The following is a 115,343-nucleotide window of genomic DNA, read 5'->3' as shown; positions in this document are numbered from 1 at the left end:
GATATAGAGTAGAACCCCATTACCCAATCATTAAACTACTCGCTTTTTACCATAAAACCAGAGGTGTTTTCACTCAGCCCTTATTTTTGTGAGTCATGTATCAAAATGAATTAATGGCTTGGGTGTTTATCCATATTGGCACGATTTAAGCCATAACGATAAAATAGTGATAAAATAACGAGAACAATAACACCCCGGAACTGAGTTCCGGGTTTAGTCAGTTATCTCAACAAGCATCACCTTGGCAGACAAATTCCTGCGCGCGGGCTTTACCGTTTCCCGACACAAAGATACGCATCAATGCTCCTTCCCTCAGGGTTTCTTGTGCTAAAAGCGCTTTCTCCTTGGGCATGAAAAATGCCTCTATACCGTACTCGATAGATAAACTGTTACCGTAATTAGCCCTGACCCTTCCACGTATAAACAGCCCAGTTACCGGTTTTAACTTAGAAATACTTTGAAAGCGCCAATGGTTCAGTTCTTCTTTGACACTGACGTAGACGACACTGCCTAGCTTATATTCACTGGCATTATCACTCTCTACTTGACTGATTTCATAACTAAGACGCACAAAATTGCCTCGAAACAGGCTTCTGGGATCATAAGGCTGGGTTTTGAGTATGATTGGGGTGCCGGTCCAAATTGGCCAGACTGAGCCCAAATACTCTACCACTAGCACCGAAAGCTGAAGAGTGATCGCGACTATGAGTCCTATCTTAAAGGTATGACTCTGATACCAGTTCGTATCTTGCACTAGCCCTGAATTAAGCTTCATCGGTTCGCCCTCCAAGCTCTGTTTGCCCGCGTAATCGCCAATATCTGGCAGCAAGCATCATGATAGACGCGGCAATCAGAAACAGCAGCGCGCCGCCGAGATAATCACCGATAAGATCAAAGTATCGCACAAATGCCGTCGCTAACAACGCCACGACTCCGGTATAAAAGTATTGGGTTTCATCTTGCTCTATGCCCCGCCTAATCAAACTTATGCCCAGCACCAGCAATAAAAAATTGATAGTGACTGCAGCAATCATATCGCCACTGCTAAAGTAGGCTTGAGCAATAAAGCAAATACTAAAACAAAGGCTAAAAAGTACAGCGGGCATCGAGGCGTATCGGCTATTTCTAGCAGACAGGCTCCATGAAATCACGCCGCCCGTAATCAATGCAGCGATACTCAATACCAGAGACATGTCACTTTCTGATGAGTACTCGTGCCAGATACCTTCAAAACTGAGTATGAGCAGAGTCACCACAGAAACTCTTAAGAGCCAAAGATGCAACACGAGTCCATACTCTCGCCATGTAGGATTCGATGTACGCATCAATGCCCAGGCCAAGCCATTGAATACTAACCCAAGCGCGAGAGAGAACGGCAGCAAGTCACCAAAGGGCTCATAATGAATGCCGCTACCCATCAGCCAAGCCAAGGCTAAGTTAAGCCAAACCAGCAGTGCAAACAGACTAAAGACAAATATGGTGGGTGTTGAGCGGCAATACAGCGCCAGGAACAGGGCAGATAAGAGAAAGACAGGATAGCTAGAGGGGAAAAATGCTTCACCGACCTCTACGCACAGCCAAATTGTAGCAAGTGCGAGCATCAATAATGACAGTAAACGACTTCGGGTTAATAGCACTAAAGGTAACACCCCTAACGCCCACCAATATATACCATCTGGATAATGCTCACCTAAGTGGTAAATTTGCGCAATGAGCATAATACTGGCGCCATAGGATATGGCCCCAAAAAACACCCAAATATTTGCGGCTTGATACCGGTTAGTCAGATATAAACGCAAGCCAATTAGGTTCGTGGTGGCAGTCAATAAGATTAAGACGCCGGTTTTAACCAAGCTTGGGATCTCATCCCAGTTATGAGAAATGATTAATATGAGGGCCAGTCCGATAAATAGACTGCCTAATGCCATTAATAGATAATAACCAAAGCTTGTTTTATTGGCGTCATTATCCAGAGACTCACCATATTTAGCCAAAATCGCTTGGCCTTGCTCATGGGTGATAATTGATTCATCTACCCACTCCCTAGCTTCGTGTGCTAACTCTTTCTTTAATAGCTGTATAAGCCGCATGCTTCACTCCTTTGAGACCTGAAAACGATATACACTTTATTCAAAAATCATCGACAAAAAAGGCCAGATAAATATCTGACCTTTTCATCTAACCATACTAAGCGGTAAATTACAGGTTACTTTTTAGTCCAGCGGTCCATCCAACCCAAGACATTGGCGTACCACTGTTCCAGGTTATCAGGGTTGAGGATCCAATGATTCTCTTCCGGATAAACCAGCAACTCAGATGGAATGCCTTTTCTCTGCATAAAGGTAAACGCAGCCAGACTTTGTCCATAAGGCACTCGGAAATCTTGCTCACCATGAATGATTAACATAGGTGTCTTCCAGTTCTCTACGTAATTGACTGGATTGAATTTCTCATACAAGTCCTTGTTCTCATCATATGTACCACCGAACTCATATTCGGGGAACCAGAGCTCTTCGGTCACATAATACATGGAGCGCATATCGAACAAACCAGCATGGTTAACCAGACAATTGAAGCCATCGCTCCAGTTACCCTGGATCCAGTTCATCATATAGCCACCATATGACCCACCGAGTGCACAGGTACGGCTAGAATCTAACCATTTCTGTTGCTTGGTCACGGCGGCTAGGCCTTTTTGCAGATCTTCCAGTGGCTTACCGCCCCAATCTTTAGAGATAGAGTCGGTGAATGCCTGCCCATAGCCGGTAGAGCCGTGGAAATCGATCATCACCACGCCGTAACCCGCACCGGCCCAGAGTTGAGCATTCCAGCGACTGCTGAATGAATTACCGAATGAGCCCTGAGGCCCGCCGTGAACCAGAAACGCAATAGGATACTGAGTGCCAGCCTTGAAGTTCGATGGCTTAATCCAGTAACCATGGACCTCTTCATTATTCCAACCCTTGAAACTGAACTGCTCGAACTCACCAAATTTAATCTTGGCGAGTTTCTCGCTATTGATATCGGTCAGTTTTTGTAAGCCCTGACCATCTAAATTGATAGAATGAAGATCACCTGGCTGTACCAGACTCTTGTGATTGAAGATAATCTTGTCCGCCGTCACGCCGACTATGCTGTTGCTGCCCTCGTTGTATAAGGTTTTTACATCACCAAATTGAGTGTTCACTTCAAAAATGGTGACTTGACCCACATCTTGAGCCGTGACGTATAAGGTTCGATTATCTTTACCAAAGGTCAATGAACTCGCACTTCTGTCCCATAGGGGCGCAACTTCTTTTTCCTGGCCCGTCACGGTATCACGCAACATGATGCGATATCTGTCGGCTTCGAAGCCCGGCTTTTTCATTGCCAGATAAGCTAAGTAGCGGCCATCGGCAGAATATGTCGGATGTGCATCCCACGCCTTGTTAGACTCGGTTAAATTAACCGCATCACCACCCGTTACCGGCACCTGCCACAAGTCATAGTTAGTGATCCAGGCCTGATCTTTACTCGGCGCCTTAGCGCTATAAACCACATATTTACCATCAGGGGTAAAGGTCACCTCTTCCATGCCGGAGAAAGGTTTAGGTGGCGTTTCCGTGTCCAGCCCAGCGGTGACATCCACGGCAGTGGTGATCTTGTCACCGTTCAATTGTGCCACAAACAGATGACTGCGGGAGTTATCGCTCCAGGTATCCCAATGACGGATCATCAATTGTTTATATTCACGGCCGTTGGATTTACGTTCAGCTTCTGCGGTGAATTTATCCTCAGAGCATTTCAGATCTTGGCAGTCCGGGAAGACACGCATGTTCAAGACCACTTGCTTGCCGTCTTGAGACAGTTTAAAGCCTTCCACATCCAGTGGTAGGTCTGACACTTGCCTAGCTTCACCGCCTGTCAGAGGTAACTTATACAGTTGGCTCGAACCATCACGTGAAGCCAGAAAGTAGACTGACTGGTCGTCGGCCGAAAAAGCGGCACTATGTTCGGTACCGGCAGCAAACGTGAGTTGCTTCGGCTCCGATCCCATTTGGGTCAAGTCTTGAATATAAAGGTCTGAACTGGCCTTACCTTCAGCATCAAATTTTTTGATGCCAAATACGATGCTGTTACCATCGCTAGATAAAGTTGATGAATGAAGTTTGTTGATTTTAACGAGATCTTGAACCTTGAAAGGCTGTGGTGATGAGGCTTGAGCCGACATAGCGACTCCAGCACCAGCCATAGCGAGTATGATTGCAGTTTTTTTCATTGTTATTATCATCTTTTGTGATTTCAATCTAACCGATTGGCGTATAGTCCAGATGGTCAGCGAGTTAAACTGTCCAACATTCATCCGACACCTAAGTTAGCTGGTGTTATTAGCAAGCATCCCTGCAGACATAAAAAATTTTAATCTATCGAGCTGAATATGCGCACACTATCCAAAATATTTGGCTTAGGCAAGACACCTAAGCCAAACTTTACTTTAGAAACAAGTGTGTTATTTCGCGGGTTCCAGGCTCACTTTCCATTGTGCAGGACCGGTTTCATGAACATTCACGCCCTTGGAGTCAACCGCCACTGTGACTGGCATATCTTTAACATCGAACTCATAGATAGCTTCCATGCCTAAGTCGGCAAAGGCTACCACACGTGACTTCTTAATGGCTTTAGACACCAGATAAGCCGCGCCGCCAACAGCCATAAGATACACAGCCTTGTGCTTCTTGATTGATGCAACGGTGGCAGGGCCACGTTCGGCCTTACCTATCATGCCCATCAAGCCAGTTTTCTCTAGCATTAGATCGGTAAACTTATCCATGCGGGTCGCCGTTGTAGGACCCGCAGGGCCGACAACTTCACTGCCCACAGGATCGACCGGACCGACGTAATAGATAAACTTACCGGTAAAGTCGACGCCTTCGGGAAGCCCTTCACCGGATTCGATAAGGGTCTGAATGCGTTTATGAGCCGCATCGCGACCCGTCAGCATCTTACCGTTGAGGAGCAAGGTATCACCACTCTTCCACTTTTCTATCTCGGCTTGTGTCACGGTATCTAGGTTGACCCTGTGTGTGTTCTCCCCCACTTCACGGGTGATCACAGGCCAGTCTTCCAGAGAAGGCGGCGTTAATTCCGCAGGTCCAGTGCCATCAAGATGGAAATGTACATGCCGCGTCGCGGCGCAATTGGGGATCATGACAACAGGCTTAGACGCCGCGTGAGTAGGCAGTGATTTAATCTTCACGTCTAGGACGGTTGTCAAGCCACCGAGCCCTTGTGCACCTATGCCCAAGTTGTTGGCACGCTCGAAGATATCGAGACGTAACTTTTCTTCGGCCGTCTCGGCGCCTCTTTGCTGTAGTTCGTGAATATCGACCGGATCCATCAAGGATTCTTTCGCTAAAACGGCCGCTTTCTCAGCTGTACCGCCGATACCTATACCTAACATGCCCGGAGGACACCAGCCCGCTCCCATGGTTGGCAAGGTTCTTTCAACCCAAGCGGCAATATCATCAGATGGATTTAGCATGGCCATCTTAGATTTATTTTCAGAACCGCCACCTTTAGCTGCGATAGCAACCTCGATGTGATTGCCTGGTATCATATCGATATGGACCACAGATGGCGTATTATCTCTGGTATTTTTACGTGCCCCGGCTGGATCTGCGACTATGGATGCACGCAGTGGGTTGTCTGGATTGAGATAGGCTTGTCTTACGCCCTCATCGACCATCTGCTGAATGGTCATGTCTGTTTTATCCCACTTAACAGCCATACCGACCTTGACGAAACAAGTCACAATACCCGTGTCTTGGCACAGAGGTCTCTTGCCTTCGGCAGACATACGTGAATTTATCAAGATTTGAGCGATAGCATCTTTTGCAGCAGCGCTCTCTTCACGTTCATAGGCTTGCGTCATTGCATCGACGAAATCCTTAGGATGATAGTAAGAGATATATTGTAGGGAATCGGCTACGCTCTCGATGAGATCCACTTGTTTGATGACAACTTCTTTACTCACAATCACTTCCTTATACACGACATTAGGGACACTTTTCAGCCATTTTCGGCATCTATATCTGTTTTTATTAATGCTAGCTGAGAGATATGATACTCTTTCGCGACTTTTAGGGGAATATCACATTTTAGATAAGGTGAATCGATGAGTTTTTCGGCGCTGCAGGGTGTATCAATACTGCGTCTTGATTGGAAATATACCACGACAGAATTATTTTCATCTTTGTCAGATATCCCCTGGGCTATGTTACTCGACTCGGCCAGTGGCGATCACTGTGATAGCCACTTTGACATTATCTGCCTTGACCCTATTGCGACACTTGTCACCGAGGGAGACAGTACAAAAATAAGCCGGTATCGAACTCATTGTCTGACAGACTCAAGCCTTAGCCAGTTAAACCCATTCGACTTGGTTAAACAGGAGTTAACACACTACTTCCCGATACCGAAGTCGAGTGAATTCCCCTTTTCCGGGGGCGCGATGGGTAGCTTCAATTATGATCTAGGACGTAAGATTGAGAAAATCCCCGAAATAGCCGCCGACGATATCGCCCTTCCGCTGATGAACATAGGCTTATATTTATGGGCGCTGGTATTCGATCATCAAGAACACGTCTGGAGCTTGGTGCATTACGGCAGCGAAGAAGCCGCGCAAACCAGTCTGGCTTGGCTGCAAGCTAAGCTGAAAATTAAACCAAAGAAGCCTGAATTCTCCCTTATCGGTGACTGGCAGCCACAACTAACTAAGACTGACTACGAAGCAAAATTTGATGCCATTCAAGAATATATTCAAAGCGGCGATTGCTATCAAATAAACCTGACCCAAAGGTTCTCGGCTAAATATCAGGGCAATGAATGGCGAGCCTACCTCAAACTCAGGGAATCCAATAAGGCTCCCTTCTCCGCCTTCATTCGCCTACCACAAGGTGCGTTATTGTCTATTTCTCCCGAGCGGTTTATTCAGTTAAGAGGGAAAGATATTCAGACTAAGCCCATTAAAGGCACGAGTCCCAGATATTCCACGGCGGCACAAGATCAGCAATCGGCCACACAGCTACGCCATTCAGCGAAAGACAGGGCGGAGAACTTGATGATAGTCGATCTACTTCGTAACGATCTGGGCAAGGTCGCCAAACCGGGCTCGGTATCTGTGCCTCATCTGTTTGAGATTGAAAGCTTTCCAGCCGTGCATCATCTGGTCAGCACAGTCACAGCACAACTCGACGCTAAATATGATGCCATCGACCTGTTAAAAGCCAGTTTTCCGGGCGGCTCGATCACCGGAGCGCCAAAAATCCGGGCGATGGAGATCATAGAAGAGCTTGAACCCTCGAGGAGAAGCCTTTACTGTGGTTCTATCGGTTACATCAGTCAAGACGGTCAGATGGACACCAGCATCACCATACGAACCTTAGTGGCTATAGATGGGATCATTTATTGCTGGGCTGGCGGCGGAATAGTTGTCGACTCGACGGCTGAGAGTGAATACAAAGAAACCTATGACAAAGTCAGTAAAATCCTGCCAGTATTACAGGGTTAATATTTGATATCGAAGTGGAAATCAGTAGAGGTTATATGCAAAAAAATATTAAGCCTATACAATTAACTGAATTTAAACTCAGATATAGCCTCTTGCAAGCCCCTCACGAGTCGAATCCGGATATTAAAGATCCCCTGCGCCAAGCTGCTGTCCTTATTGCCTTAATACAAGAAGAGGGTGCATTGCATGTCTTGCTTACCCGGCGCCCTACTCATCTTAGATCTCATCCGGGACAAATCAGTTTTCCAGGGGGGAAAGTTGAGCGGGGAGATGCTTCTCTTATCGAAACAGCATTGCGAGAAGCCGCGGAGGAGATTGCGCTTTACCCCGGTAATGTAGAAGTGATTGGCCAGTACCCTGCGATGAAAACCTTTACCGGTTTCGAAATAACCCCAGTTATAGGCCTGGTAAAGGAAGCCTTTACCCCTAAACTGGATCCGGGAGAAGTCGATGAACTGTTCACCGTGCCTTTGTCCTATTTATTACAAGCCGAGAATCGTCAAAAGCAGATTTATCAACGCCATGGGATCCATCACCCGGTTTATTTTATCCGTTATCGAGAACACCTTATCTGGGGAGCAACCGCTGCCATGATAAACAGACTCTGCAAGCATCTGATTCTCTAGAAACTCTCAGTAATATTTATTACAAAACGACAGTCATCAAAAGCAGATAGACCAAGGCCATGGGATCCACGGCTCGCAATTTATTTTATCCGTTACAGACAACACCTTATCTGGGGCGTAACCGCGGCCATGATAAACAGACTCTGCAAACATCTGATACTCTAGAAACTAGTCACTCGTTAAATTACAAAGGTGATATACAGGCCCGCAGCGACAGAACTTAATAGCAGCAGAGGAATATTGAACCAATACCCCATCTTACTGTGATGAGCAAAATAGTAATTAAAAGCCAAACTGACAAAACTGATTGCCGCACACGCCCATATAATATGTTCCAATTGAACTGTCTGTACAGGATCCCAACCAAGACGAATCGCTGCGCCCTTGCTCAAATAATACCCTATCGCGCGATCTGGCCTAGCCTTATCGAAAACCAGCAAGGCATATATTGCAAGAGACCAACCTGTAATAGATAGAGTGGCCAATAATCGCTGAAAAATTTTTATTTTCTTCATGACAACCCCTCTAACAAATGTAATTAATCTAGCCCTCTAATTAATCATAACAAGTAAGCCTTATGGCTGCCAATTTCAAGCAGTTAGTAGAGAAAAACTGCGATCTGGGTTTGGGTTAAAATTCAAAAGCAGGATTAATCATCAATATTACCGGCTATTAGGCCCTTTATCTGATTTTGCTACTTGAGAAAACCAGCCAGCAAGGTAATATAAACGTCCAAATTTTATATATAAACGTTTCGTTGGAGAACTAAGCAACAATGAGCATTACATCTGTCGCTTCTGTATTTAAAGGTGAATTTGCGATTGGTTCGCAAATTACCGTTCGCGGTTGGGTAAGATCGCGCCGAGATTCCAAAGCTGGCATCTCTTTTCTTGCCGTTTATGATGGCTCCTGTTTTGATCCTATCCAAGGTGTAGTGCCTAATAGCTTAGAAAATTATAATGACGAAATCTTGAAGTTGACTGCCGGTTGTTCTGTCATCATGACAGGTAAAGTGGTTGAGTCTCCGGGTAAAGGCCAGTCATTTGAGCTGCAAGTCACTGGTGTTGAAGTTGCCGGTTGGGTAGAAGATCCTGACACGTACCCTATGGCTGCTAAGCGTCACTCTATCGAGTATTTGAGAGAGCTGGCACACCTTCGCCCACGTACAAACATTATCGGTGCAGTTGCACGTGTACGTAACTGTTTGTCACAGGCAATACACAGATTCTACCATGAAGAAGGTTTCATCTGGGTATCGACTCCCCTCATAACTGCATCGGATTGTGAAGGTGCTGGTGAGATGTTCCAAGTCTCAACTTTAGACATGGAAAACTTACCCCGTACCGACGAAGGCAAGGTCGACTACAGCGAAGACTTCTTCGGTAAAGAGGCCTTCCTCACCGTCTCCGGTCAGCTTAATGCCGAGACTTATGCCTGCGCATTATCTAAAGTCTATACTTTCGGTCCTACGTTCCGTGCAGAAAACTCAAACACCAGTCGCCATCTGGCCGAATTCTGGATGGTCGAGCCTGAAGTGGCCTTCGCCGATCTCGATGATGTTGCCGCTCTCGCCGAACAGATGCTTAAATACTGCTTCAAAGCCGTACTCGAAGAACGTCGTGATGATCTTGAGTTTTTCGCCCAACGTGTCGATAAAACGGTAATTGAGCGTCTTGAGTCTTTCGTGACGAGTGACTTTGCTCAAGTGGATTACACCGATGCAGTTGAGATCTTGAAAAACTGTGGCAAGAAATTTGAATATGCCGTTGAGTGGGGAATCGATCTGCAATCTGAGCATGAGAGATATCTGGCGGAAGAGCATTTCAAAGCTCCAGTGGTCGTGAAAAACTACCCGAAAGACATCAAGGCCTTCTACATGCGCCTCAACGATGACGGTAAAACCGTTGCCGCAATGGACGTACTTGCACCAGGGATCGGTGAGATCATCGGTGGCGCTCAACGTGAGGAACGTTTGGACGTACTCGATGCACGCCTCGAAGAGATGAACCTGAGCAAGGAAGATTACTGGTGGTATCGTGACATGCGCCGCTACGGTACCGTACCTCATGCAGGTTTCGGTCTTGGCTTCGAGCGTTTAGTCTCATATGTCACAGGCGTGTCCAACATACGCGATGTGATCCCATTCCCTCGCGCACCTAAGTCGGCAAGCTTCTAGACGCCGATCACAGCTAAAAACAAAAACGCCCTCTTGGGCGTTTTTGTTTTTAGCACTAAATTCAAGATCAATGTCGACCCTGAGACTTTAATTCCATTGATGCACGTTTTAAATTCTTTTGTGCTTGATCAAAGTAAGTTGGGGAGTTGTCGATGGCGCGCTGAAAAAGTTTAATAGCTTGTTTATATTGACCTTCAAGCATAAGAAAATAGCCAAGGTCATTAAGAGCATCCGCAGGTTCCATCGTGTGTTCAAACGTTGTTAATGCACGGGCATAAAGACCTTTTCTCACATAAACCAGCCCTAGGTTTGTCCAGCCACGTTCAAAACTCGGATCTTGCTTCACAGCCTGTTTAAGGTATTTCTCTGCCAGAGTATAATTGCCACTTAAGTAGTATGAATAGCCTAAATTAGTCGTGATAAGTGCTGAATGAGGCTCTCTTTGCAAAGACAATTGATAATATTCTCTGGCATTTTGATACTCATTACCCATGTCCTCTAAAATAGCTAATGCATTATAAATCCTAACTGGAGACTCTTGGTCTAATGAAAAATAATGATTGGACATCGCCTTATAACCGGCATTTTTCAGCCTTATCTGATCGAGTTCGATGGCTTTTTCTAAATGGATTTTCGCTTGGCTGTGTTGCCTCTTATCCATATTGATTAATCCAAGACCTGCATGTGACATCAACATGTTTGGATCGAGTACCAAGGCTTCATTATAAGTTAAATAAGCAAGCTGGATATTTCCTTTAATACTATGAATCCTTGCGATATTGTACAATGTATCTGCATTTTCACCGTTGAAATCTAGCGCTTGAACATACAGGTAAAGTGCTTGATCTAAATTGCCTTTATTCTCTTCATTTTTTGCTCTGTCTAACGCATCGGCTTCGTCTATTGGCGGGTTTGCAGCCGCCACAGACACCATAGCATTTCCATCATAGAGATCATGGCGTGAAGGCGCTGTATTTTCAACTAAAAGTTCATCTTCCTTAACCGTAGAAGTACAGCCTGACAATAATTGGCTGCAAAGAAGAGCTCCTATCAACACAAAGAAAAATCGAGTATTATTCATAGTCGGACCATCGTTGATTCCCATCCTAACGCCCCCAATAATCAGAAAAATATAGCCTAAAATGCCTGCCCCCACACCTTCATCACTTTCAATACTGCAGGACCTACTGCGACAATAAAAAACGAGGGCCAAATACAGAGCATCATGGGGAAAATCATTTTTACTGCCAGTTTTGCCGCTTGCTCCTCTGCTTCTTGTAGCCGCTTATTCCTATATTCATCAGAAAACACTCTTAACGTTTCCGCGATACCAGTTCCGAGACGAATACTCTGTGAAATAGCAGAATTAAGTCCTTTGATATCCTCAAGTCCAGTCCTCTCTGTAAATTCCGATAAAGCCACTTTGACCGTTAAGCCCGCCCTAACCTTACTACAAACAAGATCTAGTTCGCTGGCAAGACAGGGGTGACTTATTGCAAGTTCATTGGCAACTCTCTGTATTGCCGCTAATAGGCCAAGACCCGCTTCACAACAAACAACTAACAGGTCTAAAGCATCGGGAAAGCCTCTCCTCAACATCTTCATACGTCTATTCGCTAACGTTTGTAAAACCATGGATGGCAACAGAAATGCACTGCCCATCAAAAAAGCGATCACATAGGCCGTCATCATGCTGGAAAGTTCTGGAAAATAGCTCAACACAACAACAGATAGACCTGCTCCTATCAAGATCAAGATAAGTCTGGCCGAACTAAATACAGCCAGGGCATTTTCTGAATGCAAACCTGCATGGATCAATAAGCGTCGTGTCTGATCATTAGAAAAATCAATTGGAAATTTTTTGACAACATGGCTGATCCCGTGCTCCAGAGTAGAGTTCACATCATCTTCGAAACCAGTTAAGGAAGACTTTTCTTGATTGATGTGCTTGAGTCGCTTTCTAAGAGGGGAATAAATTCCACTAATAAGAAATGAAATGGCAATGGCTAACGTGACACCTGCAATAGCAGCCACACCATAAATGCCCCATTTAATGTTTTCCGGGTTATCGAAAAGAGTGCCGAACAATCCAATTAAATAGTCCATAATTACACATCTATTTTAATTAACTTGCTGATCCACCAGCCACCTATCGTCATTCCGATGGCTCCCCACATCAATAATTTTTGCCCCTGTTCAGTGCCAGTTAATTCGCCTACATAGGAAGGTGTTTGTAAATATATAACGGCAAAAAGTACAAAAGGTAACAAGATTAAGATCCATGCAGATAACCGTCCCTCTGCAGAGAGCGTTCTCACTCTACGCCTGAATGTAAACCTTTCTCGAATTACCCTAGATAAATTACCGATATTTTCAGCCAAATTCCCCCCAGTCTCTTTTTGCACCATGACCGCACTGGCAAAAGCCATGGAAGAGATACTGGGAACACGTTCAATAAATCCAAGTAATGCCCGCTTGGTATCTTTAGTGTAATTAATATTGGCGAACATGAGTTTAAACTCTTTGGCTATCGGTCCATCTAACTCTTCAGTGGCCAGTTTTATGGCATCCGAAAATGAATATCCCGCTTGCAGTGCTCTTCGTATTACATCTAAAGCATCAGGGAAACTGGCTTCTATGGCATCCATGCGCTTATTGGTATCCCTATTGAGTTTGAAGTTGAACATCATCACAGTGAGGCCAAAAAGAAAGAAGCTAAGAATGGGTTCATGGATAAAAATCCAGGAAACTAAAGCTACAACGGTGGCACAGATTAGCGTTATTAGTAGAAAATGATGCCCCATTATTTTGTAATCAGCGAGTTCGAGTCTATAACTTAGGTTCTCAATAAACTCTATTTTTTCAAGAGTTCTACCAATACTAGTGACATTCTTCAACCTACTTGTTCTGAGTAGTGAGGTTTCGTACGCGGAGTCATTCGCTCTCTCAGCCAATTTTTTAAGCCTCTTACGTACAAGGGCTGTATTGGCTCTTTGAGGACTATAAACTGGCAAGAATAAAGCCTGTGAGAGTAAGATCACGGCCAAAAAAATCAAACCGAGAAAAATCATCTCATTAGAAAACATAATCAAGTCCTTTAGAAATCAGCAAATGGATCGCCGCTATTGAACAGTTCATAGGGAAGATCAATACCATGTTGTTTAAGCTTACTGTGAAAACCTGGGATCACACCTGTAGAGCTAAACTTACCGATAATGTCGCCATTTTGATCCCGCCCTTCTCTCACAAAGTGGAAGATCTCAGACATGGTTATAATGTCCCCCTCCATACCGTTAATCTCTTGAATGCTGGTTATCCGCCTTCCTCCATCTTCTAAACGCTCTAGTTGAACCACAAGATCGATAGCCGATGCAATTTGTGTTCTGATATTGCTAACAGGCATGTCAAATCCAGCCATACACACCATATACTCTAATCTGCCTAGGGCATCCCGTGGACTGTTAGCGTGTAACGTGGTTAATGATCCTTCATGACCGGTATTCATCGCTGTTAACATATCCAGTGCTTCACCACCACGAACCTCACCGATGACTATTCTATCTGGCCGCATACGTAGACAGTTTTTAACCAGATCTCGTTGAGTAATTTCGCCTCTCCCCTCTATATTGGCAGGCCGGGTTTCCAAGCGTACGGTATGGGGTTGCTGCAACTGAAGCTCTGCTGAATCTTCTATAGTCACAATCCGTTCATCGCTTGGAATATAGCCAGATAGCATATTGAGTAAGGTCGTTTTTCCACTACCGGTACCACCTGACACTAAGATATTGAGTTTACCGGCAACCGCCCCTCTCAAAAGCTCCACCATTTCAGGGGTAACCGAGCCATAACTAATAAGCTGTTCGGCATTGAGTTTATCTACGGAAAAACGCCTTATAGATAATGCGGGACCATCAAGAGCTAAGGGTGGAATGATGGCATTGACACGTGAACCATCTTCTAGCCTGGCATCAACCATAGGCGATGACTCATCAATTCTTCTACCAACGCTGGAGACAATTCGGTCAATAATGTTCAATAGGTGTACGTTATTATGAAACTTGATAGGTACGGACTCGAGCTTACCTCTTCGTTCTACATATACACGGTCAAATGAATTAACCAGAATATCTGAAATGGTTGGATCCGCCAGCAAGGTCTCTAAGGGACCTAAGCCTAAAACTTCATCGATGATCAACTGAATTAACCTTTGCCTAGAACTTAGGTTGATGGGTATATGCAGATCGTTAATTAACTTCTCGCCTATTTCAATGATCTGTTGTTTTGCTTGGTCTTTAGAAATAGTTTCTATCAGGGATAAATCCATAACATCGAGCAACTTATTATAAAGCTCCTCCTTTATTTGTTGCTCCTCAGGTGACAGAGGTTTAAACTCTAATGGCTCAGTTTGTTGAGTTATGCTCATGTTATTTTCCTAATAGCCTATTCCAAAATCCTTTTGGATCATCATCATCATCGGTACTGTTTTTGGGGAAAAAATAATCAGTCACAGCCACAAAATCGACAAGCATCTGCTCACGTTTTGCAACGTCCGTGATGGGAGTACCAAGGTCTATACATTGGCTCGACAACTTAAAATCATTGGCGACAACAAAAAGAGAGCTTATTCCTGTTGTCTCTTTAATGTCTTTCAGTGTGATCCCCGAACTCGTTTTCTGATAACGGTTAACCAATATGTGAATTTTGGTTTTGTTTATGCCCATAAAATTAATTAGCTGGTTAACTACTGCTCTTGTTTCCCGAATACTCATCACATTTTGTTGCATCACCAACAAAATATCAGCATTAGTCAACATATCAGCGTTCCATACTTCTGGCCCACGAGACAAATCGATAATCACCTGTTCATAATACTGTCTACACTTAAGAAGTAACTCATTAGTATTCCTCAGATCTATATGATCGGGAGCATTAAGCACCGCAAAGGGCTTCGCTGCCAAGAGGTGAAGGTTCCCTCGATTAGTCATCGCACCTCTCAACGCCACTTCATCTAATGAATCTAGTTCCTGTATCGCTTCGGTGATAAAGTAGCTAGGTTCCAAGCCAAGCATATGGGCTAACGTTCCTTGTAATAAGTCGGTATCAAGAAGAGCTACTTCCCCCTTATCTCTTGCTGCTATCACGGCTAAACTCGTTGCAACAAAGCTGGCACCAGAGCCTCCTTTTCCGTTTACAATGGCTAAAACAGGCGCTAAATTGGCCTTGCTGGCCAATTTTTTCGCAATTTTGTCCAAAGATTGCAACAATACATTATCGTCACCATCAACCGGAATGAAATCACTGACCCCCTGCTGAAATGCCAGCCTTAATACACTTTGCGGGGTATCTTGACCTAAAATGATGATATCCACATGATGAGTAGCAGCCAACTTTAACGCTTGTACTGCTTGGGACTCCTCATTAGGCAACACAAGCAGTATCAAGTTAAACGGGCGCGCATTAGTCTTATTACTGACGAATGGATTTAGGGTATTGATACTCTGCCACGATAAGTTAAGGCAATTATCAAGTCTGGTTTCAATGTTAGCAATCGGCTGATGCTGACTGTTAATCACCAGTGCATGAACAGGGTAAGGTAAAATATTATTAGTTATTTGCATGGCATCATGGATAGTATTTGTGCACGAGTGTGAATCTGTCTCTGTGTTATCTATGCTAGACACAAGTAACTCCAGTGGCTTATCCATTCAGTAATCCTTCCCAGATAAATATCCTTATATTGACTATAGTAAGGATTTGAGAGGATCAGATGAATTAATTACAATCTATGTAGCCACTTCCTGGGTCTTCGTCATCGACGCGATATACACCTAGACTCTCTCTTGGAAGATAAGTAGAAAAAGTGGGAGAGCTGATAACCCGCGACATTCCTGGGACTAAAAACTGATGCTGATAGTTCGATATGTCGGCTCTCACCATGACAATATTTATCCCTGTTGCTACATTACCCAACTCGTCGAGATAACTGATGGTTAAATTCGCAGGAGTTAAGTTAGGAATTAGGTTTGCCCCATAAAATAGAGCCATATGGCCGATATCAGTATCTGAGACTTGGCACACAACCGCTATTCTCGCGGCACGCCTTGAAGCTTCATGGAGCACATTATAGGTATACATTAAACGGCCAACTTCAATGATCGCAAATAACAGAAATAGGAAAAATCCCCCCACAATGGCAAACTCTACGGCATATACTCCCTTTTGGGATTTCATAATGCCCTAATCGTATAGCTAACTTGCATATTGAAACTCAAATCAGTGCTAGCTTGTTCACCTAGACCAAAGTGTGACGCCCCCTCACCAAACAAGGGTTGCCAGTCATAGTCTACGGTGATAGTGACACTGTCCGTTGAGGGAATGGCTGCTATATTCACATTCGATGTCGATAAGCCCCTGAGTAGAGGCACTGTCCCTCCAATAAAACCATAAACTAGAATATCTTTCGTGTTTGAGATACAGTTTTGGCAGCTGCCATCATCTAGAGGGTCTGGTACACTCTCTGTCGTATTGGGTATGGCGGTCGTTGAAAGGTATCGTCCCGCGTCTCTAACCATGCGAGTCAAATGACTGTATTGAAACAGTGCACGCCCTATCTCACCGGTGGTGAAGGCTAATAACAGTAGCAAAGGCAGCATTATGCTAAACTCAACTGCCGCTACACCTCTATTGCTACTCTTCATCTTCCTCACCTATGAATCAGGACTATCGGGGTCACGATAGAGGACAATCGTCGACGTATTGCTCACAAACCCAGGATCGAGTGAAGCAGCTCCAGAGCTGGAACAAACACTCACAAATTCCCCAATAACATGTGCTTCATTGCCTTTTTGCGAGATATCTTGAGACAAAAAGAAACATCCAATGCTTAGGGCTTCAATCGTATTGGCGCCATTTGTCATACCATCACAGATACCGATCACAACAGGCAGCTTTCTCCTACCTCCAGCCGAAATGGAGGCATCGCTAGAGATACCTCCGGTGTCACAATTAAGTGTATCGCCAGTGATATATTCAAGGTGACTATACTCGACAGCAGATCCAGTAAAGGGAATGATGACCCCATCATTGTCGACCTCGACTCTGTCACCTTGGCAATTATTGAAATCTCTTGGGTGATCAGTTGAATTCACTCCACCTCCCTGCCACTGTCCGAAGCGAGTATTAAGACCTTGAACCACAGGTCCAACAGTATTACCTGGCTCAGTCGGAACATCATCGCCCCTGCTTACACAAGAGCCCGGAGTATACTCACCGGCTAATGCACGCCTAATATCGGCCCCTCCAGAGGCGCCATCTAAACGTAATAATTGAAAGTTACCAGGACCTATGGCGGTCCCTTGATTTGACCCGGCTTTCATCACATATAATTCGTCACGCGGGAGGCCGAAGGGCATCGAATCATCGATAAAATCAGGGAAGTTTGGTTCATCGTATCCAGCACAAACCATCATGGGGACGACTTTATTGAGGCACTCAATATCGGTACTTTTTCCCGCAACTGCCGATGCTCTAACGACCTTATTAAAATTCATGATCTGAGCAATAAAGTTATCCAAGCCTACATTCTCAATTCGTACACGCACATATTGTGCATCTTCATCAAGCACAGGTATAAAAGGGTCAGGCCATAGGGAAAACTCAATAAAGATATTTGAAGTGACTTGGGTGGCATTATAATCAGCTGAAGATTGTGAAACACTCGTGTTGAGATCGGCATTTTCACTGAACTGAAAGTTCTGAATAAGCATTGATGTTGCAGCTTCTCTTGCTTCAAAGAGGCTACCTCCATCCTGAATGATTTTTGCCCCATAGAGGGCTGAAGAGTCAGCGGCATTTTGTAATCTGCCTTTATCCAGCAACATATGCCCACTATCTAAGGCCAATGCTGCTACCGTCAACAAAGCAAAAATACCAATAGTAAACATCACGAGTATAGAGCCAGTCTGGTGCGCATCTAGATGCGTACAATACAGACATTCATTTTTTGCAGACTTCATCTGCTTGCCTTTTATCCTCTGACTGACGAGGAATGTTTAACTACACCTTGTTGACGCCATCCTTAACCAGAGCGGTGTAACTTACTAAAGAATTATGTTTATACTTAACATATATATGTGAACGAATTTATCTTCTACATTTTTATCATTTATTACTTCATATAAGTTTAGTCAACTTTCACGGCTATATGTCCTCTAGCATGCTTAGGAGGATAATTACTTTCACGATAAGCTTTCATCACTCTTTCACCATATTGCCCATCTAGCGTACCCACGATCCCTTCATTACGTTCTGGAGCCCCCATATCTAATATCTGTAACTGCTTCACCTGCTGATAACTCTGATCCATAGGAAAATCATTTAGTTCAGCACATCCCATCAAGCTGATACTGAACCCAATCAATACACAACTCAATTTAATCATCGACTTGCTATTTTTATCACAAAAATCCATTGTCACAGTCTCCAACTTTAAAGTGAATGGCCATACTTTTGTTTTGTACCACTATCATCAAGCTTAGCCTCACTCTCTACAGCCTCATAAGGAGTTTGATGCTTATCCGACTTGGTCTGCTTCTGTGACATTTTACCTAGCAGATAAAACTCAATGTCTGAAGGCGATACAAAATCATCGGTAGGTAAAGAGATATGTTTACGATTAAATGGCCTGACTAAGCGAGGAGTCACTAAAATCACCAGCTCACTCTGACCACTTTTAAAGCTCTTACTAGTAAATAATTGACCGAGAATAGGAATATCACCAAGGCCTGGCAGTTTATCGATATTTTCTCGGAGCGTATCACTAATTAAGCCACTTATAGCTATAGTTTGCCCATCTGCTAATTCTACCGTTGTTGATGTTGTACGCTTTACAATAGATGGCACAACAAGAGCAGCATTTGATCCGCCACCGGAAAGCGTCACTGAGTTAGCATTACTCACTTCACTGACCATAACATTAAGACTAAGGTTTATCTGACCAGAGTCCAACACCGAAGGCACGAATCGAACACCGACACCAAAGTCACGATATTGGATGGTGGTTGAGCCGTTCGTTCCAGGGACTGGTATAGGAAATTCCCCTCCCGATAAAAACTCTGCAGATTGACCGCTCATCGCAGTGACGTTGGGCTCAGCCAGTACTTTAGCCAACCCGTTTTGTTTTGCAACATCAAGGGCAAAATTCATCAATAGACTATCATTTAAATATCGAGCAAAAAAACCTCGATTACCGATAGCTGCCGCAGGATTAAGATCAAACGAACCGCCACCACCTGCCGTACCACCAGAAAAGTTATCACCTTGACTAAATATAAAAAACTTAGAATCAAACTGTTTAGCGACTTCTCTCTGCACTTCTGCAATGACCACTTCTAGCATAACCTGATGATCCCCCCGACAGTCATCATGTTCAATACCGTACTTTTTACTTTTGAAACTGACGCGGCTGCAGCATAGGCTTTTGCAAGTTCAACAGCAGTATTCATCTTATGTAAATTTGATGCTTGACCACTGATAAGAAGCTGACCTTGAGAAGTTTGTACACCTAGCTTCTCGGAAGGTAGAAATTCATGCAACCTAGCCTTTAATCCATTGAGATCATGCGTTATTTCTATATCGATGACATCTGCGAGTTGTTCATTCTTATCCCAAATCATGATGTTAGTGCTGCCTAGTTTTTTACCCAGTACATAAAGTTCATTGTTTGGCAGTAACTTAATATCCCCAATTTTCGGGTTACCTACAGACACTCGATGCACTGCATGACCAATTTGAAATACGCGAGATTTAAATATTGGGATCTTTTTAATCTCTCTATCGGCACCTGTTGGGCCACCGGCATAACTTGAAATAGAAATAAAATACAAAAATAATATGCAAGTTGCTAGCCTAGCCGTTTGAGGTATTGAACGTGCCATGGTGCACTCCTATACGTTATTTGTGAGGAACTCACTAACACCTGATGCTAATTACTGACCTTAATAACCTGCTCTTTCATCCCTTTGAGCAGATACACCTTAACCTTAGATTCTGATGAAACATAAACTGTTTCCTTAGAAGGTTTCACTATATTGCTTATAGGTTGCACCTCCTTATTTTCATTGATTAAAGCAAGTTCAACTACGGCCGAGTCATTGGGGTTTCTTAGTGCCAGTTGCAATTTTCCACGCCCCTTGGCTATCATCAGTATTTCAGCTTCTTCTAGACTCAATTCTAGAGTGACCGCTCTTACCAGCTTAGGTTTATTTTCATCATTAGAGGAACGTTGATCTATCGCTAATATCTTCACATTAGCTAACACTACATCTGTTTGTAACCGCCCATGCCTTTTAAACAGGTTTAGCACATCAACACGATTACCAGGCAGTAGGAAACCAGCCACTCCTACCACATCATTAACCCTAATTGTCACCGCGCGCATTTGAGGTGAGATAAGACTTGCTAGAGTGCTGCCTTCACCTTTTTTGGTTAACCTTTCACTACGAAGGATCTCACCAACATAAAGGTTTTGTTTAACGACCATACCTTCGGCTGCTTCAAATGTAGTAACAGCGGTTTCCGGTATAATCGAATTTGGCATAGCTGTTTGCTTAAGATGTTTTCGTTCCAGAATGGCACCTAAGGGAACCACCGTGGCCATGGTGATCACATTAGTAGAAGCTTGCGGCAAATTGGCTTCTGTATTTGATTTAAGCCAACTTTGTGCCAAGAAAACAGCAGTAACGCCAAACACTAATGAAAGAATGACAAATAGTATTGTTTTATTGTTCATCAAAAACTCCTTAGATGCTTATTGAGAGCAACGAGATTTATGATTACGACACAAAATAAATTGACCATGCTTCAACAATCAATGACTTCGTCACTTCTGACTTTAGCTGCATAAAGCTAATCTGATCCGACATTATCCCAACAGATCTCTTGGGTAACAGGGAATTAAAGGCTTCTCAAACAACTCATGAAAATCTGTAAGCAAGTATTGGAACATCTCTTCACTACATTTAAGCCCTTGCTCCTCACACACCTGAAACCAAATTTTCCTATAAAGAGGTTCATCTAATGCATCAAAATGAATCTTGTAACCTAACCTTCTGAGAAATGCATCATCGACAAGTTCGTTAGGATTTAGATTAGTAGAGAAAAGTAAAATAAGCTCAAAAGGTATCTCAAAATGTTCACCGGACTGCAATGCAAGAAAATCTCGTCGCTCCTCCATTGGAATAATCCAACGATTAAACAACTGCTTGGCACTGATTTTTTGCCGGCCTAAATCATCGAGAAGTAAGATGCCATTGTTTGCTTTTAATTGAATGGGGGCCATATAGGTTCTACTATGGCTGTCAAATTGTACTTCTAACATATCGGCGTTCAACTCTCCGCCCGTGATCCTTAATGGTCGCTTACATTTTATCCAACGAGGATCATGTCCTCGAACCAGGTCTAATTGGTTATTTACATCACTTTCACCAACTTTGTGATGAAGTTGGGGATCATAAACTTGAATAATTTCATTACCGATTGAAATAGAGTATGGAATTAACACCGAGTCACCTAAAGTTAAATTCAAATTTCGACACAGATAGCTCTTACCTGTGCCTGGTGGCCCATAGATAAGAACAGGTCGACTTGAATTCAGTGCAGGACCAATTTTGTGTAGAAGCTCATTGGGTAATACTAATGACTTTAGCCCATTCTGTAGCATCTCAAATGTTATCGGATTTCGTCGGCTAGATTGCTTACAGCAAATATCTGAGTATTGAGATAAAGGAATAGGGACTAGTCCTTTATAACCACTCTTAGCCGATGCTTGCTTGGCAAACTCCTCTCCGCCATGACTCAATGCATACCGCATCTGTCCATCTGATGTTGATTGACGATTTTCAACCCAAGCCAGCTGTTTTGCACTATCAAGAAGCCCTTGTATTATCCCTCCGGTGATCCCCATATAAGACACAAGCTCAGCTTTAGTAAGTACCCCAGCTGAAAGCAGATGTTTTAGCATTAGCTCAAGTAAAACCGATTCATGGATACCTGTTTGTTCGATAGTTTTAGGTCGAGGGGCTAATTGAGCGCTATCTAACTGATCTATTTTAGGAAGTGTATGCGTTTCATCTGTGCTAAGTTTCAACATAGTCATACTCCCCAAAGACTTAAATATTGATTCCAGTTGAAGAAAAGCTCTAAAATATTACTATCGAGTGAACAAGCCCATACCCAACCAATAGCAAATGCAGGTGCATAAGGTACCTTTTCACCTGCTGCTTCACCTGCTTCAGGTTTAAAATAACTTTGAAGATAAATACAATCCCAATATCGCTTAAATGTTTTTGCTAAACCAATGAAGCCAGTTTTCCAAATGATTAATATTAAACTGGTTCCTGCACCAGCAACGATGCCGTAAACGATATTTGAGAGTAACAATTCAGGTCCCATTAAAGCACCTATCCCCATCATTAATTTGATGTCTCCAGCCCCTAATATCCTCAATATAAATGTAGGAAAAAGAAGAATAAACGCCAGCCCAAAACCAAAGCTTGCCATTAATACCCCAGCTAATTGTGCGTAATAAGCATTAATTGCAAAACCACAGAAAATGGCGAGTAAACAAAGCTTGTTAGGGATTTTCTCTTGATAAAGGTCCATGATAATCGCTGAGGTAAAAAAGAGACCCGAGAGTAAAATCTGAAGTGTTAATTGAGTATCTGTCATAACCTGCCACCATGGACATCATCACAAAGGAACAGAGTTAGAAAACATGCCCATGTCCATATGGGCAATTCTTAATGTCAAAGAATAAGTTTCTAAGAACCTGTACAGTCACTACTCGCACCAGTTACCGCAGAGGCGAGACAATTCAATTTATCTGTTGCATTTGAACCCAGTTGATTGAAAGCAGCGATCATGCCACCAACGACTAAGCCACCGGCAATTGCATATTCAACTGCAGTTAATCCACTTTCATCTTCAATAAAATCTGTCAATAATTGTTTAATGTTCATGAGTGTTTTCTCCTAATCGTGCAGTCGGCACATGGCTAAAGACTTTCAATAAAACTTTAGATAAATGATAACCCCTTACAGTAACATTTACGTGAGCGTCACTTATTCCATCAGCCTTAAGTGCCCATTTAACCATAAACATTTAAAGCTAACTTAAAAGTAGCAAACACCAGCTCTTCACTCTATGTTGAAGAAAGAAGTGATCCAGTGTTCCATATGAACTATCTAAGTTTATATAGCAGTTACTAGAGAGGAATCTTCCCAATAGACAAAGAGAATCTGAATTCTACATTGACACTATTATCTATTTAAAAAAACATCATAAAAAACTGTAAGTTATACATTTATAATCATTACAGTTATATAAATCATGAGTTTTAGTTTTTTTTGTAATTAAGTAAAAACAGATCAATTAATTAATCCATTTTCAATACCTGCTTATATAAAGATAGGGGAGAGGTGTAGATGAAGCCTGTATTGCAAGCGAGATGAACAAGATGTATTGATAAGTTTTAAAAGGCTATAGATTAAAAAAGTGCACTTACTGTCGCTACACGATAATCCCTGATGACAGCAATACAAAATAGATATGTGATTTGTAGTATTTTTAAGTCAGATAGAAATCACCTCTTTCAGATAATATCAGTCTAGTCGTTAAATCATATTAATACAGTTTTAATAGTCCACCTTACTATTCAACATAGGTTGTAAGGCTCTCGTTTATGCATGTGTCACCCAAGCATATCCCAGTCTCTCAAGGATTTTATAAATATTACTTATCTCATAACTCACACCAAAGTTATCCGATATATAGCTTTGAATTTCACTGCCATGTAGCTTCTCCTTACCATTGGCTGTAGATCTATGTTTTATATACACAGAAAGTTGTTTTAACTGTTCAGCCGTTAAAGCAGCTGGTCTACCACTGTGTTTCTTATCTTTAAGTCCTTCTAACCCATGAGTTAAATAATTACTTACCCACTTATTCACACTGGTACGACTGACTTTGAGGTAATCTGAGATTTGATATCTCGATTTTCCTTCGTGGAAATGTAATAACGCTAAAAGTTTTAACCTCATTCTGGCATTTTTTTCCTGTCTGATCAGTTTCATAAAATCAGGATTATCATAACTGTCATTCATCATATTGAGGGATCCTATCTAAATCATAGATGTCAGGTCTAAGTTGTAACTTACCAAATTCATCAACCCAGCTTGTGTGATAAGTGATATATACAGGCGTCGGACTAACTATAGAATAATAGTGTGTCAGGGTGCCTCTAACGGCCCTTTCAACATCAGCAGCTCTGTTATCTGCTTGCATCAAATAATCCAAAAGCCCTTTAGGGTCTGACAGCCTAATACAACCGTGACTCAAGGCTCTTATACGTTTAGTAAATAGAGATTTAGATGGTGTGTCATGCAGGTAAATAGAGTGATTATTGGGAATAGAGAAACGGTATTTCCCAAGGGCATTTTCAGGTCCAGGGGATTGAACCAGCTGGTATTCTGACAAGAAATTCAGAATCGAAGAACTGCTTATATCGACCAAGTCAAGAGAAGAACTAGCTCCATATTTTCGTAATTCAAATTTTTGTCGGTTTAAGTATCCTGGATACTTAGCATCCAAAGGGATTAACTCCTTACTGACGATACTCCAGGGAGGCGTCCAGCTAGGATTGACAGTAAAGCGAGTCAATGAGGAAGTAATAATAGGCGTTGGTGTCAGGGGCTTACCTACTATCACCTTCATATCCAGTAATTTTTCCCCTTGGTCCAATAATTGTAATTGGTAACCTGGAATATTTATCCAGACAAACCGCTCAGGCAAGGTATTAGGTAAACTGAACCAACGCCATAGGTTTAACTGCATTTGAACTATTCTAGTCTCTGGCTTAACGCTCAAGCTTTCTGCCGTTTGAGTATCGAGCTGACCATTAACTTCGAGGCCATGACGCATCTGAAAAGACTTAATCCCTAGTACTATATCCGGATCATATATAGACGCTCTTTGTCTAAGTTCAGGTTTAACACTTAAATCTCCAAGATCAACCAGTAAATTTCTCAGTGTCGAAATTTTGTTCGAGCTCTGCCCAAGCCTAAACTCCGCTTGACCTATGTTAGGCCAAGGTTTGTGGGTCAATTTTTTATATTTTCTTATCATTCCTCGTAATTGTGAGACTTCATCATAGAGAGGTAGAACTTGTTCAATAAATTCAGATAACCTATGCTTTCTGATCGCTTGTGTGAAGCTGAGTTCTAAGTTGAGATTCATATTCAGGCTCAACTTTGACACTCTATCTAGAAGATAGAGACAAGCGCGGGTATAAGCTCTATCTCGTTCGCCCTTACTCAGTTTTGTCCGATCAACTTGTTCTATAGATAAATAGTTACCAAGCCCTATGCCTAGATCTTCTAATAATTGTGCTAGTGAGAGACCATTTACACTTAAACCATGGGAGTCAAACCAAATTAACTGCTGATCGTTAAGCTCATAAATAAGCTCCACTTCTTGAGTATCTGACAGATTTGATGCTAAAGAGTTACCATCAGATAAAGAGGGAATAGAGATTATTAATGAACAGAAGAATAAGCTGATCAAAAACATTTTACTTTTCATTATCTCCCTCCTCGACACATTATCTGATGGAGTTATCATTCAAAGCGCAGACTAAAATACCAATAATCCTTTATGTAATTGCTTAATAATCATTTTATTGAAATAAAAAATGATTTTAGGCCATGATTATTCTTATTACTCTACCGAGTCTCTCTTAAAATTTAGTACACAAGCTAGCCCATGACAAATTTTAGGCTGACACTTCAGAACAGTATTTTTATCCAAAGATCATTCGAAGCACATCAATTACAACTATACTTTTGGTAGGAAAATGTACTTGCATACCATTTTTCTGAAGAACTCCACCTTTGAATAGAATTAGTCCACAGGTAGATAAATATGACTAAAAATACTGAAATGATTACACAAGCCAGTTTATCCGTAACGGTTTTCATTTTGCTTATGTCGAATCTTGTACCAGCCTGGAGTGCTTATCAATCAAGGATGTCTATCAAGACAGATGCTCCATCGGGTTCAAGCCTTGCCGAACGTTACCTTATTCTTGGAGACTGGCCTGCAGAATCTGATCTTTCAAGCGTGATAAGAGATAATGACAAATTTATCGTCACCTCTGCAAAGACAACAATAAATTCTGGTTCAACATCAGACATAGATGATAATGACGATATGCAGTAATTATCCTTCTCTACTCAATAGGTTAAAGCTAGCTTGGACTAGAAGGTAAAAATATGGAGGTTGAGACACGTTTGAAGTCTAAAAAAATATCCATGGTAAGAACCTTTTGGCGAACGAATGCACTTATGTTGCTGTTTCTTATTGCCTTATATAATTTTAAATTATTTATTCAGTACTTCTCTTCATTCTCTCTTGCTGAAGTCATGACCCATGTACGCAGTGAAGACCTCTACAGTCAAGGTTTATTGTTAGATCTCTCTCAATTTATTTTTATCGTGATTGTTTTGCATATCCTCTGGTCACTTATCATCACTTTTTCATGTAAACCATGGTTTCGATTAGTTGCTCATGAAGGAATACGAACACAAATTTGGTTAGTTATCGTCTTACTTCATCTGACAATAGTACTCGCCGCAAACGCATATTTTTATCCCACGTCATTATTGGGTTTTTTAAGAGGTACTCCTCTAGCATCCTCACTCGGATTAACACTTGCCTCAATGTTGCTGGTATCACAACTTATATGGGCTATCTATAGTGATTTTGGCCCTAAAGTGATGACCTTTACCCTATTGTTCGCTGCCATGTCAATTGCTATTATGAGTTATTCCCCAGAACGGGCTTATGCTCTGAATGATAAAAATAATCCCAATGTGTTTATTATAGGAATAGATGGACTGCGGCCCGATCATCTAGAATATAGGAACAGTGAAAACAAGTTCACTCCTCACATAGATGAATTCATCTCGAAATCCCATGTTTTTACAAATACTTATAGTCCACTTGGTCGTACTTATGTTGCTTGGATGAGCATCCTTTCAGGATTGTACCCCAAGAGTCATGGAGCACGATTTAACCTCGCTCCTCCTGAATTAATAAATAAGGACATCCCCTTAGTTCGCGAACTAAGTGCAAGAGGTTACAAAACAACCTATGCGATCGATGAAAGGCGGTTTAATCAAATAGATAAAGCCTATGGCTTTGATGAAATAGTGGGGCCTAAAGTAGGTGCTGCAGATGCCATTATTTCAAGCATGGCTGATTTCCCTCTAATTAACTTGTTTTCCAATATCCCAACGGCTTCAACACTTTTTCCATACCTTTATATGAATAGAGGCTACGGGAAAGGCTATTCACCAATACATTTTAACCAGGAAGTGCTCGCCAGCCTATCGACCGAGCGGCCCAACTTCTTAGCGGTACATTTTTGCCAGCTTCATTGGCCATACACTTCTAAAGACTTCATCGATGTTAACAAGGCACATTGGGATGGAAACTATAACCATTTTATGTATCAAGCCCTGCTATCAAAAGTAGATGACCAAGTGAACGCATTGCTTACGGATCTGCATGAGAGAGGTTTTCTCAACAATGCTATTGTCTATCTAATTTCAGATCATGGTGAAGGTTTCATGCTAAAAAAAGATGTTATTACCAGTAAATCAGTACGAGAAGAGACTAAACTTCATCCTAATGCTTGGGGCCATGGAACCAATGTAATGAGTCAGGAACAAACAAATGTCTTGATGGCTTACCGCAGGTTTAGCTCATCTCTTGACAATCAAACACCGCAACAGATCGAAGGCACGTTTTCGTTAGTAGATATTGCTCCTAGCCTTTTTAATGAACTAAATTTAGCACTACAGGCCAAAGATAAACCATTCGATGGTACAGCGCTTACAAACTCGACACAAAACACATCGGAACGAACCGTTTTTGTAGAATCCTCAGTTCCCTTTCGATCAATAAATGCCAGCTTCATAGACGAGAAGAAAGTAATGTCAGAAACGGCATCCAATTACGAAGTTAGAGAAAATGGTCGAGCAGTATTGATTCCATCTATTTATAAAGAGATGGTGGCAAAGAAGCAAAGATCTGTATATTACAAACACTGGCAACTTGCCTTCATTCCTGACTATGAGGAGCTTATTTTAATCGATACAGACAATAAAGAGTGGCAGAGTCTATCCGAATATACGGGAGAAGCCCCATGGAAGAAGATGCTAGCAAGCATATGTGATCACTATGAAGGAGATCCTGGATTCGATCCCCTAAAAGCATGTCAACGAGTCACTCCAATCTCAAATTAACATCATATTGTCTTATCATTAAACACCCAATATTTTTGAAATAAATAGCTAATGATTGGTAATAATAGGCAAATAAATAGTATGGCCTTCTCATTAGAGAATCCCACGTAGTCAAAAGTAAGTGTGATAACCAATATTAACGTGAAATTAGCACTCGAGATAATGCTAAAACGCACAAAACGGGACTTATTGATCTTCACTTTAAAACTCCAAATACTTTGCAAAACATATGAAAAAATAAAACTAATAACAAAAGACAATAGATTTGATAACAATGGACTCAGTGCCAGTATTAACATTAGCCTGTTAGCCGTGAAAAAGTAAATCAAAGTCGTTAATAGCCCAACCACGGCAAAACGTCCGAATTCCTGGATCTCTTCCCAAGTTACTTTTTTTGAACTATACATATTAATGATAATCCAAATGGAAGCAGGGTAAATTTTAGAACATGTTTTTCAAATGAAAGAATACGGTATAGGAACTGATTAATGACAGTGGCAGGTTGTTTAGCTCCTATTGCACTGTCGTTAACAGTAAATTTATCTAGCAGCCGAGACAGTCCCGCGATAGGCAATAAAAAGGAATTAAAGTAGCTCATGCTGACAATGCTAAATCCACAATCAGATAGCATTGAAGATAGATGTGCAGAGTTATAGCGTCTGTAGTGATGCATCTCTTTATCATGTTTACCGTAAAGGTATTGGTATGCAGGGACTGTAATAATTAAATATCCTTTATCTTTCAAAAGATTACTTACTCGCTCTAAGGATGATATATCATCTTCTATATGCTCTAACACATCAAATAAGCAAATAAGATCAAACTGTTTATCTTGAAGATCTATTTCAAATGGAAGCGCACCGTAATGTACTTCAATGTTCAGTTTTTCCTTAACATACGCCCTTGAAAACTCATCCATTTCGACAGCAGTTACATCGCCAAACTGACTTAACATAGCCAAGTTTCCACCAGTACCACAACCGACTTCGAGTACCTTAGCATTAGCCTCTCGATTGACTGAATATCGACGGAGAAAAAACTCAATGATCTCTCTTCTGCCTTTAAACCACCAATGGTTATCTTGATTTTCGGCCAGTTCAGCATAGGCTTTTTTTTCCATAAGTTAGTACTCTCGCTCAATGATATATAGAGGTCGATGCTTGGTTTCAAGGTAAACTCGGGATATATATTCTCCTAATACGCCAATTCCAATCAGTTGAGTTCCACCTAAAAATAGAACAACGACCAAAAGTGATGCATACCCAGGTACCTCTATGCCAAAAACTAAGGTACGAATGATAATAAATGAACCATATGCAAAAGAGATCAAAGAAATAGAAGCACCGATATAACTCCAAATTTTCAACGGAATCGTACTGAAACTTGTTATACCTTCAATGGCTAGATTCCAGAGTTGCATTAACTTGAACTTCGACTCACCATTACACCTGCATTCACGGGTATAGGGAATAGTGATCGATTTGAAACCAACCCAAGACAGCAAGCCTTTCATAAATCTTTGTCTTTCAGGCAATAAATTGATTGCATCGACAACTATTCGATCCATTAATCGAAAATCACCAACATTAAATGGAATTTTCTCAGACGCTAATTGGTTATGTATGGTGTAAAAAAAATTAGCAGTACTGCGTTTCAAAAATGAATCACTCGAACGATCCACGCGCTTTGCCAATACCACTTTATAACCAAGGTGCCACTGCTCTAGCATAGTTAAGATAAGCTCAGGTGGATCTTGTAAATCAGCATCTATTGGAATGACTGCATCACCACGCGCAAGCATAAAACCAGCTGTTAAGGCTGCTTCTTTACCAAAATTCCTTGAAAAACTCACAATTCTTATCTGTTTTACTTTTTGTTTAATCTTAATGAGCTCTTCTAAGGTAGCATCAGTACAACCATCATCTATGCATATGATTTCAAATGAGTTACTTTGTTTAGATAATACCGAAAGTAAAGTTTTGAAAAACAGTCTTAGTGCCCCTTCTTCATTATACATAGGGCAGATAATAGAGATCATAAATCCCCCTCATTGAATAATCCTTTTCACTATGACTTACTTCTTATCCGAACTAGCGTGAACAGGATTTGATTTCTTGGTATAAACTTTATACTTCTTGTCTTTATGTATAGAGAACTTTATATCAGTTAATTGATATTGTTTAAAAATATCAGACATTTTTTTGTTTTGACTTATAAACGTCTCAAATTCGAAACCATCATAAAAATAGGAAGGTGGCTCAGTGACATCAATTACAATTATAGCTGGATCATTAATAGTAAGATCGTGATTAATGATATTCACGACGTAGTTTGTTACCGCATCTATTTTTTTTACATTTTCTTCAGATAAACTTCCTCTATCATTCCTAGCCATGGCTATTGCAGGTATGGGCCATAGTGCACCGAAGCTCGAGCTCCATATTGCTCTCGTATATGAAGTAATAAATGCTGATGGCCATACATTCGTCGAAAAAATATAGATGTTCTTGCCTGTAAAATTATTGTTTATCATCTCAGCAGTATGATCCAAACCTTTATATCCAATATCACTTAACTTAGGTAGTTCGATATTAGTCATTGACTTCTGAATTACCCCCCTTTGATCATAAAATATATGCCCTGTCGAGAACACCAGTAGATAACAAGCCAGTGCAGAAATAAGAATCATGGATTTTTTTATTTCTGCCTTATCATGGACATATAAACAAGTAGTCAAAGTAAAATTCAAGAATAAAATTGTTTTGAATGGTAGCAATTGATAACTATAATGAGACTGTATTAAAAATGACAAAAATGAAGCTAAGAGGATGATATTAAAGTACATCACAAGTTCACGATGTTTTTTAGATGTGAGATATCTCGCCACAATAAAAATTAACATCACCATAAGCGCATAATATGGCAGACCGAAACTGCTAATCGGCTTCCCATAGGTCCAGTAGGTGGCAAGTGCCAGTGGCACTATTTGGGAGAAGTACTGAGGATGAAAAATAAATATAGAAGTTATAAAGCCACAAAAAAACAAAACTGCAGTAACAGGTTCTATCGTTACCAGTCGATACTCCTTTCTGAACTGATACAACAAAAAACACTCTGAAAAAAATGGAATAATTATAAAGTATGGTTTCAAACATAATGCAATCCCAGCAAAAACACCATAAAGAAATAACTTAAAAGAGTTAATCCTTATCTGGCTTGACACTTTTAAATATCGAACAAACAGATATGGAATTAATAAAATGATAGCTAAATGGTCTCTTTGACCAAAGTCATAAAATGGAACAACAAAAGTGATAAAAATGACGGCATAGATATAAACATTCCGAGTTTTCTCTGGCAAGACCAATCTGCTTAAATTAATATGAGCTATAGTTGGAATGAGTACAAATAGAGAAAAATAAATTTTAGTAGCACCAGCAGCACTAAAATCGGTCATGTTAGCTAACCAAACAGCGGGTGCCATCAAGTAGATGATCATAGGTGGGTTTACTTCAATAAGCTGTGTATAGAGCTCCTTACCGGCCAACCATTCCCGAGTTATATAAAAAAGCCACCCAAGATCACCATTTATTCTTAATAAAATGGTGATCAAAATAAATAATATTAAACAAGTAATAGGAAGAAAAAAACTCAACAGTCCCAGAAAAGTTTGATAAACTTTTTGCAAGTCCAACTCCATTATATTAAGAATTAATCAAGCCTATTCTGTAAGCATAGTCACTAGAACACGTTATGCAAAACCATGCTTATTTACACTCAAAATCAAAAAATTAGACTGTTATCTTAATAAGCCAACTATAATAATTAGTTAAGTGCCGCTAAAACTGTATAGAGAGCAAATTACAGGGACATAAATGTCATTTTTCTCTTTTACCATCATAAGAAGTGCCCCATTTCGGGTACTGTTTCCGCTGCTACTGTCCTTGCCGCTTTGTATCTCGGTTGATCAATTTCTAATTTTTCTAACTCCTTACCATAGCTTAATCTCTACTTTCCCTTACATCATGCTCTCCATCGTCATTTTTTTGAGTCAACCTTTTAATCAAGGAGCTACAGGTCTAGTGGCTCTCTTAATGGTTGTTAGCTTCTATTTGGTACAAAGATATGTAGGTATTGCTGACCTGACGGATATTCAGAAATTCGCTTTCTGCTTATTGGTATTTGCTCTTCCTGTGAATCTTTTCATGATTCATTTTTTACCAGAAAAACGTTTGCTCTCTCGATTCGGCATTAACTATCTTCTATTAATCTTGTTTCAAGTGATATGGTGCTGGCTCCTGCTTGAACAGATAACGAATGAAAATGTCAGTTGGCTCTGGAGTGCCTATCTAAAGCCTATACCGGCATTATCTTCATCACCGCTGCTGCTCATCATAATCTCAATATTTCTCACCTTAATTAGCGCATTCATTGTCTTATTCAGAAACGCTAACTTTGACCATACCATCTTCATTAATCTACTATTTTCAACTATAGCCCTCATCTTTTTTGATACCCCTCAAATTTCAGCAATATGTTTTTCATTGGCAGCGACACTTCTCCTGCTAGGGATTATTACCTCTAGCCATGAACTGGCATTTGTCGATCAACTGACTGAGCTTCAAGGCCGTAGGGCACTAGAAATTGAGATGGAGCACATAAATGGTCTATACACTATAGCCATGCTGGATGTGGATCACTTCAAGCTGTTTAACGACTCCTATGGACACAGGACCGGAGATGAAGTGTTGAGGCTAGTGGCGCAGATAATGAAGCAAACGGAAGGGAATGCCTCGGTATTCAGGTATGGTGGCGAGGAGTTTATTATCTTGTTCAAGGGAAAGAACTCGAATCAATGTTTGCCCTATCTCAATGAGTTAAGGAGTAAAATAGCCAAGTATGATCTAGTCATTCGTGACCACTATGAAAGACCCATTCTCGATAAAGATGCTAAAAATTGTGGCCAAAATGGTGGAGAACATAAAACCGTAAATATCACTGTCAGTATAGGCGTCGCCGACAGCATCAATAACAGAACCAAGCTACATACACTTGGCGCAGATGAAGTGTTAAAAGCCGCAGATAAAGCCCTGTATCGTGCCAAGAGTGGCGGCAGGAACAGAGTGACAAACTTAAGGTTTGCCTGACGCCTCTATCCCAAGAGCTGTTTCCACAACAAATGCTCCGCTATAATAAGCATGAATCACTTATTATTTTTCGATTCACTTGTTAACACATTATGCCCGTCAATATCCGGGTGACCGATAAGCTTGCCATCGAATTCGATTAACCCATAATTCCCAACGCTACTGTGGGGGCCAGCACTATAGCTAGCCATTTGAAAACAACCACGACTCCTGCAATTGCATATAAAAATATTTTTCCAGCATTCCTTGCTCCTTAACTATAACAATAGGTATTAATCTGTTGTACGCCATAAGTTAACCAGCTAACAATTGACATATCATGTCAAAATTAAACTAACAAAAACATTAAGATATTACAAGTCACCAGCAAGAATATGCTAACGGCAGATATGAAAGTCGATATCCTGAGAGGCCATAAAGGCCTGCGCATTGACGCCTTTTAACATGGCGATGGTGGATAACATGCCTGCCACCAAACAATTGGCGGCCTTAACGGTCACAGACAGAGGGGCGCCTTCCACCGGATAGCCGGTGTTCAGGTTCAGTATGTGCCCATATCTCTTGCCCTTATTGAGTAGATAACGCCGGGTGTGGCCGCTGGTAGCCAGCCCTCCGCCAGTTAAGCTTATTGTCCCTGTGGCATTGTTCAGTTCGCTGGGATCTTCTATTCCCACCTGCCAGGGTTTCTCGGCGACTGAAGCACAGGCTATATCACCGCCTAGATTCACTAGGGCGGGTATGTGAGGGTAATGAAGCGTCAACAGGCTCGCTGCCCTGTCACAGGCATACTCCTTGGCGATGCCACCGAAATCAAGGCTCATGTCTAGCGGAAGATAAAGCCGTGATGCCTCTATGCTCAACTTACCAAAGCCGACATGTTTAAGTGCCCTCTCGATGGATGCAGAAGTAGGCATATTTGCATCTGACCCAAAGTTCCAGAGTTTCAATATGGGTCCCGCCGTAATATCGAACATGCCATCACTTAAGTCGAAGCACTGTTTCGAAAACACCAAGAGCGCCGAGGTTTCTACGTCGATATTCTGCCAGTCGCCAGCATTGGCATTAAGCCCGCTGAGCAAACTGGTGTGATTGAAGCGACTGTACTTTTTCTCTATGCGCCGTGTTTCCTGCAAAACCTGGTAGGCCATGGCATAGGCCAGCTCTCTGTCGGCTGTGCGCATAAGCACCTCACACCGACTGGCCATGGCATGAAAGCTCGCCAGATGTCCCAAGGAAGTGGCTGCCAATGACAGCTCTTCGCTCATAGACTGTTTTCCTCTCGATGGGGCATTACGTCACTCATCATCGAATGCTAATCATCACAGAACTGACCACATGAATGACCACATTATAAGCATGCATGCCATGGCTACACAGCGGAATAGATACCACTAAAATGACAAGCCTAGCTGAAAAATGATCGCCTTAATGCTTGGATATAGCTCATGGTGAGCCAGCTGACCGCTGGCTTGCTCTCCATTAGAATAGGGATCTTGTTGATAATACTCCAGGCGATAGCTGGCCTCAGTGCCATCAACTAAGGTATGGCCAATTTTTATGCCTAAGGTATAAGCATTCATGTTACCGATACGATAATCTGCCGATGCATACTCAGGGAGTCCTTCCCCGAATTCAGGAAAGCCCGATAAAAGCTGGCCGCTTCTTGTCGATAATACCTCAGGTGCAGTTGGCCAAAAAAAGTTGAAGTGAAGTTGTACCTATAACGGGTCTCGAAGGTATGTGAGGACACGCCCCAGTCATCATGACTATAACGATAAGCCAGATCTGTCACCCCGGTGGATAATGCGTGTTTACTGAACAGATAAAAGCTCTGTTTGAGACGCTCATCGGGTCGACTCTCATAAAGATATGCCTCACTGGTTCCCGACGCATCAACCAGGCTAAGCACCTTATAGGGATCTGTCATGTATCCTTTTAATGAAGACAGGTTATAGCTGAGTTGCACCAGCATATACCGATTGATGATCTGGGTTAAGCCGACGCTAAGATCCACAGTCTGTTTATCGGTACTCGCTATCTGGCGAGTCTTATCAAATTCAGTCCTGAACTCTGCTTGGGAGTCAAAATCATCCCGAAACACCATCTTACTCATGGCCACAGGCCGCCCTCCGACAGGATCGACCAGATCATAGTAATAGGCCATCCCTAATGAAAGCTGAGTATTACTCTTGTTAAACGAGCGTTCCAGTGCCGAATTAATGCCCATGGAGGTGTAGTCATATTCTCTGGACAGATAGATCCCATGGTTACTGCTCCAGTCAGGCGACCATATCTCGGCCCAGTTGCCACTGAGCTGAAGTCGAGTGTCTTTGAAGGTGTCATCTAACGGGGTGTTAGCAGAATCTATATTGTATTCGCCATTGCCTGACGGACGGGTAAAAGTCTGGCGTTCATCTTGGGGCACAGCGCCATTGGCCGAGGAGCCGGTTAAGGTATCTAGCACCAACTTGCCTTCGTAAAGCCGCTTATCGCCTACAGGTAGCTTAAGATTGAAGATCCCCTCGGCTACCGTCACCCTGTCCTGTTCCAGATAATAGAGTAAGGCGGCATCGATTTGAGGTGAATCAGTCTCAACAGAGTCTGAGGTGACGGCTTCATCGGTAGTGATTACTGCGGCGAGTTTAGTGTCTCTGCCTATTGGATTATCGGCTCCTGAGTCTCGTTGAGCGGCAATGGCCACCGAACTCGTCATGCTCAACAGCGCAAAGCTGGCAATCGATAACGCTTCGGCAATCGAGGACTCAATAGTACTGGTACCAAAACTTGCACCTATTTCGGGCCCGGTTCCAATGCGTGCTTGTGACTTATTGACCGTTTTAGTTGCAGCCACAACCGCCCCCGGCGAGTGCTCGGCCGCCACTGGTGCCTTCTTTGCTAAAATAAATATGATCGTCCAAGGTCAGATCCAGTTTCTCACTGTCCAACGCCATATCTTCACGGGCAAACTGATCCCGCTGCCAAGGCTCAACGCCTAAACCCGCACAGGCCGTCAAAGATAAACACACCAAGAACGGTAGGCTTCTGACTGATTTAATCAGCACTGTCTCGAATATCATCATCTCTCGCCTCTAATTTGATGGATTCCCCCACACTTACTCATTTTACTCACTGCTTGTCTGTGCTCTGTTCCAGCTTTGCTTGCTTGAGATAGTGTAAGATCTCGGCTTCATAGTCCGCCTTATGCTCGGAATAGAAACCCACGTGTTTAGCGACTAATTTACCTTGTCGGTTGAACAGGTAGCTGCTCGGCATTCCCAAGATATCGAATTGTCCTGCCACCTGAGTATCGGGATCATAGGCGATAATGAAGTCGGCAGAAATCTGCCCGAGAAACTGACGGGCGAGTGATATGTCATTGTCTAAATTGATGGCAATGATCTTAAGCCCCTGATCAGCATACTTATGGTGCATCTCATTCATCCAGGGAAAAGACTTTCGACATGGTCCACACCAAGAGGCCCAAAAATCGATATAAATCAACTCTCCGGAAACTTGAGATAATATATATGACTGCCCGTCTACATCCTGGACACTGAGATCCAGATTTGGGGCCGCAGAGAGTGAATTAACCTGAAATAGTATGCTCATTATCAGGCCAATTTTAACCAGCTGGCTTAACCGCCTTAAAATTAATAGTTGCATATTAAAGCCCAAAAAACTCTGTGTATTAAACTAGTTATACACCGAGTAATGCCTTAGCGCCAGCAGTGACTAAATAGGCGACTCATACTAAACCTGCCCTACTTTTATACCGATAATAAAAAGCCCAAACCAGATCTTAGTTTGGGCTAACATCAGTTGCAGTTATCTGCAGTCAGTTATTCTAAGCCTGCCTCGAAGGTCAGAAATATTTCGTTAACGGATTTATCGGCTAGACGGGTATCGGTATTTTTCTGCTCGAAACTCGCGTGAAGCAAGTACAGACCGGCACTTGGTGGAGTAAAACTTATCGAACCCGCTTTATTTGAGACGAGTTCGATGGCATCAATTTTATTGCGATACAGAGTGCCGGACTTGACCACAGAAACCGTCACGCCCTCAACAGGCTTACCATGAAAAAGAAAATTCATCTCTGTGACTTCATTTTCAATGATGTTCGCCGGGTGTGTCACAGGCAGCAATTCAAGGTATTCATTTTTAGCCTGATAAGCCACATCGTTAGGTTTATTAAGGGTCACATAAGTCTCGACGCGTGAGAAATACATGGCGCCTTGCAGCTCATATGCACCTTTTGGCATCGCTGCGGCAGCCGCCTGTTTGTCCATAGCAAGGCGCACGGGCTTATCTTGGCCCTTCACCTTGTAACGAGAATAGTATTTAGGTTTGGCTTTTTTCTCGAACCGATAGGTGCCATCCTGTGCCAGCTGGTAATCGAACACAGACTTACGGCCGCCTCTGTAGCTTGAAGAGGGAGAATCTAGTTTGCCATCGGGCATCACAACCTGAACATCTTCGCTGCCGAAGGGCTTATCATAGATGAACACTTGATTACTGGCAGAGACATCGGAAGTGATCCACACACCTTTGCCTGCATCGGCTGAGACATTGAAATGACTTGGCAAGATCCAACGGTCATGAGCCTGAGCAGTATGACTAGCAAAGGGACTTAACAAGGTGCTGACTAAGGTAAGACTCGCGGTAACTAACAGTGTTTTCTTCATTGGTTGACCTATAAATTACATGATTAAATGTGTAAATGAATGACGAGCTAAAGATTAAAAGCGTTAAGGTTGGAAATGGATCTTGATCTCGCCAGTTTCCTCAGTCGGAGCTATTTTGGCAGTAAACGCCTCAGAGCCTAACTCAAACTTATGTCTCACCAGATCTCTACCGCCATGCTCCCTGACCACTTCCATCAGCAAGGTATATTTGCCATTGGGGACAGCGTGACCGTCGACATCAGTCATATCCCAGTGCAGCTGATATTTCCCCGCCGGGCGAGTAGCTGAGCTCATCCCATCGACTAACTGGCTATCTTCACGCCCGGCTTTTCTCCACCATCGCCGGATATCTTTAAGCCACTTATAGCCTTCATCCCAACGCCACAAAGCGAGCGTGCTGATATGCTTGCCTTTAGCATTTTCAATCCATACCGCGGTATAGGGCCTTAAATACTGACCTTGAGTTATTTCCGGTAAGTTAACCTCAATATCAAGCCCAGCATCGACCTCGGCACAGGCCCAAGACGGCACTATTATCAAGGAGAAAAAAAGCAGTGATCGAGCTAGATACCGCTTCATTGTGCTGATGTTGTTAACGTGTCTCTGTTTCCGCTTCATGGAACTCCTTACGTTGATTTATCTATCCCAATACAATGCGCTAAAGCACTTGTGTGACATATACCAAGCCACAGCTACTACTCACTATGACCATGTAAAACAGTGACTTTTTAAGCTTTCTGGTTTGAGGAAGTAACAAGTAGGCACCGCTCATTGAAAACAAAATGATTAACATGGAGCTAATGTCGAGTATCCATTGCCAGGCGAGGCCGGCATTTCTGCCCTTATGCAGATCATTCAATACGGCGATAGCACCGTAATGATGGCTCTCGACAAAAACCCGGTTATCCAGCAGGTCTAAGGTAAAAACCTGATAGGTACCCGGCGCCTTATGCACCAGTGAAATCTCATCTTCACTGAATTGTGCTTGAGTCATATCTACAGACCATTGGCTTTTCATCCAATGACCTAAGGCTGCACGCCATTGTTCTTCATTGCTTTGAGATGTGATGAGATAGTCCGGCAGTGGCACCTCTGAGTATTGTGCCCCCTCTTGGTTGCTATCGAACCACTCTGGATGGTTGAGAGTGATCCCCGTCACGGCAAAAAACAGCATGAGTATTAGCAAAGCCATAGACACATAAATATGAATGGTCCGCGCGATGGACAGAGAACCTCTGCTGACGCGGATTTTTTTTGCTTTTATCCTGGTGGTTTTCGTGACCTTGTCATGGATAACAAGCTGAGGAGCATCTTCTGGTAAAGCTTTTAGTGACTTCATTGCTAATCGTTCGGGCGAGTCAAATCGACCATAGTAAATATTAAATGTGCCGCCACACTAAATGTTAACGATTATCATTATTAGTAAATTTACGTTATTTACTTTCTTGCTAGAGAAACGACCATGAACACAAGATACAGATGTGCGCAATAAATAGGCGATCAAACCCATATCTCTCTTAATAATTAAAGGTTATTAGTCAAATACCGATAAAAACTTAATGAATTAAGGTTTTTAAACTGAATGATGTATAACGAGCGAACCGAGGCAAGATGTTGTGGATGTAGATAGTGTGAATAAAATACCGAGAAATGCCTCAATCGTCTTTCATGTTTCTGCGATTATCACTTTGAGTGTTTTTAGCCTATATCGGATCGGGATCGGTGACTACAAACACGCTGGGTTCTTCTCCTTAGCCATTACCCCGCTACTTTTCTCACTGCTGCGAGAATGGCAATACAAGGCCAACGTACTACAGAAGCAGATCACACTCATCATGGTGAGCATTGCCATCTGTTACAGTTGCCTTTACTTAGGTTACAAAGGCCTTATCTATCTATTTCCTACCATTTTTATTTATTTTTTCCTGTTTAACATTAAGCAAGCCCTGCTCCTATCTATTCTCTATGCCTTGTTCGGACTCGGCTTCGCACTCAACATAGAATCTACGCCAGTCATTGCACGTTATTCCATCGCCATCATAGACTGTATCGTCTTCGGCGCCCTCTTCTCACACATCATCAATAAACAAAAGAATGCCCTATTTTATCTTGCTCATACCGACGAACTGACAGGTATCTACAATCGAAAACGCTTAAAACCCAGTTTAAATAACGCAATAGAAAGCAAGATAAAACACCAGACCAAAACGAGCCTACTCTTGCTCGATCTCGATCATTTCAAACAGATCAATGATACTCATGGCCATATCACGGGGATTGTGTGTTACGTGCGGTAGCGGACACCATTACACGCCACAAGCCTGTAGACGCTGAGGTCATACGTTTCGGAGGAGAAGAGTTTTTAATCAAGTTGCCGGATACCGACGGTGAGCATGCCGTCATCTATGCTGAGCAGTTGCGGCAGGTTATTTCACAAATAAAACTGCCAGGTGTTTCCCAGCTCATCACTTGCAGCATAGGGGTGAAAGAGCTCGAAGGTGAAAGCTTAGATGAATGGTTAAATGCCAGTGACAAGGCGCTCTACAAGGCGAAAAATGCCGGTAGAAACCGAGTCATCCAGGCCCCTTAAACTTGCGACTCCATAGAGTAAACTCCCCACTCTTTACCTTTATCATTAATACCAGCATCATTAATACAGCCAATGAGTTAACCTGAATATCAATCTCGCTCACTGTCCAATTTAAAGAGTCGTCATGTGGTATCAAAAAGAAGTTAATTTACGTGCAAAACCCCGCGGATTTCATCTGATCACAGACGAGGTCTATGATGCGCTTCCAGAGCTTAAAAAACTCAAGGTAGGCTTAGCCCATATCCACCTGCAGCACACCTCGGCCGCATTAACGCTCAATGAAAATGCCGATCCCAGTGTACGGGTCGACTTCGAGCGCTACTTCAATCGTCTCGCGCCAGAGAATGAGCTTTACTATACCCATACCTATGAGGGGCCCGATGATATGCCCGCTCACCTAAAATCGAGTTTACTTGGTGTTTCATTGACGCTCCCTATCACCAATGGCCGTTTAAATCTGGGCACATGGCAAGGGATCTATCTATGTGAGCCAAGAGATTCTGGTGGTAAACGCAGGCTCATTATCACCCTGCAGGGAGAGTATCTTTAGAGATCCAGCTAACATCGTAATGTGGTAGTTCATTAACGTTTTGAGGGGCAGAAATACCTCGCTCTGTTGTTGATAGTATTCGAAAGCTACCACCTTGGCCCAATTCATCACACCCCATCTCCCAATTAGCACACCAGATGCCAGTTGCCACTGCTGCATAATATCGTGATGACGTCGCTGCATAGAAGTCTACACGTAGTTGATCGTCAGCAATCTGCGTGCCTACACAACGGGTTGTTTGGCCATTATAAGACGATGGTGACCATTGACAACTTTCGAAGCAGCGTTCGTATTGAATAAAGCTTTCCCCTGTAGTTTTTAATGGTTGAGTCAAGTCGTTATCTGAAAAAAACAGCGACTCCAAGGGTAATCGTTTATGAAATTGAGCATTAAAAATACGAATAAACAAGGGGGTATACCAAGACTTATACCCAATCGCGCAAACACAAATAATGGCATCTTTGTTTTCATCGAATCGTTCATTCAAGACAGATTTAACACTGTTATGATCAGCACCAGGACCGATCCAACAGCTGCCGAGTCCCATTCGCGTTACATCAATGACAACTTTTTGGAGTGTCTTACCAATATCAAGAACCGCTTTACGGTCATATTTTGCAGGAGCAATAGCGATTAGAAAATGACGAGCATTGACAACCGGCCAGATAGTCAACGGCGCATGTACCCATTCTAGGCGAATATTTGACTCACTGAATTTCGGCTCTTTTAAATGTCGAGTCACTGACTCTAGAAGAGCTTGTTCATGCTCATCGGTTAATGGCCGTGTTTGGTAAGAACGACAAGATCTGCGATTACGCATCAGACTAAATACATCACTTTCTTCGTTACTCTTAGGGAGGGGCTCCGGTAAGCGTATGCGTAGTCGAGTTGTAACGATATCGAACAATATGATGGCCAACAGTAGTGTAGGAAGCAGTACAAAAATTGTCGCCACAGATGGTAATAGCAAATAAAGTAATCCACTCATGATATACAGCCCCAACACGATTGGCACTGGCATCAGATATTGCAGCCAACCAGTAAACTGTAAGCGCAGCTTAACACCAACGAAACGAATCAAAAATCGACGCAACCAAGGCAGCTTTATTTTATCTACAATATCGCGTTCATTGGCTCCTAGTGCAGCATAGATAATGTCAGATTTTCGGTTGTGATGTGAATTTGTCATATTCCCGCCCTTATGCAAGTGGATACTTGCATTATATGGAGGTCCATTTCTTTTGCAAGTAAAAGCTTGCACATGGTATGATCAAGAAACAAATTAGGAGTATCGATGCCGCGTAAAATTGACGAGAATAAGCTATTTGGTATTGTAGTTAACGAATGGTTAACTATCGGATATGCCGCCACCACCACAAAAGCTATTGCCAGTATTGCTGGTGTGAATGAAGCAACGCTATTCCGACGATATGGTAATAAGGCCGTGTTATTTGCAAGAGCAATTGATCACCAACTCATTAATACTCCTCTCAGCCTTGTGCAGATATCCGACGATCTGCACGACGATCTTGTTGCGTTAGTTAAATCGTACATTGTCACCTTTGATATCTATGGCGATATTGTTTTTCGTCTCCTTCATGAGATATCTGGCAACCCTGACATACGCGATGCAACCATGAATCTAATAAACAACTTACAAGGTATGGTGAAGATGATTAAACATCACCAAGATCAAAATGCATTAAGGTCTGAATATCCGATGTTAACTCTCACAGCATTACTTGGTCCTATTGCTACCTATATGCTATTTTCACGTACAGGGCTCAACCCAGAACTACCAAAATTCAATGCTCAGGCTCATGTAACAAGTTTTTTGTATGGTCGCAGCATTGTTCCTTCTCTATAGGGATTATCTCGAGTACGGAGAATTATTTTTAAACTCTGAGGTAAAATACCAATCGGTATAACTAGCGTATTGCCCTTCTATGCTCATATCTCTCTCAATTAAATATTCGCTCATCCACAGCCAAGTCCCCAGACCTTTCAAGAAGTAAATCAGTAGATAATGACGAGTTATAACGATTAATAATAACAAGCAGGTTATTACTCTGATTTACTCTAAGTAACTGTGATTATATGTTTGTTTTTTAGACAATACCGTTAGATAATAATATCAGGTTTCAATTTGAGAGAGACAGGTATGAAATTGCCCAGCATTCAGTCATCGAGTCTAAGTAACCTTGAGAAACTGCAAGAGAAACGTAAAGAGCAGATGGAGAAGCTCAGTACCGGGCTCAAGATTAACAAGGCCTCGGACGATCCCGCTGGCCTACAGATCGCCAATAGGCTCACATCCAGTATTAATGAGTCAGGAGTACGTGTAAGAAATGCACTCGATGAGCAGAGCATAATTAACACTCAAGCAGGACAATATGCTTCAATTACTGACAACCTCCTTAGAGCACGAGACTTGACCATACAAGCAGGTAATCCCTTGTACGATAAACAAGCCATACAAGCGGAGCTTGATCAACTGACCGAAGAGATCAATGTCGTCGCGGCAGAAGTACTGGGACAGAATAATTTTATTTCAGGTTTAGATGCGAGTAATCCAAGTGCTTCACTGACCACTATAGACGATGCCTCAGTGATTATAGATGACAATGCCAGCGTTGCAGGAGCTGAGAGTAACGCCATCGACAGCCGAGTCAATAACTACCAAATTAGCAGTATTAATAGCAGCGCGGCACGCTCGCGAATTCAAGATACCGATTATGCCCAAAGCTCGGCAGATTTGCTCAAGACAGAGCTGCAACTAAAAATCGCCGTGATCCTGAAAAAAGATGAGGAGGAGCGAAAAGGCCTACTATTTAATCAGTTTATTTAGCCCTGTTACTAAAAAGGCAGGGCTATTCTTCTAGAGCTATTTATCCAAAACTATCCATACAGAACCCTTGTGCCAGAGCTATTCATCCAAAACTCCCATTCAGAAGCGTTTTTTCAAAGCGAGTTATTCAAGATTTAGTCATCCAGTTCTATAGGCTTTAATAGCTCAAGCCAGTCATCCCCTGTCATCTCAGAAACAGCCAGACTCTCTTGCTGATAGATACTCTGTGCTAAATTATTTTTAGATTCCTGCAGCAGCTGTATCCTCTCCTCAACGGTATCCTTACAGATAAGTTTATAGACAAACACCGACTTGTCCTGGCCTATCCGGTGAGCCCTATCACTGGCCTGCTGCTCGGCTGCTGGATTCCACCAGGGATCGGTATGGATGACCACATCGGCAGCAGTTAGATTTAGACCCGCGCCTCCCGCCTTCAAGCTAATCAAGAATATCGGCACCTCTCGCTGCTGAAAACGCTCAACCAGTGCCCCTCGATCTCGACTCTTTCCCGTCAGCTCAACGAAGCTAATGCCTAGCTTTTCCAGAAGTTCACCAATCAGACTCAGCATGCTGGTAAAAGAGGAGAAAATTAATACTCTCCTGCCCTCTTCGAGCATGCCGGGCAGCTTAGCGGCAAGCCAGTTTAACTTTCCTGAGCGAGTATTGAGCCTGCCAACATCATCGAGAGGCTGCACTCCATTGGCAGAACCTTGATCACCAAGCTCATCAATATCAGATGTTACTGAGACTGTATCGACATCGGCGCCGGCTAAGTCTGATTGCTGGAGGTGATCGAGTTTGAGTAAGTCGGGATGACAACAGACCTGCCTGAGTTTGAGCAAGGCATTACTGATGGCTAAACGGTTACGTTTCACTCCCGAGACTGACACCGCTTTTCTCATCTCTTCAGACATGGTCAAACGGATCGTTTCATACAGATCCCCCTGAGTCTCGGTCAGGTTTATATATTCATTGATCACCGTTTTATCGGGCAATTCTGTGGCGACCTCAGATTTAAGCCTGCGTAACATGAACGGCGCAATCCGTTGCACGAGCGCCCGGCGACGCTCATCATCTTGCTCTTTTTCAATCGGCACTTGATAATGCCGCTGAAACTGAGCATAGGTACCGAGGAAACCTGGCATCAGGAAGTTAAACAGTGACCATAGCTCCCCCAGATGATTTTCTAAAGGCGTACCGGTTAAGCAGAGTCTATGGGTCGCGGATAAGCTGGAAACCACTCGACTAATTCGACTTCGAACATTTTTGATGGTCTGAGCTTCATCTAAGATCACCACATGAAAGTGTTGCTTGGCCCAAAACTCAACATCTTGTTGCAGTGTGCCATAGCTGGTGATCAAGAGATCGCTGCTATCAATCTTATCTTGTAAACTGTGGCGCTTAGGCCCTGACCAGAGAAGCACCCTAAGTTCGGGGGCAAATGTCCCAGCTTCATGCAACCAGTTGGCTAATAGGCTCGTTGGCGCAACCACTAAACAGGGGCCAGACAGTTTACCGGCCTCTTTATCGAGTAAGATACTACTCAGGGTTTGGATTGTTTTACCCAGACCCATATCATCGGCGAGTATTCCACAAAATTCGTGTGCCTTTAAGAACTGCAACCAGTTTAATCCCAGCTGCTGATATTCTCTAAGCTGCGCATTGAGCCCGACAGGCGGCGAAACAGCAAAATCTATTTGTTTAGCTTTAGCGTCCCGATCTGCTGGGCCTTGGCCACCTGAACTCACTTCTAAATAAGAGTAAAGTTGCTGAGCCTTATTCTGTAACCAGTGACTGCCCTGCCAATGCCAGTCTTTCTTGTTTATTTTATCTCGATCAGCCAATTCTGCAATTCGAGTCAACTGATTCATGGACATAGTTAATGTCTCATCGACTGACAGCGGTTTTCTCTCATACAACTCGACCAGCACAGAGAGAATATGCTTCACTCTGTCGGCGGGCAGAGACAGACGCTGACCGGAGTCGAGCTCCATGAGTATCGTATCTGTGTCGCTTAAGTTTTGCAGCAAGCCCTGTCTTATTGCTTTGACCAGATAGGGCAATAAATTGATCTTCTTGCCATCCACTTCAACACCCAGTTCAAGGTCGAACCATTGCTTATCTGCAGCTTGATGACTCACCTCTCCATACCAAGTCTGGACTTGGGCCAAGCTAAAACGATTGATTAATTGAAAATCAATTGACCAGCCAGCCAACATCAGACGCCTTATGGCAAACATCTGTTGACTCAACATTTCAGGTAACTGGCGATCGCCGAGTAGAAACTGATGCCAGACTATGGGTTCAAATCCAGATGAAAGAAGGGGAAAATCGGACAGCTGAATACTCAGTTCAGCGGCGAGCTTGAGCAGATGCGGTGACTCGCTGGCATGAGCAAAAATGTCAACTAAACCACACTCCAAATCATCGCTGATGAGGGAAAAGCGAGCGACCTGTAAATCCAGATGACTCTGTTCATCCCAGGGAAATTCGATACCCCTGCGATACACTGTAAGTTTAGGCACCCATTCCCTGTCATCATCTGCAACTTGTTGTACATATTCAGTGCGCTGTTTATCGCTGAGTTCACCCAGAGATGGGGGTAATTCGGTCAACACCAGACTCATACTGGCAAAATCAAGGTATTGGCCTGGAGCCACTTGAAGTAAGGCGCCTGGCTCGACAAAATCATCAAGATAATGCGGCTCGACCTTGAGGGGGACTTGCTCGCAATGCAGCCAGAAACAGCGCTGAGTAGAAATTAATTGATAAAGGAACTCACTGTCACACGTTTCTCCTAACCCTAAGGAAAGTGTCTCTTGCTGAGCAGCTCTCGTCTCATCATCCAACACTTGGGCTAATTCTCTTAACCTATGCAGTAAATAAACATCGGTTTGAGTCACAAATTTTGGCAAGCTGCCTCGGTCCAACACCTCAAAGCCTAAATCTGTCTTGATTGAGTATTGACCTAATTTACTGACATAGCCTTTATGGGCGCTCAGGTGCAGTGCACCCTTCCTTGTTGATAGCAAGTACACCACTCTATGTCTGGCCATATTAGGATAAGGATCGTAACGTTGACTCAGCTCAGTTCTCAATAACCTGAGTGCGGTATCGGCACGTTTGGTTTCACTCGGATAGGGAATGATAGGGGCTTTTCTGGCCACATAATCGATGGCGATAGCGGCAAGATGAATACAAGGTAACAGTGACTCGCTACACTGGCTGCACACCGTATTAGCGGAGGCAATGACTGGACCCGCAGACCAGTCCAATCTCGCAGTGACGAGTGATTGAATAGTATCACCGACATCAATACCCTCAGTGACTATGCCCAGATCTTTAGCCGAGCTAAACTTCGCAGACAACACAGGTCCGCTGTAGTCAAAGTCAACCACTGTCATTTCCAATAACACCAGCATACCGTCGAATATTACTGACTGGCTAAAAAAATTATCTAGTTGGGTCAATCTTGCCTTCCAATCATAACTATCAATTCATACAAAAAACCAAGGCGACAGCAAACAGCTCACCGCGTCCAAGCTTCTAAACCATTTAAATTAAATCGAAAGGGAGAACTATACCATTGATGGGGCTAAGCCCTATATAGTATTGTTTGATAAACGCCATTTTTCACCTTAATAGTAATTCTATTGGTTACTGAATAAGCCAGTTATATAAAAAACATAGGATAAATGTACAATTCTCTTATCGCTTTTTAGCTTCATTCTTATATAATCCATTCGTATACAATATCCTCCTGTAAAATACTATGACTAGCTTCGATCCTATTGAACATCCACACCGTAGATTTAACCCTCTCACGGCTGACTGGGTACTCGTCTCTCCCCATAGAGCTAAACGTCCCTGGCAAGGCCAGGACGAAGCGACTCCCGATGAACAAGATCAAAGTTATGATAAAGACTGCTTCTTGTGCGCCGGTAATCGACGCATAAGCGGTGAGATAAACCCTGATTATCAATCCACATTTGTATTTGGTAACGACTTTGCGGCTTTAGCCCCCGACACGCCTGCAGCGCCTTTTGATGACGATCCACTAATGCGCAGTGAAAGCGTCCGCGGCTTGAGTCGGGTGATCTGTTTTTCACCGGATCACAGCAAGACGCTACCTCGGCTCACCACAGAGCAGCTACGTCAGGTCGTTGATGCCTGGGAGAGTGAAATAACCGAGTTGGGCAAGGAATATGTCTGGGTACAGGCATTTGAGAACAAGGGGGCTGTCATGGGCTGCTCTCAACCCCATCCCCACGGACAAGTATGGGCCAATAGCTACCTGCCGAATGAAGTCAGGAAAAAAGACCATAATTTAAGAGCATATCAGCAAGAGCATGGCCGTAACCTACTCTTGGACTATGTCAAACGTGAAATGGAAGATGGTAGCCGTACCGTAGTCGAGACCGAGCACTGGTTGGCCGTTGTACCTTATTGGGCAGCCTGGCCTTTCGAGACCATCTTAATGCCAAAAAGCCACATTCGAAGGTTCGATGAATTATGTAATGCGCAAAGAGACGATCTAGCCTTGGCCATCAAGAAGCTCACCAGCCGCTATGACAACCTGTTCAATTGTTCTTTCCCCTATTCCATGGGCTGGCACTTCGCGCCATTCAAGCGAGACAGAGAAGGTGAATTAACTGGCAGTGATCATTGGCAGTTACACGGCGTGTTTTACCCGCCACTGCTACGCTCCGCCACGGTAAAGAAGTTTATGGTGGGTTATGAGATGCTGGCCGAAGCTCAGCGAGATCTGACACCTGAGCAAGCTGCAACCAGACTCAGAGATGCCACCGATATCCATTATTTAGACAAAAGCTAATGAGATAAGGGATAAGATAGGTAAATCAGCCAGCTGCATAAGTTAATCCTGTGAGCTGGCTGATACATGACAAAAACTAGATCCTTACTTAAGATCTAGGGCCTAGGTAAAGTACTAGGAAAAAAATCTACATCTAGACTCATTTATCCAGCGGTGTTCCCACTATTCGTTTCTTTCCCGAAAACATGGCCGAGATTATCCCTGGCTGATGACGTAGTTCGGCGATAATCACACCCGCGACATGCAGCACAATCAATAGCATAAGAAAATAGACGCTATACAGGTGTACTGTGCCCGCCAGGCTTTTGTATGGCTTGATCACGGCAAGCTTAGCCTTGTCTACGCCAGTTTCATCGTAAGGCTTAATACTAGTGGCATCGACGCCGTCAGCGGCAATATATTGAGTCACTGCCGCCCCAAATGGCGGATAATAGATATCCGTACCGGCGCGGATCAATCCCGTCGCCATGATCACCGTCAGTATGAGCATGATGACCAGAACAGCGAGTTTACCCGTGGGGTTATGACCTAGGTATTGCGGGTTTTCTCCTGCACGTAAGGCCGTCTGATACTGCTTTATGGCCCCGATTTTTGGTACGTTGTCAGCAAATTTGGCAAATCGATTACCGATAAAACCCCACACAAGCCTTATGATCAGGTTTATTGCGAACAAATAGCCGATAACTGTGTGTAGCTCTTTCAGGCCTATCTTGGCTGCTAACCCCGAGATGCCAATTTCACTCTTAAACAACATAATCAAGCCGACAAACATCAGGCTAAGCACCAATAGCAGGTTAACCCAATGAAACATGCGTGTGGGTCTGTCCCATACACGGTAGGTTTTGTTCTGACTTGTGTCTTCGGTAGTCGATAATGACATAGTGATCCCCCAGATCTTTACAATACGTCTAATTAAATACTGGCTAATAATATATATAAAGCCATGTCATCATTTTACGCCTATCTGGAATAAATAGGGTTAAGATTTGTTAATTAAACAAGATGTTATGTCGAATAAATGTGTGCTGCAGCACGTTATTGAGAATTAGTTATCTTCGAATCGTCATTGTGACTCGCAATAGGGGGGCGTATTAGGTATCAGAGGGTATAGGTACCAGAGAAATAGGTAAGACTAGAGAATCAGATCAGGGAATAATAAGCTAACAGAGGCGAACAGAGGTGGAAAGTCCACCTCTGTTTCAGTCTCTGTCTCTGTCTCTGTCTCTGTCTCTGTCTCAAGGAGTATCTATTACTCAGAGATGCGTTCAAGCTTAGCCAAGTAGAAGCCATCAAATCCAGAATCAGCCACGCTGATGTTCTCATCTTCGATAAACTTGAAATGCTCATTTTCAGCCAGGAAGGCATCAATCTGATCTCGGTTCTCTTCAGGCATGATAGAGCAAGTGGCGTAGACTAAAATGCCACCCACTTTAACCATGCGGCTGTAGCTCTGCAGGATATGTTTCTGTAGCTCAACCAACACAGGTAAACGTTCAGGCGTATCGCGCCACTTAGCATCTGGATTACGTTTAAGTACCCCTAAACCTGAACATGGCACATCCAGCAGCACACGGTCGGCGCTGAGTTTAAGACGCTTGATAGTCTTAGAGCTGGCAATGATACGAGTCTCTACATTATGAGCGTTGGCGCGGCGAGCACGCTGTTTCAGACTATCGAGTTTCCATTGCTCGACATCCATGGCCAGTAAACGTCCCTTGCCCTGCATCTGAGCCGCGATGGACAAGGTCTTACCACCAGCACCGGCACAGGCATCGATAACCCGCATACCCGGCTTAGCATCTACCGCTGCTGCCACCAGTTGTGAGCCGGCATCTTGCTGCTCGAACCAACCCTTCTTGAAACTCTCGGTGCGAAATAGTGCCGAATCGGAAGTGACTTCCAGTGCAGTATCTACGCCCTCAACCTCTTTGGTTTGAACTTGCTCATTTCTCAGCTTCTTGCCTAGCTCTTCACGAGTACACTTGAGAAGGTTTACTCGTAAATAACGCTTAGGTTGCGTACTTAATGCCGCTCTTTCTTTCGCCCAAGCATCACCGAGCTGGGCCTGACCCATGGTATCTAACCATTCAGGACAACCGTCCCATAACGCTGGCTGAGCCTTGGCTTTCTCCAAACGGTCAAAATATTCTCTCTCATCCACCTGTAATGCATATTGCATCTTAGGCAGTTCGAGTTCATGGAACATGTGCCAGACGTTGAGCAAACGCGTGCCCATGCGTGACATCTCTTCATATTTCACATCGGAAAGATAACAGTAAAGGTTTAATTTACGTAGGATATCTCCGGCGACCACAGTGATACGAGCCTGTTCAGACGGCGCTAATTGTAAGCCCGAGAAATGATGAGAGTAAGCTCTGTCTAAGGGTTTTCCTTCAGATAAAACCATATCTAAAACATTGATGACTAATTCGGTCGAGCTGGGAGAAAGTGGTGAGTTAAGCATGAAATCGCCTGCGGTGGATGCCTGAAAATCAAGACTAAAATAAAAACGTGTGGATCATAGGAGTTAAGCCATCAATACGCAAGTAAAGTCTGGCCCAGCGCTAACTATTTTTGACCATCTGGCACGATTCAATTAACCATCACAAAAATGGCGACCCTGAGGTCGCCATTTTAAGTCTAAATATCGATGTAAAACCCTCTACATTTTTGAGCCCTTGGCCCCATAGAACAAGATAAAGCCATAACAGATAATCGGTAAGAAGAAAGCCTGTTGGATCCCAATGGCATCGGCAGTCACACCTTGAAGAAGTGGCAGGATTGCGCCGCCGACAATTGCCAGACACAAGATGCCAGAGCCTTGTGATGTATGAGGACCCAGATCCCGTAATGCCAGGCTAAAGATGGTCGGGAACATGATGGAGTTGAACAAGCCAACCGCCAGTATTGCCCACATGGCCATACTGCCAGTGCTTGTCATGGCCACTGCCACCAACAGAGCGGCCATGAGCGCATTAAAGGCGAGTACCTTACCCGCCTCGACTTTTTGCATCACAACCGAGCCGATAAATCGTCCTATCATGGCACCGCCCCAGTAATAGGCGATATAGTGCGCCGCATCGGCTTCTTTCAATCCGGCTATATGACTCTCACCGAGAAAGTTCACCAGGAAGCTACCAATGGAAACCTCGGCGCCAACATAAACAAATATGCCCACAGCCCCCAATACCAGATGCCTAGATTGCAGAGCGCTAGTCTTGCCCTTATAGCTTATCTGGCCAGTGTCATCTGCTGTATGAGCTTCTATCTTAGGCAGTTTCAGTTTGGCGAAAATGAGGGCTAAGGTTGCCAACATGCCCGAAAGTAAGAGATAAGGCAGTTTAACCACCTCGGCTTCGGCCTGAGCGTGTGCCAAATCAGAGGCTGCCGATGAGGCCACAGACAATATCAATACTGCGCCAAAGAAAGGGGCGACTGTGGTGCCTAAGGCGTTGAACGCTTGCGTCAAATTCAAACGACTCGATGCTGTCTCGCTGCTACCCATGGCATTAACGTAGGGGTTTGCTGCGACCTGTAATAGGGTGATCCCCGAAGCCAGCACAAATAATGCACCTAAGAAGAGCCCGTAGGTGGCGAATTCGGCGGCGGGGTAAAACAAGGCGCAGCCCAGACTCGCGATCACCAAGCCAGTCACTATCCCTTTTTGATAGCCTAAGCGTTTAACCAGCTTACCCGCAGGAATGGACACCAGAAAGTAGGCACCGAAGAAGCAGAACTGGATCAGCATGGCCTCTGTGTAATTAAGGGAGAATACCGCCTTAAGATGTGGGATCAAGATGTCATTAAGACAGGTGATAAATCCCCACATAAAAAATAGTGAAGTCAATGAAACTAATGCGAAGCGGTAATTCCCTTGGGAGTCGCTGCCCGCAGTGGCCCTTATATTACTCGTTGTATCCGGATTATACGATGAAGCCATATTGTTATTCTCTATGTTATTTTGACAATATTGGTGTTAACCATTAAATGTGAATCTATTTCACTTCAACTTGACGTATAGGCAGCCAAACCCAGGAAGCTGGATCTCATTATCGATAATGCCTCCTTGAAGTAAACCATGTCCTGTGATGATTTGCTCTCGACTGATCTCCCCTAAACAAGATGGTAAACCCTGATAGCTAACTGACTTAGCCGACAGATTTAAGCACACAAGACACCTTTGCCCGGCCGTTTCCCTAATGAAGGCAAGAATAGGCTCAGGTGCATCCATAAATCTGATGCTTCCTGTAATTAATGCCTGCTGTTGCTGCCGCCAACTTAGAAACTGGCGATAAGCATTGAGCACTGAGGCTTCATCTGATTCTTGTAGATCAACCGACAAGGCGAGATGATGCTCAGGCACAGGTAACCAAGGTGTTGTATCACTGAAACCAGCATGGCGCTTGTCATGTAACCAGGGCATGGGCGTACGGCACCCATCCCTGCCCTTAAACATGGGCCAGAATGCAATGCCGAAGGGATCTTGCAACTGATGAAATTCAACAGGGGCTTCACTCAGGCCCAGCTCCTCCCCTTGATAGCTACAAACACTGCCTCGCATTGAACATAGCATAGCCGTGAGCATCTTTATCATAGCCGATTGAGTATTGCCTTTTCCCCAGCGGCTAACGACGCGCTGTACATCGTGATTACCTATCGCCCAGCAAGGCCAACCATCACCAATACTCGCCTCGAGTGCCTCGACAGTCTGTCGAATATAACCCGCACTAAAATCATCGGTCAATAACTCGAAGCTGTAGGCCATATGTAACCTATGCTCACCCCGAGTATATTCGGCCATGGTGGCCAAAGAATCTTCAGATGAGACTTCGCCAAGGGTTACCGCCCCAGGGTAGCGGTCAATGAGACCTCGCAGATCTTCGATAAAACCCACGGTCTCGGGCCGGGTATTATTGTAATAATGATATTGATAGGCATAGGGATTGTCTTCGCTAAAGCCCCTTCCCTGACGCTTATCTTTAGGCTTAGCCGGATTATCTCTCAGGTCTTGATCGTGAAAACAGAAAGTAATGGCATCGAGTCTAAAGCCATCGACTCCCTTCTTAAGCCAAAATTCGACGTTATCAAGCACGGCTTGTCTGACATCGGGGTTGTGGAAATTCAGATCAGGCTGACTGGTGAGGAAATTATGCAAGTAATATTGCTGTCTCCTGGGCTCCCACTCCCAGGCTCCACCACCAAAAATGGCTAACCAGTTGTTGGGCGCCGTGCCATCATCCTTAGGGTCGGCCCATACGTACCAGTCTTGCTTGTGGTTGGTACGGCTCTCCCTACTCTCTATAAACCACTCATGCTGATCAGACGTATGACTCAGTACCTGATCGATAATCACCTTGATCCCGAAGCCATGAGCCTTAGCGATGAGCTCATCGAAATCATCCATGGTGCCAAACAGAGGGTCCACCGCCCGATAATCACTGATGTCATAGCCAAAATCTTTCATCGGCGACTTAAAAAAGGGAGATACCCAGATTGCATCGACATTTAGACTCGCAATATAGTCGAGTTTAGTGATGATCCCTTGAAGATCTCCTACACCATCACCATTAGAGTCCATCAAGCTACGCGGATAGATCTGGTAGATGACGGCGCCCCGCCACCAAGAAACTTGAGTCATTGTCGCCCCTAATAAAAAACTAAAGATATGTAACAGACTAACCTGCCCCAGCAACACCCTTGTTGCCTTAACGTTTGTTTGAGGTTACTGGCTGCATATCCTGTTTGAATAAGACGAGCATACGTGAATAGGGAAATAGGGTTCAATATCTCTGCATACGTATGCATAACTTAGCTTACTCTTACCCATGCACCACAATCAAGTTCAAACCTTTTATTATCAAATGATTAGCTACCATTCACGTCAGAGTTTTATCTAGCTTTCAACCCTTAAGCCGCCTAATTTTATATCACTCGGATCTTTTGAATACGTATGCACAAGATTGTTTTGCTAGGATAGGCGGGAGTAACATCTTCACCGTACCGCAACAAGTTGCGTACAAGTACAATAACAGGCAGATCTAATTCACAACCTCATATGCATTATCTGTGTTTTGCCGTGACTGCTGAGAATAAAAAATAAAAGTGAAAAGAGTAAATAAGGGGAAGATGGATGTTTCAATTTAAACCTAGCTTGTTAACCATAGCGCTAATCGCTGCCGGCGCTAGCATGCACACCTACGCCGCCGATGAAACCACAAAAAAAGAGTCGACCGCAGAAGAAGAGTCGATCGAAGTTATCGAAGTTAGAGGCTTTCGTACCAGTTTAATTAAGTCTCTTAACAGTAAACGTTTTGCAGACACGGTATCTGAGAACATCTCAGCAGATGATTTAGGTGCCCTACCGGACCAATCCATCGCAGATGCCTTGACTCGACTCCCCGGTATTACCGCAGTGCGTACCGGTGGCCAAGCCAGTGGGCTTAACATTCGCGGACTCGATGGTGACTTCGTATTCATGACCTTAAACGGGCGTGAGCAGGTAACAACAGGCGATAAGCGAGCCATTGAGTTCGATCAATACCCATCAGAGCTTATCAATCAGGCCACAGTATATAAGTCGCCTAAAGCGTCACTCATCGAAGGGGGCGTAGCTGGTACGGTTGAGCTAAAAACCGCCGATCCACTTCAAGCCAGTAAAGAACACAACTTTACCGTCAACCTACGTGGCAGCTTCAACGATAAAGCCGGTGATGTGAGTGATGCCGATGACTTAGGTAACCGTTTAAGCTTCTCTTATCAAGGTAAGTTCCTCGAAGAAACCTTAGGCCTTGCACTGGGTTACGCCCATCTATATCAACCTTCCGTCTCCAGCCAATTTATAGGTCTACAGTATCCATCTTGGCAGAGAAGAGACGTTAACGCTGATGGCAGCGATGACAACATCAGTGAAGGCTTCGAGATGCAGCAAAAAGGCGGTGAAGAGACCCGTGACGGCTACATGGGTGCCATTCACTGGCAGCCTAATGATAACTGGAGTATAAAAGGCGATCTGTTTCACTCGAAATTTGATTCCGAAACCTTTGCCAGAGGCTTTCGCGTCAAGTCTTTAGCCAATGGTAATATCAGTAATGCCACAGTCGAAGATGGCACCATGACTGGCGGCACAGTGTCTACCGACGGCACAGATAATTTCGCCGTATTTGTGGTGAACGACAACGACTCAAAGTACTCGGAGCTGACTTCTGGCGCATTCAATATCGAATGGAACAATGGCGATGCCTTAACCCTAGCAGCGGATATCAGCTACTCGAAAGCCGACGGTAAGTTTGTTAACGGCGGAACCCGCGCTGTGATCTACGATGATATGGACAATCAGATCCGCTCGGCGGAATCGGTTACCTACCAGCTTAACGGCTTAAACCCAGCCGATGTAAACTTCGCTAAGGATTACACCGACACATCGACATTAGGTCTGCGCGAAGTGGGCATGTGGCCATACGATCAGCAAAACGATCTTATTGCCTACAAGCTAGATCTAAATTATCAGTTATCAGATTCTTTTATCTCATCTGTCGATGTGGGAGTCCGTTACTCTCAGCGAGAATATAATGCACAACGTTCTCAGGCCGGATACGGTTCAGAATTTGGTAAGAACCCGGATCATATGCCGGTCATCAGACTCACAGATGACATGACTGAAGTCGTTAACTTCGGTGGTGACCTATCGGGTTATCCAAGTTTCTTAAAAATAGATTTCGATAAAGCGGTAGATTTAGTTAATACTCAACTCGCCTCGACGGGTAACGATCCCTTCTCCCCTAGCGCTAACTGGGAAAATAATTGGACCCTGATCCAGAGCGGCTCGGTCAATGAAGATGTATTGGCCGGTTATGTTCAGGCAAATCTGGATTTTGAAATCGGCAGCCTGCCCGTCACCGGTAATATCGGCGTACGCATTGTCAATACCGACCAATCCAGTAAAGGTCTACAGCAAGTTGGTTTCGGCTTAGGCGAAGAGATAGCCGATGATAATGGGGTGATCAGCTCTGACTATATCCGCAATGAGATAGGTAAAACCTACACAGATTACCTACCTTCGTTAAACCTGAACTTTCACCTAACCAAAAATGATCAAATTCGTTTCGCCGCAGCATCTGTTATGGCTCGCCCACCAATTAACAAGCTAAAGTCCGGTATGGGCTCCTGGTACGATGACACATCGACACCTGGTGAGAAAAAGTACAATGCCTGGGGTAACACCAGTCCACTACTGGACCCTTTCTACGCCGATCAATATGATATTTCCTACGAGCACTATTTCTCGGACACTGAAGGCGCGATAGCGATTGCCTTGTTCTATAAAGATATTAAATCATTCATCAATGATTTTACCGTCCAACCATTCGATTTTGAAGCCGCAGGCTTTATCGTACCCGATACGATTGTCGAAAATGGTGTTGAATACCCGGTAGTGAAAGATGAGGGTCAATATCAGACAGCAGTCAACAACGATAATGGCGGTTATATCCGCGGTATCGAGCTGGCTTATACCCAAGTCTTCGATTTCCTTCCCGATGCATGGAGTGGTCTAGGCTTTACCGGCAGTTACTCCTTCTCCGACAGTGAAGTTGAATTTGAAACAGACCTAGGCGGCGAACCACGTGCAATCCCGCTACCAGGACTGTCTGAGCATGTGGTTAATACAACCGTGTTCTATGGTTACGAAGGTTTCGATACCCGCGTCAGCATGCGCTACCGCAGCGAATATGTGTCTGAACAAGTGGCCGTCGAATCTCAGCTTGCCTACTTCGCCCCCGAGACGATTATCGATTATCAAGCATCTTATGCCTTGGATAATGGCCTTAAGTTCCTCTTTCAGGTGAATAACCTCACAGATGAACCAAGCAAGACTCACTTCGGTGAAGAGTACCAAACAGGCACAATCCAGACATTTGGCCGTCAGTACTTCCTGGGCCTAAGTTACACCCTGTAATGTGATGTCAATAAAGCCTGCTTCACCATGAAGCAGGCTTTTTCATTTTTTGTATCAGGTTTTCACAACGTTAATATTTTACTATTGAGTTTATCTCGTCTTTCCCCCATCACCACTCGAGCGATATATGAAACCAGTCACAGATAGTGCCAGTCAGCGCCTTTTTATCGTCTTGTCACTATTTTTGTGGCTAATGGCGCCTGCAACACTTGCCGTTGCAGCAGAGGCTAAGCAGAACTCAGATCTCAGAGTAGAACCAGAATTTTGGTGGGCGGATATGGCTAATTCCGAGTTGCAGTTGATGCTGCATGGTCATCATATTTCTGACTTCACCCCAGTGATTGTGGATAAGCTGACTAATCACAAGCCCCATAGAGAGGGCGGCATCACCATACTCAAGGTTGAGAACACCGATAATCCTAATTACCTTTTTATCACCCTAGACCTGAGCAATGCCAAGCCGCAGACCTTTGACTTAGCGCTCACTAAAGCCGGAAAAAGCGTACAGTCCTTTAGCTATACCTTGCTTGAACGTGTCGCTGACTCGGCTATGCGCCAGGGATTCAGCAATAAGGATGTTATCTACCTCATCACCCCTGACCGATTTGTGAATGGCGATACTAACAATGATAATCAAGCTGATATGTCAGAACAAGTTAACCGTAAAGATGTCAACGGCAGACATGGCGGTGACATAAAAGGCATTGAAAACAGCTTAGATTACCTCGCAGATTTAGGTGTCACTCAACTTTGGATAAACCCTTTACTGGAGAACAATCAAGCCAAATACTCCTATCACGGCTACTCAACCACAGATCACTATCGCATCGACCCAAGATTTGGCAGCAATGCAGACTATCGACAACTGGCTGTTAGCGCCAAAGAGAAAGGCATAGGCATCATTAAAGACATAGTGGTTAACCATATAGGCTCAGAGCATTGGTGGATGAAGGATTTACCCAGCTCAAGCTGGATAAATGGCAAAAAATCAGCAAATGATAACGCCTCGGTGAAATTCACCACACACAGACGCACCACAGTTCAAGACCCCTACGCCACTCAATCAGATCACAGCCAGTTCGTCGATGGCTGGTTTGTCGACTCCATGCCAGATCTAAACCAGCAAGATCCCCTGCTCGCCACTTATCTAATCCAAAACAGCATCTGGTGGGTCGAATACGCTAGGTTAAGTGGCATACGTGAAGATACGTATTCCTATGCCGACAAAAAATTCCTCAGTATCTGGTCTAAAGCCATCATGAGCGAATATCCAAATTTCAATATAGTCGGTGAAGAATGGACCAGTAACCCCATTACCGTTTCCTATTGGCAGGCAGGTAAGCGCAACAAAGACGGTTACATCTCCTACCTTCCAAGTCTGATGGATTTCCCGCTCTATAAAGTCATGTTAAAAGCATTTAATCAGCACGAGGGCTGGGATACCGGGCTCATCTCCCTATACGAGATGTTAGCTAACGATGTGGTTTATGCCGACCCCAGTAAATTAGTCCTGTTTGAAGGCAACCATGACACTAACCGTTTATACAGCCTGATGAATGAAGATCTGGATCTGTTTAAGATGGTCATCACCTACACCTTAATGTCTAATCGTATTCCTCAACTGTTTTACGGCACGGAAATTTTGATGACCAGCCCTAAAGCGGGCCGACACGATGGCACTGTGCGTGGGGATTTTCCCGGTGGCTGGAATACCGACAAGGTAAGCGCAATCACAGGTATCGGCCTATCCCAAGAGCAAGAAGATGCTCAAGACTTTATCAAGACCTTGCTCAACTTCCGCAAGAGCTCGAGCGCCATCCACTCGGGTAAACTCAGACACTATGTGCCTATCGACGGCGTCTACGTCTACTTCAGGTTTAATGATGATGAAACTGTCATGGTGATCATCAATAAGAATGATAAGCCTGTTTCTCTGGCAACCCGTCGCTTTCACACTCAGCTCGAAGGCGTTAACTTAGGGGTAAATGTACTCACTAAAGAGCGTGTGCAATTGAACACGTCAGCAAACGCTCAGTCAAAGATCCACCTGCCGCCTCGTGGCGTGTTGGTTCTATCCTTGGAGTTGGAGCACTAGCCAGAACAAGTATTCAGGCTGCCCTATAAGCAAAAGAAGCAAGACAATTAAATAAAACAATAAACAAGAATAATAAGTTGAACAAGCCTATGAGAATAATCAGTAAAAACCAGACATCGGCATCGATATTCGCTCAATCATGGCCAAAAACCAGCAAAAGTTTCATTCTAGTCACTCTGTTTTGTGCGTACCAATCAGCCACTGCCGGAGTCCCTGTTCAGGCATTAAGCGACGAAATACCAAACAGCAAGCATATCGATCAATCCACTAAGCCTGTTGTCTACCAAGTTTTCACCCGATTATTTGGTAACAAGAACAGCAACAATCAGCCTTGGGGCACGATTGAAGAAAACGGCGTGGGGAAATTCAGTGACTTCGATGATATCGCCCTTAAGAGCATTCAATCTTTAGGTGTCACCCACATCTGGTACACGGGCGTGCCGCATCATGCCTTGATCCGTGACTACAGCTTATACGGCATAAGTAATGACGATCCCGATGTGGTCAAGGGCCGGGCGGGGTCGCCCTACGCGGTGAAAGACTACTATAACGTCAATCCGGATCTCGCCGATAATCCCGCTAATCGATTAAATGAATTCAAAGCCCTTATCGAGCGCACTCATCAACATGGCATCAAGGTGATCATAGATATCGTGCCCAATCATGTGGCACGCCGTTATGAGTCCACCTCGATGCTGGCAGGTATAGAAAATTTCGGCGCACTTGACAACACACAAGTCGAATACGCCAAAAACAATCACTTCTATTATGTCAGTGACGCCTCATTTCAAGTACCAGACCTAGGTAACAGCAAGCCACTTGGCGGTGAGACACATCCACTCAATGATGGTCAATTTGATGAGTTCCCCGCAAAATGGACCGGCAATGGCTCACGTTTAGCCAAACCCGATGCCAATGACTGGTATGAAACCGTGAAGATCAATTACGGCGTCAAGCCTGATGGATCCCACGACTTCCCTACTCTGCCCAAAGAATATGCCAAGCAGGATGTCTCTGCTCACTACCTGTTCTGGCAAAGCATAGATGAAGCGCAGCTGCCTGATTCTTGGGTCAAGTTCAAACAGATAACAGATTTTTGGTTAAGTATAGGGGTAGATGGTTTTCGCTACGACATGGCGGAGATGGTCCCGGTGGAGTTTTGGAGTTACCTCAACAGCAATATTAAACAGATAAATCCTGATGCCTTCTTACTGGCAGAAGTTTATAACCCGGCACTGTTTCGTGACTATATTCATCTGGGAAAGATGGACTATCTCTACGATAAGGTCGATCTGTATGACACCCTCAAAGCCATCATTCAAGGGAAGAAATCGACATCAGCCATTGAGACAGATAGGCTAAAAGTCGCAGATATCGCGTCCCATATGCTGCACTTTTTGGAAAATCATGATGAGCAACGAATATCCAGCCCAGAATTTGCCGGCGATCCTTTCGCCGCCCTGCCCGCCATGGTGGTGTCAGCCAGCATAAGCAAGGCGCCGACGCTCATCTATTTTGGCCAAGAAGTCGGAGAAGATGGCAGCGAGAACCCGGGCTTTGGTGCGCCTTCCCGTACCAGCATCTTCGATTATATCGGCGTGCCGGCACATCAGCGCTTTATGAATGATGGTAAGTTCGATGGCGGACAGTCAACCAGGAGTGAGCTAGCACTCAGGAATTATTACGCCCGCCTGTTAAACCTTAGCCACACGGCCCCCGCCTTGCTGGGTGAATACTATGATTTAGATACAGTAAATCGTGCTCATAGGAGCGAACATCTCAGTCAAGCCCATAGGCAAGCGAATCAAATGGGTCAATCAGACTCTGGCTCTAAATCAGATTATGATGAGATGACGTTCGCCTTCGCCCGTTTCAGTCAAGAGCAGCAGTTAATGATTGTCAGTAACTTCTCTCGTTCACAAGGCAAAGCGTTTACACTCAAGCTACCTGCAGACTTGATCGCTCAGTGGCAAGTCAAACCCGGTCATTACCCTTTGAAAGATTTGCTTGCAGAGCCGTTAAATCAGCCGCTAAAAAGACTCAAAACCCACGCTCTTGTGATTGATGACACAGGCTCTGGGTCGATAGGCATTAAGCTTAAACCGTTAGAATCTAAGATATTGTCGCTACGTCCTGAATCATATCAATGGCATAATGAATAGGCCAAAAATACAAACCTAAAAAGGCAGGTGAATTCACCCACCTTGCTGTTTCATTCGAGCTTTTATTCGAAAAAATCTCGATGAAGTTTAGCGTTCGCTAACTGGATTCTTGATTCTTGGCATGGATATGGGCTATCGACCCCAGGGATTAAGCGGCAACTTGTTATCGGCTGAACTCTCTTTTTTGTCAGTTTGTTTAAGTGTCGATGACCTGCCTGAGCTGTGAGTCGACGCGCTGGATTTCGATGCCGTGCGCTTATCTTTTGGCTTAACCCGGTTATCTTTTGAATCATCTCTAGCCGGCTTATTCTTAGGCACGAAATTTAACACTGAGACAGGTACTTCTTTACGTGGCTCAAACCCTTCAACCACTTTTCTTTCGATCAAGTGATCTAAACGCTTTTCAATCATGCACAGATTCTTGAAATCATCTTTAGACACCAAAGATATCGCCTCACCGGCGGCGCCCGCGCGTCCGGTACGACCGATACGATGCACGTACTCATCGGCAGGATAAGGTAAGTCATAGTTGATCACTAACGGCAGCTCATCGATATCTATGCCTCGAGCGGAGATCCCGGTAGAGATAAGAAACTGTATCTTACCCGACTTGAAATCCGCCAAGATCTGCTCTCGAATGGCCTGAGCACGACCACTGTGGATGCACTCGGCTTGAATGCCCCGTTTCTCAAGCTGAGTCACGAGCTTAGCCGCGCCGTGTTTAGTTTCGATAAAAATAAGCGCCTGCTGCCAGCTTTTTTCTTTGATCAGATGGCTCAATAACGCCGACTTCTTATCTTTATCCACCGTCACTAACCACTGATCAATATTGGGCTTACCCTCACTTTTCTTAGTGACGGAGAGCTGGATGGCATTAGGAATGGTCTCTTTGGCAAGTTCCCTGACCTGACGCGATAAGGTCGCCGAGAACAAGAGGTTTTGCCTGTCTACCGGCAAGGTATCTATGATCTTAGTGATATCTTCGATAAAGCCCATATCCAGCATTCTGTCGGCTTCATCGAGCACTAACATTTCGATTTCATCGAAATGAATAGATCTTTGGGTATACAAATCCCTCAAGCGACCCGGAGTGGCAACGACTATGTCTATGCCTTCGATCAAAGCCTGTTTCTGCGGCTCGTAATCAACGCCGCCATATACCGCTAAAGCCTTAAGGTTAAGGTACTTGCCATAAGCCTCTATGCTGTTGCAGACCTGAACCGCGAGCTCCCTTGTGGGAGTGAGAATAAGTGCACGAACACGTTTCTTACGTTGGGTTTCCCCTTTTGCCAACATCTCAAGCATAGGCAATACAAACGTGGCTGTCTTACCGCTGCCCGTCTGAGCCGCCGCGATCAAGTTCTTGCCTTTTAAGGCCAGCGGGATCGCTTCGGCTTGAATTGGCGTTGGCGATGAATAGCCCAGCTCGGCCAGGGATGTTAAAATCGGATCGCTTAATCCAAGATTGGAGAATGACATTTTGGGTCTCAACATAATAACGAGTAAATAACTGTTTAAGCCTTAGATCACATTAGCTAACACAAGGCGCTTAATATGAAACACTCAACATAAGCACTCAAAAGAAAGTAATTGCTCAATAGGAAAATGCGGCAAAACAGAGAAGTGAGCTCATTATAACAGGGCCGGGCCGATAACTTGAAGCGCCATCGGCGTAAAATGACCAATCCCCCTTAAAAATTCCACATCTGTCTAGACCACTCCAGCATCGGCGACTTTCATGGTGATACTCGGCTTATGTTCAATAATACGATCCCGCCCAGCCAAAAAGCCGCACACACTGCACAGCACACAAGCTATCGCACACAGAATTAAGGGTAAGCTCCAGCTCCCCGTCGTATCATGCACAGAACCGATGAGAATAGGCCCCGTTGCCGCCAGCAGATAACCCACACACTGCGCCATGCCAGATAATGCGGCCGCCTGATGTGTATGGTGAGTGCGGTGGCTGATACAGGATAAGCCGACGATGAAGCCTGCTCCCCCACCAAAACCAAACACCAATACCCACACGGTGGCAAATTGTGGCAGTAACAAGAGGCCCAAGATGCCGGTTAAGGCGATAAGTGCAGTGCCGAAGGCGAGCAGGCTCTGATTTTTTAACTTGCCCATGATAGGAATGAGCGCGATAGCCGGAAGCGCTGTCGCCAGTTGCAGCAAACCCGCGTTAAACCCAGCCTCAACCTCAGAGTAGCCTGCATCCATCAGCATGCTGGGCAACCAACCTATGATGATATAGGTCACGAATGAATTTAACCCCAGAAAAAATGTCAATTGCCAGGCCAAGGGAGAACGCCAGACATAGCTATGGGAATCGAGTCTGGCAGTATTTTTTTCAGGAGCAGTACGCTCCCGCATCTGAGGCAACCAAAACAGGATTGAAAGTATGGGGAACAAGATCACACTAACCAGAGCAAAGGCCCAATCAGGCATAAATGAGATGCTTAAATGCTCGGCAAGATTCGACATGGGTACCGCCACAGCCGAGCTAATCGCCGACCCTATTCCCATGGTAAGTACATAGACAGCCGTGAGTGTCGCCACTCTGGTGGGAAAGTCACGTTTGAGCAGACTGGGCAAGAGCACATTGGCAATGGCAATGCCGGCTCCAATGACAAAAGTGCCGAACAAGAGTGCACTGGTCGAGCCTAGCGCCCGCACTATGATCCCAACGAGAATAAGGACGAGCGCCGTCATAAGCGCACGCTCTAATCCTATTTTGTGACCAATTTTAGAGGATAATGGCGACATAAACGCGAACGCGAGCAAGGGCAAGGTCGTGAGCAAGCCCGCTTGAGTTGCGGTTAAATCCAGAGAGCTGCGGATCGAGTCCAGCAAGGGGGCCACGCTGGTGATGGGGCCACGTAAGTTAGCCGCAATAAGTAAGATACCCAGAATAAGAAAAATCGATTTAGTGGCCAAGGTTTGATGTTCTTTGGTCATGAAGCGCTCCAACAAGAAGAATATCGCTACTCTAGCCTTTAAACCAACAGCCGAATTGAGCTATATTGACATTTTATTGCTAAATACTGACAAACCTATGTCGACAGATGCATTATTCCCCGAATTTGACTCGGACCAATACCCACAAAAGGTGGTCTCTTTGAAGCTAAGAGGCGGAGACAGGGAATGTGAGACCCCCTTCCACCGTCACAGAAAGGGACAGCTAGTGCTGGCGACTCATGGTCATGTGACTTGCAACATCGACGACGGGATCTGGATGGTGCCGACTCATTGCGCGGTGTGGATCCCAAGTCTGGTCCCCCACAGCAACAGGATATCGCCGGATGCACAGGTCTGCATGCTGTTTATCGACCCTCAATTACCCAACTTGCCCCAAAAGAGCTGTACCCTGTCCATCTCTCCGCTGGTAAGAGAGTTGATCTTACACTTAACCAGCTTGCCACAGGACTACGGACCCAAGAGTGCTACGGCTAAGCTTGTCGATGTGCTGATGCATGAGCTAGTCAAAATGCCTACAGAGCAATTTGATTTCCCCATACCTAAGGAGCCAAGACTCAATAAAATTGCCCAAGACTTGATTGCACAGCCCGACAATAGGGAAACAATTGGCCAGTGGGCGGCGAAATTTGCCATGAGTGAGAGAACATTGGCGCGTCTGGTTAAACAAGAAATCGGCGTCACCTTCGGCCGCTGGCGAGGTCAGCTGCATATCGTCATCGCCCTGCAGAAACTGTCATCGGGATATTCGGTACAAAGGGTATCTGAAGATTTGGGCTATGAGTCAGTTAGCGCCTTCATCACTTTTTTCAAGAAAACCTTAGGCCGACCGCCAAAGCAATATATAAGTCAGTATTAGGTGTACAATGACAAATGTGCAAAAATAGAACACATATCATAAGCGCTACATAAAAAGACTAATATCCCATTTTATTTGTCCGAATAAATCGATTAAACTTCCGTCGGCAGATCGATTAAATATAAATTTAATCAGCAAAAACAACGGTTCGGTTGCCACATAAAAACACCCGTTTCTCGATATGATATTTAATCGCTCTGGCTAATGTCTGACTTTCTATATCTTGCCCCTTTGCGACCAGATCTTCCGGATAGTGACTATGACCAACAGCCTGAACACCTTGAGTAATAATAGGTCCTTCATCGAGATCGTCATTAACATAATGAGCGGTTGCCCCAACCAGTTTCACCCCTTTATCCCACGCTTGATGATAAGGTTTAGCGCCTTTAAAACCAGGTAGCAGAGAATGATGGATATTAATGGCTTTACCGCTGAGCTTGGAGCACATATCGGCAGATAAAACCTGCATATAACGAGCAAGCACAACCAGTTCACAAGCGTATTGCTGCACAACTTCCAGTACTTGCTTTTCTTGCTGAGGTTTAGTCTCAGCCGTAATAGGTAGATGGTAATAATCGATACCATGCCATTCGGCTAAGGCTTTCAAATCAGGATGATTAGAAATAATAACCGCAATATCAATAGGTAATGCATTCGTTCTATATCGATATAGTAAATCATTTAAACAATGGTCATATTTTGAAACCATGATCGCCACACGAGTTTTATGATTTGGCTCTGTTAACGACCAGGTCATATCAAACTTATGAGCCCGCGCTTGAAATGTTTGCTCAAAGACATCAGGGGTGAATTCTTCATTGAGTGGACGAAATTGGACACGAATGCAGAAAAGATTAAGTTCACGATCATCAAATGATTGTATGTCCACAATGTAGCAACTATTCTCAGCAAGAAAGCGAGTAACAACATCGACAGTGCCAAGACAACTTGGACACTGGGCGGTTAATATCCAAGTGTTTTCATTATTTCCCACGATTATATCTCTTTAATTAAGCCTGAAACGATGAACTTTGGTTCAATTTTGAACCAAAGTTCCCAACAAAAATGTCAACCAAACACTAGGCGCTGACCTCTACTCCATATTCTTTTGAAGCATCCGTTAACCACTGCCACACATAGGCAGCAAAGCTTCTTCGAACCGTCAACTCCCAACTTTCAGGCCCAGTACGACGAATAATCACCTGTGTTTTGGCAAATACCGTCGTCACCACTTTCCCTACTGGGAAATTACGCTCATGAACATCATAGGGCGTAGATTTATGCAATACTTTCAATGCATTCGCCCCAGATAAGCTCAATACAATCTGCCCGCCAGAAACATTCACCACCGCACAGTGGCCGTCGACCATGAGACGTAATCGACGTTCCATTTCAAAAGCTTGAGTGATAGGGAAAATAACTAACCATTCATCGGGTGAAATCCAACTTATTGATAATTCATCTTTCGTTTCACTTTGTAACGCACTCGGCAATGGTACTCCTAACACGGTTTCTATCGCTGCTGAAAACTGTTTGTTTTGACTATTTCCTCTTAACACTAAGTGGCCTAAAAATGCTAACTCTTTTAGATGAACACTTAGGTTTGGTCGCTGACTAGCCTGCGATATCTCCTTGAATAAAGGGCTAACGGCTTGCACACCTTCAATAGAAAGTTGCTGCATTTCTAATATCTTAGACAATATCGAGGTGGGAGCATCCACTTTCGGTGTATCCGGTGTAACGACTCGAGCTAATTCTGACTTTTCAATCACACTTTCAACATCAGACATTTTGTCGATCTCCTTTAGGATCCAAGAAAACAGGGCTGCATATTTCTGCCTCAATAACTCGACCATCAGCTTGAGGGTAATAAACAGTCTCGCCCATACGGTCAAGACCCCCAATGATCACTCCCATTGCAATACTGCGCTGTAAACATTCACTGTAGTAGCTTGAAGTGACATGACCCAACATAGTCATAGGAATCCCTTGATGGGGATCGGCAACGGCCTGTGAACCTTCAGGTATGACCACATTCGCATCTTTGGTCTTTAATCCAACAAGTTGTTTACGGCCCGATCGTAAACAATCCTCACGATTCATCCCCCGTTTACCAATATAGCTAAATGGTTTCTTATTGCTGACACACCAACCCATCCCCAGATCCATAGGAGTAACTGAACCGTCAGTATCCTGACCGACAATAATAAAGCCTTTTTCAGCCCGTAAGACATGCATGGTTTCGGTGCCGTAGGGGGTCAAATTATATTTTTTACCCTGGGCCTGCAGTGCTTGCCATACCTCCAAGCCATAATTTGCCTGAACATTAATTTCATAAGAAAGTTCACCCGTAAATGAGATACGAAATATACGGGCTGGCACGCCAGCGACTGTCCCTTGTCGCCAATCCATGAATTTGAAGTTATCACGGTCTAAATCAATATCATGACAAACTTCCGCTAATAGCTTACGAGCATTAGGGCCTGAAATCGTCATCGTGGACCACTGATCCGTTACGGTATTAAAATAGACTTCAAGTTCAGGCCATTCAGTTTGATGATACAACTCTAACCAGCTTAAAACACGGGCTGCACCACCAGTTGTCGTTGTCATAATAAAATGATTTTCAGCTAGGCATGACGTCACACCATCATCAAATATCATCCCATCTTCACCACACATCAAACCATATCGACATTTACCTACCGCAAGTTTGGCCCATGCATTGGTATACACTCGAGATATAAACTCACGGGCATCTTGACCTTGAATGTCGATTTTACCTAGCGTCGATGCATCTAAAATACCGACACTTTCACGTGTTGCCTTACATTCACGTTTAACGGCATCTAACATTGATTCCCCTTGTTTGGGGTAATACCAAGCACGTTTCCACAAGCCTACATCTTCAAACAAGGCACCATGCTCAACATGCCATTGCTGCATCGGGGTATAACGCTTTGGATCAAACAGGTCATTACAGTTACGTCCAGCAATCGCGCCGAAAGTAACCGGGGTATAGTTAGGCCTAAAAATAGTCGTACCAGTTTCAGGTATCGACTTGTTCATGCATTTTGCAGCAATCGCCATACCATTAATATTACCCAGCTTACCTTGATCAGTGCCAAACCCCATTGCGGTATAACGTTTAATATGTTCTATGGACTCAAACCCTTCACGTGTCGCTAACTCTATACCAGCCGCAGTGACATCAGTCTGGTAGTCGACAAATTGCTTAGGCGCTCGACTAGTTGCAAGCGTATGAGGGATATGAAACAGAGGCATTGTTGCTTCTTCTGTGAGTCGTTCAACAGTGGGGATTTCGTGATTGCCTACATCAGTGAAGCCCGATTTTATTGCCGCTTCTTGCCCGGCACTAAAGCCTTCTTGTAAACATTTACTCAGGCTATAAGTCCCCTTAATGGCACCAGCAGTCAGTTGCTGCTGAATCGTGTCACCGGGTACAAACCCAAGCACATCCTCTTTCCACTGCGGGCGACTGCCAGTATGACAAGAAAGGTGCACCGCCGGGCTCCATCCGCCAGAGCTCGCGATAGTGTCACACTTGATTGTCTTTGCTTCACCTACCACTCGAGTACCGTCTAGATTGATGCAGGCAACTAACACCGCCGACACTCTTTTACTGCCTTTAACCTCAATAACCGCACTGCCCGTTATGACATTCAAGCCTCGAAGATGCGCTTGCTGTACTTTTTCACCTTGAGGCTGACTGCGAGTATCGACAATGGCAACCACATCTCGACCACTGTCTTGCCAATCGAAAGCGGCTTGATACGCATTATCGTTCGTCGTCATTAACACTAACTGCTTACCCGGTACCACGCCATATTGATTAATATACGTCGATACTGCTGAGGCTTGCATGCACCCGGGAACGTCATTGTTACCGAAAACTAAAGTTCGCTCATGAGCACCAGTTGCCAGTACGACCCATTTAGCACGAATTCGATACAGGCGTTGACGGATCTGGCCACCAGGTGCTTTATCAGCAATATGATCGGTACAACGTTGATGAATAGTGAGGAAGTTATGATCGTGATAGCCATTCACTGTGGCACGTGGAAGCATCAATACATCACGATATTGTCTGAGCTCAGTTAACGTTTCCTCCACCCACTCCATTGCAGGTCGACCATTGATGAGTTCACGGCTGAATAATAATGCCCCCCCATTTTCGCTTGTTCATCAGCGAAAATAACGCGAGCGCCGCTGCGTGCTGCACTTAACGCTGCCGCTAAACCTGCCGGACCAGCACCCACAATCAGCACATCTGTGTGTTGATTGAAATTATCATAAATATCAGGATCGGCTTGAGTTGGAGAGCGTCCGATCCCCGCGGCTTTACGAATATATTTCTCGTAGGTTCGCCACATCGTTTGGGGGTACATGAAGGTTTTGTAATAAAAACCTGGAGGCATCATTTTTCCGCCCACTTTACCCAATAAGCCCATCATATCGAAATCAGAGCTTGGCCAACCTTTGGCAGAATGACAGACTAACCCATCAAAGAGTTCTTGCTGCGTCGCTCGAACATTAGGCACCTGAGTCGCTTCGCTAGCCCCCATTTGTAAAATGGCATTGGGTTCTTCACTGCCTGCAGCAACAATGCCTCGAGGCCGGCTATATTTAAAACTACGGCCAACGATGTCAACCCCATTCGCGAGTAATGCAGAGGCCAGCGTATCACCATCAAACCCTTGATAAGTTTTACCATTGTAACTGAAGTTCAATGGTTTGCTGCGATCTATGCATCCCCCAGAATAAACCCGATTTGTCTGACTCATACTTCACTCCTCTCTCTATCCGAGGCTTTTTCAGCAACAATTTGGGGCAGTTCACCCATCTTATAGACTTCTTTAATTTGGTAACTCTGAGTATCTCGGGTCACATTAAAATACTTCCTACACCCCGCAGTATGAGACCACATCTCATGGTGCAGTCCACGAGGATTTTTCCGAAAATACAAATAATCACCCCACTCCACGTCGCTACAATTATCAGGGTCTAGTGGACGGCTGATATGCGCTTGACCTGCGGCGTGAAATTCTTCTTCCTCACGATGTTCCTGGCAATAAGGACAATAAATATAAAACATCTTTTCCCCTCCTTTAGTGAGCGACGCCGGCAGCACCATGTTCATCAATCAAAGCCCCATTGTGGAAACGGGATAAAGAAAATGGCTCGGCTAACGTATTGGCTTTCCCTTTCGCTAGCAGATCGGCAAAGACATGACCTGAGCCTGGCGTGGCTTTAAACCCGCCCGTGCCCCAGCCGCAATTAAAGAATAGATTTTCAACCGGGGTCGCTGAAATGATGGGACATGCATCCGGGCAAGTATCAACTATGCCTCCCCATTGACGGTTCATTCTGACACGGCTAAACATTGGGAATAGCTCCAAAATGGCCTGAACAGTATGTTCTATGGTGTGATAGGCCCCGCGCTGGCCATAACCGTTATAGCCATCAATACCAGCACCGATAACCAAGTCACCTTTATCTGATTGAGAAATATAGCCGTGCACTTGGTTAGACATCACCACAGTGTCTAAAATAGGCTTAATCGGCTCCGACACCAACGCCTGGAGTGGGTGCGACTCAATAGGCAGCTCAAAACCCGCCATTTTAGCTAATACACTGGAATTACCGGCAACCACACACCCCACACGATCAGCTTTGATCACACCATGCTGCTTAGTATTAACCCCCACAGCTGCGCCATCCTCGGTGATGATATCAATCACTTCACATTGCTGAATTAAATCCACGCCCAAGGCATCGGCTGCACGTGCATAGCCCCATGCAACGGCATCATGACGAGCAACACCTGCTCTAGGCTGCCAAGAGGCGCCCAATATCGGATAACGAGTATCGGTACCGCAGTTCATCATAGGCACAATTTCCTGTACCTGCTGGGTGTCCAATACTTCCCCGTCAATACCGTTTAATCGATTGGCATTAACCCGGCGCTCAATATCTCGCATGTCTTGCAAAGTGTGGCCTAAATTCAAGACCCCACGCTGGGAGAACATCACGTTATAGTTCAAATCTTGAGATAACCCCTCCCACAACTTCATCGCATGTTCATACAAGTGTGCTGATTCATCCCAAAGATAATTAGAGCGAACAATCGTCGTATTTCTCGCTGTGTTACCGCCCCCAAATACCCTTTTTCAAGCACAGCAATATTGGTAATACCGTGAACACTTGCCAAATAATAAGCCGTCGCAAGACCATGACCACCACCACCAACAATCACCACATCATACTTTTTCTTTGGCTGGGGGTTACGCCAAACCCGTTGCCAGTTTTCATGATGACTTAGAGCATGTGTTACCAGCCCAAAACCAGAATACTTTTCCATTCCAAAGCCCTTTCAATATTTGGCTATATAGCCGTTAAATATGAGATAGCGATAACATCACTGATCACGGTAGACCGGATAGTCACCACAAAGCAGGCTTACTTTATTCTTCACCTCTGCGATCACTGTACTGACATCTTCAGTTTGCAGAGCATCCAATATATCCGCTATCCAAGTAGACAACTGACGACACTCTTCTTCTTTAAAACCTCGAGTTGTGATTGCAGGTGAACCAATACGAAGTCCTGAAGTAACAAAGGGAGATTGGGGATCATTAGGTACCGCATTTTTATTTACCGTAATTGAAGCCTGGCCCAGAGCCGCATCAGCCTCTTTGCCTGTGAGGCCCTGTTTAATGAGACTCAGAAGGAATAAATGATTACGGGTACCACCAGAAACCACATCATAGCCACGTTCAATCAATGTGCGAGCCATCACATCGGCATTACGAACAACCTGAGCTTGATAGTACGCAAATTCAGGAAGCAACGCTTCTTTGAATGCCACAGCCTTAGCCGCAATAACATGCATTAAAGGCCCACCTTGAACACCAGGAAAAACGGCCGAATTGAGCTTCTTCTCTAACTCAGGATGATTTAGGCTCAGAATTAAGCCACCACGAGGCCCACGTAGGGTTTTATGAGTTGTTGATGTGACGACATGAGCATGTGGTAAAGGATTTGGATATTGATCAGCAGCAACAAGGCCTGCAACATGGGCCATATCGACAAAAAGATAGGCCCCGACTTCATCGGCTATTTGACGAAAGCGAGCCCAGTCGATGATTTGAGAGTAAGCTGAAAATCCGGCAATGATCATTTTGGGCTGATGTTGGTGAGCCAAAGCAGTCACTTCATCGTAATCAATTTCGCCAGCTTCATTGATACCGTACTGAACTGCATTGTAAGATTTTCCAGAAAAGCTCACATGGGAACCATGGGTTAAGTGCCCACCATGAGCCAAACTCATGCCTAATACTGTATCTCCGGGTTCAACTAATGCCATAAATACTGCGGCATTGGCCTGAGAACCTGAATGCGGTTGCACGTTGGCATAATCAGCGCCAAAGAGTTCTTTCGCCCGCTCGATGGCTAATGCTTCTATTTCATCAACATGCTCACATCCACCATAATAACGACGTCCAGGGTAACCTTCGGCATATTTATTTGTCAGTGATGTTCCTTGTGCTTCCATCACCATTGGACTGGCATAGTTTTCAGAAGCAATAAGTTCGATGTGCGCTTCTTGGCGTACATTTTCTTTTTGAATGGCTTTATCAACCACGGCATCGAACTCTTTAATCTTAATACTATAATTAAACATTAAATTCACCTTTGTACTTGTACTCGTCATCAACAGCGATGACTTGCATGACATAGATGAGACAATACTCGTAATTAAAAACTCCTTATTGCTTTTAAGCGGCCACTTATTGTCGATTGACGACAAATGGTTCGCTCCGCCATTCATCATTGATTCAGTTATGTTAGGTTCCAGCTCACACAACAAGAAATAAAAAACCAACAATTTACTAATAAGTGTTTAGGATTTTTTTGTTTTACTGACACAAAAGCCATTTGTTTTTCATTAGGAATTTGGTGGTAGCGGAACAATGAATTTGAACACTTCAATGTAAGGAAGCATGTACATGAATAATAATAAGGGTATAAAACCAAGTTTTACGATGGCCTTACTCCCCATTGCTCTCACACTCCTCTTACTCGCTATCCAATTATTTGTATTTAACGATTTTACCCCTCACATTCCTTTGGCTATAGGTATCGGAATAACCGCTATACTTGCGCGGTTCAGAGGGTATAAATGGCACGATATTGAAGCTGGTGTGTTCAATGCCTTACGGATCGCATTACCCTCTATCGCCATCTTAATTACTGTTGGCATGATAGTGGCGATATGGATAGCCAGTGGCACAGTACCAGTATTGATATATTATGGTCTTAGGCTTCTCAGCCCTGAATTGTTCCTTGCGTCAGGCATGCTATTGTGCGCGATTGTTTCAGTATCATTAGGAACGTCTTGGGGGACGGTGAGCACGATAGGTCTGGCATTAGTAGGCATAGGTGCAGGGTTTGATATCCCCATATATTGGACTGCAGGGGCCGTCGTGTCCGGGGCATTTTTTGGTGATAAAATGTCACCATTATCGGATACAACCAATTTAGCGCCCGCAGTGACTGGCGTAAACCTGTTTGATCATATCAAGAATATGGTCCCAACAACTCTCCCCTCGATGCTCATTTCATTATGTATCTATTTATTTGTTGGTTTCTATGTAATTGATTCAAAATCAGTTGATTTTTCAACGATCAACACTATCACTACAGGACTCGAAACTAGCTTTAACCTCTCTCCATGGCTATTACTGCCTCCAGCCATAGTGTTATTTCTCTCTTTAAAACGCATGCCTTCATTACCCTCCTTATTTGCTGGTGTGGTTGCCGGTGCTGTACTTGCGGTGGTTGTTCAAGGTTTCTCTTTACATGAAATTTTTCAATTTATGCAGAATGGTTTCAGTATTCATACCGGTGTAACAGAGCTAGATTCCTTGCTTAACCGTGGTGGCATTCAGTCAATGGCTTGGGTGATCACTCTGGTCATGATTTCACTGGGCTTTGGCGGCGCATTAGAGAGTACACATTGCTTAGAAAGTATTATTGAAGTGATATTAAACAAAACCCGTTCCTTTTTTGGACTGCAGGCAGCGGCAATGGGAACCGCCGTCGTCACTAACCTAGTAGCTGGAGATCCCTATCTATCGATTAGCCTACCGGGCCGAATGTTTGCACCTGCATACATAAAGCAAGGTTACTCTAAGCTTAACCTTTCACGGGCAGTTGAAGAAGGTGGGACCTTAATCTCACCACTTATTCCCTGGAACGCTGGAGGAGCCGTCGTCATTACCGCTTTAGGTTTAGGTATTGCTGACGGTAATATAGAAAATTTACTCTATATTCCCTTGGCGTTTGCCTGTTGGATATCCCCCTTAATTGGACTCTTTTATGCGGCAACCGGACGCTTCTCTCCTAAATTAACCGATGATGAACGAAAACAAATAGATACCGAAGAAACACCAACACAGGGAGTTGAGCCCATTCAGCCTAATTAATGAAACCACAAATCAACGATTAGAATACGTAAAAGCCTCTATTTGATCATGGAGGTTTTTATTGTTAACGACAGATAGCTTAAAAGGGGTCACTGCGATACTTTTTTCGAATTTGACTCGGTGATAATCCAAAATAGGCTTTAAAACAGTGATTGAAATGGGTCGTACTATGAAAACCACTGGCTACAGCTATATTTCCTATCAAATCGTTGCTTTGTAATAATAACCGACGAGCATGTGTGATCCGTAATTCAAGATAATACCGTGATGGTGTTGTTGCTAGATGAGTTTGAAACAAGCGCTCTATGTATCGTCGTGATAATCCCACATACGAACTTATTTCATGGGGCTGTAAAGGCTCCTCAATGTTAGATTTAATTAATTGTAATATATTGCGCAATGTATCGGGAAAAGCCGGATTATCGGCGGCTTTCATTAAGGTGGCTTCGTTATTATTTTCAACTTGATTACACATTAATATTTCGCGAATAGCCCGCACCGTATCACGGCCAAAACAAGATTCAATAAATACGCACATCATCTCCAAGGCACTATTGGGGTCTGCGCAAGTCATATAGTTACCATCTATTTTAAAAACATATTCAGAGAGATAGATATAAGGAAAATGCTCTTTAATAAAGGCATGGTTATCTATATGTACGGAGCAGGCTTTATGATTTAGCAGCCCAGTATGAGCAAGTGCTACGGCTCCATTCCATAAACCGCCTAAAACAATATTTTTTTTATCCAATAACTTCAGTTTTGCGGAAAGATGTACTGATTCATTGAGCGAACTGCGATAACCACCACAAATAATGATCGCATCCATTGATACATAATCATCAATAATCAGATCTTCAATAGTAAAATCTGTCGATATATTTAAATTGAGATCACTTTTAACAGATGAAGAGTACAATCCAAAGGTAGACATGGTAAATAAGGGAGCTGAGCGTACTAGATTGGTCGTGACTAATGTATCCATGGCGGCCGTAAAGGCCATCATGGAAAAATGCTCAAGCAGCACAAAGCCTACTCTTATTGTCTTGCATTTTTCCTCATCTAACGCAATAAATGCACTATTTACATCACGCATAACACGACTAAATTCTCGTTTATCTACTTCTTTTACCATTTTATCAAATCCAGAACATTGAGCAATTTATATGAATAATCGGATAAGCGGCGCCAGTTTCCAGTGTACGAATCAAGTCTAATTTCTTTGCTATATAGTAAGCTATTCACTAGAGGATTGTTCAGGGCCATAACCCCCCTAACTGGCGGCGAGCCTTTAGGAGCTTAGTCAAGTCCCCCTGACCTAGTCTGTCGACGAGTAAATAGTACCTCATTGTCTGTACGATCGTAATAAAATGAAGTTCTTCATCGCTCAACTGTTTATCAGATTTAAGATAGGTTTTTCTATTAATTGATGCCATATCCCCTCAAAATATTGACCACAAAAACGTTCGGCACTTACATGGAGAATTATTACTATAAAAAGCATTAAGTTAATTAGTCAACATCAGTAAAATAATAATTGGACATTATATTATGGGGATTAGTGTTTCAGTCAGTTATCAGGATGTAAATAATAAGAAGTCAACTATTTATATATTACTCAAAAAAGGGTCTTAAAATAGATGGGTATAACCAAGTGATTATCTCCCTTCGCAGTTCAACATGCACATTGCCAGTCTTAAGAAGAGCGATTCGTTGTGAGTAAGCTATCTTGTCTTGAGCGCAGTTAAGGGCAGATGATTAGTGTTATAAATTCATTCGTTAAGCGAGAGGTTTGCTTTATCACAAAAATGAAGTTAATCCGATTAAAGGGGAGTATTAATACATTGATTGAGATAAACCCTATTTTCACACGTATTATCAGTGCCCCTAGTAGATGTTAAACCCGTTTCAGATCAAAAATGAAAAACGAAACTTGAGCCTAATGGCAGCAAGTTCCGCTTTTACAAATAAGCCTGATGACTTATCTTAAGTTTTTCATCGTTAAGCGCTTATCAGAACTTATAGTCAAAATCGTAACGCATACCCACCATGATGGAATCATCGGCGTCTCTGTGTTCGAAATCCGTCTTCTGGTATTCCAGAAACAAACGGAAATCCGCAGTTCCCTGCCACTCTAATGTGGTGTTATAAGCCTTATAATTACCGGAACTGATATCATCGATACCGTCATCAAAATTTGATGCCCCTAACTTGAGCTTATAGATCTCTGTGATGGCGTAAGCGCCGACCAAGTCAAATGTTGAACCACTGACATTATCCACTTCCCTGTCCTGATAGGCCGCAGCCAGATACAAGTCATCAAAGTGCTTAGACACAGAAACACCGTAGGCCGTCTCCTCTTTACCGTCATCTAAGTCTTTACTGTAATAAGCTACGGCTGCGCGAAGCAAGTCACTGTTATAGGCGAGACCCGTGTTGAAAAAATCACTGGCATTGGCATCCTTGTCACCATCAAACTGAGAGTCTACCGAGAAACTAAAGTCACCTAAGTCTTTACGATAGGTCACTAAGTTATTGACCCGAAACGGACTGGCGCTGTCATAGGCCAGTGGCGTTGCGGCGCGGTTGAAGATATCCACGGGATCGGCAATGAAGCGATATTGCGTCGATGACTGCTTACCTATGGCGACGCGGCCAAAACCACCCTTTATTCCCACATAGGCCTTACGTGCCTCACCAAAATCACCATTAGCTTCTATGTTGACCTTGAACTCTCCCTTAGCAAAACCTGTCAGTCCATAGCCCAGTTCCTGCTCTGCCGCGATACCTATCCGGGACAGGGCATCACCCACATCCCAAACATCATCGGAGCCCGACATGGTGACCCCGAAGGTTGGTCGTAAAGAACCATAAAAGTTGATGCTATTAGATAAGCTTTGAGTCTGCTCACTGGCCTTGTCATCAGCCTTGTCTTGATCCTCCAGTGTGGCTAACCGCAGGCGGATCTGATTAAGCTCTGTCTGTAACGCTTCTCTACTCACATCTTCATCATTAGCCTGAAGCCCAAAAGTAGGCAAAGCAATGATCAAAGGAAGTAATACTGTTTTTGATTTTATATTTCTCATTTCTCTTTCCTTAGTACGAGATAAATGCAATGACAGACAACTCAACTTGGCATTACGACGGCAAAGCGCTCTCTGTGAGACTGTATGTAACAGCCTCACAGAGAGTTTAAAAAGGTTGAATAAGCTTAACTATCCCGGTAACTGTCTATGCTGGGGCAACTGCAGATCAAGTTGCGATCGCCATAGACGTTATCTATACGATTGGTACTGGGCCAGAACTTATCCTTGTGGGCATTAAGCCCCGGAAAACACGCCAGCTGCCGCGAATACGGATGATCCCACTGAGCCTCACTGAGATCCCCCATGGTATGCGGAGCATTCACCAGAGGATTATCACTCAGGCTCCACTCACCGCTTTCCACCTTGGCAATTTCAGTCCGGATGCTCACCATGGCATGGACAAACTTATCCAGTTCATCCAATGATTCACTCTCGGTCGGCTCTATCATCAGGGTGCCGGCCACCGGGAACGACATGGTAGGTGCATGAAAACCAAAATCCATCAGGCGCTTAGCCACATCTTCCTCACTGATCCCTGAGCTCTCCTTAAGAGGACGTAGATCTATGATGCACTCATGAGCTACGCGTCCCTCATCCCCCAGATACAGGACAGGATAATGTGGTCGTAGTTTCTCCATCAGATAGTTGGCATTGAGGATCGCAAGCTCCGTCGCCCGGGTCAGACCCGATGCGCCCATCAAGGCGATATAAGCCCAGGAGATAGGCAGAATCGAGGCACTGCCCAGAGGCGTCGCCGACACGGCTCCCTTAGTATTATGAATACCGTGGCCAGGCAAGAAAGGCGCTAGATGAGATTTAACCCCAATCGGTCCCATACCCGGACCGCCACCGCCATGTGGGATACAGAAAGTCTTGTGTAGATTCAGGTGGGACACATCTGAGCCAATAAAGCCTGGCGAGGTCAGTCCTACCTGAGCATTCATGTTGGCGCCGTCAAGATACACCTGACCGCCCGCCTGATGTACCCGCTCGCAAATCTCGCGAATGCCAGCCTCGTAGACACCGTGAGTCGACGGATAGGTGATCATGATGCAAGAGAGTCGCGCTTCATGCATGTCGATCTTAGCCGCCAGATCGTCAATATCCACGTTACCCTTATCATCACAATTAACGATCACTACCTTCATGGACACCATGGCCGCGCTCGCTGGATTGGTGCCATGAGCCGAGCTGGGAATGAGGCAGATGTTTCTGTGGCTGTCACCACGGCTAGCGTGATACCTCTGAATCGCGATAAGGCCCGCGTATTCTCCCTGGGCACCAGAATTAGGCTGCAAAGAGAAGGCATCGTAGCCAGTGACGACTTTGAGCATCTCACTAAATGATTCTGCTATCTCCTGATACCCAAGACTTTGATCTTGAGGCACGAAGGGATGCAGCTTACCCAGCTCAGGCCAAGTGACAGGGATCATCTGCGCCGTGGCATTGAGTTTCATGGTACATGAACCCAATGGGATCATGCCGTGTGTCAGTGAGAAATCTTTATTCTCAAGGGACTTGAGATATCTCAGCATCTTAGTCTCGCTGTGATAGCGATTGAACACCTCGTGAGTCAGATACTCAGACTCACGGATGCAGTTGGCCGGGATGGCGGCAAATTCGTTGGCAGACACCCTGGCATCGATATCGGTTAAACTCTGAGTCTCACCGGTTATTGCTAGCCACAGAGCCTCGACATCTTCAGCCTTAGTCGTCTCATCGAGACTTATTCCCAAAGCATCCGGTAGTAGACGTAGATTCAAGCCAGCCTCGAGGGCGCGCTCATAGATGGCTTGAGTCTGCTCACCCGTCTTAAGTGTCAGGGTATCGAAGAAATGTTCATGAGCCAGCTCAATACCCACACCCTCGAGTCCGGCGGCTAAGATGGCAGTCAGATGATGTACCCGGCGACCTATCTTCTTGAGTCCCACCGGGCCATGGTACACGGCATAAAAAGCAGCCATATTGGCGAGTAGCGCCTGTGCGGTACAGATATTAGAGGTGGCTTTCTCACGACGAATATGTTGCTCACGTGTCTGCATCGCCATGCGCAGCGCGGGTTTCCCCTTACTGTCGATGGACACACCGATCACCCTGCCGGGTATGGTGCGCTTGTACTTCTCTTTCGTCGCCATGAAAGCGGCATGTGGACCACCGAACCCCATCGGCACACCGAAACGTTGGGCACTGCCGATCACCAGATCCGCGCCCATCTCGCCGGGAGACTTGAGTACAGTGAGGGCCAGCAGATCGCTCGCCACCGCCACTAAGGCTTTCTTACTTTGCACCTGAGATATCAGCTGCTGCAGATCTTGTACCTGGCCCGTAGAGCCTGGGTATTGCAGCAAGGCACCGAAAACATCGAGCTCTGCAACCTCAGCCGCCGGAGCCACCTTGATATCGAAGCCAAAATACTCGGCGCGGGTCTTAATCACGTCCAATGTCTGTGGATGCACATCGTCGGCAACGAAAAACAGGTTACTCTTGCTCTTTCCCGCGCGTTTACATAAAGACATGGCTTCGGCAGCCGCCGTCGCCTCATCGAGCAGGGAAGCATTCGCCAGCTCCATGCCAGTCAGATCCATGATCATCTGCTGATAATTAAGTAAGGCCTCGAGTCGGCCCTGGGCAATTTCTGGCTGATATGGGGTGTACGCCGTATACCAACCGGGATTTTCCATCACATTGCGCAAGATGACATTAGGCACATGGGTATCGTAATAGCCTTGACCTATGTAGCTGCGATTGATGATGTTCTTACTGGCAATACTCTTGAGTCTCGCCAACATATCGGCTTCACTCATGGGGCCAGCCAGGGCCATCTCCCCCGGAAGACGAATGTTTTCGGGTACGGTCTGCTCGATAAGCGCCGCTATCGACTCGACGCCGATAGCGTCTAGCATCACAGCTTGATCTTGTTCACCCGGGCCATTATGGCGAGCAATAAACTCATCATCAGTTGCCAATTTCGTGAGTAAACTTAGGGTTTTCATGTCATCTCTAGCCATCTTGTTTGCCTCCTATTTAATCTTCGAGGCCAGCGAGATAACTCTCGTAGCTCATGAGGTTATCCAGCTCTGATGGATCAGACAGCTTTATCTTAGCTATCCATCCCTCATCAAATGGTGAGTCGTTCACCGTCTCAGGGCTGTCATCCAGGACTTCATTGACCGCAATTATCTCACCCGATACTGGCGCATACACATCTGATGCGGCCTTTACCGATTCGATCAAAGAGAAATTCTCCCCGGCAGTAGTGACATCCCCCTCTTCGGGTAACTCCACGAAGACCACATCGCCTAACAGCTCCTGCGCACGCTTTGAGATCCCAACTAACACAGTTCCATCACCATTGTCTTTTACCCACTCATGGGTACCGGCAAATTTATAGTTATTTTCAATTGCGTTCATTGTTGTTATTCCTAGCTTAAATTTACTTTTTATTCAACGATTAATAATATATTTTACATCTTGTTAACTCAGGCTTCATTCGCCAGAGTTATCGATACAAGGGGTATTTCTCGCAAAGTGCCTGCACTTGTTTCAGTACCATTAACTCCACCTCACTATTGTCATCTGGGTTACTGGCTAAACCGTCCAGAACATCGCCTATCCAGTGACCAACCTGAATAAAGTCCTCACGGGAAAAGCCTCGAGTAGTGCCTGCTGGCGTGCCCAGGCGTATTCCCGATGTGACCATAGGCTTCTCGGTATCGAAAGGAATGCCATTCTTATTACAAGTGATACCCGCACGTTCAAGACTCTCCTCCGCCCGGTTACCCTTGAGCCCTTTAGGTCTGAGATCCACTAACATGAGGTGAGTATCTGTGCCTTCGGTGACAATATCGCAGCCTCTGGATTGCAGGGTCTCGGCCATGGCCTTAGCATTTTCCAGCACCCGAGCGATGTAGCGCTTAAATTCAGGTTCTAGCGCCTCGCCCAGCGCCACGGCCTTGGCCGCGATGACATGCATCAAGGGACCACCTTGTAGACCGGGGAACACAGCCGAGTTAATCTTCTTGGCAATATCTTGGTTGTTAGTGAGGATCATGCCACCGCGGGGACCCCTTAATGTTTTATGGGTCGTCGTGGTGACAATGTGCGCATGGGGGATTGGATTCTGATGATGACCCGTAGCCACCAAACCGGCGATATGGGCCATATCTACCATAAGATAAGCCCCCACTTCATCGGCAATGGCCCTGAAACGAGCGAAATCCAGTTCACGGGGAATAGCAGAGCCACCAGCGATAATCATCGCTGGCTTATGCTCTCTGGCCAGGGCTTCGACTTGCTCGAAATCCACCAAACAATCTTCCTGTTTCACCCCATATTGAATGGCATTGAACCACTTGCCAGATTGCGCCGGGCGAGCGCCATGGGTCAGGTGACCACCGGCATCCAGAGACATGCCCAATATCGTATCTCCAGGCTGCAGCAATGCCTGAAAAACCGCGCCGTTTGCCTGAGCACCTGAATGGGGTTGCACATTGACAAATTCCGCACCAAATAAGGCCTTGGCCCTGTCGATGGCCAATTGCTCGACAATGTCAACAAACTCACAGCCACCATAATAGCGGCGCCCCGGATAACCTTCGGCGTACTTATTGGTTAACGAGGTGCCCTGCGCTTCCATTACCGCCTTAGACACTATGTTCTCCGAGGCGATCAATTCAATCTGCTGCTCCTGACGCTGAGATTCCAGTTCAATTGCGCTCTGGATTTCTCCATCCGTGGCAGCAAGACCTGCGCCGAAAAAATGCTCGAGTTCGTGTGAGGTGTACTGGCTTTTCATTATTAAGTTCCTTTAATTAGCAAGCGATAACATTGATGGCCAGGCCACCTTGGGAAGTTTCTTTGTATTTGGACATCATATCCAGACCCGTTTGGTGCATGGTCTTGATGACATCATCCAGATGTACGAGATGTGTGCCGTCACTGAGTAACGCGAGTCGACTGGCATTAATGGCTTTTACCGCGCCCATGGTATTGCGCTCGATGCAGGGAACCTGTACCAGGCCATCTATGGGATCGCAGGTCAGCCCCAGATTATGCTCCATACCTATCTCGGCGGCATTTTCCACTTGTTCAGGAGTCCCGCCCAGCGCTGCGGTCAAACCTGCCGCGGCCATGGAGCAAGCCACACCTATTTCTCCCTGACAGCCCACTTCGGCGGCCGAGATAGAGGCGTTTTGTTTATATAAAAGGCCAACGGCACCTGCCGTGGCCAGGAAGGTCACAATATCTTGGTCTTTATCTGACTTAAACTTGATAAACCAGGCGAGTACGGCGGGAATCACCCCGGCGGCGCCATTGGTGGGCGCGGTGACCACACGGCCACCGGCGGCATTTTCTTCATTGACGGCCATGGCATAGAGGTTTACCCAGTCTAAGGTGTCGATACCACCTGGCTGACTACAGCCCTCCTCATCTAGTGCCAGCAGCCTTTGATGCAAATTTTTCGCACGTCGTTTAAGCTTTATGCTGCCGGGTAAGACACCGTCTTGCGCTAAGCCCCGCTCAATGCAGCCGGACATCACCCGCCACAGAGAGAGTAATTTATATTCTGACTCAGTTTCGCCTAAGGCTGCCTCATTAGCCAAGGTTATCTCGGCGATAGAGAGTCCGCTTTGACCACAATGCTGTAACAATTCACGAGCACTGGAATAAGGATAAGCTAAGCTTGAGCTTATCGTCTGTTGTGGGTCATCTTCCCCAACCACAGCGCCGCCCCCGACAGAGAAGTAGGTTCGGCTCAGCACGAGTCCCCCCTCTGCATTCAGTGCTTTTATTGTCATGGCGTTGGGATGTTCTGGTAGTGAGGTGTGGTAATGAAAGATGAGGTCTTCTTCCGATGAGAAATAGATCCAACGTTTACCCGACAAAGGCAGCTCACCGGTATCTTTAACCAAGGCCAACAGACCGGGAATATTATCTGCATCGAGGCACCCGGGCGATTCAGCCATCAAACCCAATACACAGGCATTATCTGTAGCATGACCTTTTCCTGTGAGTGCCAGAGAGCCAAATAACTCGACTCGCACTTTATCTACTTCTTGCAACAAATCTTGAGTCACCAGTTCTTTCGCGAAACGATTCGCGGCGACCATAGGGCCTACCGTGTGAGAACTCGATGGTCCTATGCCAACCTTAAATAAATCGAAAATACTGTGAGCCATAACTAGGGGTCTCCTGAGGATGAATGTCTTGATCCCGATCACATTTACAACATATCAGGCTTGTTTTTCATTAACAACAAAAAAGTTTCCTATTGGAAACTTTTTATCGGTAGTGAATAATTATGCAGTCTAGAACAGATGAGATAAATCCCCTGTAAAACCTGATACAGAGGAATAAGTGAGCGATTTACACAGAAGAACCAGAGCTGATAAACGTGAATATCCCTCATCTCGGTTCATGAAGCGCCGGGAATATGCAACAATGAGTCAATTCAAGATAATATAAGTCGATTTATCCCATGATTGAGAACGGTGTTACCGATGTTTATCCCTCTATCGCCCTAACAAGAAGTGAAGGTGGCGAGAGTAAAGTAGGTTCCGTAAACATAGGTGAGCAGCTCAAGGCCATCAGAACCAAAAACAAACTCACCCTGGAAGAGGCCAGCAAACTCACAGGATTAGCCAAGTCCACTCTATCTAAAATTGAGAATGAGCAAATATCACCGACCTTTATGGTGATGCAGAAGTTGGCGGCCGGGCTGGAGATTGACCTGCCTCAGCTGTTCACTAAACCTAAAACGGTGCTGGCAACCGGACGCAGAGACATCACAAAGGCGGGAGAGGGAAAACAACAGCTCACTCCGACCTATGAGCATGAACTACTCTCCACTCAACTGAGTAACAAGAAGATGCTGCCCTACAGGACCTGTATTCACTCTCGTTCATTCGACGAATACAAGGATTGGGTGCGCCACGAAGGCGAAGAATTTCTCTATGTGCTAGAGGGACAGGTGCAGTTGCTCACGGAATTTTATGAGCCAGCGACCTTATCCGTGGGTGACTCGGCTTACTACGATGCCACCATGGGTCATGCCGTAATATCACTCAGCGAAAAAGATGCACACATTCTGTGGATCACCTCTGCTTAATCCATGTGAATCTCGCGACATGACTTAACGCCCCTTGCCAAGGATCCGGCTCGGGCCAGGCGGTCCTGCACATCCCGACAAACAGAAGCCTCAGCGACACTCCATAACTCATCAGCCAGCTTTCCCGAAACTCAGTCTATAATGCCCTAGTGTTTACGCTTTAGTCGCTAAACTTAATGCCTTCCTTACTTTAGTGAACACGTTTCTTACTTGCCTGTTTGTTCCCCATATACCAAATACCGCTTCCATTTATTCCTAAACCCTCTATTTCCACGTATCCCTATCCCTTTAGGAATAAACAATCACTTTTTTTGGAAAATAATTTCAAAATTGAATTAAGTTTAATTTAAGAAACACAAAAAAAATTTGATTGATTTATAGCTTATTGCTCAGCAAGTTAGAGCAACAATACATGTTGAACTGCTAAATTAACGAAAATTAAACCTTGAATGTTTTCTCTAAATTGACTAATTTTTTTCCTATTGGAAATTTATCCTAACAAAATGCTAACGTTTCCGATGATTGACGCAGTAATAAAAAAACCAAATAGAAGCAGCTTGGATGCTTACTAAAAAATTATAAAAAAATGAAGAGGTTATCGTGGAATCTATTACAAGTGCACTATCTTACATCAATGGAATTGTCTGGGGAATTCCCATGTTGGCCGTTATTCTCGGCGTGGGTTTATTTCTGACAGTCGGCCTCAAGATGATGCCGATCCTGAAACTCGGCAGCGGATTTAAACTGCTCTGGAGTGGACGGATCCCCAGCAAAGACAAAAACATCAAGGGAGAAATCAGCCCGTTCAACGCCCTAATGACTTCACTGTCAGCCACCATAGGCACAGGTAATATCGCTGGTGTCGCCACGGCCATCTTCCTCGGCGGCCCCGGCGCCCTTTTCTGGATGTGGTGTACCGCATTGGTGGGTATGGCGACTAAGTTTGCCGAAGCCGTACTGGCGGTTAAATACCGTGAAGTGGACGCAAATGGCAACTTCAGCGGCGGCCCCATGTATTACATCAAGAACGGCCTCTCCAGCAAGTGGGCCTGGCTAGGCACTGCATTCGCATTATTTGGCGCCATCGCAGGTTTTGGCATAGGCAATACGGTACAAGCAAACTCGGTAGCTAACGCCTTAGATGTCAACTTCGGCATTGATCCCTGGATCACAGGCCTGATCATGATGGTATTGGTTGGCTTAGTACTCATGGGGGGATCAAACGTATCGCCGATGTCGCAGGTAAGCTGGTCCCCTTGATGGCTACCTTCTACATAGTCGCAGGTATCATAGTGCTCGCCATCAATGCATCTGAACTACCAGCAGCCTTAACGCTGATCTATACCAGTGCATTTACAGGTACGGCGGCCGAAGGTGGATTCGCCGGTGCAGCGGTATGGGCAGCGATCCGATTCGGTGTGGCCCGTGGCGTATTCTCCAACGAAGCAGGTTTAGGTAGTGCCCCCATAGCCCACGCGGCAGCGAAGACAAACGACCCTGTCGCTCAGGGTCTGGTTGCCATGCTAGGTACCTTCATCGACACTTTAGTCGTGTGTACTATTACGGGCCTCGCCATCGTCGTATCCGGCGAATGGACCAGTGGCCAAACTGGTGCGGCGCTCACTTCGGCCGCCTTCTCCAGCGCCATACCTTACGGCAACTTTATTGTCGCCATTGCCCTGTCCGTCTTCGCCTTCACCACCATCTTAGGTTGGAGTGTATATAGCGAAAAATGTGTGCAATACCTGCTCGGCCCTAAAGCTGTGATGCCATTTCGTGTCCTGTGGATCATCGTCGTGCCAGTTGGCGCCGTAGGATCATTAGAGTTCATCTGGTTATTGGCCGACACACTTAACGCCATGATGGCCATTCCCAACCTGATCGCCTTAGTACTGCTTAGCCCAGTGGTGTTCAAGTTGAGTAAAGAGTATTTCCAAGCTAAGAGCCGCATTGATGAAGACGATAACAGTGCAAAAGAACCAGGTTAAGGCTAGTCACGCCGCAAATTTTATTTCATCACCTATATAAAGATAAGCCCCGTTCGCGGGGCTTCTTTGGAGCCAAAAATGACACAAGAAGTACAAGACTTATTAAAAACCCCATGTTTCGATCTACATGTGGAAGCGGGAGCCAGAATGGTGCCCTTTGCAGGCTATGAGATGCCGGTTCAATACCCATTGGGAGTCAAGAAGGAGCATCTGCACACCCGGGCCTCTGCAGGCCTCTTCGATGTGTCCCATATGGGACAATTGCGTCTTCATGGCCCCAACGCTGCTAAGGCACTTGAGGCTCTGGTACCTGTGGACATATTGGATCTTCCCCAAGGTAAGCAAAGATACGCCCTGTTCACCAATGATGAAGGTGGCCTTCAGGACGACCTCATGGTGAGTAATTTTGGCGATCATCTGTTCCTTGTGGTCAATGCCGCGTGCAAAAACCAAGACATCGCACATCTGCGCCAGCACCTACCAGATGATGTAGAGATAGAAATCCTCGAAGACCGGGCACTGCTAGCCTTACAGGGGCCACTCGCAGCACAAGTGCTGGCACGGCACATTCCCTACACCGCCGACATGGTCTTCATGGATTCCAGAGTACTCAAGTTCGATGGCGTCGATTGCATCATTGGCCGGGCTGGCTATACCGGAGAAGATGGCTTCGAAATCTCTATCCCAGCCGAGCATGCCGACAGGCTGACACGTCTACTCCTCAGTGAGGCTGAAGTCGAGTGGATTGGACTGGGCGCACGTGACTCTTTGAGGCTCGAGTCTGGCCTGTGTCTGTATGGACACGATATCGATACCAGCACCACACCGGTTGAAGCCAGCCTGCTTTGGGCCATCAGCAAGGCCCGCCGCGCAGACGGAATTCGACCGGGCGGTTTCCCCGGTGCTGAGATAGTATTGGAGCAGATAGCCACCAAAGCTGTGAGCCGCAAGCGCGTAGGTATGATTGGACTAGGTAAGGCCCCCGTGCGCGAAGGCGCTGTCCTGTACAATGAGCAAGATCAGGAAATAGGCATTATCACCAGCGGCACCGCCGGACCAAGCTTCGGATCTCCCATCGCCATGGGCTATGTAGCCAAGGAGTTTGCCAGCTTAGACACCTTAGTGTTTGCCGAAGTTCGTGGTAAGAAGATGCCGATGAAGATAGCCAAAATGCCATTCGTTGAGCAGAGATACTATCGAGGATAAATGCTACAGAGGCATAGATAAATCCTGTACACTCGACTCAGTTATTTGAGTCGAGCCCTCTGAATGTAGCGAGTTTCATTAAGGAATGTTATGCAGGTTATTGTACTCGGTGGTGGCGTCATAGGCTTAACATCTGCCTGGTATCTGGCTCAAGCCGGACATGAAGTCACAGTTATCGACCGTCAATTAAACAGCGGTGAAGAAACCAGCTTCGCCAATGCGGGCCAGATCTCCTACGGTTACTCCTCCCCTGGGCCGCACCAGGTGTTCCTATTAAGGCACTGAAGTGGCTTATTCAGAAACACGCTCCCTTAAAAATAAAGCCCGGCATGTCACCAGACCTTTATCTGTGGGCAAGTAAAATGCTGGCAAATTGCAACCAAACCAGCTATCAGCTCAATAAATCACGCATGTTACGTGTGGCCAATTACAGCCGGGACTGCTTAATCGAGTTACGGCAACACCATGCCATCGACTACGAAGGTCGCCAGCAAGGTACCTTACAGGTGTTTCGCAGTCATGCCCAGATAGACGCCGTCGCTAAAGACATCAAGCTACTGCAGGAGAGCGGCACCCGGTATCAGGAGCTGGATGTTCAGGCCTGCATTCAAGCAGAGCCCGCATTAGCGCATGTCAAAGAGAAACTCGTCGGCGGTTTACGCCTACCCGACGACGAAACCGGAGACTGTTACCTGTTTTGCCAACAGCTGGTGACCTTGGCTAAACAGGCCGGAATCAGCTTTAAATTCGGCGTTGAAATCTCAGGGCTCAAGCGCACCGATGGCAAGATAAGTTCGGTATCTACCAGTGCCGGCGAGCTAAAAGCCGATGCCTATGTGGTCGCCTTGGGCAGTTACTCCGCCGGCCTACTCGCCCCGTTAGGTTTGTCTGTACCTGTCTACCCGGTAAAAGGCTACTCGCTGACACTCCCCATCACTGATGAGAAACTCGCGCCAATATCCACAGTGATGGATGAGACCTATAAGGTCGCCATCACACGTTTTAATCAACGAATTCGCGTGGCAGGAACCGCCGAACTCTCAGGCTATAATCTTGACTTGAGTGAGCAACGCAAAGAAACCATAGCCATGGTGGTTAATGATCTGTTCCCCGGAGGCGGTGATATAGGCAAGGCCGAATTCTGGACCGGACTTAGACCCATGACACCAGATGGCACCCCTATCATAGGTAAAACACCTATCCCTAACCTGTTTACCAATACCGGACACGGTACTTTGGGCTGGACCATGGCCTGTGGCTCAGGAAAATTGCTAGCCGATCGAGTCAGTGGCAGAACGCCTGATATCGATCCCCAAGGCTTAGATATCTTCCGCTACTCATGACCAGCTTAAGGTTCTGTTCTGTTTATTCTTAATAAAAGAATTGAATAGAAAAACATGTAAACAGTAAGTACAAGAAAGAGTAAAACGGACACGAGTGTGCTCGTGTCCGTTTTTTATACCTATTGATAATAATTCCTATCGCTATCAAACATCATCCGGCGAATACGTTATCTTCCGGATATTTCAGCAAGGTAGGATTGGGTCTTGCCAGCATGTAGGCCAGTGTCAATGGGCCAATACGACCTATGACCATCACCACTATCATGATGTACTTGCCAGGTTCCGATAAGTTACCCGTTAAGCCCGCTGTCAACCCCACGGTGGAAAATGCCGAAATAGTCTCGAACATGATCTGTTCGAAAGGTGCATTTTCAGTGAGCATAAGGCTGAACATGGCCAGTGACAATATGATGCCGCTGACCACTATGATGGCCAGACATTTAGTCACCGTTTTCGATGGCACGGTACGTTTAAAAATGGATACATGAGGGCGCTGTCTTAGGAAAGACCAAGTTGCCACAGCCACAACCACAAATGTAGATACCTTAATCCCTCCCCCGTCGATGTGGAGCCCGCGCCAATCAACATAAGGATGATCATGATAAAAAAAGCGCCCTGGCTGAACAATGCGATATCCACACTGTTAAAACCTGCGGTTCGCGCCGTGACGGATTGAAAGAAGGCCACCAACCATTGTTGCCCCAGATTGTATTGCCCTAATGTATTCGGATTATTATGCTCCAGTAGCCAGAACATCAAGGTACCGAACAAGATCAGACATGGTGTGGCAAGCAGCATGATCTTAGTGTGCAACTGAAAATAGCGAAAACCACTTGCACCATTGCGCCTGAGATCTGAGATAACCGTAAAGCCCAAACCTCCAAAGATGATCAGACTAGCAATGGTGAAAGTGATCAAGGGATCTGTGGCGTAGGAACTCAAGCTATTTGAAAACAGTGAAAAACCGGCATTATTGAATGCCGATATCGCATGAAAAAGAGCGGTAAACATGCCAGTCTGCCAGCCCATTTCCGGCACCCAACGTATGGCCAGAAAGATAAAACCTAACAATTCGGCAATCAGTGAAAAGACGACGATGTGCTTCACTAATCGTCTTATATTAATAGACTTATCCTGGCCAAGCGCCTCCTTAGTTAATGCTTGTTGGCGCAAGCTCAGACGCTGACCAAACATATAAAGCAATACTGCAGAGAGTGTCATCTGGCCTAAGCCACCTATCTGCATCAAGAACATCAATAATATTTTACCACTCGCTCTGAAGTGTGTGCCGGTATCGACCACACCTAATCCGGTCACACTGATCGCCGACGTCGCCGTAAACAATGCATCGGTAAAGCTTAGCCCGGTGACAGAGAATACCGGCAGGGTCAGTAATACCGCGGAAGGAAATAAAATAGCAAAAAAACTGCACAAGATGATCTTAGGCTCAGACCATTTTACACCGGATTTTTCAGCTTTGATTGGAAAGAAAGTATTCCTGTGAGCGATAAACTTCATAGTCGTCTTAACACTTCTATTAATTTATCCTTCTGCCCGGTCACGATCAACATGTCATGTTTATCAAAAGTGGCCTCGGGTGACGGGTACTTATCGACTTCTACGCCTCTTTTCAATGCCAATAAATTGATATCACTACGCTTAGAGCAAGGATGATCCATAAGTTTACTGCCTAAATACTTATCAGAGACAGCAACCTCAGCTAAAGCAATGTCGCAGCCTAAATCGATGAACTCAAAAATATGCTGATCTAGCATGTGATGGGCAATTCTGACTCCCATATCACGCTCAGGCTGAATGACTTTATCCGCCCCTATCTTGTCCAAAATCTTCGCATGAAACTTATCTTTGGCTTTTACCCAAACCGTTTTCACTCCAGCCTCTTTTAACACGAGTGTGGTTAATATACTGGCGTTGACGTCCTCACCTATCGCTACCATGGCGAGATCGTAATCATCGAGTTTCAACTCAGAAATAGTGTCTTCATCTGAGCAATCTGCAACTATGGCTTCAGTCGCAAATTCGGCCGCCTTGCGTACATTTTTTTCATCTATGTCTATAGCGAGTACCTGTGCCCCCTCTTGACTCAACTCATGACAAAGAGCCATACCAAATCGACCTAAACCAATGATAACAATATATTTATTTTCAGGAGCCATATGTATTCTCTGAGTGTTTTTGCCAAAAAATGGCGTACATTAATTTAAACTAATAAGCCTATAACTTAATTATCGAGAAGGATATTGCTCCCTATATTTCCATTTGTCTAGCCAAACAAACTGGCAAATAACTAAGATTCATCCAATGCCTGTGGCTAATTCAGTGATGGTGAGGATTTGTTCATTACTGATACAAAAAGCACTGTAAAAATCACATAAACTTCTATCAGATCCAAACGTCTACTCCCATACCGACGAAGTACAGGTTCTCTTGAAATGAAAAAGGTTGAGGTGTAATAGGTAAGGATAAAGCAACAAGGGAGAGGCTTAGAAACTGCTACCTATATCATCTCACTTTGACCATGTTTGATTAAACACAGTTTCAGCTAGCAGAGAGTCACAGTAAAAATATAAAAATAAATAAACTCTCTGAGTAATGTGTTTTTTATCGGAGCATTAACCCAATGGGCATAAAAATAGGCTTGGATTATTTGAATATAGATTGTAGGCTAGTTCATACTCCCCACTCTCACTCATTGAAGTACGAATAAAAGTCAAAGCATCACACTATTCGATAAGGTCAATCCGATATTGCCTAAAGGCTTTTACTGTAAACTTTTGATTCATTTCATGTTCAAAACCCTCAATAAACTAATCTTTATTTGGGGCATGAGCCCTGGTTAATAAATCGGCACAATAATACTCACGTCTAATTTAATCGATAACACATTGAACTAAATATTATTGCCCTTTATCTGTCTGAGAAAAGTTTTCCCTAATAAAAAATTTCATTCCTCCTCCCTGAGATGCTCAATAATATTACTGAAGTAATTAACTAAAAATTCAAATCGTCATCCGATATAATTTAAAGTCAATTGACTTAGACTATTCTCTTCTTGAACAAACTGCCATTGAAAGTAGACTTATTAATAAAATACTTAAAATACATATTGTTTATTTTAAGTAATATGTATTACCAGCAGAGTTAATAAATATCCATATCGTTAGATTTACGGTTAACAAAGTACGCTTGCTTTACAGCGGTTCACTACCACCTAGACCTAGTAAATCCTTAATTTAGAAGATGATTAACTAACCTTCTCCATCAGGTAATTGGTTAACTTTTCTCCGCGAACATTGACCTTTTGTTCTGCCACGATTTGAAAACCAAATGATTCGAAGAATGGTTTAGCAGTCATACTCACATGCGCATATAGTTTACTCAAACCTCTGCTGGTGGATTCATCAAAAATATACTGCATAAGTGCTGAGCCAACTCCTTTCCCTTGATATTCATGATGACAATAAAAATGGTCAATCAAACCATCACTTTGTAAGTCTGAATATCCAGCCAGCTTACCATCGACTATAGCTAAAAAGGGGTTGTTTTTTGTCAATACAGAACACCAATCAGAACGTTTTATCTCTTTTGATGCCCACGCTTCAACTTGAGATTTGGAATAATCTTTGATATTGACGAAATGAATGGTGTTATAAAATAGCTCCCACAGCTCATGACAATCTTCTTCCTGATAATCTCTAATGCGTAACATAGACTTCCTATTGCGAGTTAGCGCTTAGATACAGGCACCAACTCATTTTTGTCTGTGCGACGTGAAGTCGTATGAAGCGCTGTTCACCGCTTTTGAGTGAACCATCTGTATCACCAGATGACCCTATGGCTCTGAATAAAGTAGCGAGCCAGACAATGTAACGAAATTTGGTTTTATACCGAATGGGAACAGAATCGTGAGAGGACGTTCTTCCTGATAACCACAAGTCGGGTAAGTGCTAGGGAGTCAGTATGATGAACATATGTGAATCCATGTAAGGTGCGTTATATGAGAAGCAGCGGAAGTGGTTTATACGCTGTGGCCAAAATGGCAACGAGAGTAGGAAAGAGATTGGGCAATGCTCTTTCGTGGTTGTAAAGCTCTCCGCACTAGAGTGGGCATCTAACCTGACATTGCGCGACATACGGAACACGGTAAGCCTGTATCACTCCCATTGGGAAAGTTATCTGTGAAGATAGCCGATAGTGGTGCAGGTAAAGGAGGCTGGAGAAAGCCAAAGCTGCATTGTAATGATGCAGATACAGACCTTGTGTCTGGCACAAAAGTGAGCCCACTTCCAGCTGGTCTCCCGTTGCAAGAAAGTTTGAAGAACTTTGTTGATGGAGAAACGCAAATGATGACTTCAAATGAAGTTAGTGCCTCTCCTTGCTTGCTCAATGACAATCCTTCGATAGGAAAGTCACAGAGCAGAAAGTATCAAAGCTTCAAGTGAGTATTGCAAAGGTAACCCCTGTGGTTACCGGGTAACATAGTACGCCTTAGTGGAGGCTTGAGCCGTATGCAGTGAAAGTTGCACGTACGGTTCTTAGGAGAGCGGCACCTGGTAACAGGTGCCGCTTATCCGACCAGACTCAGTTGCTGGAACGAACACCGTTTACCTGTTAGCCTCTTAATTTGACCGCTGTGCCAAATACCATTATTTCAGACGAGCCATCCATGATTGAGCTGGTAGTAAAGCGAATACCTATTACAGCGTCCGCACCTTTTTCATGAGCGCTTGCAGCTAAGCGTTGAATAGCAACATCTCTGGCGTCTGTCAGCATTTCCGTATATCCACGGATCTCACCGCCCACGATACTTTTTAAACCTGCCATAATGTCACGTCCAATATGTTTCGATTGAACAACATTGCCTGTAACGATACCGACTATTTCAGTAATGTCTTTACCGGGAATCGTTTCAGTGGTTGAGTAGATCATTTAACTTCCTTGAAAATAAAACACCGTTATGAAGGTGCGTGTAATTAACTATTGATACCATAGTCTTTGGTTATATTGCTATTACTGAAGATAGTAATGTCATTTCTATTTACCCAAATAAAGAGCAAAAACTTTAATCAATAGCATATCATATCTCATACTCAACACTTCAAAAAACAGTTAATGCGGCGGTTTATTCTACATTTAGTTTTTGTAAATAACAGTAATCTATTACTGCTAATCGTTCAGTAATATTGACTATAGCATAGAGACTCAAACGCAAGCTCGCCAGTGTATTCATGCTCGATATTTCCAAAGAGTTTCCCTAGCACGTTTATCTGATCAAACCAGTAAAACTGCACATCTGAACGTATTGTTATCGCAACATTGTAGATACATTAAAAACAGTGACGCATCACCTAAATAGGTGTTAAAAATTGCACTGGGCTCATTCTATGATCCCTTATTTACTTAATATGGAAATTCAATCTATAAACAGTTCACTTGTGACTGCGTAGTGTCCATAAAAATAAAAACTGAATCATGAATTATTGGTTAAATAACCATCGAAAGACCTCTTGTATACGTAAGGATATTAATAATGAATAAATTTATGCAATTTTTGTCGAAGACAAAATTCCATTTGTACTTAATAGCAGTACTCAACACTGTCTCTTTTCAAGCCATGAGCACTAACTACACCAATGAAGATATAAACGATGAGTTAGGGGCTGAATTATCTTTTTCCGAAGTACATGCCGAACTGGATAATAGCAATATATCCATGTCATTTAGCAATGATTATAGTTCATTACCTGATTTTTTTGTTAGGGTGGAAGTCAATGATAATTATCAAATGTCTTGTGAAAAGCAAAGGTGTTTTTACTCTAGGGCAAGTGTTAATAACAATGAAAAAACAGTCCATAGAAAAACCAATATACCTCTATCCTTTGGTGATAAAGTTACATTTACGATGAGAACCGGCGGCAAGAATGGTAAAATTGTAGATAAAAAAGAAGTAATAGTTACCCCTTATTTTTCTAAGGTTGAAGCACGATTAGAAAACAATACCATTTCCATGTCATTTAGCGATACTTACAGTTCGTTCTCTGATTTTTTTGTGAGAGTGGAAGTGAATGGCAATTATCAAATGTCTTGTGAGCAGCAAACATGCTATTACTCTTGGCCAAGTGTTAAAAACAATGAGAAAGAAGTCCATAGAGTAACCAGTGAACCGCTGTCTTTTGGTGATAGAGTCACATTTACGATGAGAACTGGTGGCTCAAATGGTAAAATTGTAGATAGAAAAGAAGTGGTAGTTAACCCATATTTTTCTGAGGTTGAAGCACAATTAGAAAACAATACCATTTCCATGTCTTTTAGCGATACTTACAGTTCGTTCTCAGGCTTTTTTGTTAGAGCGGAGGTTAACGGCAATTATCAAATGTCTTGTGAACAGCAAACATGCTATTACTCTTGGCCAAGTATTAATAACAATGAAAAAGAAGTCCACAGAGTTACCAGCGAACCACTATCCTTCGGTGACAAAGTCACATTTACGATGAGAACTGGTGGCTCAAATGGTGAAATTGTAGATAAAAAAGAAGTCATAGTTAACCCTCATTTTTCTGAGGTAAAAGCGCTATTAAAAACCAATACTATCTCCATGTCATTTAGCGATACTTACAGTTCGTTCGCTGATTTTTTTGTTAGAGTGGAAGTGAATGGCAATTATCAAATGTCTTGTGACCAGCACACATGCTATTACTCTAGATCAAGTGTTACTAACAATGAAAAAGAAGTCCACAGAGTTACCAGCGAACCGCTATCCATCGGTGATAAAGTCACATTTATGATGAGGAGTGGTGACCGAAATGGTGAAATGATTGCGATTAAAGAAGTGGTAGTGAATTAACCTGAACTAGATAGACTAAAACTCACCATCTAACGAAGGTGGGTTTTAGTCCACAGGCTATTAAAATAATCACTTTCTGTAGGCTCTGACATGTATGAGGGGCGATTACTACGCTCTAAACCTTTCCTAAACCCATCCCCAATGCTGCCATATATCGAGCTAATTGCTGGGCATCATTGTGATCACTTTCTGATAATGCTTTGAACACGCCTTGTTGGTCGTCAATTTTTCTGTGTTGACCTAGTTTAAACTTACCCTGTATCTCTGATATTTCAATCGATAGACCAACGATGGCGCCACTGAGTTTGTCGATAACTTCAGGGCTCATGATATCGTGTTTGTCGAGTAAGTCAGGTTCATACTTTGCGCTCATATTTTTGACTAATTGAGCAGTATCTTGCTTGCTTGAAATCTTAACCATGCCCTTTACATGCACAGCGCTGTAGTTCCAGGTTGGCACTGCAGGGTAATTTGCATACCAACTCGGTGATATATAACTGTGGGGACCGCTAAATACGACCAATACTTCCCGTTCGGCTAAATCCTTCCATTGTGGATTTGCCTTGGCAAAGTGACAGAGTAAACGCCCTTTATTGCCATGACCTCTATCCAGCATAAACGGCAGATGACTGGCCTCCAGCCCCTCAATATTTGACACGATCACACCAAAACTAAATTGCTCGATGAGATCGAATACTTGTTGCTGATTGTCCATTTTCATTGGTGGCGGGATATACATGACCTTTCTTATTGATCCATATTATCGTTTTAAATAATTAACCTAGACCACTCTTTTATCATAATGCCCACACAGTATAAATAGCTTTAGGCTCAAAGTTCCCTTGGCTTATATCCAGCTGAATACGTATGCAGTTTATTGAACCAAATGTCGCTTCCCCACTAGTATGTGAGCTCAATATCTCAGCGTTAAACATCTCAGCTAGAACAATTAAAACAAAGCACAGGGGAGCCTATGAGACCTAAGATGAACAAAAAAAATAAAAGAATGATAGTTCAAGATAAGTCATATGCCTTAGCGGGGATATACGCGCTGGTAATTGCTGGTATTTCCACTATTGCCAGTACAACTGCTACGGCCCAGACCGTCTCGCTTGCCTCTCCCGACAAGCAGATAATGATAGAGCTCAGTGACGATAATCAAGGCCCCGAGTATCGGGTCAAATTTCACGGCCAAGCTGTCATCAATGACTCAAGGCTAGGCCTGGAGTTTCAGTCTATCGGCGAGTTTGGCCAAGGTTTTAAGATAGAAACTATCGAGCAAACGAGTCATGATGAACGCTGGCAACAGCCTTGGGGAGAACGGGAATGGATCCGCGATCACCATAACCGATTAAAAGTAAAACTAAGCAATGATAAGTACCACTTCTACCTCGAGTTTAAAGCCTTCGATGACGGCATAGGTTTTCGCTATAGCGTGCCTAAGCAAGCAGACTTGAATACGCTAAACATCACCAATGAGCTCACCGAATTTAGCATTCCCGATGCGGATAAAAGCCTAAGTTGGTGGATCCCGGCTCGTGGCTGGAACCGCTATGAATACCTTTATACCCAGAGTCCGGTGCAAGATATCGACAGAGTCCATACCCCCTACACGTTTAAGTTAAACTCAGGCGTGCATATGAGCATTCATGAGGCGGCGCTTACCGATTATGCGGCGATGACACTGGATCAGCGACGTGGCGGGACATTAAGGGCCGATCTCACGCCTTGGTCTGATGGCATCAAGGTCAAAACCCATGCAGGCTTCTCAACCCCTTGGCGCACGATTCAAATAGCGAATCAAGCCACAGGCCTGCTCAATTCCGATCTCATCCTTAACCTTAACGAACCAAATATACTCGGCGATGTCAGCTGGGTTGATCCTGGTAAGTATATTGGGATCTGGTGGGGCATGCATCTTAACGAGAATACCTGGGGCTCAGGAGACAAACACGGCGCGACCACCAGCGAGACTAAACGTTACATGGATTTTGCCGCCGATAATGGATTCGACGGCGTGTTAGTCGAAGGCTGGAATATCGGCTGGGACGGCAGTTGGTTCCATAACGGCGATGTGTTTAGCTTTACTCAAGCCTATGCAGATTTCGATCTTGCTGCTGTGTCCCAATATGCCATAGACAAAGGCGTACGTCTGATTGGTCATCATGAGACTTCAGGCTCGGTGACTAACTATCGCAAGCAGATGAGTGATGCTTACGACATGTATCAAAAATACGGCGTCACTCAAATAAAAACGGGTTATGTGGCCGATGGCGGCGACATCAAACGCATCGACGAACAAGGGATCATCCGCCACGAGTGGCATGATAGCCAGTTTATGGTCAATGAGTATCTGCACAGCGTTAAAGAAGCCGCTAAACGTCATATCAGCATCAATACCCATGAGCCTATCAAGGATACAGGTCTGCGCCGCACTTATCCCAACTGGATATCCCGTGAAGGTGCACGCGGTCAGGAGTTTAACGCCTGGGGGACGCCGCCTAATAACCCCGCGCACACCACTACCCTCGCCTATACCCGCATGCTTGCTGGCCCAATGGATTTCACTCCCGGGATCTTTGACTTAGCCCCCGAAGGACTAGATGCGGTTAATCGCGTGCAGACAACGTTGACTAAACAGCTGGCCTTGTATGTGGTGCTGTATAGTCCGATTCAGATGGCCGCCGATCTGCCGCGTAATTATGACAAGCACCCGGATGCATTTAAGTTCATTCGTGATGTGCCTACGGACTGGCATAAGAGTATCGCGCTAAAGGGTGAAGTCGGTGAATTTGTGGTGTTTGCCAGACAAGAGAGAGTCGACACTAAACAAGCCAATGCCGACTGGTTCCTTGGGGCAATAACCGATGATAAAGCGAGACAACTCGAAGTTGAGCTGGATTTCTTACAGCAAGGAAAATACTATCAGGCGCAAATTTACCGGGATGGTAACAAGGCTAACTGGCAGCACAATCCCTATGATTACGTTATTGAGACTAAGACTGTCACCAATAAAGACAAGTTAATCCTCAACCTCGCCAGCAGTGGCGGTACAGCCATACGTTTTAAACTGCTGCCCAATAAGAAAAGCAAAAAATAAAGCCCTTGTGACCTAACACTCTTAAATAAAGCATGGGCCCGAGATCCATTCAGGATATGGGGTCCATGCTTCACGACTTTGTGACCAATACTCTTTAGTCAGTGAGCTGGAGTAGATCCCACAAGTTACCGTACAGATCTTCAAATACGGCAACAGTGCCGTAATCTTCAACCTTAGGAGGCCTAATGAAATTGATGCCGTCTGCAAGCATGCGCTCATAATCACGCCAAAAATCATCGGTATTGAGGAACAAGAACACTCTTCCTCCCGCTTGATCACCAATAAAACGCGCTTGTTCGGCTTTAGATGCCCGAGCCAATAACAAACTCACTCCAGTGGATCCTGGTGGCGATACCAGGACCCAACGTTTATCTTGCTCCGCTTGATAAGTGTCTTCGATGAGTTCGAATTTCAGCTTGTTTACATAAAAATCGATGGCTTCATCATAATCTCTGACCACCAATGCTATGTGTACGATCGATTGTTTCATATTCATTGTCCTAATACTGGTGTCGCACATTTTTGTTTCATCTGTGAAGTCCAAAACTCTGATTTTGGACTCTAATTTTCAATTCTGATTTTAACGCGTTAACTCTCATTTGAACTATGACTCTAGTGTTAGCATTGGAGATGATAACCAAGCCTATCGTTTAATAATACCAATCGGTATAACATGCCTTGATAAAAGGTTTGTTAAGCAAATTTTTCGGACTCATAATGCCTGAAATATAGATAAGGATGCTCGATGCAATCTCAAACTGGATATATTGTACTGGCTTTAATGTCGGCAGTCTTGATGGGCACTATCGGCATATTGGCTAAATATGCCGCGCTTCCGGCTGAGCAAATCACCTTCTTCCGTCTACTTTTGGGATCACTGTTCTTAATTGCCTACATGCTTGTCTCTGGTAAGAAAGCTCAAATACTGCATAAACCCAGTAAACGCCATATGATCAATGGTGCCATGCTGGCAGGTTTTATGTCTTTCTACGTCGAAGCCATCGACTACACCAGTATGGCTAATGTCATCATGGTGATCTATCTCGCTCCCCTGCTCACAGCCATCATCGCTCACTTAGTCTTAGGTGAAAAACTCAAACTGCTCAATATCGTCGCCATTGGCATCGCTCTCCTTGGGTTTACCTTGATGAGCCCGAGTGCGAGCAGCAATACGCTAGCCAACTCAGATGAGGCTAGAGGCTTGTTCTTCTCAATTTTAGCCCTATTCACCTACAGCGGCTTCATGTTGATCAATCGTAAACCCAGCAAGGCCACAGCCTATCAGAGCACCTTGATTCAGCTTTCGGTGGGCGCATTATGCCTCTTACCTTTGGTCATGACCCAAGATATCGCGCTCAGTGGCGAGCAGCTTGGCTACTTACTGGCTATCGGATTCCTGCCGGGATTCTTGGCGATTCTGTTTGCGGTAAAAGCGCTGCAGCACCTGCCGGCGGTCACCTTCGGCACCTTAGCCTATCTCGAACCTGTGGCCGTGGTCAGTCTGGCATGGTGGCTATTTTCTGAGAGCTTAACGCCGATTCAACTCCTAGGTTGCAGCTTGATCATAACGGCAGGAATGGCACAAGGCCTGTTGTCACAAGGTATTCAGTCGCGGACACGGCCTGAACCTGCACAGTGAAAATAAGCCTGTCACGCCTTGAGCGGCTTTCTCTTCACATAGAGAGTCTTGTTTACTCTGGCTATCACATCACCCATTTCATCTTTTATCTCTAAGGTGAATGTAGGGAAATACTTGTCTCCCCTTGGGTGTGATGCTTGATCTCCTCTAAATCATTATCTGAAATGCTGATAACACAGTTAACTTTCTTCTTTGTCGCCTTCAAAAACTCGATATCGGCCGCCTTGTCCCAGATAAAGTAATCCCTGCCGAGCAGCTGCATCAATAGCAACATCAGATGTGGGTCGACCATGGAATAGAGACTGCCGCCAAAGTGCGTATTCACGGCGTTGCGATTGTACCAGCGCACCGACATAGCAACATGAAGTTCCCGCCAATCTTGGCTCAAGTGGGTGATCTTTATCCCAGCTCCTATGTAAGGTGGATAGAGATTCAGAAATCGCTTCATAGACTTGGGGCTGAGTTTCATTTTGCTCCTATTGACTCCGTTCGAGAGATAACTTTCTGCTTAAACCTGAAGCTAGAGTATTTAATCTAGTGAAGATTTTCAACCAGGCTTAGCTGAGCCTATTGGCAAGAAGACACCTATGAAGATCGCCTCAAGGCGGATTCAGCATTAAACCTGTGTATCACTCGGTTCAGTTAACGCCTTGAATCCATATTCATAAGCCACTTTCTATCAGCAAAACACCTCTGTTCGATAAAGCAGCATTCATTGACTAGACTTCTTAGTACGCTCAGTTCTTAGTACTTTGGAAATATGATGAATAAGTTCACCCCTATTATTATCCTGTCTCTGGCCAGCTTTCTGGCCAACAGCGCGACCATTACGATTCGCAGCGATGAATGGTTTCCCATGAATGCCGCTCCGGGAGCAACACCCGCCGGTTACATGATTGACTTTGCAAATGAGATATTCGGCGCCGCTGGCCATCAAATTGAATATAAGACCATGCCCTGGGAGCGGGCCGTCAATCAGGTACGTGACGGTAAGTTCGACTGTGTCATAGGGGCTTATACCGACGACGCGCCGGATTTTATCTTTCCGAAAGAATCCTGGGGCACAGATGTTTCCTCTTTTTATGTCAAAGCAGATGACAACTGGCGCTTCAATGGCGATGACTCGTTAAAAGGTAAGAAGATAGGCATTATTTCCGGTTACTCCTACGGTGACAAAATGGATGCCTTGATTAAGGCAAATCCAAGTACATATAAAGCGGCAACAGGTAACGATGCACTCGAAAAAAACTTCAAGAAGCTCAATGCCGGCAGACTCGATATTGTTATCGAGTCTCAAGCTGTAGGCGCAGCCAAAGTCAGCGAGATGGGTCTATCGGCTAACATAGTGTCTGGTGGTGAAGATGGTAACCCTACCCCGCTATTTATCGCCTGCTCACCCAGCAAAGCTAGCAGTCAGGAGTATATCGATATCGTCGAGAAGGGAACAAAACAGCTGAGAGAATCCGGCAAGTTACAGCAGATTTTATCCGTTTATGGGCTCATTGACTGGAAATAACCCTATGAAGATCATTAACTCTATCGCATTCAGATTGATTGTCGCGACCCTGATTGCGGTTAGTTTCTTAATCACTGTAATGAGTACCATCAGTTATTACAGCCAAAAAACCTTACTCCAAGATAGGCAACAGCAGCAGCTCCAGCATGCCATTTCACGACTCGAATTGAACCTTCCCACGGCGGTGTGGAATTTTGAGCAGGAACGCATCGTTAATATTCTCAAGTCAGAGCAGGCATCTGAACATATCGCGGTCATCGAATTTATCAACGATAAAGACGAGATCAGCGCCACCGTCGGTGACAACAAGACTCGGCAAAAAATGAGTATTCCTTTGGTCTTCATCGAAGATGGCGAGTCCAACTCACTGGGTCAATTAGCCATATATATAGACAATAACAGCATACGGTCTGTACTCGGTGACTTACTCATTACCTCGGTTATCGAAGCCCTGTCACTGGGATTATTGATAATTCTAATTACCTATACATTATATAAGACGCTGATCGCAAAACCCTTACTCAAACTCACATTGGCACTGGAGAATATGGACCGAGGACAGAGCGATCTCACTCATCGTCTCCATGTCGGCAATAAAGATGAGTTTGCACGGGTCAGCCAAGGATTCAACCGATTCGTCGAGATGATCCAAGCCATCGTCAGTGCATTTCAAGAGTCAATAGCCAAAACCAGCGTCCAGGCAATGCAGGCTAATGAAGATGCCAGAGAGAGTATCCAGCTCATCGCGGCTCAGCAACAAGAAACCGATCAAATGGCTACAGCCATCACACAGATGTCATCCTCTGCGGGAGAAGTCGCCAGCCGGGTCAATCAAACAGCAGAGTCGGCGGAGCAAGCACGTAAAGATACCCAAGCCGTGGCATTGATCTTACAAGAGACAGTCGCGTCCATCGAACAGCTGGCGCTGCAACTCAAAAACTCTGAGCATGCTATCAACTCATTGGATGAGAATGTCCAAGGAATAGTCTCTGTGATGGACGTGATCAATGGCGTCGCCGAGCAAACTAATTTACTCGCGCTCAACGCCGCTATCGAAGCCGCCAGAGCCGGAGAGCATGGTAGAGGTTTTGCCGTCGTCGCCGATGAGGTACGCGGCCTGGCTCAGCGCACACAGGCCAGCACCTTAGAGATTAAAGAGAAAATTGATGGTCTCAGAAAGAGCACAAATACTGCGGTTGAGTCTACACTGGCTTCCTTCGAGTTAAGCGCCACAGCCGTGGACAATGCTAAGCGATCCGAAGCCTCAATCACCGGCATTCTCGATGCCACTAGCTCAATCAGCTCTATGTCTGAACAGATTGCTGTCGCCGTTAACGAGCAATCTCATGTGGCCGAAGAGCTGAGTAAGAATGTTAATCAGATAGTATCCCTGGGCTACGACAATACAGAATCCCTCAACAAGGTATCCGACACCATTCAGGCACTTCTTTCACTATCGAAAGATTTAGATGAACTGGCTAAACAATTTATCACCTAATGGTGGCTTTGTTATTCATTGCAATGCGTTACGGTATTGATTAGCACCCCACAGATACGTTTAGATACCAGCATGCTCAGCATCGCCAAGACACACACTCAACTAAACGTCTCGTTAAGACAGGTTATTGTGAACCTGCCTTAACGCCATAGGCCGTTGCACTCACTGAGATACATTGCACCGAATAACCAAACTCAACCCATAATTTATCGTCAATAGAGATATCAGCCAGGAGTTCTGTTCCCTCAATCTTGGATCTAGCATCTTCGATCGCCCTATGGGTCGAAGCAGATTCATCATAAGGGATAAGATACAAAATGGCAGTTTGACAACTTTTTCCTTCAACCTTGCCAAGCTTAACCAAAGCGGCACCTGTCTCCCTGTTAGCCTCTGCGCCATCATAAGTCTGAGTGACAAATGAACCATGGTTAGCTGAGTTACATCCGGTCAAGAGTACCAATATAGTCAATATAAGAAAGTTAAATAATTTCAATGATTAGTCCCTGCAGAAAACACCTCCAGGTTAACCTACCCCTGACTTAGTGTTAATAAACATGATGAATACGTATGCATTTCATTGTATCAAATTCGTGCCCGAGGGTACTATGCCAATGTGTTTAATTTCAAATCATGCTTGTGACATTTGAATAATCGACATAAAAAATAATAACAATATTAAGGTAAACGATAGTATGTCTGAGCCCGTACACCCTAGCCATCAGGCCACTCATGGCCGCCGTAAACCAGAGCTCAGCTTCTGGCAGATTTTCAACATGTGTTTCGGTTTTCTGGGGATCCAATTTGGCTTCGCATTGCAAAATGCCAATGTCAGCCGAATTTTTCAGACGCTGGGAGCCTCAATCGATGAGATCCCCATTCTCTGGATAGCCGCGCCGCTCACCGGCCTCCTAGTTCAACCTATTATCGGCTATATGAGTGATAACACTTGGGGAAAACTGGGACGACGTCGACCTTACTTTCTCATCGGCGCCATCTTAACCACCTTAGCTATCTTTATCATGCCTAATTCCCCTACTCTATGGATTGCCGCTGGCATGCTGTGGATCATGGACGCTTCGATCAATATCGCCATGGAACCCTTCAGGGCGTTTGTCGGCGATAATTTGCCCCAACGCCAGCGTCCCCTCGGCTATGCCATGCAAAGCTTCTTTATCGGTATTGGTGCCGTTATCGCCTCGGCTCTGCCCTACATACTGACTAACTATTTTGACGTGGCCAATACCGCGCCGGCGGGTGAGATAGCCGACTCGGTGCGTTATGCCTTCTATTTTGGTGGGGCCGTACTCTTGTTAGCCGTGGGCTGGACTGTCATTTCGACGAAAGAGTATTCACCCGAAGAGCTGGCCGCATTTGAGCGCCTGGAACAATCCGCAACCAGCCTAGAGTCAAATCTAAAACCTGAAGACAAGAGGAGCGAGCAAGCCTACCGCTCATCTTCCTTCATCTGGACCGCCCTGGGCGCCTTGTTCACTCTGATAATCTGGGGTCAGGATCTGGATAAACAGCTCTATATCTTAAGCTTAGGCATCTTGTCCTTCGGACCCCTGCAATTTTACTGCGCCCATAGGCTCAGGCAAATCAGCAAGAGTCACCAGGGACAGAGCCAGACTCGCGATAAACAGGGCCTGGTATTTTGTGTCATCGACGATATGTTTCACATGCCCAAAGCCATGCGCCAACTGGCTGTGGTGCAGTTTTTTTCCTGGTTTGCCCTATTTTCGATGTGGATATACACCACCGCGGCGGTCACAGATCATCACTATGGTACCCAAAACGTATTATCCAAGGCTTATAACGACGGCGCGGACTGGGTGGGCATGCTCTTCGCCTCCTACAATGGTTTCGCCGCCCTGGCCGCCTTGGTTATTCCTCTGCTTGCCATGGCTGTGGGCCTTAAACTGACCCATATGATCAACTTGTTCTGTGGTGGCATAGGCCTGATAAGTTTCTTTTTCATCACAGATCCCGGCCTGCTCTGGCTACCCATGATCGGGGTTGGCATAGCCTGGGCGTCAATTTTATCGATTCCCTACGCCCTATTGGCGAACGCCTTACCTGCACAAAAAATGGGGGTTTATATGGGAATATTTAACTTCTTTATAGTTATCCCTCAACTGCTGGCTGCCAGCGTGCTGGGGTTAATTATCAAACAGGGGTTCGATGGCAAGCCCATCTTTGCCCTCATCACAGGCGGCATACTCATGATGATTGCCGGCGTCAGCGTGCTGTTTGTCAAAGTGCCGACTCAAACCCGATGACATAGATCATGTCGAAAAATAAAACCAATAAATTCAACTTGGGGATGACTAATATGTTCCATGGATACTTGCCTTCACCCGTGACTAAGTCGCTAGTGACTCTGGCCATCATTGCCGCTCTCGGTGCCTGCTCACCGACAACCGAAAAGCCTGTGATAAACGCACAATCTAGCTCGAACACATTTTCCCCCGGCGCCCCGGGGATTGACCCCACATGGGCATTTGCCGGTAAGACAGGCATAGGCACCTCTTATGCGCCCTACTCAAATGCTAACAATGAGTCGGAGTCACACAGCAAGGTCTGGTTCTCTATCGCCCAAGGCGTGCTAACCGAGACCATGTATGGCCTGATCCATAACGCCCAGCTTAAAGAGCTACAGTTTATCGTCACGGGAAATGGCTTCGTCGATACCGAGAAGCAAGATACGATCAGCACAATTGACTATCTTCACAAAGATGAGTTAGGTCGCCCGCTGTCACTGGCTTACAAGGTCATCAACACAGATAAGGATGGCAAGTATCGAATAGAGAAGCATATCTTTACCGATCCGCTTCACGCCAGCCTGATGATGCGAGTGACTTTTACCGCCTTCGAGGAGGGTATCACCCCTTATCTTTACGTGAATCCTCACATGGATAATAGCGGCGCCAACGACATAGCCGATGTGGTAAGCCAAGACGGGGATCTGGCTCTGATTGCTTACACCAATGAAGCAGAACCCAGTGTGATGACGGTGAAATCCGATCTGCCCTTCATCAAAGCCAGTGCAGGTTTCGTCGGGGTATCCGATGGTCTCACCGACATTAAACAAGATGGCGAAATGAACTGGCAGTACAGATCGACATCGGATCCACAAGACCAGACCATAGGCAATGTCGCCCTCACGGCGCAATTGCCAGGACTCGAGAAGAGCACCGATAAAGAGATGAAGAGTCTCAGCTTTAATTTAGTGCTGGGATTCGGTAATGACCCAGCCCAGAGCATGGCCAACGCCGATGCGACGTTAACGCGAGGCTATAACCAAGTATTAGCCGACTATAACGGCGAAGGCGAAGCCATAGGTTGGCAAGACTACCTCGCTTCGTTAACCGCCCTGCCTGCGATGTCCGGCAATACTACAGATGAAGGCAAACTCTTATATGCCAGCGCGCTGGTACTTAAGGCTCAGGAAGATAAGACACATACCGGCGCCCTTATCGCCTCCTTGTCTAATCCTTGGGGTGACACGGTATCGGCTAAAGTGGGTAGCACAGGCTATAAAGCCGTATGGCCGCGGGACTTTTATCAATGCGCCATGGCCTTTCTCGCCATGGGAGACACTCAAACGCCCAAGGTGGCATTCGAATACTTAGAGAAGGTACAAGTCACCAAGCATACCCCGGGCTATACCGGCACTCCCGGCTGGTTCTTGCAAAAGACCCATGTGGATGGCGAAATAGAATGGGTTGGCGTGCAGCTGGATCAAACTGCCATGCCCATCATGCTCGGCTGGAAACTCTGGCAAGCTCAAATATTTTCCGACGCTGAAATTACGCATTGGTACCAGCGAATGCTCAAACCCGCGGCCGAATTTCTCGTCACCGGTGGTGAGGTAAACCTTGACTGGAATCACACTCACATTACGCCGCTAAAAACGCAGCAGGAGCGCTGGGAAGAGCAACAAGGCTATTCACCATCGACTGCTGCCGCAGTTATCTCGGGCCTGGTGGCCGCCAGCGATATCGCACGGGTTGCAGGAGATCTCAAAGGCGCACAACGTTATCTCGATACGGCAAAAGCCATGAAGCAAGGACTCGCAGAACGAGTCATCACCACTAAAGGCTTGCTTAGCGCCGATGGAGTAGCCATGACTCTCGCTGACGAGCAGCAAACTCCTCCCTATTACCTGCGTCTCTCGCCTCAGGGTAAGCCCAATGAAGCAAGGACACTCGGTGATAACAATGGCAGAGCGGGCTTAGATCAACGCCTCATCTTAGACGGTGGTTTCCTCGAGTTGGTCCGTTACGGTGTCGTCCCGGCAGATGATGCTGTGATTAGGCAGACGTTGGCCCTGATGGACAATACCCAACTGGATGATAACCTTAGGGTCAAATACACCTTCACCGCCAAAGATGGCAGTCTGTTTCCTGGGTTCCGGCGCTATGGCAACGATGGTTATGGTGAAGATACCGAGACCGGAGCGAGTTATGCAGAGAAAGGTACAAACACTCCCCACCAAAGGGGCCGGGTATGGCCCTTCTTCACCGGTGAGCGTGGGCACTATGAGCTGGCACTTGCCATCGACAATGACGCGTTAACCGAGAAGCGCCATAGGGAGCTGGTCGATACTTATGTTCAGGGAATGGAGAGTTTTGCCAACCAAGGGCTGATGCTGCCGGAGCAGGTGTGGGACAGCGTAGGCGACCCTAGCCGATATCACTATCGACATGGCCAAGGAACCAACTCGGCCACCCCGCTCGCCTGGACCCATGCAGAATACATCAAGCTGGTACGTTCCTTAACAGATAAACGCGTTTGGGATCATTACCCTGTGGTAGATGATAAGTTGAAAAATTAGAAGTTCCATCTCGAGTCTCAATAAAAATGCCGGCATCTTAGCCGGCATTCTTGTAATGATCTCTGTTGGTATTTATCAGGCATCAAGTAATACCGATTGGTATAGGCCTTAAAAATTGTACAGCCAAAATGCACCAAATGAATCGAAATCATTGCCTACTCGAGTCAGTACCCCTTTGCTGTAATTTAGCTTGATACTGTGATGCCTACTCAGAGGAATGGAGTAAGTTAACCCAAATCGAGAGTTCTCCTGGTAATCATTGGACTCAATATCTCCTTTGGTGGTCTCACCACCAAAAAAGTAATTCGAGTTAAAAGAGATCCAGTGCCCTGGGCCAATGGAGTAAATGAGGTGGCCCTGAAAAGTGTATTGAGGCTCTTGGGTTAAACCCACTTCATTGTAATACTCATCGTTGTCAGCATATATTCTCGCGGAGGCGATAAGGTTGTAATACCAGCGACCCAGTTTTTGAGACATGCCTATTCCCGGACGAAAAATCCACCGATTGGTACCTGCATTAAGCAATCGCTTTTCATCATAGCTACCTATGGGCGCGGTCACTTGCAAGCTGGTACCGATCACGACACCTTGATCCCAAGATGCAAACTCTTTAGGTGATAAGGCCGGCGCGCCGAAAAAGTTCCAAGTGAGCCTGATACTTGGATCGGTATAACCACATTGGTCTGCTGTGATGGTTTCTCCCGCTAACATGGCGCTGCCATCGAAGCAGACTCGTGATACCCCCATATCTATTTTAGCGGATCGTCCCCCCAGAGAGAAAGAATGGGCATATCCGATAGCGGCGGCATCGATATTAAGCTGTACATTTTCGACAGGTGCACCAGGAGAGGGTGAAACTTCCCCCTGAGAATGTGCGTACCCCAGCACCATAAAATTCATCCCAATGGGAATATTAGTGTAACTTCTGGGTTCGAGATCTTGGGCCTGGGCACCAGTGACGCACTGAGCCAAGCACGCAGCTAACAATACACCTCTGGCTCCCCAAAAGGAAAAAGAGCGGGTGTGGGCTAGATTTGAGAAAATATGCTCAGGAGCAATAAATGACATCGATTGGCTATCCGGCAGAAAAATGGTTGATGACGGCACAGCATTGAAACCGAGCCGCAACATATCCGATACAAACCAAACTAACCATTATGGCCGATAAATCAAGTAGAATTAGAAAAAGACTAACAAATTCAGTAATAAAAGACAGGGGTTAACGAGCATTAATCTCCAGGATGTTTTACTCCACCCCTGTGATTTCATAAACCTTAGGCTGAGCGCCTATATTGAGCCGCACGGTATCATCAAGATACCTGCCCATGAGTGACTGCCCAAGGGGAGATGATGGAGTGATGACGATGATCATCCGCTGCCCTTTGTCTGAATTTTTATGACACCCGGCCGCTAAATCAATCTCTGTGTGTTTGTTAATCTTCAGGTCAATATTCTTGTCAGTTTCGAGGTCAATTTTCATACCCGGTGCGCCGGGGCCGATAAAATAGGTGTTCTCTACTCCTAGCTCGTCTTCGAGGGTCACCAAGGCAGATAAGTCTATACCTGAATCATCTAAGAAGCAGGCTAAGTTCAACGACCTATAGGCCAATAACTCGATTTCACATTCTGCGACTCGTTGAGCCTGCCCATGGGCCAAGTATGAGGCTTCGAGGCCAAAAGTCTCATACTTACTCTTGGCCACAGTTTCACTGTGTGTGGCGGTCTCGTGGGCCTGTTTCGCCGCAGACATAGCTGCCTGCTTGGCAAGCTCAAGCCCAGAAATGATCCTATCGACGATTAACCGCTTATCAAATTTGGTGTTATTCACCATTATTAAATGATCCTATCAACGATTAAGCGTTTATCAAATTTGGTATTATTCGCCATTATTAAATGATCCTATCAACGATTAAGCGTTTATCAAATTTGGTATTATTCGCCATTAATAAATGATCCTATCGACGATTAAGCGTTTATCAAATTTGGTATTATTCGCCATTAATAAATGATCCTATCAACGATTAAGCGTTTATCAAATTTGGTATTATTCGCCATTAATAAATGATCCTATCGACGATTAAGCGTTTATCAAGTTTGGTATTATTCGCCATTAATAATACCGATCAGACGCTTGATGAATCGCTTAACGGCAGCTTCATCTTCAAATTTAAATGCCAAACCATAATGAATACCGTTGAGGCTCTTCTGTACTCGCTTTGGGAAACGCGTCATCTCATTGTTATGAAAATAACCCTGTTTATGTTTTACCCCCTCGAGCCCACTGAGATCCGCCAGAAACACCTCATAAGCGGGTCTGATCACCAGTTGACAGTCACTGGCCGAGCCGTGCAGGTACACGGGTTCCTTGAGCTGAGGCAACATATACTCGGTGATCTTCTTGATGGTGAAGTTAGTACGGCACTCCAATGAGCTTAAAACTGACATGATTACGCTGTGTTCAATCGCCAAAGTTGGCTCTCCTTCGATGAGATAATACGACATCGTCTCTCTAATCAAACCAAAAGACGATGTAAAACAATATAAATACTCTAACAAAAATGGAGCCTTATGGCTCCATTTTATGACGAGTTTTAAAAGGTTAATCTTCTTCGAAATACCAGAAACCGGCATTGATCCACATGGTGAGCATGTCGATGAAGCCATCATCTTTAATCCAAGGTTCTAGCATCACAGGCGTAAGGACTTGATGATCGCAGAGCATGGGAATTATGCTCATCAACCTAGGCGACATAGATATTTTCTCGCCGTTGAGATAGAAGATCCCCTGCTCGACTGAATGTTCAAAATAGAGACAGCGTAGCCCCCCAAGACGAGTTAGCCCTTGATTGCCGAGAAGCTCAACAATATCAGCGGGCTGAAATCCTAATTCTTCTTCAACAAGGTCCAATTCACACTTAGATTGAGTCAGATAACGGCCGGAAAATTCACTAATAAGTTGATCATCCAGAGTATCGAGTAATTGCGCCTTGATACGGGCCAGATCTGCATCACTTATCTTGCCGCTTTGCCTGGCAAGGGGACGACCCGGATCGGCTATCTGCTCACAGCCTAAATCATTATCGATCAGATGATCCGCGAGCGCGCTCACCATATCTTTAGCTGATGCGGTGCGATATCCCACAGAGAAGCTCATGGACGCTTCCAGTGTCACCCCGTCGTGAGGAAAACCTGGTGGCAGATATAAGATATCACCGGGCAATAACTCGACATCAATAATGGGCTCAAAGGCTTCCGTGTGCAGCAGTGCTGGATGTGCGGCAAACTCTTTATGTGGTCCTCTATCTCCCACCCGCCAACGACGACGGCCAGAGCCCTGGCAGATAAACACATCATAGAGATCAATATGTGGACCAACACCGCCACCAGGTGTGGCATAACTCACCATGACATCATCGAAACGCCAGCGGGGAATAAAATCAAAACACTGAATAAGCCGCTCTGCATCTGGTAGCCAATGGTTTAGTGCCTGAACGACCAGAGTCCAGTCTGACTCTCCTAAATCTTCATAAGAATCAAAAGGGCCGAACTCGGCCTGCCATTGTCCTAGCTCTTTATAGATACGGCGAGACTCGACCAGTTCATCACAGGCAAGACCCGCCATCTCTTCGGGCGTGAGTAAGTCTTCAAAATTTCTGAATCCTTGTCGAATAACCAGAGGTTTCTTCTGCCAATAATCTCTAAGGAAGGTTTCCGGTGTAAGTTCACCTAAGTGCAGATGCATAGTAATAAAGCCATTAAAAATTTGCGCGATACTAGCAACAAATATCCCTATAAACGCTCGATAAGATCATAAAAAAGGAGGCTTTAAGCAGACAATTGCGACTAACAGATGAAATAGTACTGAACTAAGCTCACATTTAGTAAAAATGATATAAGTATAAATAGGGTTTAACAATTCTAGTCTGACAGTCACATAACTCAGTCATATCAGGCAATACAGGCAATAACCTCTTAGTTAGAATGCGTATTTTATTGGCTTATCTAATCGAAAGTAGCGGATTTTAATAAAAATCTATAAAGATATTCTCAAAGTGTTGATATACTTCCCCCGAATTTTAGAACGTAACTCCAATTAGAGTAGAAAAATGACTGATTTATCAAAGTACAGAAACATTGGTATCTTCGCTCACGTTGACGCGGGTAAGACCACCACAACTGAGCGTATCCTAAAGCTTACCGGTAAAATCCATAAGATCGGTGAAGTTCATGATGGCGAATCAACAACTGATTTCATGGAACAGGAAGCTGAGCGTGGTATTACCATTCAGTCTGCTGCTGTAAGTTGTTTTTGGAACGATCACCGTTTTAACGTTATCGACACCCCTGGCCACGTTGACTTCACAGTAGAAGTTTATCGTTCTCTTAAGGTCCTTGATGGCGGTATCGGCGTATTCTGTGGTTCTGGTGGTGTTGAGCCTCAGTCAGAAACTAACTGGCGTTATGCGAACGAATCAGAAGTTGCACGTATCATCTTCGTCAACAAGTTAGACCGTATGGGTGCTGACTTCCTACGTGTTGTTAAGCAGACTAAAGATGTTCTGGGTGCTAACCCGATCGTCATGGTACTTCCTATCGGTATCGAAGATGAGTTCTCTGGTCTGGTTGACCTGCTGACTCGTAAGGCTTGGATATGGGACGAAACCGGACAAGCTGAAAACTATAAGATTGAAGATGTTCCAGCTGACATGGTTGACCTTGTAGAAGAGTACCGTGAAATGCTAATCGAAACTGCCCTAGAGCAGGATGACGATTTGCTAGAAGCCTACATGGAAGGCGAAGAGATTTCTATCGAAGATATTAAGCGTTGTATCCGTACTGGTACTCGTAAAATAGATTTCTTCCCAACATACTGTGGCTCAGCATTTAAGAACAAGGGCATGCAGCTTCTGCTTGACGCCGTTGTTGATTACTTACCAGCGCCACAAGAAGTTGATCCACAGCCGCTTACCGACGAAGAAGGCGAGCCAAATGGTGAATTCGCTATCGTATCTGCCGATGAGCCATTTAAAGCGCTTGCATTCAAGATCATGGATGACCGTTTCGGTGCCCTGACCTTCGTACGAATCTACTCGGGTCGTCTTAATAAAGGTGACACCATACTGAACTCGTTCACAGGTAAAACTGAGCGTGTTGGCCGTATGGTTGAGATGCAAGCCGATGAGCGTAACGAATTATCTTCAGCACAAGCTGGTGACATCATTGCTATCGTGGGTAT

General features: G+C 44.7%; 92 protein-coding genes, 5 pseudogenes and 1 riboswitch (2 of these 98 running past the window's edge). Of the genes and pseudogenes, 30 read left to right on the top strand and 67 right to left on the bottom strand.

From position 1 onward, the window contains the following. Window positions 1-33, bottom strand: a riboswitch (Fluoride riboswitch); it reaches 49 nt to the left of the window's first position. Between the two features lie 193 nt (window positions 34-226). The 4 genes from FM037_RS13000 to FM037_RS12985 all read right to left on the bottom strand — a co-directional run bounded on the left by FM037_RS13000 (window position 227) and on the right by FM037_RS12985 (window position 6,013). Next, the gene (locus FM037_RS13000) at window positions 227-775 is read right to left on the bottom strand and encodes a GDYXXLXY domain-containing protein (protein WP_144046351.1); all 549 of its coding nucleotides are present in this window, start codon (window positions 773-775) and stop codon (window positions 227-229) included. Beyond that, complete coding sequence (locus tag FM037_RS12995; RefSeq protein ID WP_144046350.1) at window positions 765-2,090, bottom strand: DUF2157 domain-containing protein; 1,326 nt, start codon at window positions 2,088-2,090, stop codon at window positions 765-767. The genes FM037_RS13000 and FM037_RS12995 overlap by 11 nt, the downstream gene beginning before the upstream one ends. Before the next feature lie 116 nt (window positions 2,091-2,206). Continuing rightward, window positions 2,207-4,258, bottom strand: a complete 2,052-nt coding sequence (locus tag FM037_RS12990; RefSeq protein WP_144046349.1) for a dipeptidyl-peptidase 5 — start codon at window positions 4,256-4,258, stop codon at window positions 2,207-2,209. Between the two features lie 231 nt (window positions 4,259-4,489). Further along, a complete protein-coding gene (locus FM037_RS12985; RefSeq protein ID WP_144046348.1) occupies window positions 4,490-6,013 on the bottom strand; it encodes a fumarate hydratase in 1,524 nt (507 codons plus the stop codon). 141 nt (window positions 6,014-6,154) lie between these two features. On the opposite strand from FM037_RS12985, the gene pabB reads away from it, so the two are divergent. Continuing rightward, a complete protein-coding gene (gene pabB, locus FM037_RS12980) occupies window positions 6,155-7,549 on the top strand; it encodes an aminodeoxychorismate synthase component I (protein ID WP_144046347.1) in 1,395 nt (464 codons plus the stop codon). A gap of 35 nt (window positions 7,550-7,584) precedes the next feature. Then, window positions 7,585-8,175: a CoA pyrophosphatase gene (locus FM037_RS12975; RefSeq protein ID WP_144046346.1), complete on the top strand. Its 591-nt coding sequence runs from the start codon at window positions 7,585-7,587 to the stop codon at window positions 8,173-8,175. A 179-nt stretch (window positions 8,176-8,354) separates the two neighbouring features. On the opposite strand, the gene FM037_RS12965 is transcribed toward FM037_RS12975, so the two are convergent. Then, entirely contained in the window at window positions 8,355-8,690 is a 336-nt protein-coding gene (locus tag FM037_RS12965) for a hypothetical protein (protein WP_144046345.1), read from the bottom strand. A 260-nt stretch (window positions 8,691-8,950) separates the two neighbouring features. Here FM037_RS12965 and asnS point away from each other — a divergent pair, with 260 nt between their 5' ends. Beyond that, entirely contained in the window at window positions 8,951-10,351 is a 1,401-nt protein-coding gene (gene asnS / locus FM037_RS12960) for an asparagine--tRNA ligase (RefSeq protein ID WP_144046344.1), read from the top strand. A gap of 67 nt (window positions 10,352-10,418) precedes the next feature. On the opposite strand, the gene FM037_RS12955 is transcribed toward asnS, so the two are convergent. The 17 genes and pseudogenes from FM037_RS12955 to FM037_RS12880 all read right to left on the bottom strand — a co-directional run bounded on the left by FM037_RS12955 (window position 10,419) and on the right by FM037_RS12880 (window position 25,987). After that, entirely contained in the window at window positions 10,419-11,432 is a 1,014-nt protein-coding gene (locus tag FM037_RS12955; protein WP_144046343.1) for a tetratricopeptide repeat protein, read from the bottom strand. Between the two features lie 56 nt (window positions 11,433-11,488). Beyond that, the gene (locus FM037_RS12950) at window positions 11,489-12,457 is read right to left on the bottom strand and encodes a type II secretion system F family protein (RefSeq protein WP_144046342.1); all 969 of its coding nucleotides are present in this window, start codon (window positions 12,455-12,457) and stop codon (window positions 11,489-11,491) included. 2 nt (window positions 12,458-12,459) lie between these two features. Next, window positions 12,460-13,437 (bottom strand): type II secretion system F family protein, encoded by a 978-nt coding sequence (locus FM037_RS12945; RefSeq protein ID WP_144046341.1) that lies wholly within the window; start codon window positions 13,435-13,437, stop codon window positions 12,460-12,462. Window positions 13,438-13,448: 11 nt separating this feature from the next. After that, window positions 13,449-14,774, bottom strand: a complete 1,326-nt coding sequence (locus tag FM037_RS12940) for a CpaF family protein (protein WP_144046340.1) — start codon at window positions 14,772-14,774, stop codon at window positions 13,449-13,451. Between the two features lies 1 nt (window position 14,775). Further along, entirely contained in the window at window positions 14,776-16,056 is a 1,281-nt protein-coding gene (locus tag FM037_RS12935; protein WP_144046339.1) for a P-loop NTPase, read from the bottom strand. 67 nt (window positions 16,057-16,123) lie between these two features. Next, window positions 16,124-16,582 (bottom strand): TadE/TadG family type IV pilus assembly protein, encoded by a 459-nt coding sequence (locus FM037_RS12930; protein WP_144046338.1) that lies wholly within the window; start codon window positions 16,580-16,582, stop codon window positions 16,124-16,126. Further along, window positions 16,579-17,049, bottom strand: a complete 471-nt coding sequence (locus FM037_RS12925) for a TadE/TadG family type IV pilus assembly protein (RefSeq protein WP_144046337.1) — start codon at window positions 17,047-17,049, stop codon at window positions 16,579-16,581. The genes FM037_RS12930 and FM037_RS12925 overlap by 4 nt, the downstream gene beginning before the upstream one ends. A 9-nt stretch (window positions 17,050-17,058) precedes the next feature. Further along, the gene (locus FM037_RS12920) at window positions 17,059-18,366 is read right to left on the bottom strand and encodes a pilus assembly protein TadG-related protein (RefSeq protein WP_144046336.1); all 1,308 of its coding nucleotides are present in this window, start codon (window positions 18,364-18,366) and stop codon (window positions 17,059-17,061) included. A gap of 167 nt (window positions 18,367-18,533) precedes the next feature. Continuing rightward, window positions 18,534-18,821, bottom strand: a complete 288-nt coding sequence (locus FM037_RS12915) for a hypothetical protein (RefSeq protein ID WP_227993021.1) — start codon at window positions 18,819-18,821, stop codon at window positions 18,534-18,536. Window positions 18,822-18,838: 17 nt separating this feature from the next. Next, the gene (locus FM037_RS29440; RefSeq protein ID WP_229381179.1) at window positions 18,839-19,747 is read right to left on the bottom strand and encodes a type II and III secretion system protein family protein; all 909 of its coding nucleotides are present in this window, start codon (window positions 19,745-19,747) and stop codon (window positions 18,839-18,841) included. Next, the gene (locus FM037_RS29435) at window positions 19,741-20,286 is read right to left on the bottom strand and encodes a pilus assembly protein N-terminal domain-containing protein (RefSeq protein ID WP_229381178.1); all 546 of its coding nucleotides are present in this window, start codon (window positions 20,284-20,286) and stop codon (window positions 19,741-19,743) included. Before FM037_RS29435 ends, FM037_RS29440 begins: the two co-directional genes overlap by 7 nt. Window positions 20,287-20,333: 47 nt before the next feature. Then, window positions 20,334-21,140 (bottom strand): Flp pilus assembly protein CpaB, encoded by an 807-nt coding sequence (cpaB, locus tag FM037_RS12905; protein WP_144046335.1) that lies wholly within the window; start codon window positions 21,138-21,140, stop codon window positions 20,334-20,336. Window positions 21,141-21,183: 43 nt separating this feature from the next. Beyond that, a pseudogene (locus tag FM037_RS12900) lies at window positions 21,184-22,499 on the bottom strand (AAA family ATPase). A gap of 2 nt (window positions 22,500-22,501) precedes the next feature. Next, window positions 22,502-23,077 (bottom strand): A24 family peptidase, encoded by a 576-nt coding sequence (locus FM037_RS12895; RefSeq protein ID WP_144046334.1) that lies wholly within the window; start codon window positions 23,075-23,077, stop codon window positions 22,502-22,504. A gap of 92 nt (window positions 23,078-23,169) precedes the next feature. Then, window positions 23,170-23,367 carry a Flp family type IVb pilin gene (locus tag FM037_RS12890; RefSeq protein ID WP_144046333.1) on the bottom strand — a complete coding sequence of 66 codons (198 nt, stop codon included), beginning with the start codon at window positions 23,365-23,367 and terminating at the stop codon, window positions 23,170-23,172. A 720-nt stretch (window positions 23,368-24,087) separates the two neighbouring features. Beyond that, window positions 24,088-24,513 (bottom strand): helix-turn-helix domain-containing protein, encoded by a 426-nt coding sequence (locus FM037_RS12885; RefSeq protein WP_144046332.1) that lies wholly within the window; start codon window positions 24,511-24,513, stop codon window positions 24,088-24,090. Beyond that, window positions 24,503-25,987 (bottom strand): L,D-transpeptidase family protein, encoded by a 1,485-nt coding sequence (locus FM037_RS12880; protein ID WP_185977022.1) that lies wholly within the window; start codon window positions 25,985-25,987, stop codon window positions 24,503-24,505. Before FM037_RS12880 ends, FM037_RS12885 begins: the two co-directional genes overlap by 11 nt. Window positions 25,988-26,326: 339 nt before the next feature. Between FM037_RS12880 and FM037_RS12875 the strand changes: the two genes are divergently transcribed. Together FM037_RS12875 and FM037_RS12870 are read left to right on the top strand one after the other, a co-directional pair. Beyond that, on the top strand, window positions 26,327-26,623 hold the full coding sequence (locus FM037_RS12875) for a hypothetical protein (RefSeq protein ID WP_227993022.1): 297 nt from the start codon (window positions 26,327-26,329) through the stop codon (window positions 26,621-26,623). Between the two features lie 53 nt (window positions 26,624-26,676). Then, entirely contained in the window at window positions 26,677-28,713 is a 2,037-nt protein-coding gene (locus FM037_RS12870) for a sulfatase-like hydrolase/transferase (protein WP_144046330.1), read from the top strand. A 2-nt stretch (window positions 28,714-28,715) separates the two neighbouring features. Here FM037_RS12870 and FM037_RS30420 read toward each other — a convergent pair whose 3' ends face one another. The 4 genes from FM037_RS30420 to FM037_RS12850 are packed head-to-tail and all read right to left on the bottom strand — an operon-like array spanning window position 28,716 to window position 32,401. Then, the gene (locus FM037_RS30420) at window positions 28,716-29,120 is read right to left on the bottom strand and encodes a GtrA family protein (protein WP_144046329.1); all 405 of its coding nucleotides are present in this window, start codon (window positions 29,118-29,120) and stop codon (window positions 28,716-28,718) included. Further along, a complete protein-coding gene (locus FM037_RS12860; RefSeq protein WP_144046328.1) occupies window positions 29,099-29,833 on the bottom strand; it encodes a class I SAM-dependent methyltransferase in 735 nt (244 codons plus the stop codon). The genes FM037_RS30420 and FM037_RS12860 overlap by 22 nt, the downstream gene beginning before the upstream one ends. Before the next feature lie 3 nt (window positions 29,834-29,836). Beyond that, a complete protein-coding gene (locus FM037_RS12855) occupies window positions 29,837-30,751 on the bottom strand; it encodes a glycosyltransferase family 2 protein (protein ID WP_144046327.1) in 915 nt (304 codons plus the stop codon). A gap of 36 nt (window positions 30,752-30,787) precedes the next feature. Then, window positions 30,788-32,401 (bottom strand): hypothetical protein, encoded by a 1,614-nt coding sequence (locus FM037_RS12850; protein ID WP_144046326.1) that lies wholly within the window; start codon window positions 32,399-32,401, stop codon window positions 30,788-30,790. 394 nt (window positions 32,402-32,795) lie between these two features. Between FM037_RS12850 and FM037_RS12845 the strand changes: the two genes are divergently transcribed. Next, window positions 32,796-33,860 carry a GGDEF domain-containing protein gene (locus FM037_RS12845; RefSeq protein WP_229381176.1) on the top strand — a complete coding sequence of 355 codons (1,065 nt, stop codon included), beginning with the start codon at window positions 32,796-32,798 and terminating at the stop codon, window positions 33,858-33,860. Window positions 33,861-34,237: 377 nt separating this feature from the next. Here FM037_RS12845 and FM037_RS12840 read toward each other — a convergent pair whose 3' ends face one another. The 7 genes and pseudogenes from FM037_RS12840 to FM037_RS12810 form a co-directional block, all read right to left on the bottom strand. Next, window positions 34,238-35,125 (bottom strand): FAD:protein FMN transferase, encoded by an 888-nt coding sequence (locus FM037_RS12840; protein ID WP_144046324.1) that lies wholly within the window; start codon window positions 35,123-35,125, stop codon window positions 34,238-34,240. A 126-nt stretch (window positions 35,126-35,251) separates the two neighbouring features. Beyond that, window positions 35,252-36,573, bottom strand: a pseudogene (locus FM037_RS12835) (DUF3570 domain-containing protein). Between the two features lie 124 nt (window positions 36,574-36,697). Continuing rightward, window positions 36,698-36,940: a DUF4266 domain-containing protein gene (locus FM037_RS12830; RefSeq protein ID WP_407695642.1), complete on the bottom strand. Its 243-nt coding sequence runs from the start codon at window positions 36,938-36,940 to the stop codon at window positions 36,698-36,700. Window positions 36,941-36,986: 46 nt separating this feature from the next. Next, window positions 36,987-37,469 (bottom strand): TlpA family protein disulfide reductase, encoded by a 483-nt coding sequence (locus FM037_RS12825; protein WP_185977021.1) that lies wholly within the window; start codon window positions 37,467-37,469, stop codon window positions 36,987-36,989. Between the two features lie 230 nt (window positions 37,470-37,699). Then, complete coding sequence (locus FM037_RS12820; protein ID WP_144046322.1) at window positions 37,700-38,542, bottom strand: DUF4198 domain-containing protein; 843 nt, start codon at window positions 38,540-38,542, stop codon at window positions 37,700-37,702. A gap of 63 nt (window positions 38,543-38,605) precedes the next feature. After that, on the bottom strand, window positions 38,606-39,121 hold the full coding sequence (locus FM037_RS12815; RefSeq protein WP_144048937.1) for a DUF2271 domain-containing protein: 516 nt from the start codon (window positions 39,119-39,121) through the stop codon (window positions 38,606-38,608). 79 nt (window positions 39,122-39,200) lie between these two features. Next, window positions 39,201-39,881 carry a PepSY-associated TM helix domain-containing protein gene (locus FM037_RS12810; protein ID WP_144046321.1) on the bottom strand — a complete coding sequence of 227 codons (681 nt, stop codon included), beginning with the start codon at window positions 39,879-39,881 and terminating at the stop codon, window positions 39,201-39,203. A 496-nt stretch (window positions 39,882-40,377) separates the two neighbouring features. Here FM037_RS12810 and FM037_RS30415 point away from each other — a divergent pair. Both FM037_RS30415 and FM037_RS12795 read left to right on the top strand, forming a co-directional pair. Further along, window positions 40,378-41,132, top strand: a pseudogene (locus FM037_RS30415) (GGDEF domain-containing protein). Between the two features lie 124 nt (window positions 41,133-41,256). Continuing rightward, the gene (locus FM037_RS12795) at window positions 41,257-41,682 is read left to right on the top strand and encodes a secondary thiamine-phosphate synthase enzyme YjbQ (protein WP_144046318.1); all 426 of its coding nucleotides are present in this window, start codon (window positions 41,257-41,259) and stop codon (window positions 41,680-41,682) included. Here the strand turns inward: FM037_RS12795 and FM037_RS12790 are convergent. Further along, window positions 41,657-42,871 (bottom strand): nitroreductase family protein, encoded by a 1,215-nt coding sequence (locus tag FM037_RS12790; protein ID WP_144046317.1) that lies wholly within the window; start codon window positions 42,869-42,871, stop codon window positions 41,657-41,659. The two genes, FM037_RS12795 and FM037_RS12790, sit on opposite strands and share 26 nt — an antisense overlap. 105 nt (window positions 42,872-42,976) lie before the next feature. On the opposite strand from FM037_RS12790, the gene FM037_RS12785 reads away from it, so the two are divergent. Next, window positions 42,977-43,549, top strand: a complete 573-nt coding sequence (locus tag FM037_RS12785) for a TetR/AcrR family transcriptional regulator (protein ID WP_144046316.1) — start codon at window positions 42,977-42,979, stop codon at window positions 43,547-43,549. A 294-nt stretch (window positions 43,550-43,843) separates the two neighbouring features. Further along, window positions 43,844-44,530, top strand: a complete 687-nt coding sequence (locus FM037_RS12780) for a flagellin (RefSeq protein WP_144046315.1) — start codon at window positions 43,844-43,846, stop codon at window positions 44,528-44,530. Window positions 44,531-44,664: 134 nt separating this feature from the next. Here the strand turns inward: FM037_RS12780 and FM037_RS12775 are convergent, their stop codons facing one another. Next, window positions 44,665-48,000: a DEAD/DEAH box helicase gene (locus tag FM037_RS12775; protein ID WP_227993032.1), complete on the bottom strand. Its 3,336-nt coding sequence runs from the start codon at window positions 47,998-48,000 to the stop codon at window positions 44,665-44,667. Between the two features lie 302 nt (window positions 48,001-48,302). On the opposite strand from FM037_RS12775, the gene FM037_RS12770 reads away from it, so the two are divergent. Beyond that, window positions 48,303-49,364 (top strand): UDP-glucose--hexose-1-phosphate uridylyltransferase, encoded by a 1,062-nt coding sequence (locus FM037_RS12770; RefSeq protein ID WP_144046314.1) that lies wholly within the window; start codon window positions 48,303-48,305, stop codon window positions 49,362-49,364. Window positions 49,365-49,503: 139 nt separating this feature from the next. On the opposite strand, the gene FM037_RS12765 is transcribed toward FM037_RS12770, so the two are convergent. The 4 genes from FM037_RS12765 to FM037_RS12750 all read right to left on the bottom strand — a co-directional run bounded on the left by FM037_RS12765 (window position 49,504) and on the right by FM037_RS12750 (window position 55,002). After that, window positions 49,504-50,244 carry a cytochrome b/b6 domain-containing protein gene (locus FM037_RS12765; RefSeq protein WP_144046313.1) on the bottom strand — a complete coding sequence of 247 codons (741 nt, stop codon included), beginning with the start codon at window positions 50,242-50,244 and terminating at the stop codon, window positions 49,504-49,506. Between the two features lie 369 nt (window positions 50,245-50,613). Continuing rightward, the gene (locus tag FM037_RS12760) at window positions 50,614-51,828 is read right to left on the bottom strand and encodes an RsmB/NOP family class I SAM-dependent RNA methyltransferase (RefSeq protein WP_144046312.1); all 1,215 of its coding nucleotides are present in this window, start codon (window positions 51,826-51,828) and stop codon (window positions 50,614-50,616) included. 198 nt (window positions 51,829-52,026) lie between these two features. Beyond that, the gene (locus FM037_RS12755) at window positions 52,027-53,304 is read right to left on the bottom strand and encodes a sugar MFS transporter (protein ID WP_144046311.1); all 1,278 of its coding nucleotides are present in this window, start codon (window positions 53,302-53,304) and stop codon (window positions 52,027-52,029) included. 60 nt (window positions 53,305-53,364) lie between these two features. Beyond that, window positions 53,365-55,002, bottom strand: a complete 1,638-nt coding sequence (locus FM037_RS12750) for an alpha-glucosidase family protein (protein WP_144046310.1) — start codon at window positions 55,000-55,002, stop codon at window positions 53,365-53,367. A 492-nt stretch (window positions 55,003-55,494) separates the two neighbouring features. Between FM037_RS12750 and FM037_RS12745 the strand changes: the two genes are divergently transcribed. From FM037_RS12745 to FM037_RS12735, 3 genes are all read left to right on the top strand, one after another. Next, a complete protein-coding gene (locus tag FM037_RS12745; RefSeq protein ID WP_144046309.1) occupies window positions 55,495-58,317 on the top strand; it encodes a TonB-dependent receptor in 2,823 nt (940 codons plus the stop codon). A 193-nt stretch (window positions 58,318-58,510) separates the two neighbouring features. Then, a complete protein-coding gene (locus FM037_RS12740) occupies window positions 58,511-60,412 on the top strand; it encodes a glycoside hydrolase family 13 protein (RefSeq protein WP_144048935.1) in 1,902 nt (633 codons plus the stop codon). Window positions 60,413-60,501: 89 nt separating this feature from the next. Further along, window positions 60,502-62,574 (top strand): alpha-amylase family protein, encoded by a 2,073-nt coding sequence (locus FM037_RS12735; RefSeq protein ID WP_144046308.1) that lies wholly within the window; start codon window positions 60,502-60,504, stop codon window positions 62,572-62,574. A 132-nt stretch (window positions 62,575-62,706) separates the two neighbouring features. Here the strand turns inward: FM037_RS12735 and FM037_RS12730 are convergent, their stop codons facing one another. Both FM037_RS12730 and FM037_RS12725 read right to left on the bottom strand, forming a co-directional pair. After that, window positions 62,707-64,053 (bottom strand): DEAD/DEAH box helicase, encoded by a 1,347-nt coding sequence (locus FM037_RS12730; RefSeq protein WP_144046307.1) that lies wholly within the window; start codon window positions 64,051-64,053, stop codon window positions 62,707-62,709. 231 nt (window positions 64,054-64,284) lie between these two features. Continuing rightward, window positions 64,285-65,535, bottom strand: coding sequence for an MFS transporter (locus FM037_RS12725; RefSeq protein ID WP_144046306.1), 1,251 nt, complete (start codon window positions 65,533-65,535; stop codon window positions 64,285-64,287). 97 nt (window positions 65,536-65,632) lie between these two features. Between FM037_RS12725 and FM037_RS12720 the strand changes: the two genes are divergently transcribed. Continuing rightward, entirely contained in the window at window positions 65,633-66,412 is a 780-nt protein-coding gene (locus FM037_RS12720; RefSeq protein WP_144048934.1) for an AraC family transcriptional regulator, read from the top strand. Window positions 66,413-66,539: 127 nt separating this feature from the next. Here the strand turns inward: FM037_RS12720 and purU are convergent, their stop codons facing one another. The 8 genes from purU to glyA (FM037_RS12690) all read right to left on the bottom strand — a co-directional run bounded on the left by purU (window position 66,540) and on the right by glyA (FM037_RS12690) (window position 74,117). Further along, a complete protein-coding gene (gene purU, locus FM037_RS12715; protein WP_144046305.1) occupies window positions 66,540-67,406 on the bottom strand; it encodes a formyltetrahydrofolate deformylase in 867 nt (288 codons plus the stop codon). A gap of 85 nt (window positions 67,407-67,491) precedes the next feature. Continuing rightward, a complete protein-coding gene (locus FM037_RS12710; RefSeq protein ID WP_229381175.1) occupies window positions 67,492-68,202 on the bottom strand; it encodes a sarcosine oxidase subunit gamma in 711 nt (236 codons plus the stop codon). Continuing rightward, window positions 68,195-70,555, bottom strand: coding sequence for a glycine cleavage T C-terminal barrel domain-containing protein (locus FM037_RS12705; RefSeq protein ID WP_229381174.1), 2,361 nt, complete (start codon window positions 70,553-70,555; stop codon window positions 68,195-68,197). Before FM037_RS12705 ends, FM037_RS12710 begins: the two co-directional genes overlap by 8 nt. Continuing rightward, on the bottom strand, window positions 70,531-71,217 hold the full coding sequence (locus FM037_RS29430; protein WP_229381173.1) for a 2Fe-2S iron-sulfur cluster-binding protein: 687 nt from the start codon (window positions 71,215-71,217) through the stop codon (window positions 70,531-70,533). The genes FM037_RS12705 and FM037_RS29430 overlap by 25 nt, the downstream gene beginning before the upstream one ends. Next, window positions 71,214-71,528: a sarcosine oxidase subunit delta gene (locus FM037_RS12700; RefSeq protein WP_144046304.1), complete on the bottom strand. Its 315-nt coding sequence runs from the start codon at window positions 71,526-71,528 to the stop codon at window positions 71,214-71,216. Before FM037_RS12700 ends, FM037_RS29430 begins: the two co-directional genes overlap by 4 nt. Before the next feature lie 13 nt (window positions 71,529-71,541). After that, complete coding sequence (locus FM037_RS12695; RefSeq protein ID WP_456114961.1) at window positions 71,542-72,561, bottom strand: sarcosine oxidase subunit beta family protein; 1,020 nt, start codon at window positions 72,559-72,561, stop codon at window positions 71,542-71,544. Beyond that, entirely contained in the window at window positions 72,504-72,794 is a 291-nt protein-coding gene (locus tag FM037_RS30540; RefSeq protein ID WP_456114956.1) for an FAD-dependent oxidoreductase, read from the bottom strand. Before FM037_RS30540 ends, FM037_RS12695 begins: the two co-directional genes overlap by 58 nt. A 57-nt stretch (window positions 72,795-72,851) precedes the next feature. Next, window positions 72,852-74,117, bottom strand: a complete 1,266-nt coding sequence (gene glyA, locus FM037_RS12690) for a serine hydroxymethyltransferase (protein WP_144046303.1) — start codon at window positions 74,115-74,117, stop codon at window positions 72,852-72,854. A gap of 325 nt (window positions 74,118-74,442) precedes the next feature. Here glyA (FM037_RS12690) and nhaC point away from each other — a divergent pair, with 325 nt between their 5' ends. Next, on the top strand, window positions 74,443-75,921 hold the full coding sequence (nhaC, locus tag FM037_RS12685) for a Na+/H+ antiporter NhaC (RefSeq protein WP_144046302.1): 1,479 nt from the start codon (window positions 74,443-74,445) through the stop codon (window positions 75,919-75,921). 79 nt (window positions 75,922-76,000) lie between these two features. Here nhaC and FM037_RS12680 read toward each other — a convergent pair whose 3' ends face one another. The 6 genes from FM037_RS12680 to FM037_RS12655 form a co-directional block, all read right to left on the bottom strand. Further along, complete coding sequence (locus FM037_RS12680; RefSeq protein ID WP_144046301.1) at window positions 76,001-77,056, bottom strand: GlxA family transcriptional regulator; 1,056 nt, start codon at window positions 77,054-77,056, stop codon at window positions 76,001-76,003. A gap of 877 nt (window positions 77,057-77,933) precedes the next feature. Beyond that, window positions 77,934-79,007: a porin gene (locus FM037_RS12675; protein ID WP_144046300.1), complete on the bottom strand. Its 1,074-nt coding sequence runs from the start codon at window positions 79,005-79,007 to the stop codon at window positions 77,934-77,936. 125 nt (window positions 79,008-79,132) lie between these two features. Beyond that, window positions 79,133-82,015, bottom strand: coding sequence for an aminomethyl-transferring glycine dehydrogenase (gcvP, locus tag FM037_RS12670; protein WP_407695641.1), 2,883 nt, complete (start codon window positions 82,013-82,015; stop codon window positions 79,133-79,135). A 16-nt stretch (window positions 82,016-82,031) separates the two neighbouring features. Beyond that, window positions 82,032-82,418, bottom strand: coding sequence for a glycine cleavage system protein GcvH (gcvH, locus tag FM037_RS12665; protein ID WP_152830377.1), 387 nt, complete (start codon window positions 82,416-82,418; stop codon window positions 82,032-82,034). Window positions 82,419-82,506: 88 nt separating this feature from the next. Beyond that, window positions 82,507-83,802 carry a serine hydroxymethyltransferase gene (glyA, locus tag FM037_RS12660; RefSeq protein ID WP_144046299.1) on the bottom strand — a complete coding sequence of 432 codons (1,296 nt, stop codon included), beginning with the start codon at window positions 83,800-83,802 and terminating at the stop codon, window positions 82,507-82,509. Window positions 83,803-83,818: 16 nt separating this feature from the next. After that, window positions 83,819-85,186, bottom strand: a complete 1,368-nt coding sequence (locus FM037_RS12655; RefSeq protein WP_144046298.1) for an L-serine ammonia-lyase — start codon at window positions 85,184-85,186, stop codon at window positions 83,819-83,821. Between the two features lie 299 nt (window positions 85,187-85,485). On the opposite strand from FM037_RS12655, the gene FM037_RS12650 reads away from it, so the two are divergent. From FM037_RS12650 to FM037_RS12635, 5 genes and pseudogenes are all read left to right on the top strand, one after another. Next, window positions 85,486-86,115, top strand: a complete 630-nt coding sequence (locus FM037_RS12650; protein ID WP_152830378.1) for a helix-turn-helix domain-containing protein — start codon at window positions 85,486-85,488, stop codon at window positions 86,113-86,115. A 600-nt stretch (window positions 86,116-86,715) separates the two neighbouring features. Continuing rightward, window positions 86,716-88,103, top strand: a pseudogene (locus tag FM037_RS12645) (alanine/glycine:cation symporter family protein). Between the two features lie 78 nt (window positions 88,104-88,181). After that, complete coding sequence (gene gcvT / locus FM037_RS12640; RefSeq protein ID WP_144046297.1) at window positions 88,182-89,309, top strand: glycine cleavage system aminomethyltransferase GcvT; 1,128 nt, start codon at window positions 88,182-88,184, stop codon at window positions 89,307-89,309. A gap of 90 nt (window positions 89,310-89,399) precedes the next feature. Further along, on the top strand, window positions 89,400-89,594 hold the full coding sequence (locus FM037_RS30410; RefSeq protein ID WP_407695640.1) for an FAD-dependent oxidoreductase: 195 nt from the start codon (window positions 89,400-89,402) through the stop codon (window positions 89,592-89,594). After that, the gene (locus FM037_RS12635; RefSeq protein ID WP_407695663.1) at window positions 89,582-90,652 is read left to right on the top strand and encodes a D-amino acid dehydrogenase; all 1,071 of its coding nucleotides are present in this window, start codon (window positions 89,582-89,584) and stop codon (window positions 90,650-90,652) included. Before FM037_RS30410 ends, FM037_RS12635 begins: the two co-directional genes overlap by 13 nt. A gap of 151 nt (window positions 90,653-90,803) precedes the next feature. Here the strand turns inward: FM037_RS12635 and FM037_RS12630 are convergent. From FM037_RS12630 to FM037_RS12620, 3 genes and pseudogenes are all read right to left on the bottom strand, one after another. Further along, window positions 90,804-92,170, bottom strand: a pseudogene (locus FM037_RS12630) (TrkH family potassium uptake protein). Further along, entirely contained in the window at window positions 92,167-92,829 is a 663-nt protein-coding gene (locus tag FM037_RS12625; RefSeq protein ID WP_144046296.1) for a potassium channel family protein, read from the bottom strand. The pseudogene FM037_RS12630 and the gene FM037_RS12625 overlap by 4 nt, the downstream one beginning before the upstream one ends. A gap of 1,088 nt (window positions 92,830-93,917) precedes the next feature. Then, entirely contained in the window at window positions 93,918-94,382 is a 465-nt protein-coding gene (locus tag FM037_RS12620; RefSeq protein ID WP_144046295.1) for a GNAT family N-acetyltransferase, read from the bottom strand. 469 nt (window positions 94,383-94,851) lie between these two features. On the opposite strand from FM037_RS12620, the gene FM037_RS12615 reads away from it, so the two are divergent. Continuing rightward, on the top strand, window positions 94,852-95,115 hold the full coding sequence (locus tag FM037_RS12615; protein ID WP_185976943.1) for a hypothetical protein: 264 nt from the start codon (window positions 94,852-94,854) through the stop codon (window positions 95,113-95,115). 169 nt (window positions 95,116-95,284) lie between these two features. Here the strand turns inward: FM037_RS12615 and FM037_RS12610 are convergent, their stop codons facing one another. Further along, window positions 95,285-95,602, bottom strand: coding sequence for a heavy metal-binding domain-containing protein (locus FM037_RS12610; RefSeq protein WP_144046294.1), 318 nt, complete (start codon window positions 95,600-95,602; stop codon window positions 95,285-95,287). A gap of 601 nt (window positions 95,603-96,203) precedes the next feature. Here FM037_RS12610 and FM037_RS12605 point away from each other — a divergent pair. After that, complete coding sequence (locus FM037_RS12605) at window positions 96,204-97,517, top strand: hypothetical protein (RefSeq protein WP_144046293.1); 1,314 nt, start codon at window positions 96,204-96,206, stop codon at window positions 97,515-97,517. Window positions 97,518-97,632: 115 nt separating this feature from the next. Here the strand turns inward: FM037_RS12605 and FM037_RS12600 are convergent, their stop codons facing one another. Continuing rightward, on the bottom strand, window positions 97,633-98,256 hold the full coding sequence (locus tag FM037_RS12600) for an FMN-binding negative transcriptional regulator (protein WP_144046292.1): 624 nt from the start codon (window positions 98,254-98,256) through the stop codon (window positions 97,633-97,635). A gap of 267 nt (window positions 98,257-98,523) precedes the next feature. On the opposite strand from FM037_RS12600, the gene FM037_RS12595 reads away from it, so the two are divergent. Next, window positions 98,524-100,617 (top strand): glycoside hydrolase family 97 protein, encoded by a 2,094-nt coding sequence (locus tag FM037_RS12595; RefSeq protein WP_227993050.1) that lies wholly within the window; start codon window positions 98,524-98,526, stop codon window positions 100,615-100,617. A 94-nt stretch (window positions 100,618-100,711) separates the two neighbouring features. Here FM037_RS12595 and FM037_RS12590 read toward each other — a convergent pair whose 3' ends face one another. After that, a complete protein-coding gene (locus tag FM037_RS12590; RefSeq protein WP_144046290.1) occupies window positions 100,712-101,107 on the bottom strand; it encodes a VOC family protein in 396 nt (131 codons plus the stop codon). A 255-nt stretch (window positions 101,108-101,362) separates the two neighbouring features. On the opposite strand from FM037_RS12590, the gene FM037_RS12585 reads away from it, so the two are divergent. Continuing rightward, complete coding sequence (locus tag FM037_RS12585) at window positions 101,363-102,256, top strand: DMT family transporter (protein ID WP_144046289.1); 894 nt, start codon at window positions 101,363-101,365, stop codon at window positions 102,254-102,256. A 91-nt stretch (window positions 102,257-102,347) separates the two neighbouring features. Here FM037_RS12585 and FM037_RS12580 read toward each other — a convergent pair whose 3' ends face one another. Beyond that, window positions 102,348-102,725, bottom strand: coding sequence for a DUF4442 domain-containing protein (locus FM037_RS12580; protein ID WP_229381172.1), 378 nt, complete (start codon window positions 102,723-102,725; stop codon window positions 102,348-102,350). A 291-nt stretch (window positions 102,726-103,016) separates the two neighbouring features. On the opposite strand from FM037_RS12580, the gene FM037_RS12575 reads away from it, so the two are divergent. Together FM037_RS12575 and FM037_RS12570 are read left to right on the top strand one after the other, a co-directional pair. After that, window positions 103,017-103,772: a substrate-binding periplasmic protein gene (locus FM037_RS12575; RefSeq protein ID WP_144046288.1), complete on the top strand. Its 756-nt coding sequence runs from the start codon at window positions 103,017-103,019 to the stop codon at window positions 103,770-103,772. Between the two features lie 4 nt (window positions 103,773-103,776). Then, window positions 103,777-105,270 (top strand): methyl-accepting chemotaxis protein, encoded by a 1,494-nt coding sequence (locus FM037_RS12570; protein ID WP_185977019.1) that lies wholly within the window; start codon window positions 103,777-103,779, stop codon window positions 105,268-105,270. A gap of 124 nt (window positions 105,271-105,394) precedes the next feature. Here the strand turns inward: FM037_RS12570 and FM037_RS12565 are convergent, their stop codons facing one another. Then, entirely contained in the window at window positions 105,395-105,763 is a 369-nt protein-coding gene (locus tag FM037_RS12565) for a hypothetical protein (RefSeq protein WP_144046286.1), read from the bottom strand. A 199-nt stretch (window positions 105,764-105,962) separates the two neighbouring features. Between FM037_RS12565 and FM037_RS12560 the strand changes: the two genes are divergently transcribed. Beyond that, complete coding sequence (locus tag FM037_RS12560; protein ID WP_144046285.1) at window positions 105,963-107,549, top strand: MFS transporter; 1,587 nt, start codon at window positions 105,963-105,965, stop codon at window positions 107,547-107,549. Between the two features lie 53 nt (window positions 107,550-107,602). After that, entirely contained in the window at window positions 107,603-110,107 is a 2,505-nt protein-coding gene (locus tag FM037_RS12555; protein WP_229381233.1) for a glucan 1,4-alpha-glucosidase, read from the top strand. A 108-nt stretch (window positions 110,108-110,215) separates the two neighbouring features. Here FM037_RS12555 and FM037_RS12550 read toward each other — a convergent pair whose 3' ends face one another. The 4 genes from FM037_RS12550 to FM037_RS12535 form a co-directional block, all read right to left on the bottom strand. Further along, entirely contained in the window at window positions 110,216-111,175 is a 960-nt protein-coding gene (locus FM037_RS12550) for a transporter (protein ID WP_229381171.1), read from the bottom strand. Window positions 111,176-111,353: 178 nt separating this feature from the next. Beyond that, window positions 111,354-111,938, bottom strand: coding sequence for a GreA/GreB family elongation factor (locus FM037_RS12545; protein ID WP_144046283.1), 585 nt, complete (start codon window positions 111,936-111,938; stop codon window positions 111,354-111,356). A 269-nt stretch (window positions 111,939-112,207) separates the two neighbouring features. Further along, window positions 112,208-112,576: a hypothetical protein gene (locus FM037_RS12540; RefSeq protein WP_144048928.1), complete on the bottom strand. Its 369-nt coding sequence runs from the start codon at window positions 112,574-112,576 to the stop codon at window positions 112,208-112,210. 130 nt (window positions 112,577-112,706) lie between these two features. Further along, window positions 112,707-113,849, bottom strand: coding sequence for a ribosomal protein uL16 3-hydroxylase (locus FM037_RS12535; RefSeq protein WP_144046282.1), 1,143 nt, complete (start codon window positions 113,847-113,849; stop codon window positions 112,707-112,709). A 364-nt stretch (window positions 113,850-114,213) separates the two neighbouring features. Between FM037_RS12535 and fusA the strand changes: the two genes are divergently transcribed. Next, on the top strand, window positions 114,214-115,343 hold the 5' portion of the coding sequence (gene fusA / locus FM037_RS12530) for an elongation factor G (protein ID WP_144046281.1). Its footprint extends 964 nt past the window's final position; the window shows 1,130 of its 2,094 coding nt (coding positions 1-1,130); its start codon is at window positions 114,214-114,216; the stop codon falls past the right edge of the window.

The sequence above is a fragment of the Shewanella psychropiezotolerans genome, assembly GCF_007197555.1.
GTDB lineage: Bacteria > Pseudomonadota > Gammaproteobacteria > Enterobacterales > Shewanellaceae > Shewanella > Shewanella psychropiezotolerans.
Note: the sequence above shows the minus strand (reverse complement) of the source record. Positions and strands in the feature narration are given on the sequence as shown.

Excerpts from the sequence above, each read along its gene's own strand:
- FM037_RS30540 (WP_456114956.1), bottom strand. The coding sequence starts at position 72,794 with ATGGAAAAGTATTCTGGTTTTGGGCTGGTAACACATGCTCTAAGTCAT.
- FM037_RS12745 (WP_144046309.1), top strand. The coding sequence starts at position 55,495 with ATGTTTCAATTTAAACCTAGCTTGTTAACCATAGCGCTAATCGCTGCC.
- FM037_RS12705 (WP_229381174.1), bottom strand. The coding sequence starts at position 70,555 with ATGGAGTGGGTGGAGGAAACGTTAACTGAGCTCAGACAATATCGTGAT.
- FM037_RS12740 (WP_144048935.1), top strand. The coding sequence starts at position 58,511 with ATGGCGCCTGCAACACTTGCCGTTGCAGCAGAGGCTAAGCAGAACTCA.
- FM037_RS12930 (WP_144046338.1), bottom strand. The coding sequence starts at position 16,582 with ATGAAATCCCAAAAGGGAGTATATGCCGTAGAGTTTGCCATTGTGGGG.
- FM037_RS12580 (WP_229381172.1), bottom strand. The coding sequence starts at position 102,725 with ATGAAACTCAGCCCCAAGTCTATGAAGCGATTTCTGAATCTCTATCCA.
- FM037_RS12555 (WP_229381233.1), top strand. The coding sequence starts at position 107,603 with ATGTTCCATGGATACTTGCCTTCACCCGTGACTAAGTCGCTAGTGACT.
- FM037_RS12825 (WP_185977021.1), bottom strand. The coding sequence starts at position 37,469 with ATGAGCATACTATTTCAGGTTAATTCACTCTCTGCGGCCCCAAATCTG.
- FM037_RS12890 (WP_144046333.1), bottom strand. The coding sequence starts at position 23,367 with ATGAACATTAAACAATTATTGACAGATTTTATTGAAGATGAAAGTGGA.
- FM037_RS12575 (WP_144046288.1), top strand. The coding sequence starts at position 103,017 with ATGATGAATAAGTTCACCCCTATTATTATCCTGTCTCTGGCCAGCTTT.
- FM037_RS12795 (WP_144046318.1), top strand. The coding sequence starts at position 41,257 with ATGTGGTATCAAAAAGAAGTTAATTTACGTGCAAAACCCCGCGGATTT.
- FM037_RS12925 (WP_144046337.1), bottom strand. The coding sequence starts at position 17,049 with ATGAAGAGTAGCAATAGAGGTGTAGCGGCAGTTGAGTTTAGCATAATG.
- FM037_RS12785 (WP_144046316.1), top strand. The coding sequence starts at position 42,977 with ATGCCGCGTAAAATTGACGAGAATAAGCTATTTGGTATTGTAGTTAAC.
- FM037_RS12820 (WP_144046322.1), bottom strand. The coding sequence starts at position 38,542 with ATGAAGAAAACACTGTTAGTTACCGCGAGTCTTACCTTAGTCAGCACC.
- FM037_RS12675 (WP_144046300.1), bottom strand. The coding sequence starts at position 79,007 with ATGAGAAATATAAAATCAAAAACAGTATTACTTCCTTTGATCATTGCT.
- FM037_RS12895 (WP_144046334.1), bottom strand. The coding sequence starts at position 23,077 with ATGACAGATACTCAATTAACACTTCAGATTTTACTCTCGGGTCTCTTT.
- FM037_RS30420 (WP_144046329.1), bottom strand. The coding sequence starts at position 29,120 with ATGTATAGTTCAAAAAAAGTAACTTGGGAAGAGATCCAGGAATTCGGA.
- FM037_RS12810 (WP_144046321.1), bottom strand. The coding sequence starts at position 39,881 with ATGAAGTCACTAAAAGCTTTACCAGAAGATGCTCCTCAGCTTGTTATC.
- gcvP (WP_407695641.1), bottom strand. The coding sequence starts at position 82,015 with ATGGCTAGAGATGACATGAAAACCCTAAGTTTACTCACGAAATTGGCA.
- FM037_RS12765 (WP_144046313.1), bottom strand. The coding sequence starts at position 50,244 with ATGTCATTATCGACTACCGAAGACACAAGTCAGAACAAAACCTACCGT.
- FM037_RS12655 (WP_144046298.1), bottom strand. The coding sequence starts at position 85,186 with ATGGCTCACAGTATTTTCGATTTATTTAAGGTTGGCATAGGACCATCG.
- FM037_RS12595 (WP_227993050.1), top strand. The coding sequence starts at position 98,524 with ATGATAGTTCAAGATAAGTCATATGCCTTAGCGGGGATATACGCGCTG.
- FM037_RS12710 (WP_229381175.1), bottom strand. The coding sequence starts at position 68,202 with ATGTCTGATGTTGAAAGTGTGATTGAAAAGTCAGAATTAGCTCGAGTC.
- FM037_RS12650 (WP_152830378.1), top strand. The coding sequence starts at position 85,486 with ATGATTGAGAACGGTGTTACCGATGTTTATCCCTCTATCGCCCTAACA.
- FM037_RS12570 (WP_185977019.1), top strand. The coding sequence starts at position 103,777 with ATGAAGATCATTAACTCTATCGCATTCAGATTGATTGTCGCGACCCTG.
- FM037_RS29430 (WP_229381173.1), bottom strand. The coding sequence starts at position 71,217 with ATGAGTCAGACAAATCGGGTTTATTCTGGGGGATGCATAGATCGCAGC.
- FM037_RS12875 (WP_227993022.1), top strand. The coding sequence starts at position 26,327 with ATGACTAAAAATACTGAAATGATTACACAAGCCAGTTTATCCGTAACG.
- glyA (WP_144046303.1), bottom strand. The coding sequence starts at position 74,117 with ATGTTTAATTATAGTATTAAGATTAAAGAGTTCGATGCCGTGGTTGAT.
- pabB (WP_144046347.1), top strand. The coding sequence starts at position 6,155 with ATGAGTTTTTCGGCGCTGCAGGGTGTATCAATACTGCGTCTTGATTGG.
- FM037_RS12755 (WP_144046311.1), bottom strand. The coding sequence starts at position 53,304 with ATGGCTTCATCGTATAATCCGGATACAACGAGTAATATAAGGGCCACT.
- FM037_RS12815 (WP_144048937.1), bottom strand. The coding sequence starts at position 39,121 with ATGAAGCGGTATCTAGCTCGATCACTGCTTTTTTTCTCCTTGATAATA.
- FM037_RS29435 (WP_229381178.1), bottom strand. The coding sequence starts at position 20,286 with ATGGCACGTTCAATACCTCAAACGGCTAGGCTAGCAACTTGCATATTA.
- FM037_RS12965 (WP_144046345.1), bottom strand. The coding sequence starts at position 8,690 with ATGAAGAAAATAAAAATTTTTCAGCGATTATTGGCCACTCTATCTATT.
- FM037_RS12735 (WP_144046308.1), top strand. The coding sequence starts at position 60,502 with ATGAGAATAATCAGTAAAAACCAGACATCGGCATCGATATTCGCTCAA.
- FM037_RS12725 (WP_144046306.1), bottom strand. The coding sequence starts at position 65,535 with ATGACCAAAGAACATCAAACCTTGGCCACTAAATCGATTTTTCTTATT.
- FM037_RS12915 (WP_227993021.1), bottom strand. The coding sequence starts at position 18,821 with ATGGATTTTTGTGATAAAAATAGCAAGTCGATGATTAAATTGAGTTGT.
- FM037_RS12620 (WP_144046295.1), bottom strand. The coding sequence starts at position 94,382 with ATGTTACGCATTAGAGATTATCAGGAAGAAGATTGTCATGAGCTGTGG.
- FM037_RS12600 (WP_144046292.1), bottom strand. The coding sequence starts at position 98,256 with ATGTATATCCCGCCACCAATGAAAATGGACAATCAGCAACAAGTATTC.
- FM037_RS12680 (WP_144046301.1), bottom strand. The coding sequence starts at position 77,056 with ATGGTAAAAGAAGTAGATAAACGAGAATTTAGTCGTGTTATGCGTGAT.
- FM037_RS12830 (WP_407695642.1), bottom strand. The coding sequence starts at position 36,940 with ATGATGATATTCGAGACAGTGCTGATTAAATCAGTCAGAAGCCTACCG.
- gcvH (WP_152830377.1), bottom strand. The coding sequence starts at position 82,418 with ATGAACGCAATTGAAAATAACTATAAATTTGCCGGTACCCATGAGTGG.
- FM037_RS12840 (WP_144046324.1), bottom strand. The coding sequence starts at position 35,125 with ATGAGCGAAGAGCTGTCATTGGCAGCCACTTCCTTGGGACATCTGGCG.
- FM037_RS12975 (WP_144046346.1), top strand. The coding sequence starts at position 7,585 with ATGCAAAAAAATATTAAGCCTATACAATTAACTGAATTTAAACTCAGA.
- FM037_RS12730 (WP_144046307.1), bottom strand. The coding sequence starts at position 64,053 with ATGTCATTCTCCAATCTTGGATTAAGCGATCCGATTTTAACATCCCTG.
- FM037_RS12990 (WP_144046349.1), bottom strand. The coding sequence starts at position 4,258 with ATGAAAAAAACTGCAATCATACTCGCTATGGCTGGTGCTGGAGTCGCT.
- FM037_RS12560 (WP_144046285.1), top strand. The coding sequence starts at position 105,963 with ATGTCTGAGCCCGTACACCCTAGCCATCAGGCCACTCATGGCCGCCGT.
- FM037_RS12625 (WP_144046296.1), bottom strand. The coding sequence starts at position 92,829 with ATGGCTCCTGAAAATAAATATATTGTTATCATTGGTTTAGGTCGATTT.
- FM037_RS30410 (WP_407695640.1), top strand. The coding sequence starts at position 89,400 with ATGCAGGTTATTGTACTCGGTGGTGGCGTCATAGGCTTAACATCTGCC.
- FM037_RS12885 (WP_144046332.1), bottom strand. The coding sequence starts at position 24,513 with ATGATGAATGACAGTTATGATAATCCTGATTTTATGAAACTGATCAGA.
- FM037_RS12760 (WP_144046312.1), bottom strand. The coding sequence starts at position 51,828 with ATGCTTAACTCACCACTTTCTCCCAGCTCGACCGAATTAGTCATCAAT.
- FM037_RS12945 (WP_144046341.1), bottom strand. The coding sequence starts at position 13,437 with ATGTTTTCTAATGAGATGATTTTTCTCGGTTTGATTTTTTTGGCCGTG.
- FM037_RS12790 (WP_144046317.1), bottom strand. The coding sequence starts at position 42,871 with ATGACAAATTCACATCACAACCGAAAATCTGACATTATCTATGCTGCA.
- FM037_RS12550 (WP_229381171.1), bottom strand. The coding sequence starts at position 111,175 with ATGTCATTTATTGCTCCTGAGCATATTTTCTCAAATCTAGCCCACACC.
- FM037_RS12720 (WP_144048934.1), top strand. The coding sequence starts at position 65,633 with ATGTCGACAGATGCATTATTCCCCGAATTTGACTCGGACCAATACCCA.
- FM037_RS29440 (WP_229381179.1), bottom strand. The coding sequence starts at position 19,747 with ATGCTAGAAGTGGTCATTGCAGAAGTGCAGAGAGAAGTCGCTAAACAG.
- FM037_RS12920 (WP_144046336.1), bottom strand. The coding sequence starts at position 18,366 with ATGAAGTCTGCAAAAAATGAATGTCTGTATTGTACGCATCTAGATGCG.
- FM037_RS12585 (WP_144046289.1), top strand. The coding sequence starts at position 101,363 with ATGCAATCTCAAACTGGATATATTGTACTGGCTTTAATGTCGGCAGTC.
- FM037_RS13000 (WP_144046351.1), bottom strand. The coding sequence starts at position 775 with ATGAAGCTTAATTCAGGGCTAGTGCAAGATACGAACTGGTATCAGAGT.
- FM037_RS12610 (WP_144046294.1), bottom strand. The coding sequence starts at position 95,602 with ATGATCTACTCAACCACTGAAACGATTCCCGGTAAAGACATTACTGAA.
- FM037_RS12780 (WP_144046315.1), top strand. The coding sequence starts at position 43,844 with ATGAAATTGCCCAGCATTCAGTCATCGAGTCTAAGTAACCTTGAGAAA.
- nhaC (WP_144046302.1), top strand. The coding sequence starts at position 74,443 with ATGAATAATAATAAGGGTATAAAACCAAGTTTTACGATGGCCTTACTC.
- FM037_RS12605 (WP_144046293.1), top strand. The coding sequence starts at position 96,204 with ATGAATAAATTTATGCAATTTTTGTCGAAGACAAAATTCCATTTGTAC.
- FM037_RS12590 (WP_144046290.1), bottom strand. The coding sequence starts at position 101,107 with ATGAAACAATCGATCGTACACATAGCATTGGTGGTCAGAGATTATGAT.
- glyA (WP_144046299.1), bottom strand. The coding sequence starts at position 83,802 with ATGAAAAGCCAGTACACCTCACACGAACTCGAGCATTTTTTCGGCGCA.
- asnS (WP_144046344.1), top strand. The coding sequence starts at position 8,951 with ATGAGCATTACATCTGTCGCTTCTGTATTTAAAGGTGAATTTGCGATT.
- gcvT (WP_144046297.1), top strand. The coding sequence starts at position 88,182 with ATGACACAAGAAGTACAAGACTTATTAAAAACCCCATGTTTCGATCTA.
- FM037_RS12950 (WP_144046342.1), bottom strand. The coding sequence starts at position 12,457 with ATGGACTATTTAATTGGATTGTTCGGCACTCTTTTCGATAACCCGGAA.
- cpaB (WP_144046335.1), bottom strand. The coding sequence starts at position 21,140 with ATGAACAATAAAACAATACTATTTGTCATTCTTTCATTAGTGTTTGGC.
- FM037_RS12940 (WP_144046340.1), bottom strand. The coding sequence starts at position 14,774 with ATGAGCATAACTCAACAAACTGAGCCATTAGAGTTTAAACCTCTGTCA.
- FM037_RS12955 (WP_144046343.1), bottom strand. The coding sequence starts at position 11,432 with ATGAATAATACTCGATTTTTCTTTGTGTTGATAGGAGCTCTTCTTTGC.
- FM037_RS12855 (WP_144046327.1), bottom strand. The coding sequence starts at position 30,751 with ATGATCTCTATTATCTGCCCTATGTATAATGAAGAAGGGGCACTAAGA.
- FM037_RS12700 (WP_144046304.1), bottom strand. The coding sequence starts at position 71,528 with ATGTTTTATATTTATTGTCCTTATTGCCAGGAACATCGTGAGGAAGAA.
- FM037_RS12750 (WP_144046310.1), bottom strand. The coding sequence starts at position 55,002 with ATGACTCAAGTTTCTTGGTGGCGGGGCGCCGTCATCTACCAGATCTAT.
- FM037_RS12880 (WP_185977022.1), bottom strand. The coding sequence starts at position 25,987 with ATGAAAAGTAAAATGTTTTTGATCAGCTTATTCTTCTGTTCATTAATA.
- FM037_RS12545 (WP_144046283.1), bottom strand. The coding sequence starts at position 111,938 with ATGGTGAATAACACCAAATTTGATAAGCGGTTAATCGTCGATAGGATC.
- FM037_RS12860 (WP_144046328.1), bottom strand. The coding sequence starts at position 29,833 with ATGGAAAAAAAAGCCTATGCTGAACTGGCCGAAAATCAAGATAACCAT.
- FM037_RS12770 (WP_144046314.1), top strand. The coding sequence starts at position 48,303 with ATGACTAGCTTCGATCCTATTGAACATCCACACCGTAGATTTAACCCT.
- FM037_RS12995 (WP_144046350.1), bottom strand. The coding sequence starts at position 2,090 with ATGCGGCTTATACAGCTATTAAAGAAAGAGTTAGCACACGAAGCTAGG.
- FM037_RS12535 (WP_144046282.1), bottom strand. The coding sequence starts at position 113,849 with ATGCATCTGCACTTAGGTGAACTTACACCGGAAACCTTCCTTAGAGAT.
- FM037_RS12935 (WP_144046339.1), bottom strand. The coding sequence starts at position 16,056 with ATGGATAAGCCACTGGAGTTACTTGTGTCTAGCATAGATAACACAGAG.
- FM037_RS12870 (WP_144046330.1), top strand. The coding sequence starts at position 26,677 with ATGGAGGTTGAGACACGTTTGAAGTCTAAAAAAATATCCATGGTAAGA.